Origin of the sequence: Pedobacter sp. Bi126, assembly GCF_918698245.1 — a bacterium.
Taxonomy (GTDB): Bacteria; Bacteroidota; Bacteroidia; order Sphingobacteriales; family Sphingobacteriaceae; genus Pedobacter.
Genome location: NZ_CAKKMS010000001.1, coordinates 865,071 through 980,413, shown reverse-complemented (window position 1 = coordinate 980,413; position 115,343 = coordinate 865,071). Strand labels below are relative to the sequence as shown.

Here is a 115,343-nt window from a genome sequence, read left to right as displayed (position 1 = left end):
TTCATTAAAATAATTTTCTTCAAATTTCACTAAAGATTTATACGCTAAGTCTTTCGAAATTAAAGTTTTTAGATGTTCAAAAGAACTTGCTGCAAATGAAGGATACGATGTGTTAAGTATAAAGCCAAAATGTGAGCCTATGTGCTGCCACCAGTGAATTGTTTCATGTAAAAAAGTAGAAAATGCTTGAAGTTTTTCTGGGGTTATTTCATCCTGATCCAGATGATGTCTAACATCTTTATGTAACCTTATAACAAATTGTAATGTGCTGTAACTACCCCTAATAGAAGAATTAAAGTTCAAGTTTTCATATTCGCTTGTTGTAATTAATTCGTTATTAAATTCCATAGGATTAATTTTATATCTGATTATTTTTAAATATAAGATGATATCTTACAAATTTTTTTAGCATATGTAATAACCGTTCTTAAAAGCCCTGCAATAAAAAAGGGATAGAACTTTATTTTAGTTACAGCATCCTTTTCTTTCTGAGTTTGCAATGTCTTAAATTGTCGTTAACTAGTCAGGATAGAAATTTTCTTGTAAGCAATGTTCATTGTTATTTTTGGGCGGTATTGGGGAATTTTACTTATCGTAAATTATTTAACCAGATTTTCCTGTAATTTTTTCTCGATGTCTTTTGCGTTTAATATCAGCGCAGAGAATTGCGGGTCTGATTTTACCAGTAAAAATTTTCCGTTGGGAAGGATAATTGCCGAGGTGCCACAAGAAGTAGCCTCTTTAAATAATAATTTTCTAAGAAAACCCGAATCGGTTTCTATTTCTAGTCCTTTCGATTTAATCGGACTGAAACTTTTTCCATCCTCACGATATTGGTAAATGGCAACTTTTGGCCTGGCCTCGGCTTTTTCAAGAATGTTTTTTTGAAAGGCCCATCTTACATTGTTCAGGAATTCTGCGTTCTGATAGCTAAGGTCTTTCCAACAATCGTCTTTATTGAAATCATATTTGATGATAATGGTGTCTTTTATGGCAAGCCTTTGGTTTTCTTTTAAGAAAAGATGCAGGGAATCTACTTGCGACTCGGTTAATGTTCCTGCTTGATAGCGTTTGGTTTCATCCAGATATAGTTTTGGCGAACAGGCATATGTAAAGATGGAAAGAAAGAGAAATAATTGAAGTTTAACTTTAGGATTACTTTTCATTTGTGTGAGCGTTAATGTCGAATATTCCGATCAAATTTAGATTTTCTGACCAGGAAAGTTCTTAAAAATAAATTTATAACTAAAATTTTATTAGACAATGTTTTTGAATAGAAATTTCGTCATTGCGAGGAGGTTTTCAGCCGACGAAGCAATGACGAACATGGCAGCTAACTTAACCTTTTAAAATCTTAGCTTTTTCCGCATTAAATTCTTCCTGCGATAAAATTCCCGCATCGAGTAACTCTTTTAAATCTAATAATGCCTGTTTTTTCGCTGCCATATCGTTTTTTGGAACTTCAGCAGTATTTTCTGATGATATTGTACTTGTTCCTTGCACATTTGGATTAGCTGGAAGGCCATATTTCAAAAAGAGTTCCGTAATTTCATTAAAACCCTTAATATTCGAATAATCTATTGCTTTCTGTTCTTTTACATTTACAATGGTAGGGTCGGCTGATTTTTCCAGTAAAAATTTTACGGCATCTTTTTTACCATTCGCAGCCGCGTAATGTAAAGCCGTGTTCCCGCTTTCATCCTGAATATTAATGTTTGCACCTTTTTCTATTAATAGCTTTAACATACTTACATGGCCGCTTTTGGCTGCTACATGTAGCATGCTCTCGCCTCCGTAGTTGTAATTGTTGTCGAAAGAGAAGCTGGCCGATATCGAAATGTTATTGGCAGTTTCTACCCATTCTAAGTACGAATACATCGAATCGTCATTACCCGAAAGCGGTTTTGCATAGTTTACATCTATACCGTTGGTTAAAAATAAATCAACGATTTCTTTCTGATTATTGGCGCAGGCATACCAGATGGGAGAGAGGCCATCTTTTGGTGAAACGAATACATCTGCACCCTTTTCTACCAATGTTTTGGTCAACATCCTGTTGCCATCATAACAGGCAAGTAGCAATGCTGATTCCCCTGCATGGTTAACATGGTTAATGTTGGCGCCTTTATCAATCAGCAGCTCAACCATTGGTGTGTTTTTAGATTTAACCGCAAAAATTAAAGGTGAATCGCCATGTTTATTGGTGGTGTTGATATTGGCTCCAAATCCCAATAATTTTTGAACAATTTCTTTGTTCCGCCAACTTGCAGCAATAAGCAAAGGCGTTTCTGCCTCATTATTTTCGCCATCAACTTCAAGACCTTGATTGAGGAGTTTTTCTAACACTTCAATCTGCCCGCTTTGTGCAGTTAGGTGTAATAAGCTGTTGCCTTTAAAATCCTTAATGTCAACTCTTGCACCTTTATCTAAAAGAAATAGTGCAGTTTGTTTCTGTTTTTGTAAACAGGCAAAGTAAAACGGTGTTTCTCCAGCATGATCTTCGTAATCTAAAGCTGCCCCACGATCTATTAAAATCTGTATAAGGTCTAAATATCCACGGTGAGCGGCATAATGAAGGGCTGTTCTGCCTTTTTCATCTGTATAATCTACCTCTACCTCTTGTTTGGCCAATAAAAGTTCGGCTATTTTGCGCTTGCCGCTTTCGCAGGCAATAATAAATGACATCGACATATGTTAAGATTGTTTCATGAGCAGTTCTACAGTTTTTATTTTCAGGTTATCATCAGATGCAAGCATCAGCGCGGTCTGGTCCTGATCGTTGGTGATAGCAATATCTGCACCGTTTTCGAGCAGGAGCTTTACTTTTCTATAGGTTTCTTTCGCTTTTTCTGCTTCGTAATTTACATTGTAGGCACAAACTTTATGCAGCAGGGTATTCCCTTTATTATCGGCCCTGCTTACATCTACCTGTCCGGTTTCTAAAACAGCCTGTAAAATATCAGCCTGTTTTTCGGCTATAATATCCAATGGAGTAGTATCTGCACCGTACCAGGTACTGGCCTGATATAAATCAGCGCCATCTTCAATCAGTTTTTTAAGGAATTTGATGCCACTTTCACTGTTCGACATCATTCGCACATATTCAAATAATAGTGTTTCGCCGTTTTTATTAACCTGATCGAAAGCTGGCGTGGCAAAATTACGCATTGTATCGTATATGTTTTCGCTCTGTGAATGTGCCACGGCATAAAAGAAAGCTGAATTTCCATCGCGGTCGGTATGATTAGGATCTGCGCCATTTTCGAGCAGATGGGCAATTAAATTTTTCTTGTTAAACTTTATTGCAGTAATTAATGGGGTTTCCTGCACCACATTGCCTTCATTAATATCAACACCTTCGCTAAGCAGAATATCGATATATCCTTTAAGCAGATCGGTAGTCTGTTCATCATTTAGGTTATACCTTCGGAAACTGCTTTTCACCACCTGATGGATGTAGTTTTCTTCTGCATTGTTTTTAAAATTTGCACTGCAACCTGCGTCGATACAGGCATTGATCAGGGGTAAACTCATCCCATTTTCGAAGAAATAACTTAATAGTGTTTTAGTGCTAACCTCGTCATTTAAGTTATCGAAATGAGTAATAAATTCATTGAAAAATGCAATATCTTCATCGTCATTACCAAGGTTGCGGACAATAGCCTGAAAAATGCTTTTGTCAAAACTGTCGAATTCATAAATGTCGGTTTCGATGGTTTTGTCCTTTAGCATCATATTCAGGATTTCGTACTGTTTCTCTCTCACCAGATGATCAAAAATAGATGATTTATGATGTTCCTGAATGTTTTTAGAAAGTTTTTCGCCGTTATGCATCATGCTTTTAGCCTCGTCGAATTTGCGGGCATTTAACTGTTGATCTAAGGTAGGTTCGGTCATTTTCAATTAAAATTTTAAAATAGATAGGTATTTGGTTTTGACGCTACAAAAGTTTAGCCAAAGAAATGCTTCACAAAAAAATACTGGGGTGTTGCACTAAAGACAGATAAAACTATATCTTATTATGATATGGTCGTTTTATTTTTTTGGAAAGCAATTACAGTATTCCATCGGTTAATTTCTTCCTGCTCTACCTTCCCGATGAAAAATCGGGACCGTTCGATCAGGTTTAGTTTGGTCGTTTTTCTGCTACTATGCCGGTTTTCCGTACTACAGGCCTAAGTTTCTAGCCCTGATCGGAACACACATCCCGTTTTATCGGGATAAAGCGGTGAGCAGGACTAAATTAAAAATTGCAAATCGCCCTGCGCTCCAATAACAAATCCCGTCATTAATATTTTACTCGCTATCTGCAATTAATGGTACTATAAATAACATTGCGATGTTCCTTAATTCATTCGATTATTTTATCTTTAGGCGATTTTAAAAAGATCGGTTTACAAACCTGGAAACCGATTGAATAGTTAACCTTAATAAGCAAAATCAATATAAACATGTCAAATACATCAAAAATTATCTACACCAAAACCGACGAGGCGCCAATGTTGGCAACCTACTCACTTTTACCTATCGTACAAGCTTTTACTGCGTCAGCGGGTATTGATGTAGAAACCAGAGATATTTCTTTAGCAGGAAGAATTTTGGCAAACTTTCCTGAGTATTTAAAAGACGATCAAAAAATTGGTGATGCTTTAGCAGAGCTTGGTGCCTTGGCTACCACTCCGGAAGCTAACATTATCAAATTACCGAATATTTCTGCTTCTATCCCTCAATTGGTAGGTGCAATTACCGAGCTACAGGCGCAGGGTTTTGCAATTCCAAATTATCCTGATAATGCACAGAGCGACGAAGAAAAAGCAATTAAAGCTAAATATGCAAAAGTTTTAGGTTCTGCAGTAAATCCGGTTTTACGTGAGGGTAACTCCGATCGTAGAGCGCCTAAAGCGGTTAAAAATTACGCCAAACAAAACCCGCACTCAATGGGTAAATGGTCTGCAGATTCGAAAACCAAAGTAGCCAGCATGACTGAAGGCGATTTTTACGGCTCAGAAAAATCTACAACCGTTGCTGAAGCAGGTCAATTTAAAATAGAATTTGTTGCTGCTGATGGTGCTGTAACCGAATTAAAAGCTTTGTCACCATTAAAAGCAGGAGAGGTGATTGATAGTTCTGCATTGAGCTTATCGGCATTGAAAACTTTTGTGGCTAAAGAAATTGCTGAAGCTAAGGCTCAAGGCGTTTTATTATCTGCACACTTAAAAGCAACAATGATGAAGGTTTCTGATCCGATTATTTTTGGTGCCATTGTTGAAGTTTACTTTGCAGATGTGTTTACTAAATATGCTGACCTTTTCAAAGAACTGAACATTGATACCAGAAATGGTTTAGGCGATGTTTACGCTAAAATTGCAGGCAACGCAAAACAAGCTGAAGTTGAAGCTGCTTTGGCACAGGCCATAGAAAACGGTCCGGCCCTGGCCATGGTTAATTCTGATAAAGGAATTACCAACCTTCATGTTCCATCGGATGTGATTGTTGATGCTTCGATGCCGGCCATGATCCGTACTTCGGGACAGATGTGGAACAAAGAAGGTAAAGCACAAGATACCATCGCTTTAATTCCAGACCGTTGTTATGCTGGTGTTTACACTGCAACCATTGATGACTGTAAAGCAAACGGTGCTTTCGATGTGACTACCATCGGTTCGGTACCCAATGTTGGTTTAATGGCACAAAAAGCTGAAGAATATGGTTCGCATGATAAAACGTTCCAGGCTACTGGTGCAGGAACAATCCGCGTAACTGATGCTGATGGTAAAGTATTTTTCGATCAGAAAGTAGAAAAAGGCGATATCTTCCGCATGTGCCAAACTAAAGATGCCCCGATTCAGGATTGGGTAAAATTAGCGGTTAACAGGGCACGTTTATCAGAAACCCCTGCCGTTTTCTGGTTAGACGAAAATAGAGCACACGATAGAGAAATCATTGCTAAAGTAAATACTTATTTAAAAGACCACGACACTACAGGTTTAGATATCCGCATTTTGGCGCCAATCGAGGCCACTAAATTTACCCTAGAGCGCATCCGCAAAGGTTTAGATACCATTTCGGTTACCGGTAACGTATTGCGTGATTATTTAACAGATTTATTCCCGATTTTAGAATTAGGAACCTCTGCTAAAATGTTATCGATCGTGCCTTTAATGAACGGTGGTGGTTTGTTCGAAACTGGTGCTGGTGGTTCTGCTCCAAAACATATTGAGCAGTTTATTGAAGAAGGTTATTTACGTTGGGATTCGCTTGGGGAGTTTTTAGCACTTCAGGCCTCTTTAGAGCATTTATCTCAAACACAAAATAATGCAAAAGCGCAGGTATTGGCCGATGCTTTGGATGAGGCAAACGCGAAATTTTTGGCAACGGATAAATCTCCAGGCAGAAAACTGGGTACTATCGATAACCGTGGTTCTCACTTCTATTTGGCTTTATATTGGGCTGAAGCTTTAGCGGCTCAAACTAAGGATGCTGATTTGCAGGCCAGATTTGCACCGTTGGCTAAAACTTTGTTAGCAAACGAAGCGAAAATCAACGAAGAGTTGATCGGTTCGCAAGGTAAACCTCAAAACATTGGCGGTTACTATAACCCTGATGACGAACTGGCAAGCAAAGCAATGCGTCCGAGTGAAACATTAAATACTTCTTTGGCTTCTTTGTAAACTAAGGAAAATAATAATAGGAGCGTCCTGGTGTAAATATCGGGACGCTTTTTTTGTAATGTTTTTTCTCAGCTTTAATGATCGTTTTGTTAGAAAATGACAAGGCTTTTGTATTTGAAAAGCAAATGCAGAAGCTTTTAGGTTATAGCAGTCCCGCTCCCGCTTCTGCTCCCGATGAAGGATCGGAAGCATCCCGCTTTGATCGGGTTTAGGTGGCTTAGTGAGTGATGCTACTCATTGTATACTATTGTTGTTTGTAACGATAAACTTTAACCCGTTTTTTGCTAGATAGCATGCTCTGAACGGGTAAAAAATAAAGAGTAAAAAATAAAATCGAAGCTCCTACGGTAAGGAAAAAGATAAGAAATGAAGCATCATTTGCATCTTCAATTCGATCGTAAATTACTGTTCCATCAGCATTGATCTGGTAAACACTAACTTCTTTTGATAAAACATGCTTTCTCAATAAAAGACTTAGGTTTTTGGAAGTTTTTAAAAGCTCATTGACATCGTCCATTGCGTTTTTGCTATCGTGAACTATATCTAGCCGTTGGGTAATTTTGAATAACTGCTTATTGTTTTTTAGGTTAAACCTCAATACCGCTATTTTACCGGTCTCATCCATTAAAGAAAGGCCTCTTTCAGGTTCTATTATTTCAACATCAACTTTTGAATAACCTAGGGTTCCCCTTATTTCTTTAAGTAGACTTTTTGAAAACAAAATATCGACAAGGGAATAAATAGAGAAAATTAAAGTAACTAAACCTAATATTAAGGGCCTGAGGTTTTTCAATGTCGTTGTGTATTGATTTTTAGATTTATAGCTTCAAATTTAGTTGAATAATTTACCTTTCAAAATGGGATTATACTACGCTCTGCCCGCGTGAGGGATAGCAACGGAACGCCCACAGCCCGGTTCTTCACCGGCGAGGACTTGAAGTGTATAGCCCGACCCTTGCGCAGCTTGGGGCACGCCCAAAATTTGAAGATTCTCTTGCCAGAAACAAACCTTATTGGGATCATTTTGTTATATTCATATAAATTAGAACACCCATATCATGGCAAATAACGAGAATAAAGGATCGCAGGATAAAATACACAGTACCACAGAAAATAGCGAAATCAATAAAGAGAATCTCGCTTATGATGAAAATAAGCAGAGTTACGAGCTAGATGTAAGAGGTACAGATAAAGATTACGACCACCCGATGGGATACGAAACGGTTGCTGCTGGTGCCAAAGATGATGATTCTACTTACGATGAAGCTAACCCTTATATTGGTGATGAATATGCCCGCAATGAAGAAATTGCCGAGGATAACCTGGAAGAATTAGGCATGCACGTAGATAATGGGGAGAGTGTAAAGCTTAACCCTGAGGATGAAATACTTGCCCGTACACCTGAAGATAACCGCGATGATTTAGATGAAGAAGGTTATCCGATTAACGATACGCCCCAAAAATAGTCAATAAATTACTGTCGTAAGATAGTTAGTTGACGAAACAATCATAATTGGAAAAGCAGGGTTATACATTTACGATGATGTGTAATCCTGCTTTTTGCTTAGTAATTTTTAATCGAATAAGTATTGTTCAGTTATCGGATCTGAAATTTAAGGATTAACATCTAAATTAAATCTCCTGCGCAATTCGTCGAGCTTTGGGTTTTTGTTTACCAGGTAATCATACTTTTCGCGGTTGCCATAAAGCCTGTTTTCTATTTTACGTTCAACAAGTTTGTAGGTAACCTCTACACCGAAATTGCTAAGCTCATTTCTCAAAAAGTTCAACAGCTCAACAGATTCTTGTTGTACAAGGTGTTCCTGCGTTTTACTTTCTACCGAAATTTCGATCAGCTCGGGATTTAAAAGCGTAGGTGCGAAATTATTTAAGATGGTAAAAAGATTGATTTTATCGGCCGCCTTCATTTTTTGAGTAAAAGCATTCCATACTTCCAATAAGCGGTCGTAACTAAAAGGTTCTCTGGCTTCGCCTGTAACTTTCTTTGGACCCTTATCGTCATCTTCCTGTGCAACCCGGTTCAGATCGTTTAACGATGGAATGAGTGTGCTTATCGCATTGGGCTTTGGAATATTGATACTGATGGAAGTTGCAGATGGTGGCGGACCAACCCTGGGTGTTTCCTTAGGTTTTTCTTCTTCAGGAATGTTCGGTAAAACAGCTGTTTTAACAATAGGCGATACAGCTTGGGCCGTATTTTCGCTTTCTGTTTTTGGCTTTGGCGTTTCTGCCTGCCCGGCTACGACATTAGTTTTTTTTTTATCCTGATCTACGTCAGTTGCTGTGTTATTAGGGCTTAAAGGCTGTTGTGCTAAATTGACGACCGACCGGATATAGCACATTTTAATCAGTGCCAGCTCTACCTGTAAACGCTGGTTTTTAGAATTCTTGTAATTTAGATCGCAGGTATTGGCCAGGTTTAATGCCGTTAGCAAGAATGATAATTCTGTTTGCCTGCACTGATCGAGATATTTTTGCTTGATGTTTTCGCTAACTTCTAAAAGTTTAATGGTTGATGCATCTTTACCTACCAATAAATTACGGAAGTGCGAAGCCAGGCCATTTATAAAGTTATTGCCATCGAAACCATTATTTAAAATTTCGTCGAACAGGAGTAGGGTCTGGCTAACTTCTGCTGCGGTTAAATAAGAGGTAAGTTTGAAAAAATAATCGTAATCTAAAATATTTAGGTTATCGATTACAGCTTTATAAGTAATGTTCTTGTTTGCATAACTGGCAATCTGATCGAACATGGAAAGTGCATCACGCAGTCCACCGTCTGCCTTTTGGGCAATAATATGCAAACCATCGCTTTCAAAAGCAATATTTTCGCGTTGGGCAATGGTTGATAAATGGCTGGCAATATCTTCTACCTGGATCCGGTTGAAATCAAAAATCTGGCAACGTGATAAAATAGTCGGCAGAATTTTATGTTTCTCAGTGGTGGCCAGGATAAAAATAGCATAAGAAGGTGGTTCTTCCAGTGTTTTCAAAAAGGCATTAAATGCACTCTGCGATAACATATGAACCTCATCAATGATATAGATCTTATATTTTCCTGCTTGTGGTGGTATTCTAACCTGCTCAATTAAGCTACGGATATCATCAACAGAGTTGTTTGAAGCCGCATCTAATTCGTGAACATTAAAAGAATGCCCATTCTGGAAAGAAAGACAGTTGTCGCATTGGCCACAGGCTTCCATTTCTGCTGTAGGGTTGGTACAGTTAATGGTTTTTGCAAGGATACGTGCACAGGTTGTTTTACCCACACCACGAGGCCCGCAGAATAAAAATGCCTGGGCAAGTTGATTGTTTTTAATGGCGTTTTTTAACGTACCGGTAATATGCTGCTGACCAACAACGGTTTCGAAGGTGGCTGGGCGGTATTTACGGGCAGAAACGATAAAATTTTCCATCGGCACGAAAATAGGAATTTTTTATCAGTTGGAATGTGGTAAGGTTGGAATGTTGAAAAGTTGTAATATGATCAGGCTGGAGGCTTAAGCTTAAAAGAACAATTTATTTATGATAGTTGTAAAATAGCTTATATGTTTCTTCAAACCGGTCAAACCTGCCAAAAGTAAGTTCAATTGCTTTTTCGGTATCGTAACCCTGCGTATTTAGTTTAATTATTTTTTTAAGCAGGTCTGTTCTTTTGGATTTTATAAAAAAGTAGATCACACTGTAGGCCGTGTTGTAATTGTCGTCTACATCATGCCCGTAAAATGAACCACTGTATATTTTAAAGAAATTTTTTAGCCTTTCACTGTCTTTCGAATCTATTCCTGCTTTTATACGCTTAATTCTACCGCTTTGTGGATAGGAGTATAAATTCCCCTCACTGTCAAAATCCAATGTTTCGAAAAACTCTGCAAGGCCTTCGTTTAACCATTTGGGCGATTTTTTAAAATTAAACTGGAAAATACTATGGCTGGCCTCATGGAGTGCTACCGAAATGAAATCGCTGCTCTTATATACAAAGGCTTCGTTAATTGCGGCAATATAAAATCCAGCACTATTTATTGGTGCACTATATGTTTTTTGCGCTAACCGATAATCTTTACTTTTTCCATAAAGGTTTATTTTAACAGGTGCAGTAATGTTCTCTCTGGTTTCAAAAATTTCGTTACAGAACATGCGTTCGTAAGCAATCAGTTTCTCTATCTTTTTTTGCTCGGTTTCGCTTATTTTGCAGTTAACTAAATTAATGTCAACATATTGAGCATGCAGGGATAAGCTGATGACGTTTAAGAGTATCAATAGTAGGGATTTGTTCATGCTCATTTATTTAATCAGCGACTTAAGCTCATGCCTGTATTCTGATGCACTTTTGCCTGTAAACTCCTTGAACAACTTATTAAAATGGCTAAAGTTGTTAAAACCGCTTTCGTAAGAAATATTGGCAATACTGATGGGCTTTTCGGCCAGAAGCTTTGAAGCATGTACCACCCTGTATTCATTTACAAAATGGGTAAAGGTTTTTTTTGTGATCTTTTTAAAATATCGACAAAAGGATGGAACTGTCATACTCGACATTTCAGCGATGTGCTGCAAACTGATCTGATCCTGAAAATGATCTTTTACATAGTTAAAGATCATATTAATGCGGTCGTTATCCTGCACCTGCATTTCCATCGAAAACCCGTCGGCATTTAGAATTTTGTAATCTTTGGCGTGTTCAAGTTCTTTTAAAACGCTGAGCAGGGTTAAAAGCCTGTCGAATGGGGGCTGATCGTCCATCATTTCGATCCGGTCGCCTACCATACGCTTGGTTTCGCTGCCGAATGCAATTCCGGCCTTTGCTTTATCAAAAAGCTCATGGATTCCTTTTATCTCCTGCAGACCCAAAAAAGTGGCGCCTAAAAAATCAGGCTTCATCTGGATTACCGTTTCGTTTTTATTCCCCGTATTGGTGTCCGTAAATCCGCAATGGGGCAGGTTGCTGCCAATCAGGATCAGATCACCATCGGTATAATAAGAAACGTGGCTGCCGATCTGCCTTTTTCCTGCACCACCATTTACAAATACCATTTCAACTTCGGGATGGTAATGCCAGAGGTGCGCCATGTTGTTGGCGTTCTCCACGTATTTTGAATAATAAAATGAACTTCCGAAAGAAGGCTCAACAACCTCGAAACTTGGCTTCATTATTTTTTAATTTATTGTACTAAAATACATAAAAAATATGCTTTATTATAACTTATGACAAAATACCCCAGTAATCGGGGTAATATAGCATAGATATTGGAAAATATGCAATCGTCTATATCTCAGTTGCCTCCATACCTTAGTGGTGTCATATAATTATTAACTCTTTAAAAATATTGGTTATGAAAAAGTTCTTAAAAATCGGTTTAATAGCAGCGTTGTTTTTTACTGCTACGGGTGTTCACGCTAACGATGATAATTTTACATTAAAAGTAAAAGGCGAAAAAGAAAAGTTTATCCGTTTTTCTGTAGATAAGGCAGAAGACGTTAATCTGTCGCTGATCGGTGCAGATGAGGAAGTTTTATTTGAAGAAAATATTCATGCTTCAGCTTTATCAAGCAAGGTTTATGATTTAAACGCACTTCCTGATGGAAACTATGTGCTTAAAGTAGAGTCTGAATTAAAACTGGCTAAATATACCGTAACCATCAAAGATGGTGAGGCGCTTGTGTCTGAGCCAAAAGTATCTAACATATTTAAACCGGTTTATACTAAAAATGATCAGGTAATTACCCTTGATCTGGATAACCTGGACAAAAATCCAGTTGAAGTTAAAGTATACAACGAATACAATGACGAGGTTTACAACGAAGTATTTAAAGATAAAGCGCAGTTAACAAAAAAATTCAATATCAGCAAAACAGATTCTAAAGAATTAACCTTTGTGGTGACGTATAAAGAAGAGAGTTTTGTTAAAACGATACAAACTTATTAAACATTACAGCTAATTGATATGGGGAGATTGTCGGATAGATAGTCTCCCTTTTTTTGTTTGTTAGATTAGGTGTGAGATATAGGAGATGAGATTTGAGGCGCCAGAATTGTGAGGAGGTAATGTTTCGCGGTCATTTTTCGGTGTTTCATTTTATCATATAACTTTTTCTTTCTTAATTGCTTGTGATTCTTCTTTTTTCTAATTAATCATTTGATTTTAAGAAATATATTGTTACTTTTGCATCCCCGTAATATACCTCGGGATTAAAAATTAAAAACATAATTTATAACAATGAATCAGTACGAAACTGTTATCGTTCTAACCCCTTTGTTATCAGAAGAAGTTGCTAAAGAGGCATTAGCCAAATATAAAGCAATCCTTGTTGATAACGGAGCCGAAATTGTCCAAGAGGATAATTGGGGTTTGAGAAAATTAGCGTATCCAATTGAGAAAAAATCAAACGGATTCTTCAACTTAACTGAATACAAATCTTCAGGTGATTTGATCGCAAAATTAGAGCTTGAATTAAAACGCGATGAGCGTGTGTTACGTTTCTTAACAATCCGTTTAGACAAACACGCTGTTGCTTACAATGAGAAAAAGCGTAGTGGTGCTTTTAACAAAAAAACTAAGGAGGTTGCAGCGTAATGGCAAGAGAACAAATACAATACGTAACTGCCCCTAAAGTAGAGGATAACCGTAAAAAATATTGCCGTTTCAAGAAAAACGGAATTAAATACATCGATTACAAGGATGCAAATTTCTTGTTGAAATTTATTAACGATCAAGGTAAATTATTACCACGCCGTTTAACTGGTACTTCGTTAAAATTCCAACGTAAAGTGGCTCAGGCAGTTAAGCGTGCCCGTCACATCGGTTTGTTACCTTTCGTTGCTGATCAATTAAAATAGGAGGCTAGAGATATGGAAATTATTTTAAAACAAGATATTAAAGGCCTTGGTGAGAAAGATGATGTAGTTACAGTAAAGCCAGGTTATGGCCGTAACTATTTAATCCCTCAAGGATTTGGAGCATTGGCTACTTCTTCTGCTAAAAAAGTTTTAGCAGAAAACTTGAAGCAAGCTGCTTTTAAACAAGATAAAATTAAGAAAGATGCTGAAGGTGTTGCTGAGCGTTTAACTGATGTTAAACTTTCAATCGGTGCTAAAGCAGGCGAAAGCGGAAAAATCTTCGGAGCGGTTAATACCATCCAGATTGCTGAAGCATTAAAAGCACAAGGCTTTGATGTAGACCGTCGTCGTATTACTTTCGAAACTGAACCTAAATTTGTTGGCGAATATGTTGCTAACTTAAACTTACACAAAGAAGTTAAAGTTCAGGTTCCTTTTGAAGTAGTTGCTGAATAAGCATTCTTTAAAGAATCAAAAAAAAGGTCTCGATGAAAATCGGGACCTTTTTTTATGGAAAATGGATAATTTAAGAAAGGATATGGTAAACGGTATCCCTTTTTAAATTATCCATTATTTTTATCCCTTCGGCGTAGTTGGCCTAATTTCTACCTTACTCGGCAAAGTTCTTGCCGGCATGGCCAATAAATCAACAATCAGTTTACCCATATCCTCTGGTTGGATTTTCCAGGCATCATTTTCAGCATTGGGCTGGTGATCGTTAAAATGGCTCGCTACCGATCCTGGCATAATGGTACTCACCTTTACGCCATATTTTCTTAAATCGAGCATAACCGATTGCGTAAAACCTGTTAAACCAAATTTACTGGCATTGTAAGCTGAGCCGCCCGCAAAAAAGTTTGTACCTGCTAAGCTGGATATGGTAAAGATATGCCCCTTGTTCTTTTTGATCTCTTCAACAGTAGCTTTAATGCTATAAAAAACGCCCGTTAAATTGGTATCAATAGTTTCTTTCCATAAATCCACATCCAGTTCGTCAATAGGTGCAAAATGACCTACACCGGCGTTGGCGATAAGTATATCCAATTGTCCCCATTTTTCGAGTATCAGGTTTACCGCACCTTGCTGAGATTTAAAATCTGCAACATCTGCTTCAATGGCCAATACATCACCATGAGCCACCAGATGTGATGCGGCCTGGTTTGCGCTGGCAATTGTTCTGCTGGTAATGGCTACTTTATAACCTTCTTTTAGAAGGGCTTCGGCAATACCGAAACCAATTCCTTTACTTCCTCCTGTAATTAATGCAACTTTCATGTTCTTGTAACGTATAGTATCGAAAAATGTTTAATTAGATTTTTTGTTGTTATGGCGTGGAAGCTCCATGATCTGGATATCTTTAAAATCTACTGGCTGTCCCTCACTTTGTAAGGCAATAAAACCTTGTGTAAGTGCTTTTCCATCAGTTTTAATTTTTGGATCGAAACGATTAGCTACGCCTCCGCCAATTTGTGGCTTGTTATATTGCAATACGGTATCACCATTGATAATATGTTTAACGATCGAATCGCCCATAACAATAAGCTCGGCAGATACCCACTGGTCGCCATCGTAAGTTTTTGATTTCGAATCCAGACAATGCCCCGGGAACTTACTGCCATTGTAAAAAATCTCCGTACCTGGTGAACACATATTTCCTGTAGGGCGGGGACGGCCATCGCTCAAACCGCCTAAAAACTGCATCTCGATCGAAATTGGCCAATCTTGTTCTTTAGGCATGGTTTTCGGATCTTGAGAATGGAACATCACCCCGCTATTACGCAAAGTATAACTTGGTGCCCCTTTTTGCAGCTCGCCAACAAAGCGGTATTTTAATTTTAGATGATAGTAAGAGAAGGGTGTTTTGTAATAAAGATGGCCAAACTGATCATTAAAATCGCCGTATTGATCATATCGGACTTGTATTGTCCCGTCTTCAACCCTAAAGGTATTTCCGTAGTTTACATTGTAATCATGATGGTGGATTTTAACGTTCCAATCTTTAATGTCTTTCCCGTTAAAAAGTGTTATCCACTTTGCAGACTTGTTATTGATATTCTTGGTTGTACTGCAGCTCCATAGTGTAACAGCAAGAAAGAGATAGCCTAGTTTTTTCATTTGGTTAATTTTGTTTGCACTCTGTTTGAAAATGTGAAATCACAAAATACATAAACAAACTGATTTTAATGTACAATAAGGGTTTACCACGAGAATTTTGCATTTTGGCGTTGTTTTTCGATGATAAAAAAACGCATTATACCGGCCCTCTACATTTCCCATCTTCCGTCCCTTTAATTACCTTTGCGCCATGGCGAAAACGCGGACAAACAGAACCAAAAGCAAATCAAAACACCCCCTTCTAAAGAAGATCACCAATATTGCTACGAAAGTATTTTTATATTTTCTGCTGGTTTCTGTGTTTTGGGTAATCGCGCTGCGTTTTATCAATCCGCCTATTACACTTTTAATGGTGCTACGGAACATTGAACGCAAAGCCGATGGTAAGTCTTTTAAAACAGAGAAAAAGTGGGTGAAATTCGAGGACATGTCTGATAATATGAAAAGGGCTGCGGTATCTGCCGAAGATCAGCTCTTTTTAAAACATATCGGTTTTGATATGAAAGCCATCGAAAAAGCTTTTGCGAGCAATGCCAAAGGGAAAAAGGTAAAGGGTGGAAGTACCATTTCGCAACAAACAGCTAAAAATGTTTTTTTATGGCCCGGTCGATCGTGGATAAGAAAAGGTTTTGAAGCTTATTTTACTTTACTCATCGAACTGTTTTGGAGCAAAGAAAGAATATTGGAAGTTTACCTGAACGTAATCGAAATGGGTGATGGGATTTATGGCGCCGAGGCCGCCGCCCAGGAGTATTATGGTAAATCCTGTACAAAACTGACCAGGAAACAAGCCGCTTTAATTGCTTCCTGTTTTCCAAACCCCAGAAGGTGGACACCTAAAAATGCAACCCCGTACATCAGGCACCGTCAATATCTGATTTTAAGAAATATGAATAGATTAGGGCCGCTTGATTTTTAGTCGACAGTCCAAAGTCCTGAGTCTTCAGTCAATTTATCGACTAGGGACTTTGGACTCCAGACTTGGGACTAAAACTAGTCGTGATCCTTATTCCACCTGATTTTTATTCCACCTTTTTCGTCGTCAACAGCTTTTAGGTGTAATACAATACCGCGCATACGGGCTTCTCTTTTTTCCGATCTGGTTAGGTTTTCATCACCCTTTGGATTTCTCAGCGGAATGTCCATCTCTACATTTGTACCACTCCCTAAAGCGTAAATGCCTTTTACATTAAAGTTTAAAGCGCTGGAATTTATCTGCATCGGACTGATTTCTACTTTATCACCACGCACGTTAAGTGTTCCATCAAGATTTTTGATTTCTACGTTTGATAAGTTCCTGTTGGCAAAGGCAAATTTCCCTACCTTAACCATCGGATCGAAATTAATCAATGCGGCATTGTTCAGGTTGAATACCACTTTTCCATTTATCGATCTTGGAAGAATTTTTCCCGTGTGCGATATCCTTCCGGAAATGTTGGCCAACGCTGATAAATAACCCTTTAAATTCTTGTTGGTAATGGTATTCTGTCCGAAGTTATCAAATGAATAAAAGAAATCTTTAACACTTACATGGCTGATCTTTGAGTTGATTTTAAAGCTATTTGAGGCGGCTTCCTGCATAATATTTCCATTCAGTGACAACTGACCACCCGCATGGGCCACGCTTATTTTGTTGAAGAATATCCCTCCGCCACGCAAAGAAATGTCGGCATCGAGATTTTTGGCCAGAAAATTATCATAAATAGCTTTATCAACGGTTAAACGGATATTCATTTTCGAAAGCTCCAGCACATTACTCAACTCTTTGGAAACCACTTGTTTGTTTCCGCTCGATTTTTTCTTCGCTGTTCTTGGTCCTAAGAAAGGTAAAAACTCTTTTAGGTAGAGTTGAGGGCTCGACATTTTTAAGTTCACCAATATTTTTTCGGGAGCAGTATAATACAGGTTGGCAAAGTTGGCAATGCTACAACTTACATTAAGCTCGCTTTTGCCCAACTGGAAATGCCCGTTCTGTATCGATAAGTCGTTCTGGTTGAAGTTGATGTTCAAGGCACTTTTTACCAGGTGAAGCCTACGGGGGATGTAAAGGATATCGGCATCGGCAATCTGTATTTTACCTGAAACAACAGGTTTTGTAAATCTGAAATTATCAATATCTGCCTTACAGTATAACCTCAGGTTGGCTGTTCCATCTTTAAATTCAAAATCGTTCGTGCCTAGTGAATTGTTTAAATTGGATAGTGGAAATTGCGAGGTTACCAATCCGGTGGCAATTGGACGCGATAAATTATTCACTGTGAAAGTGTCGATCTTAAGCGGTGCATTAAAATATTTTGCTGTAAGCCTGTGGAATTTGATGGATGAATTTTCATCACCAATAATACCACCAACGGTATCCCGATTGGTAAAGGAGCCATCAAAATTACAGGCCGTTAATTTGCCTGCCGGAATAGAAACCACATTATCCCGAACGGTTATGCCTACTTTGATCAAGGGATCTCCGTATTTCCCTGTTCCGTCATCAACAATATTTCCCCGGATATCGATCGGTTTTTCTATGCCGAATTTTAAGAGTTTTGAGGAGATATTAGGCGATAAGAGTAAGGCAACATCTCTGAATAAAATATCATCAACAGCTATGCTAATAGCAAAAGCAGATTTATCCAATTCTATTTTAGCACCGATTTTAAAAGGGTGCCCGCCAATGTTCAAGATTTCGGGACTCAGTATTACCGCATCCAATTCGCGGCTGTAATGTGCATTTAATGTTCCATCAAGCGTCTTGTCTTTCAAAAAGCTACCTTTGCGGGTATTAAAGGCGAAACTGTTCACTTTCGTCATTAACTTGATTTTACCTGTCCACCCGCTATCAGGATATTGCATTCTGCCCTGGATCTGATCGATATCGAAATTGAATAACTTGAACCTTTTTTTGTTATCTAATATCAGGCTAACCTTATTAAAATCTATTTTTTTTACTTCTAATGCGGAAGATTTTGGCGACGATTTTTTATCTGTTTTAGATTTGCTTTTGAAAATACTGGTGTTGCTATAACCAGTAGAATCGGTGTATATATAAATAGCCGCATTGTTGATGGCAATCTGTTTAATGTTGATATTACCTACTATGAGCGAAAGTACGTTTAGTGATACATCTATATCCTGCGCTTTTAAAAGATCGTGTTTATGTTGGTTCCATAAACTATCTCTCAGTAGAACGCCGTTTAAGGATACCGAAACCCCAGGAAAGCTTTTCAGGAGTGTTGGCTCCATGCTTGTAGCGGTAATTTTTCCGTTTAAATTTTTATTGAGCTGTGATAGGATAGAAGCGAGTACTTCTTTTTTATTTCTACTGATGTAAAATGCGCCCGCCAACCAGGTGAGAATAATCAGAACAACAACAACCGATATGATTTTTAAAGAGATTTTGAGCCAGCGCTTCATAGACATTATTTGATTTAACCAATATAATGTTTTTTGCTAGCTAATTGTTTGAGCAGTAGTGAAAATAATGTAGGATATCACTACGGGTTTTAAGAATTATTTTCCTAAAAGCGATTCGAGATCAGGATGGTATTGTGAAGTTAAGAATTGGGTAATGGTGAAATCGGCTAGCCTGTGTTTGTAGAAAGGATCCTCCATTAGGATCTTTTTTAATTCATCTTCATCTTTTGCCAGGGCTAAAATAATTCCACCGGTTCGGGGTACTTTTCTGCCCGAAGCAACAAAAATGTTTTTTTTATAGTATTTCTTTAAATATTGGACATGGGCGTCCATATGTTCATCCAACTTGGTTAGTGGAACAATATATTTAAGATCTACAATGAACATATAGCTTACAATAAATGGGCAAAAACAGTAGAATGCCAGCTGTTTTGGAATGGCACTTCCCATTTGCTTTCCAACTCTGCCAGATTTTGTACCATGTTGTTAAAAACAATCGTTTCTGGCGTTACCTGTTTGATATTTACCAAAGTTTCAAAATCTTCTTTGCTGTTTACTATAACTTCTCCATTTACTTTATAGGCAATGTTGAAGCGGTTAAAAAGGTCTACATGATATTCCTGTTCAATTTCTTTTATTAAGCGAACAGAGCTATCAATGGAGCAACCGGTAACGCCCGCCTGGCTTTCGTCGACTGTTAGGATAATAAAAAAGCCATAGCGGATTTCTGCTTTTGCAAGCAATTCATTTCCATGTGCTTTCCACTGGTTAGTAAAAGCTGCTAATTTGTTTAAGATCTCACTTTCTTCAACAGAAGTAAATTTGCGATCGCTTTGGTATACCCAAACTCTTGATTGTGGAGAAAAACTCATATACAAATTTATGATTTTAATTAAATTGGTGTGTTTAAAACGCTAACCTGATGAAAAAGTTTACACTCTGCTTGAAAATATCCCTTCTTTCGGCTTTTTGTATGTTTTTATGTGCTTTTTCCGACCCCGAAACCGTAGCACAATCGATCAATTTTCTTCAAAAAACATTTATCGATCATTACGATGGCAGTCAGGAAAGCGACCAGGTAAAGCGTTATGAGCTAAATGTTACCAACAATGGCTTTTGCCGTTATAAGCGTTACTTTAATAACGGTAAAACAGAGTATTTCGCATTTAAGCTGTCGAAATTTAAAGATATGGACTATTATGGTACAACTACTTCGGGCAAATTGTATATCCATACCAAAGGTGACGATGTAATTGTACAGACTTATAAAGATAGGGGAGGCGATGTAGACTCGATGGCTACGCAAGTAGTTATTCCGTTAAAAAATATGGAAGCTGAAGATTTAAACCTGATCCGTGATCATTTGAATAAAATAAATGCAGAGGTTTCAATTTCTCAGAAGCCATAACTTGTCTCTGACGATGAGCATTTCAAGCGAGTTGATTATCTTTTTATAGTCTTATTAATTCTGTTTGTTAACACCATTAGGGTACTAATTTAAATGTCAAGCTTATTGTTTGTTTTGGAGCGCAATGCCATTCGCTTTTTTTTATGTTAGTCCTGCTCTTCGCTTTATCCCGATGAAATATCGGGGATGCCGCTTCGATCAAGGCTATGAACTTAGGTTTGTGGCACGGAAAACCGACATAGTAGCAGAAAATGGCTAAACTAAACCTGATCGAACGAATGCCATTTTTCATGGCAGAAGGTAGAGCAGGAAGAAATTGACCTATGGAATACTGCTATTGCTTTCCTAAAATAAGAAGCCATCAAGTCAGTAATGTTAAACATGATGCAGCTTGCGCCAGTAGTATATAATATGAAATAAAATATGGGCGATTTTTTTGGAGCGCAATGCCATTCGCTTTTTTTTATGTTAGTCCTGCTCTTCGCTTTATCCCGATGAAATATCGGGGATGCCGCTTCGATCAGGGCTATGGACTTAGGGCTGTGGCACGGAAACCGACGTAGGAGCAGAAAAATAACAACCTCACCAGCACAAGGATCAAGAAATTTTTTAATATAAGTTAAAACACTTATATTCAGTCAACTTAAAACAATCTCATCTTGAAACGTAGAAACTTTATTTATTTAACTGGCGTAGGGGCTGCCGCGGCAATGCTTCCTGCTATCCCGGTTTTTGGGAAAGAGATTTCCCCCGAGCAAGCCTTAACGTATATTGATCCGGCGGCTAAAAAAATCCTGTCTGATGTAGCCCTAAATGCGGCACGCTCAAAAGGCGCAACTTATACTGATGTACGTGTAGGCAGGTACCTTAACCAATACGTAGTTACACGCGAGGATAAAGTAGAGAATATTGTAAATACCGAATCGTATGGGATTGGTATCAGGGTAATTTCGAATGGCAGTTGGGGATTTGCGGCAACCGACAAAATGGACAAAGATAGTATTGCCAAGGCAGCCGAACTGGCGGTAACTATTGCCAAAGAAAATGCCCGTTTGTTAAGAGAGCCCGTAAAGCTGGCGCCACAAAAAGGATATGGTGAGGTAAGCTGGAAAGCACCGATTGAGAAAAATACCTTTGAGGTACCCGTAAAAGAAAAGGTAGATTTATTGCTGGCGGTGAACGATGCGGCTATGAAAGGTGGTGCAGATTACATTAATTCCATCTTATTTGCAGTAAATGAACAAAAATATTTTGCATCTACCGATGGTTCTTATATCGACCAGGATATCCACCGTATCTGGCCTACTTTTTTTATCACTAAAATAGATAAGGCAACAGGTAAGTTCGAAACGAGAAATGCATTGAGTGCACCTACTGGCAAGGGATACGAATACCTGGATGCAAGGCCACAGGATAAAATACAAACAGCTTCGGGCACGCTTTATAAAGGCAGGTACGATATGCTTGAAGATGCTACACAGGGAGCCAGGCAGTTGGGTGAAAAAATGAAGGCAAAATCAGTAGAGCCAGGTAAGTATGATCTGGTATTGGATCCTTCACATTTATGGTTAACCATACACGAATCGTGCGGTCACCCAACCGAGCTTGATCGGGTATTGGGCTACGAAGCCAATTATGCAGGAACCAGCTTCCTGACACTTGACAAATGGGAATCTAAAAAATTTAATTATGGCAGCAAGGAAGTTAATATTACTGCCGATAAAACCGAAGTCGGATCTTTAGGCGCTGTCGGTTATGATGATGAAGGTGTAAAATGCGGAAAATGGGATGTGATTAAAGACGGTATATTGGTAAATTACCAAGCCATCAGAGATCAGGCGCATATATTAGGCTTAAATGCTTCGCAAGGCTGTTGTTATGCCGATAACTGGAGCAGTGTGCAGTTTCAGCGTATGGCCAACATTTCACTGCAGCCGGGCAAAGCCAAACTGAGTATAGCCGATCAGATCAAAAATGTGGAAAAAGGCATTTACATTGTGGGCGATGGGTCTTTCTCTATCGATCAGCAACGTTATAACTTTCAGTTCGGCGGTCAGCTTTATTACGAAATTAAAGATGGCAAAATCGCAGGTATGCTTAAAGATGTAGCCTATCAGGCCAATACCCAGGAATTCTGGAATTCGTGCGTGGCTATCTGCGATGAAAGTGATTACCGTTTGGGAGGCTCTTTTTTCGATGGTAAAGGTCAGCCTGGTCAGGTGAGTGCTGTGTCCCACGGATCGGCAACCACACGTTTTAATAAAGTTAATGTTATCAACACCGCTAGAAAAATCTGATAGAAATTATGCCAATCTTAACAAAAGCAGAAGCAAAGGCACTTTTAACTAAAGTACTTTCTTACTCTAAAGCAGAACAATGTGAAGTAAACCTAAATTGCTCAGATAGCGGTAATATAAGGTACGCCCGAAATTCAGTATCAACCAGTGGGGGAATAAGTGCGAACAGCCTGGTAGTCAGTTCGGCCTTCGGAAAAAAACTGGGTACGGCTACTATAAATGAATTTGATGATGCCTCATTGGAAAAAGTAGTGCGCAGGGCAGAAGAACTTGCACAGCTGGCACCCGAAAATCCTGAATTTATGCCTTTTCTCGGTCCGCAGGAATATGGTGCCGATTCGCCTACCTTTTCTCCGGCTACAGCAGCCGTTACCCCGAAAGACAGAGCCGATGCAGTACAGGCCAGTTTAAAACAGGCTATAGACAGTAAGTTGAATGCTGCAGGGTTTTTATCCAACAGTATAGGCTGTTCGGCAATGATGAACAGTAAAGGTTTGTTTGCCTACAATACTTCAACCGATGTAGCTTTTAACATTACCGTAAGAACTGATGATGGTAAAGGATCTGGTTATGCCACAAGGGGATATAATGATTTTAGCAAGCTCAACGCAAAAGCCGATACGGCTATAGCAGCCAAAAAGGCCATGTCGTCGGTAACGGCAAAAGCCATTGAGCCAGGTAAGTATACCGTTATTTTAGAACCAACTGCGGTAGCGGTGATGCTGGAAAACTTATTCTTCTCGATGGATGCCAGACAGGCCGATGAAGGACGGAGCTTTATGAGCAAAACCGGAGGTAAGACGAAATTGGGAGAGCAGCTGGTGGATGAAAGGGTGAATATTTATTCAGACCCATGGAATCCCGAACTGCCAACGGCAACATGGTCTGGGGATGGAAGGCCTCAGCAGAAAGTAAACTGGATAGAAAAAGGAGTAGTTAAAAATTTATACAGCTCAAGGTACTGGGCGCAAAAAACCGGGATTAAAGCGATCCCCTTCCCCGGTGGCGCCATTATGAAGGGCGGAACGAAAACCCTGGAAGAGCTGATCAAAGGAACAGAAAAAGGTATATTGGTTACACGCCTATGGTACATCCGCACGGTGGATCCGCAAACCCTTTTGCTGACAGGGCTGACCAGGGATGGTACTTTTTACATCGAAAATGGAGAGATCAAGTTCCCAGTTAAAAATTTCCGTTTCAATGAAAGTCCGATTATTATGTTGAACAACCTGGATGAAATCGGAATAGCCGAAAGAACAGTTAGTGCCGAATCGGAAGCCAACTATCTTTTACCTCCATTAAGAATAAGAGATTTTACTTTTACCTCTTTATCTGATGCGGTATAGCAAATCAAGAATTAACAATATGATAAAGCCTGAGCATCATCGATGTTCAGGCTTTATTTGTTTATTTAAAAGCTGAGGTTATAGTCCGTTTGCCCTTGCTGTAATCTCAGCAATATCCAATACCTTAACTTCCTGTTCTTTATCTTTTAGTTTAATACCGTCGCTTAGCATGGTCATACAGAATGGGCAACCTGCTGCAATAACCTGTGGATTGGTTTGTAAAGCCTCATCAATGCGTTCTACATTGATATCTTTATTTCCCTTTTCTGGTTCTTTAAACATCTGTGCACCTCCGGCACCACAGCATAAGCCGTTGCTTTTGCAGCGTTTCATTTCTACCAACTGCGCATCAAGTACCTCCAGGGCTTTTCTAGGCGCTTCGTAAATTCCATTTCCACGGCCCAGATAACATGGATCGTGATAGGTGATTTTTTTACCTTTGAAACTTTCGCCACCTTCCGCTTTTAGTTTGCCTTCGTTAATCAGATCCTGTATCAATTGCGTATGGTGGATCACCTCGTAAGTGCCGCCTAAACCCGGATATTCATTTTTAATGGTATTGAAGCAATGTGGGCAGCCTGTTACAATTTTTTTGATGTTGTAAGCATTCAATACCTCAATATTGGTCATGGCCTGCATCTGGAAAAGAAACTCGTTACCAGCCCTTTTAGCAGGATCTCCGGTGCAACTTTCTTCAGTTCCTAAAACGGCGTATTTTATGCCTACATGATGTAAGATCTTGCAAATGTCGCGGGTAATTTTCTGCGCTCTTTCATCGTAACTTCCAGCACAGCCAACCCAAAATAATATTTCCGGTTCTTCACCTGCGGCCATCAACTCGGCCATTGTAGGGACTTTAAATTCCATTTGTCTAGTATCTAATATCAAGTATCAGGACCTGATGTAATTATTATTTTAATTCAATGCCGACAGAAAACTGTCAATTGCTAGCTTTCTTGTGCCCAGTTAAAACGATCGGCAGGAGAGTATTTCCAGGGCGCCTGGTTGTTTTCAATATTTCCCATCATGGCGTTAATGCTGCCTGGTGCCTGCGACTCTTCCATTACTGCAAAACGGCGAAGCTCCATAATAATCTGTAATGGATCAATGTTTACCGGACAGGCCTCTACGCAGGCGTTACAACTGGTGCAGGCCCAAATTTCTTCTCTGCTAATGTAGTCATCCAATAAAGATTTTCCATCCTGATGTTCAGCACCATGTTTGTCAATATTTTGGCCCACTTCGGTAATGCGATCGCGGGTATCCATCATAATTTTCCGCGGCGATAAAAGTTTACCTGTAATATTTGCCGGGCATACCGAAGTACACCTTCCGCACTCGGTACAGGTATAAGCATTCATGAGGTTTACCCAACTTAAATCAGTTACGTCTTTGGCGCCAAATTTGCCGGGTTCGGTTTCTGCCGGGACAAAAGAAGGATCGAGCATGGCTTTCACCTCATTGGTAACCGAGGCCATATTGGTAAACTCACCTTTGGGCTCCAAATTAGAAAAGTAGGTATTTGGAAAGGCGAAAAGAATATGAAAGTGTTTCGAATAAGGCAGGTAATTTAGGAAAGCCAGAATGCCTATAATGTGGAACCACCAGCAGCTTCGCTCTACGATAACCAAGGCACTTTCTGATGAAGGCAGGATATTAATTAAATACTGACTCACTGGAAATGCACCGGCATTAACATAATGACTGGCGCCCAAAAGCTGTAATTTTGCATCGGCTGCATTCATTAACAAGAAAGCACTCATTAACAAAATCTCGGTGATGAGGATGTAATTGGCATCAGATTTTGGCCAGCTTTTCATCTCCACGCCGCTAAAGCGTTTAAGTTTTAAGATATTTCTGCGGATCAGAAAAATAGCGCACGAAACCCAAACGGTAAAGGCCAGGATCTCGAAAGATCCGATCAGAAAGTTATATAAACCACCTAGGCCATTAAAAATCCGGTGTGTGCCGAATAAACCATCGATCATGATCTCCAATACTTCAATGTTAATGATCACAAAACCGATGTAAACAAAAAAGTGAAGAAAGGCAGGGATAGGGCGGACAACCATTTTAGACTGACCAAAAGCCACACGAAGCATGGTCATTAATCTTTTTTGTGGCTGATCTTGTCGATCTGCCGGTTTTCCTAAACGGATATTGCGAATTATTTTACGCAGGTTAACTGTAAACAGCGCAATTGCTGCAAGTGTAAGTACTAGAAAAAGGATCTGTGCTACCATGCAATATTAGATTGTTACGCTAAATTAGGATATTAATCTAAATAAATTGCTATGCATGCATAAAAAAAATAATAAAATTGTTTGTTTGTACTCATTCTAAGCAAGGATTAAGGTCTGTTTTAAGAATCGTTAAAAATTAATTAATTGATAATCAGCGCAGGAATGAAATAAACGAAAAAAAATTTTGCTTTTGAAAAAAGAACACTACATTTGCAATCCCAAACGGATGGTGCCATAGCTCAGTCGGTAGAGCAAAGGACTGAAAATCCTTGTGTCCCTGGTTCGAATCCAGGTGGCACCACTTCCAAAAGCCTTTCAGAAATGAGAGGCTTTTTTGGTTTTATGTCCTTTCAAAAAGGAATACCTAAGCCAAAATAAAAATATTTTTCCGCCCATCTTACTGCTTATCAAAAAGATGGCCTTAATAAGGTTACATTTGAAGAAAAAAAATGAATAAAATCTAAAATCCTTTTTTGGATTTGAAAAAAAGAATGCTACATTTGCAATCCCAAAGGGGGTGCCATAGCTCAGTCGGTAGAGCAAAGGACTGAAAATCCTTGTGTCCCTGGTTCGAATCCAGGTGGCACCACTTAAAAATAAAAGCCTTACAGAAATGTAAGGCTTTTTTGGTTTTTGAGTATGCTTATTCATGTCTCCACATGATATTCACTCCGTTTTTCAGCTATTTCTTTAACCTTATCCAGCGCTTTTGGCCAGGTTTTTTCGAAATAATCTTTCCATTCATTGCTAATGTTCATATCGATGAGCAATTCTGTCTTGCCATCTCTTTCGTTGAGGGTATAATTCTCGAGTGTCTCGCCCCAATCCCCGCTGAGATCTTCCTTGCCGTCTTTTATTTCGCCCAGGTGTTTGATAGACATGTACCGGTTAGGGATATTATCTTCAATCACAGCCACCATTCCATCTCCGTTATCACCCAGAAACAGGGCCTTGCTTCCTTTTTTCCAATCGGTTTCTACACGCGATCCTTCTGCAAAAACAGCTGTCCACTTGGGGTAGGTTTCTACGCCAAACAGCGCATCCCAAACTTTTTCTGCTGTGGCGTTAATTGTGGTTTTAAATTCGATCTTTTCCATGGTTCTTGGTTTTTAAATCAGATAATTTAGTATAACAAATTTGCGCAAGATTTGATTGACTTAAGCGGTGCAAAGGCGACAATTTATGGGGGCATAAGGACTACCAATGCGACGCCGGTTTAGTATATCTTGTTAAAATTTGCTAAATATCTCAGTGAAAAGTAATTTAATCGGTAGATTTACGTAATTCATTGATACATATGCACAGGAGCACAATATTTTGAATTAAATTTAGTTTGTTGGTTGACAAAAGTTTCTTCCCGAACAAATAACCTTTGCCCGGTACGTATATACGTTTATAAAAGATAATGTTACAATAATTTCCATGAGAAATAAGAGATTCCTTTACCTGATTGCACTAGCTTTTTTAAGCGTTGGGGCCATTACCGGCTGCAAAAAGAGCAGTCCTGCGCCTGATGAGCCAGTAACCCCGCCAGTTGTTACTACACCTACCGGAACGCGGGATGAATTGACTAAAGATTCTATCTTTTTATACGGTAAAGAACTTTATTATTGGAATACTTCGCTACCAACTTATGAAGTGTTTAATCCGCGTGGATTTAGTTCGAATGAAGCAGAGTTATATGCTATGACACAATATTCCTTAGATCCTGCAACAGGAAAGCCATACGAATATGTGAGTAATTCTGGCGAGCCCAAATATTCGTTTTTCGATTACACAGCAGCTACGACGGGTAAAACCGGGGCACTTAAAGCTGATGTAAATGGCTCGGCCAATGATTACGGTTTTTCTGTTCAATATAATAACACTACAGATTTAAGGGTAAAATATGTTTATCCCAACTCACCGGCAGCATTACAGGGTTTAACTCGTGGCTGTAGGATAACCAGTGTAAACGGAAGAACAGATCTGACCTATCCCGGTGCAATTAATTTTTTAAATAGTGCCATTTTTGGCACAAATGCAACGGTGACCCTGGCTTTCAATGATATTAGTGGCAACCAAAAAACAGCTGTTGTATCTAGCAGTTTATATACAGTTAATCCAATATTGTTTACCAATGTTTATACGGTTGGTACAAAAAAAGTTGGTTACATTGTATTTAATAGTTTTACCAATAATGCTTCTGCAGCCATAAATACGGTTTTTTCTAATTTTGCTACCCAGGGTGTAACTGAACTCGTGGTTGATTTACGCTATAACGGTGGTGGTTATGTTTCAACAGCTACCGAGATTATTAATTTAGTGGCACCAGCGGGAGAAACAGGCAATACGATGTTTACTTCTTATTACAATAACTATCTACAGTCGATCACATCAGCTCAGCGCAAAGCCTCTGTTTTGGCACACCAACCACTGTTAGATGATGACGGTAAATTACAAACCTTTACCACGGGTGTAAATGGAAAGTACGCTACTTATGCCGATTTAAATTATTCGCCTACAGCTGCCGATAATATAGAGAAATTTGCAAAATCAGGTAGTTTAACATTAAACAGGGTTTATTTTATCGTAACTGGATCAACAGCCTCGGCAAGTGAGTTAACCATTAACAGTTTAAAACCGGTAATGGATGTAAAACTGATTGGTAGAACAACTTATGGTAAGCCTGTAGGTTTCTTTCCGATCAGAATAGATAAGGTGGATATGTATATTCCAGAATTTGAAACCAAAAATAAACTTGGCGTCGGAGGCTATTATTCTGGCCTTACAGTTGATAAGGAATCAGCCGAAGATTTAACCAAAGCATGGGGTGATGAAACAGAGACTTTGTTGGCCTATGCATTGCTGTATGCTAAAAATGGTAATTTTGTAACTACAGCGGCAAAAACAGCTAGCTTAAGTACAACAACAACAGTAATGCCATCAAAACTATCGGTAGCGGAACTAAGAGCATTAGATGAAAAGTTAGATCCAAAAGGATTTAAGGGAATGGTTATGACGCCTGATAAGAAATTTTAATAAAAGCTTTTTAATAAAAAAGCCCGCTTAACCTATTTAGCTAAGCGGGCATTTTATTTGTGGTGGTATTTACAATAATATTTTACTGCTGATGTCTTTATTAATGGTAATGTAACCAGGATATTTAACAGGTGTATTGCCCAGCATAAAGGTTGGTTTTATTTTAATGGTTAATAAACCTAATTTTTCATCTTTTGAAGCTGATCCTTTCTGAGCAGCTTTGATAATATCGTTAAAGACATTGCCATTAGACACTAACCCATAAATGTTGCTTACCAGTTGTACCGGAACGGTAACTGTTTGCCCTTGCGCAATGCTCACATTTTGATTAACAATGCCTTCTGCCAAATCGGTGTTATTAACCAATATCTTATATTCGAACTGGTTTATGGCCGCTAAATTGCTTGATGGGTTGGTTATTTCTAAATTCAGATTGGCTTTTAAAGGAATGTCTTTTCTTAACAACCCCAATGCAACCCCAGGCAAACTGGTTAAGCTAAAACTTTGCTGGTCCATTAACTTTTTAACATCTGTACCTGCAATGGATACCTGTTGTACACCTGTAATTTTATAGGTGCAGTCTTCCAGGGCTTTTATCTGCTGTGCCTGCCTGTTTATTCCACAGCCAAAAATGCTTATGGTAAACAGGAAAAGCAATAGTTTTTCTTTCATGTTATTCATAACGCCAAAATACTAAAACTATTTCAGCTGCAATATGGGTTTAACCAAAATTAACTTAAGCGCTTGGCGTAACGGTTTCAATATCATCCCGTTTATCATCATTATCAGTTTTGTTTTCTTTAGCAGGTTTCTCTGTTGCGGCTGTTTCTTCCTTATGATCACCAGATTTTGCTTTTTCCTCATCCTTAACTTCTTCGGGCTTTTGTGCGGGCTCACCTGATTTATCCGTTTCTTTTTCTGTTGAAGGGATTACGGTTTCTATTTCGAGCTGTACATCATCTGTCGGTTTTGGGTGATCGTTGCCCTTTGCTGCTTCTTTTTTATTTTCTTCGTTTTCCATTGGTATAATCTGTTTAATACTTAATAAATCGAATTCGATTGCATTTTGTTTTGGTATTTTAATAAAGCATTTGGCCCATTTTTTAACTTTGTTGAAAAAAACACAGGATATGGCCATTACCATCAGAAAAATTACGGCACAAGATAATGCAGCTACTGCTTCAATGATCAGGACGATTTTAAGAGAATTTAAAATCGACAAGCCGGGCACGGTTTACACCGATCCTACAACCGATGAACTCTCTACAGTTTTCGAACACCCTCAATCGGCTTACTGGCTAGCCGAAGAGGATGGGGTTATTGTTGGCGGTTGTGGTATTTATCCAACCGAAGGTTTACCTGATGGCTGTGTTGAGCTGGTTAAATTGTACACCTCGGCATTTTCGCGAGGAAAAGGGATTGGCAAAATGCTTATGGAGAAAAGTATAGAATCGGCGCAGCACTTTGGTTATAATGAGATTTACCTGGAATCGTTTCCTGATCTTAAAAGGGCAATCCAGATGTACGAAAAGGCAGGATTTAAAAAACTCGCTGCTCCATTAGGTAATTCTGGCCATTTTGCCTGTAATGTTTGGATGCTACTGGTTTTATAACTTCGTTAATCGTTGAAACTGATTAATCGGTTAACTGTTGAAATTGAGAAATCCCCAGCTAACCGATTTAAATAATTTACCTTGATCAAGCCTTAATTTTTGCCGACTCTGTTTTCCTCATCGCTTGTTCCGGTTTGTCTGCTGCGGGCAGTTTTGATTTTCATGTTTCCGAATTTATAGGTAAAACTTAAGTTTATCCTACGGCTTTCCCATTCGTTCTGCCAATAGGTCTTAATATTATTGTACTCCAGATTGGCTCTGAACTTACTGGTATTGAAGATATCGTTTACTTTTAAGGCCAGTGTTGCATTTTTGTTCCAGAATGACTTTTTAGCGCCAACATTGAGCTGATAATTCCCTAAACTGCGGAATAAACCAGAAATAGAAGGAGAATCGTAATAACCATACAAGCTTAAGCTGTAGTTTTTAGGCAAAGTGATGGTGTTATCCGACATAACAGACCAGTTCCACGAGAAAGCATTATAGCCATTTCCCTGTACTGCCGATGTGGTACGGTTATAACCAACAGAAACTTCTGTACTGTTGTTCCACCATTTGGTTACATCAAAAGGACTTCCGGTAGCCATATAAAAATTTGTTGTACGGTTCAGGTTTTCTGGCCTGGAGATGCTTTCTTTTGTATTATTGTCCTGATAAATCACTTCCCACATCGCGCCATTACTTACCGAATAACTCAAGGTCAGTACCCTGAAATTTTTAATCGAGTAATTAAATTCAAAACTATTGGCGTAAGATGGCTGTAATAATGGGTTTCCCTGTATGGCAGTATAGGGATCGGTATAAAAGGTAAAGGGATTTAAACTGCTGTATGATGGCCTATTAATACTTTTGCGGTAGGCAGCCGTTACGAGGTTGTTCGAATCCAGTTTTAAGGAGATAAATAGCGTTGGAAAAAGTTTCCAATATTTCCTGTCAATCAGTGTATTGGTACCTGATGAACTGCCATTGCCCAAAGTCTGTTCTGCACGTAAACCTGCTTTGATCTGTAAGTTTTTGAAGCTCTGATCCAAAGAAAGATAACCTGCATTGATGTTTTCATTGTATAAAAAGGCGTTGGTTCGGCGCGGATCGTTAATCCAGCCAGCGGTTTTTAGCGAATCGAAACGTACATCGCTCTGCGATTTTACCCAGCTGCTTTTCCAGCCAGTTTCCATTTTTAATGTTTTTGAAAAATTTAAGCTATAATCGGCCTTAATGGAATAGATAGAAACATTGCCCATTCCTTTGTTTCGTAAATCGATCGGGTTGCCGATCAGCTGATCACTGGCATCGAGGTAATTATTGGTAAAGGTTTCGTTCTTGCTGTTGTCGTATTTAACATAATCGGCATCAAAACCCAGTTCACCACCCAATGTATCTGTTTTGAAACGGTAGTTTAAGTTAATTGCATGGTTTTTTTCGGTGTTACTTTGCGGATTAAACATCGATGTTCCGCCCATTTTTATACCCGCTGCATTATAATTTACCGAATTGCTGTTTACCTTGGTTTCTGCAGGTGAAGTAAAGCCTTTTACCATTAAGCCTAAAGTATGGTTATCGTTAATGAAATAATCGGCACCGGTAGAGTAATTTAGGCTGTTGGTTATTGGGTGCCAGAAATTAAGCTGGTTATATTGTTCGTCGCCAATGGCTCTGTTTAAAGTTAACCTGTTGTATGAGTTATAGTGTCCGGCGTTTAAGCGGACATAAGTGCTCACTTTACCGATATTGTAATTCAGGTTGGTGCCAGCATAAACTTTTCCATAACGGCCGTAACCACCGCCAAGATTCAGGTTCCCATTAAAGCCCTGCATTTTATTTCTTTTGAGTTTAATGTTGATGATCCCTGCTGTGCCAGCAGCATCGAAAGAGGATGGAGGGTTAGAAATCAGTTCGATTTTACTTAATACCGATCCGGGTAGCGATTTTAGGTAAGTGGTTAATTCCACGCCCGTCATATAGCTCATCTTACCATCGATCATCACGTTGATGCCTTTTTTACCTTTAAGCACAATGTTATCGTCCTTATCCAGTTTTACTCCCGGCGATCTGCTGATTACTTCCAGTGCATTATCGCCTGCGGTATTCATCTGTTCTACATTTACAATCACCCTGTCTGCTTTTTGATCAATTACAGGCATTTTCGATACGATGTTTACATCTTTCAGGTTTTGAGTGTGGTCTTCCAGCGTAATTGACGGAACTTTAACAGCCATATCTTTTACTTCAAATGGTACAGATTGGTTTTTACTGTAACCCATCATTAGGGCTTTAATAAAATACCTGCCAGATTTAACATTGCTGAATTCGTATAAACCTTGTTGGTTGGTGATTTGTAAGGCAACCGAAGCCGAATCGGGTAATTGGATTAATGCTACTGAAGTATAATCGAGTGCTTTATTGCTTTTGTCGGTAACGGTTCCCGATACCTTAATGTTTTGAGCAAAAGTGGTTTGGAGACTAAAAATAAGCAGCGCAAAAAGAGCAGATTTAAATAAGAGGTTCATATCGTGTTTGTTTTATATTGACGATTCAAAGATGAAGAGGTTGCATCAGCCTAAAAATTAAATAATCCCAACCCTTTAAAATATTATCCCAATGCTTTTTTTGGCAACAAAAGGTGTTGATCCTTGAAATGCACAGGTTGGGATAATTATGTACAGGTTTGGAATAAGAAAATAGGCAGTTAAAAAAGCTTTGCATAGTTTTAGGCCATGAAAACAATAAAAACCGTTTCTATTCATATTCTTTGCTGGATACTCGTATTAGGCTATTTTTATGGTGGTTATTTAATTGATGGCACAACTTTTAGCAAGGCCGCTTTGAATATCTCTATGAATTTTATACAAGTGATAGAGTTCTACATCTGTTACTTATGGGTATATCCAAGATTTTTGAAAAAGAATAAAGTACTTCAGTTAATTGGTGGTATTTTGTTTACCATAGGGGTATTTATTGCACTTAGGTATTTAATAGAAGAGGTGCTTTATTTAAAATGGCTTGGTTTTCATAACTATGATGATGGCACAACAGCCTGGGCCTACATTACAGATAATATTTATTGGAGCATTGGTTTTATTGTGACACCTGCTGCCGTTTATGGTATCGAACAGAGTTTTAAGTCGGAACAGGTTAACAGGAAACTTAAGGAAGAAGTGGTGAAGGCTGAACTTTCATTTTTGAAATCGCAGATCAATCCACACTTTCTGTACAATACCTTAAATTATGTTTATTCTTTGGCCATTCCTGTTTCCGATCAACTGGCCAATGCTATTTTGCGGTTATCAGATTTAATGCGCTATACTTTAAATGATAGTCCTGATGGAAAAGTAAGTTTAGATAAGGAAGTAGAATACCTGGAGAGTTATGTGGCGTTATTTAAGATGCGTTTTGAGCCCAAATTTTATGTCGACTTTACAACCGAGGGCATTGCGAATCAAAAAATAGCTTCGCTGATCCTGATTCCTTTTGTTGAAAATGCCCTTAAACACGGCGTGGTAAATGATGAAGCACAGCCTGTGCGCATTAAACTTAAGGTGCAGAACAAACGCTTAAGTTTCGAGGTAAGCAATAAGATCAGCCATGCACAGAAAGATCATTCAAGTGGTGTGGGCATGGTAAATATCCACCGCAGGTTGGATCTGATTTATCCTGAAAAACATGAATTGTTGATTTCGAACAATGGCAATACCTATAAAAGTACTTTGATCTTAAATCTGTAAAGGATAATTTGTATCATTGAAAACTATTCGATGTTAATTCACGCTAATCGCCAACCCCTAACCGCTAAACCTTAACCATGATCCGTTGCCTTGCCGTTGATGATGAATCTTACGCCTCAGATATTATTGCTGCCTTTATTAATAAAACCCCTTTTTTAGCATTGGTGGGGACAACTACAAATGCTTTTGAAGCACTTAACCTGGTTCAGGAAGGTAAAGTTGATCTTGTTTTTTTAGACATACAGATGCCAGAATTAACCGGGATCCAGTTTTTGAAAATCTGTGGAGGTAAATGCAAGGTAATTCTAACCACAGCCTATCCAGAATATGCTTTAGAAGGCTTTGATCTTGATGTGGTAGATTATTTGCTTAAACCGATCTCATACGAGCGTTTTTATAAAGCAGCTACTAAAGCGCAACAGATTTTAATGCCTGTGGCACCCGTTCAGCAAGAAATGGTTGTGCAGCAGGTAACGCAGGGGAACGATTTTATTTTCATTAAAGGTGATACCAAGAACAAGTTTATCAAGGTAAATTATGAAGATATCCTATACATTGAAGGATTGAAAAACTATGTTTCAGTTTATACCGCCACCCAAAGGATTGTGACCTACCAGGCACTGCGTGAGCTGGAAACTGAGCTGCCCCGACCGCCTTTTTACCGCATCCATAAATCGTACATTATCTCTATCGAAAAAATTAAGATAATAGATGGGAATACCGTTTATATTAGCGACCAAGCGATTCCCATCGGCGAAACCTATAAAGAAGAGTTTTTTAAAGTGGTTAGGGAAGGGAAGAAGAATGGGTAGTTTGGTTAATTGTATAAATCGGTTAACTGGTTAATTGTTGAAGGTTTAATTTCTAAATTGTTTACTTGTTGGGATTGATCTCCAGTTAACTTCTATCTTAATGTTCTTAATCCCTTAATGGTAAAAAGCTTTTGGGTTTTATTTTTCTTTGATCATTAAGAAGTTGAGGGCATTAAGGCGGGTTTGTTGAATGTTTGATTGTTAAATTGTTGGGATTCATCTTTGGTTAACCAATTAGCTAGTTTTAAGAATTCTGTAATAAAGAAATTAAACAATCAGTTAACCGATTAACCAGTTTCAACAATTAGTCAGCTGTGTTCATAAATTCTCCCCATTATTTCTTCTGATTTTTTTAAGTTTGCTGTATAAAGATTAAATCAAACATCACCATGCAAGAAACGAATTCGCTAAACCAGGTTGCAGAATTTCATACTACCTTTAAACATCCAATTTTAGAAAGTCCTGTTATTCCTTCAAAACAGAGAGCCAATCTGCGTATTTCGCTTTTAGCCGAAGAGTTGAAAGAACTGCAGGAAGCAGTAGAAAATGATGATCTGGTAGAAGTTGCTGATGCCCTTTGCGATCTGCAGTATGTTTTGGCAGGTGCGATCCATGAGTTTGGTTTGGGTGGAAAATTTAAGACTTTATTTGATGAAGTTCACCGCTCTAATATGAGCAAAGCCTGTAAAACCGTAGAAGAAGCAGAACAAACCATTCAGTTTTACTTAAATAAAGACCAGACCGAATCTTATTATAAAGAAATAGACGGACTGTTCTTGGTATTCAGGAAATCTGACGACAAGACTTTAAAATCGATCAACTACTCGCCAGCTGATTTAAAATCACATTTGGTTTAACCCATAAATAAGCTCGAATTGAAAAGGCTAAAACAAATTGTAAACGAGCTAAAATTAACACAGGCGGCGCCTGATGCAGCTTTAATGCGTGAGTTTATTTTCTACTCACCCAAAATGCCATTACGCCTGCATCAGGAACAGCTTATTGCTACCTCGAAACAGTTTAGCCTCAAGGTTTTTGATGCCTATTTTACCAATGCCGATATAAGCATTAACTGCTTTAGCTGGGGGAATGGAAAACGTAAAGTGTTACTTACGCATGGCTGGGCTTCGAAGGCTTTAGATTTTTATGAGCTGATTATTGAACTCCTGAAAATAGATGACCTGGAAATCATTGCTTTTGATGCACCTGGCAACGGAAGCTCAATCTCTGAATTTTCCAACCTGATGTTATATGCCGGTTCAGTAAAATCTATTGCCTTAAACTATGCACAACCAGATGTCCTCATTGGGCATTCGCTTGGCGGCATGGCTAATGTAATTGCTTTGCAAGAGCTGGGTGTTACGCCCGATCTGCTCATTAGCATCGCACCATTAATCAGGCTGAAAGAAAACTTCGAACAAAGTCTCGATTCGGCGAACATCGGCATCAAGGATCAGGATATCTTTTTCAGTAACTTTGCCAAAGAATTCCCCGTTCCTGTAAGCCACTTTAACCTGACCGAACTGTATCAACTAAGTCCGGATTTAAATCATTTTCTGGCATTCGATCCAGCCGATCATATTTCGCCATACCCATTCCTTAAAGAATTTCTGGATAAATATCCGGCGATAAGTTCAAAATCTTTTGAAGATGTAGGACACTATAAAATCCTCAAGTCGGTTGAGGTAATTGAAGATATTTTTCAGGGGATTTCTGCGCTTCCAGCGACATAAATCGTCATTGCGAGCTGAAGCGTAGGGATATTGGGAAAGGGTGAAGCAATCTTTCCAAACGAAAAGAAATACCAATAAAGAATTAAATAGTTATCCGATCTGATGGCGGGGAGAATCTGCGATCATTTCTTCAATCTGCGAGAAAACTATAACATCATTATTGCCCGCAGATTTCGCTGATCAGCGCAGAACTATATCCTTGCCCCAACTTCCCCACCCCGTCTTCTGTCTTCCGACTAAATAATCCCATATTATCCCTATCCATAACAGTGCATAACAGTTAAAATTACTGTATATTCTATTTTAGAGCAACCAAATATATTAATAGAGCATGCAAGCAATTTTAGGTGTAATTTTTCATTTCTTCGGTGGTTTCGCCTCCGGAAGTTTTTATATTCCGTACAAAAAAGTTAAAGGCTGGGCCTGGGAAAGTTACTGGATCGTTGGAGGAATCTTCTCTTGGTTAATCGTTCCGCCACTTGCTGCTTTTTTAACCATCCCGAATTTTACGGCAATTATAACCAGTACCAACGGTAGCATTTTATGGTTAACCTATTTTTTTGGTGTGCTTTGGGGTATTGGAGGTTTAACCTATGGCTTAGGCGTTCGTTATCTGGGCGTATCGTTAGGGAGTAGTATCATTTTAGGACTTTGTATGGTTTTGGGTTCAATCCTGCCATCCATTTACTTCGATTTTTTCCCACAGGCAGGTAAAGATACTTTTACCATGTTTTTACACACTGATTGGGGGCGTATGGTATTGCTGGGGCTTTTAGTCTGTGTTATTGGTATTGTAATCTGCGGTAAAGCAGGTATGATGAAAGAAAAGGAAATGAAATCTGGTATTACCGATCCGCATGGGATGGAGGTAAAAACAGAATATAAATTCGGACTTGGCTTGTTTGTGGGGATTGTTTCTGGTGTTTTAAGTGCCTGTTTCAATTTTGGTATTGAAGCCGGAAAGCCAATGGCTGATGCAGCGAATGCCATCTGGAAAGCGGCAAATCCTGCTGAAACAGGTAATTTCTTATTCCAGAACAACGTTACTTATGTAATTGTGCTTTGGGGAGGCCTAACCACTAATTTTATCTGGTGTATGGTATTAAATGCAAGGAATAAAACATTTGGCGATTATACTAATGCAAAAACGCCACTGTTAAAAAACTATATTTTTTCTGCCCTGGCAGGTACTACATGGTTCTTACAATTCTTTTTCTACGGAATGGGCGAAAGCAAAATGGGCAACGGCGCCAGTTCGTGGATTCTGCACATGGCCTTTATCATTCTCATCGCCAACGTATGGGGGCTGGTATTAAAAGAGTGGAAAGGTGTGTCGAGAAAAACGTTGATTACTGTTTTGGCGGGTATTTTAACCATCATCATTTCGGTACTCATTGTTGGTTATGGTAATTCAATAAAAGGTTAATAAATAAAAATTTAAATAGAATATAAGAATGTCAATCGATACGAAAAGTTATAAGCACGTAAGCTATTTGTGGGATGAAGAGGAAGCCGCAAAACTTGCTGGTGATGAAGTTGCCCTCTTAATTTATCGCTCAAATTTATTGGGTGCAGATTTACGCTTAACCAATTATGGAGGTGGAAATACCTCGTGTAAAGTATTGGAAAAAGATCCGCTTACCGGCCTAGAAACCGAAGTAATGTGGGTAAAAGGTTCAGGTGGCGATTTAGGTACCTTAAAGAAAAGTGGTCTTGCAGCATTATATGTTGATCGTTTGCGTAGTCTGAAAAATATTTACCGTGGTGTAGAACACGAAGATGAAATGGTTGAACTTTTTAACCACTGTATTTTCGATTTAAGCTCTAAAGCGCCATCAATCGATACCCCTTTGCATGGTTTTCTGCCGTTTGCGCATATCGATCACTTGCATCCAGATGCGGCCATCGCCATCGCAGCGGCTAAAGACGGTAAAAAAATTACCGAAGAATTATTTGGCGGAACGATAGGCTGGGTTGAATGGAAAAAACCTGGTTTCGAACTGGGCCTGCAATTAAAACAATGTTTAGATGAAAATCCAGGCATCCGTGGCATTATGTTGGGCTCACACGGTTTGTTTACCTGGGGTGATACGGCTTATGAAAGTTACCTGAATACCTTAGAAGTTATCGAAATCTGTTCTGATTACCTTAACCAGAACTATGGTAAAAAAGGGCCTGTTTTTGGAGGACAAAAGATTGAAAGTGCCGCAGCAGATCAGCGGAAACAACAAGCGGCTGCTTTAGCACCTGTTTTGCGTGGCTTATGTTCTTCTAAACAGCATATGATCGGTCATTTTACCGACGACAGCCGTGTTTTAGAATTCATCAATTCTAACGATCTTGATCGCCTTGCACCAATGGGCACAAGCTGTCCTGATCACTTTTTACGCACCAAAATCAGTCCGCTGGTTTTAACTTTAGCAAGCGATGCCGATTTGTCGGATGTTAAAGCACTAAAAGAAACATTGGAGCCAGCTTTCGAGGCATATAGGGCAATGTACACGGCTTATTACGAAGCCTGTAAACATCCAAACAGTCCTGCCATTCGCGATACTAATCCGGTTGTTATTTTATATCCTGGAATCGGAATGTTTACCTTCTCTAAAGATAAACAAACAGCAAGGGTTGCTGCAGAATTCTATATCAATGCCATTAACGTAATGAAAGGTGCTGAGGCCGTTTCAGAATATACTTCATTACCGCACCAGGAAGCATTTAATATCGAATATTGGTTGTTGGAAGAAGCGAAGTTACAGCGTATGCCTAAGCCAAAACCTTTAACAGGTAAAATTGCTTTGATTACTGGTAGTGCAGGTGGTATAGGTAAAGCGATTGCTAAAAAGTTTGTTGCAGAAGGTGGCGTGGTGATTTTAAATGATATGAATGCCGAGCGTTTGGAAGAAGCAGGTAAGGAATTTGCAAGCCTGTATGGTAAAGATTCTTACAGTACCGCAATTTTAAATGTTACCAGCGAAGCAGATATTAAACAAGCTTTCGATTCGGCTGCTTTGGCTTTTGGTGGAGTCGATATTATTGTAAACAATGCAGGATTATCGATTTCTAAAACCATTGCTGATCATACCGAGAAGGATTGGGACTTATTATATGATGTTTTGGTAAAAGGTCAGTTTTTTATCACTCAGGCTGCAACAAATACGATGCAAAAGCAGAATATTGGTGGTGATATCATTAATATTGTAAGTAAGAACGCTTTGGTAAGCGGACCGAATAATGCCGGTTATGGTAGTGCAAAAGCTGCCCAGTTACATTTGAGCAGGTTAAATGCTGCAGAATTGGGAGCCGATAATATCCGTGTAAATGTGGTTAACCCTGATGCTGTAATCAGCGATAGTAATATCTGGGCAGGGGGTTGGGCAGAAGGCCGTGCAAAAGCTTACGGAATTACCGTTGCAGAACTACCGGCTTATTACGCGAAACGTACTTTGTTAAATCAGATTATATTACCAGATGATATTGCCAATGCTTGTTTCGCCTTTGTGGGTGGCTTGCTGCACAAATCAACCGGTAATGTTTTAAATGTTGATGGCGGAGTAGCCATGGCATTTGTGAGATAGCTAAATCCACGGTTTGTGTCTCCACAGATCAAAAGAAGATAAGATAAGTGGTCCGTGGAGACACGGACCACGGCAAAAAAAATCAGTTTTAGTAAGTTGTTTAATCGGTCTGTGCCTGGCACAGACCGAAATGACTTTAATTTTTTTATAATCGCCCCCGTTTGGAACGAGGATGAACGAGAACGGCGATTATATCGCCCCAACATTAACCTAATAAACCAAATATTCTCATGAATATCGAGCAGAACCAAATAGAAAAACATAACGACTCCCTTTTAACCTCGCATCAGCGCAAACTTTCATTTCTAAAAGAAGATTGGGCGCATGTTGATGTAGAAAGCGTAATCCAGAAACTGGTTGATTTTCAGATTGCCATTCCAAGCTGGGCTTTAGGTACAGGTGGAACACGTTTTGGCCGTTTTGCCATTACTGGCGGTGAACCACGTACCATTGAAGAAAAAATTGAAGACGTTGGTCTGCTTCATGCCCTTAATGGCGCAAGCGGAGCAATTTCGCTTCACATTCCATGGGATATCCCTCAAAATGCTGAAGCGTTAAAAACTTTGGCAGCTAGCTATGGTTTAAAATTCGATGCCATGAACTCGAATACCTTTCAAGATCAGAAAGGTTCTGCACATAGCTATAAATTTGGTTCGTTGCAGAATGTAAATAAAGACATCCGCAAACAGGCGATTGAGCATAATATAGAAGTAATTAAACATGGTATTGCGCTAGGATCTGATGCATTAACCGTTTGGTTAGCCGATGGTTCTTGTTTCCCCGGTCAGCTTAATTTCCGTAAAGCTTTCGAAAATACATTAGAAAGTCTGCAAGAAATCTATTCAGCACTGCCTGAAGATTGGAAAATGTTTGTGGAGTACAAAGCCTTCGAACCTAATTTTTATTCAACTACGGTTGGCGATTGGGGACAATCACTGTTATATGCGAGCAAACTGGGTAAAAAAGCTTATACTTTAGTTGATTTAGGTCACCATTTGCCTAATGCAAACATAGAGCAGATTGTTGCTTTATTGTTAATGGAAGGAAAACTGGGTGGTTTCCACTTTAATGATTCTAAATACGGCGATGATGATTTAACTGCCGGAAGCATTAAACCTTACCAGTTGTTCTTAATTTTTAACGAGCTGGTAGAAGGCATGGATGCAAAGGGCATGAACCATGCAAAAGATTTAGGTTGGATGATCGATGCTTCACACAATGTGAAAGACCCGCTAGAAGATTTATTACAATCAGTGGAAGCGATTATGATTGCTTATGCACAAGCCTTATTGGTTGATAGAAAAGCATTAAACGAAGCGCAGAACAACAACGATGTAGCAAAAGCACAGGAAATTTTACAGCATACTTTTCGGAGCGATTTAAGGGCTTTGGTAGCCGAAGCCAGGTTAAGGGCTGGAGCAGCTTTATCACCAATCGCTTTATATCGCGGTTTAGAAGTTAGAACTAAGTTAGTTAATCACCGCGGAAATACTGTTGCCACAGGTTTGTAAATAGAGAAATAGAAAATGCCTAAACCTGTTATTGCCATATTTGATGTTGGAAAAACGAACAAAAAACTGTTTCTGATTGATGAAAACTACAGTATTGTTTACGAACGGTCTGCACGTTTTGTAGAAACAGTTGATGAAGATGGCGAACCATGCGAAAATCTCGAAAGCCTGCGTTCATCAGTTTACGATTCCCTGCATCAGGTTTTGCAGTTAAAAGAGTTCGATGTTAGGGCTATAAACTTTTCTACTTATGGTGCCAGTTTTGTCTATCTTGATGAAAATGGCGATCCCCTAACACCACTTTATAACTATTTAAAAGAATACCCAGAGGAGCTTAAAACAGCTTTTTATACAAAATACGGAGGTGAGGAGAAGATTTCGTTAGAAACGGCCTCACCAATTTTGGGCAGCTTAAATTCAGGGATGCAATTGTATCGCCTGAAAAATGAAAAGCCTGAAATATTTAAAAAAGTAAAGTGGGCTTTACACCTGCCCCAATATTTAAGTTATTTAATTACGGGTAAAGCCGTGGCCGATATTACCAGTATAGGCTGTCATACCCAGCTTTGGGATTTCAATAAAAGTGAATACCATACTTGGGTTACTGCCGAGAAAATCGATGAGAAATTTGGTTCATTTACCCCTGCAGATTCCAGCCTGAAAACTAGTTTTGAAGGGAATGACATAAAAGTTGGAGTTGGCCTGCATGATAGTTCTGCAGCACTGATTCCTTACCTGGCCAATTTTAACACACCATTTGTACTCATCTCAACCGGAACATGGTGTATCAGTTTAAACCCTTTTAACCAGGAACCTTTAACTGCGGAAGAACTTAAACAGGATTGTCTGTGTTACATGCACTTTAAAGGCAAAGCGGTAAAGGCTTCGCGTATTTTTGCTGGTTATGAGCATGAAGTACAGCTTAAGCGTATAGCAGAACATTTCGATCGTGCCGCCTATCTGTTTAAACATTTGAAGTTTAATCCTTCAATGATTTTGAAACTGGCCAATAAAATTCCTGAAAACCAACAGGAGCAACAGGGCTTTTCAGCAAATTCTGCTTTCCCGGAGCGTGATCTGAACCTCTTTCAAACGGCAGAAGAAGCCTATCACCAATTAATTTTTGATCTGATCAAACAGCAGATTTACTCGTTAAAGCTGATTTTAAATGCAGGTGTGAAAAGGATTTTTGTAGATGGTGGTTTCGGTAAAAATGCAATTTATATGCATCTTTTGGCTACTTCTATTCCAGATATTGAGGTTTATGCATCTTCAGTTTCGCAGGCTACGGCGATAGGAACGGCCTTAGCAATAAATGATGCCTGGAACGAAAACCCTGCACCAACGGATATGATCCAGTTAAAATACTATTCTGCCATACAACGTACACTAGATTTTTAGGAATTTCCTTATATTAGAATTTCCTATATCAATATAACCATTTTGAAACCAGAAGATTTAATCCCCTACATTAACGTCGATGAGTACTCGTCGACGCCAAAATACAAGCAGTTAACCAATGCTATTTTGGCCGCAATTGAAAGTGGTAAACTTCTGAAAAATAGTTTATTGCCGTCTATTAATGAACTGAGCTTCAGTTTGGAAATGTCGAGAGATACTGCCGAAAAAGGTTACCGCAACCTCCGGAAACTTGGGGTTGTAGATTCTGTGCCGGGAAAGGGCTATTTTATTATCAATACCGATTTCTCGCGTAAACTAAAGGTCTGTCTGCTTTTTAATAAACTCAGTACGCACAAAAAGATCATTTACGATTCGTTTACAAAAACATTGGGTGAGCGTGCTGCGATAGATTTTTATATCTACAACAACGATTTCGCACTGTTTAAAAAAATGATCGTTACCAAACGCGATGATTATTCGCACTTTGTAATCATTCCTCATTTTTTAGAAGGAGGCGAAAATGCACACGAAATTATCAATACCATTCCAAAAGAAAAACTAGTTATCCTTGATAAATTGTTGCCAGGAGTAACTGGCGATTATGCTGCGGCTTATGAAAACTTTGCACAGGATATTTATGCGGCTTTAGAACAGGCGTTAGACCGGCTTTCCCATTACCGAACCTTAAAAATTATCTTCCCAAAGAACAGCTATTTTCCGCACGAGATTCTAACCGGTTTTTATAGGTTCTGCCAGCAATATGCTTTCGATCATAAAGTAATTCATAACATTAAAGACGAAGAAATTAATCCTGGGGAGGTGTACATTAACCTGATGGAAGACGATCTGGTGATGCTCATTGAGCGTTTAATTGCCCAAAAACTTAAAATCGGGAAAGATGTTGGTGTAATTTCTTATAACGAAACACCTTTAAAAAAGATTATTTTGGATGGGATTACCACCATTTCAACTGATTTTAGCGAACTGGGCGCTCAAGCTGCCGAATTTATTCTCAACGGAAAAACTGAAAAGATAGCAGTGCCTTTTTACTTGAACCTGCGTAAGTCGCTTTAAAATAGGAGACCCGTCATTTCGATCGCAGCCGAAAAATCTATTATTACAGCTCATAGATCTCTCCATTTCGCTGTGCTCCAGTCGAGATGACGACACTACAATGGAACTCATCGATATTAACGTTTTCTTAATTAATTGTGCATAAAAACCTAAAAAGAGGTTTTAGCTAAAACTTATTAATGATTACTTTTATCACTTAGCTATTTTAGTTTAAATGAGTGAACAGGTAACCGCGCATCTAGTATCAGAACAAAATCCTTACGATTATATTTTGACAGATTTTAACCTGAAAAATCTGAGCCAGATTGTTATCCTCAAACATTTAAGCGGATTGATCCATACTGATGTTAAAGGCTTTTACCAGCTTTTCCCTGAACAGATTGAAATCGATTTTGCAGCCTTTAGCGATGAGGCCTCTGGATTACCCTTCCCAATTGTTCAGGTGCAGCAGCACTCAAACTCCGTAAAACTTTCTTGTCGTTGTGCTACACCAAAACATAAATTGTGTGAGCATCAGGCAAGGGTTTTATACAATATTCTTCAGCGTCAGGATCTGCTTATTTTCTTCGATGCTAACCTTCGGAAGCAAAAACTTTTAAAAATTGCAATTGACTATGGTTTAGAAAAAGAAGAAAACCTCGATCTTCTTTTTAACGTGAAATATGAAAATGGTCAGCTAGATATCCGTCCAAAAATGGATGCCCTTCAGCCATTCAATAAAGAAGCACAACAAAATTTGCAGGAACTTTTACTTCCGGCAAATAAATCCAAAATAAAAGTACAAGCTAAAAAAGATCAGGGTAAAATGATCCTGGTTTTTGGGCAACACCGCTATTACAATAATTTAACTGTAGAATTATTTGAAGCCGAAACCACTAAAAGTGGCAAGGTTAAAAATCCTATAAAAGGAATCAATCCAGCTGATTTGCTTTTTAAAACAGATGATAACGATCAGGTAAAGTTTTATAGTGGCATTACCACTTTTCAACAGAATTACAATAGCGATCAAAGTGAGGCGGAGATCGAAGCCTTAAAAGCAATCGTTAAAAACCCTGAACAGATCCCTTTTTACCTGCAGGATAGTAAGCAGTCTGTCGCTATTCAAGCGTCGACCATTACAGCAGTTGATGTTCATTTATTAGAAGTAGACCTGCGTCTTTCTGTAAACCAACGCGATGATTATTATGAAATTACAGGCCGGTTGATCATCGAAGGCAAATCTTACGAGTTGGATAACCTGGTATTGGTACACCAATATTTTGTTAAACTTAACAATCAACTTTATTTAATTGGCAGACTCGATTTTCTACGCGTAATTGGGTTTTTTAAAAAGCAGAGCAACAGATTAATCCTGCATAAAACAAAATATCCTGAGTTCCAAAAGGTTATTTTGGTGCCTTTAGAGGGCAGTATCCATGTAGATTATTCTTATTTAAAACCTGCTACCAAAAGCCAGATCGAAGAAAAAGGTTTTGATCTTGAAAACGAGCAATTGATCTACCTCTCAGAATCTGAAGATTATATTCTCCTCACGCCGGTAATGCGCTATGGGAATTTAGAAATACCTGTATTGTCTAAAAAACAGATCCAGGCGCAGGATAAATTGGGCAACCTGTTCACCTTGCACCGTGATGAAAAGGCAGAACTGCAGTTTATTGGAAACGTGCTGAAACAGCATCCTTATTTCTACGATCAGGAAACCAACGATTCTTTTTACCTGCACCGCAAACGGTTCCTGGAAGAGGCCTGGTTTCTAGAAGCTTTTGAAGTATGGCGGAACAAAGGCATTCATATTTTAGGCTTCAACCAACTTAAAAACAATAAACTGAGCGCATTTCAGGCTAAAATTAATATTGAGGTTTTAAGTGGAACAGATTGGTTCGAAACCAAGGTAAAAGTAAAGTTTGGCAAACAACAGGTTGCGCTGAAGCATCTGCATAAATCGATCAGGAACAAAAGTAAGTTTGTAACGCTTGATGATGGAACACAAGGCATCCTGCCACATGAATGGATCGAAAAATTTGCTGCTTATTTTAATGCAGGTGAAGTAACCGAAGATGCCATCCTTACGCCAAAAATTAAGTTTGCTTCTATAAACGAACTTTATGAAGATGCTTTGTTAGATGGTGATGTAAAGAACGAATTGAAACTTTACAAACAGAAATTTGAAGGGACTGATTCGATTCAGGAAGTGGAAGTACCAAAAGGTTTAACAGCAACGTTACGCCATTACCAGAAAGACGGCCTAAACTGGCTCAATTTTTTGGATGATTTTAACTTTGGTTCTTGTTTGGCCGATGATATGGGATTGGGTAAAACCATCCAGGTTTTGGCTTTCATTTTATCACAGCGAGAAAAAGTAAAACACAATACAAATCTGGTGGTGGTTCCGGCGTCGTTAATATTTAACTGGAAGGCCGAGGTAGAGAAATTTGCACCATCTATAAAAGTAAAAACCATTTATGCTGGCGAACGCACCAAAACGACTGATACTTTCGATGACTATGAAATCATCTTAACCTCTTATGGAACGCTGCTTTCTGATATCCGTTTCTTAAAGGATTATCGCTTTAACTATATCTTTTTAGATGAATCGCAGCTGATCAAAAACCCAGATTCGCAACGTTATAAAGCGGTTCGGATGCTGCAATCGAGGAATAAAGTAACGATGACGGGAACGCCGATAGAGAACAATACCTTTGATTTGTATGGGCAGCTGTCATTCGCTTGCCCCGGTTTGTTTGGCAGTAAACAGCAGTTTGCCGATTTATATTCTACCCCTATCGATCAGTTTAAGGATAGCAGAAGGGCAGATGAACTTCAGCAAAAAATAAGACCGTTTATTCTGCGCAGAACAAAAGAACAGGTGGCAAAAGAACTTCCCGATAAAACGGAAATTGTACTGTACTGCGAAATGGGAGCTGAGCAGCGCGAAGTATACGAAGCGAACAAAAAGGAAATTCAGGATTTTATTCTGGGTAAACAGGAAGATGAACTGCCTAAAAGTTCGATGCATGTGCTGAAGAGTATAACCACCCTAAGGCAGATCTGCAATTCGGCCGCATTATTGGCTGATGGAAAATCTTATTTACAGGCATCATCAAAAATTGATATATTGATGGAGCAGATTGAAAGCAAGGCCGGAAAGCATAAAATCCTGGTTTTTTCTCAATTTGTAACCATGCTCGATCTGATTAAAAAGCAATTGGAAAACCGGGGCATTAAATACGAATACCTTACCGGGCAAACCCGTAAAAGAGCCGAAGTAGTTAGCTCATTTCAACAAAACGCCGATATTCCGGTTTTCCTGATCAGTTTAAAGGCTGGGGGTACCGGATTGAACCTTACCGAAGCCGATTATGTTTACCTGGTAGACCCTTGGTGGAACCCTGCTGTAGAAAACCAGGCCATAGACCGGGCATACCGGATTGGTCAGCATAAAAATGTAATGGCTGTGCGCTTAATCTGCCCTGATACCATTGAAGAGAAAATTATGAAACTTCAGGCCACGAAAAAAGATCTGGTTAAGGATCTGATCCAAACGGATGGAAGTTTATTCAAGAATTTAACCAAGAAAGAATTATTGGGATTGTTGAGTTAAATTAATCCATGTTGTAAACAAAGAGATCAACGCGGATTTCAAAAATCGGTCGTCATTCCCACGCAGGTGGGAATCTTAAAGCTTATTGCATTACGATTATTCATAAGCTTTTCTCTCTTCAAGGGCATTCATGAGCACTACGTGGTTCCCAATCAAGTTGGGAATGACGCTGCGACTTATAAATGCACCTCCGTTAAGGTGAACATTAAATCCCAACCTCAAAGGTATAACTCAAAAACCGAGGTACATTAATACTCTCAATAATTTTCCAATCTTTCTTTTCTGCAATAAAATCAGGTATGGCAAGCCCTGTGGTTTTGGCTGCATTGGCATAGAAATCCATTTTTGCAGGATGGTTTGGCGAGCAGGCATTGTACGTTCTGCCGAATGCCTGTTTTTCTAAAAGTTTAACTGCAATCCCTACAGCATCTGTTTGGTGAATTAAGTTTACGGGAGCTAAACCATTCGGCACATTACTTTTTCCGGCAAAAAATCTCCCAGGGTTACGGTCGGGGCCAATTAAGCCTGCAAAGCGGATCACTGTGCAGTTTTCGGGAAATAGTTCTTTAAATCGGATTTCTGCAGCTAAAACGACTCTTCCTGAATCCGTATCAGGATGTGTCTCGCTGGTTTCATTTACTGTTTTGTTTTCATCAGCATAAACACTCGTCGAACTGATCAATACCACATGCTTCGATTGATCTTTCGCTGCAGCCAAAATTGAATCTATTTTTTGGGGATAATCAAGAAGTTCAGTCGAATTACGCTTTGGAGGTATACAGATAAACAAGGTATCAGCCTCAAAAAAAGCTGGGTCGGCTACAACCGCTTCTGCCGTAAAGTTGACTAAAAACGGCTGTATATTTTCGGCCTGAAGTATTGCTAGTTTCTCCTGACTTGTAGTAGAACCCTTAACGATATAATTTAACCCGGTCAGTTTTTTGGCTAAAGCCAGCCCGAACCAACCGCAACCTAAAATAGATATGGTTTTAATGTTGTTTTTACCTGTTGTATTATCTTGAATCATTTGCGCTAAAGATAAATAGTTGGCTTTATAATTTGCCCTGATTCTTGTCAATTCTGCTTTTTATACATTGTTTTTGATAATTTTAAAATGCCATCATAATAAGCAGTAGGCTTAAAGTTAAATGCCTTTTCAAATTTGGTAGAATCGAAATGATAATCATGATCATACTGGTAGTACATTTCTACAGTACCCGCAACTACCTTTTTAAATAGACCTACTAAACGTAGCATCAGTTTATTAATGGTCGAATATTGAGGTTTGGTTTCATAAATTTTTGCAGCCATTTCTATAAAATCTTTCCCTTTTAAAGGAGCTGCGGTGGGCAGGTGCCATATCTGGTTGCCAGAATCGGGTGTTTGTCCTAACAAAAATAAAGCTTTTCCAGCATCTTCAATGTAAGTAAAACTGTGTAGTGTATTTGGGTCTCCTATCCATTGAGCGCTATTTTTTTTGGCAAACTTATCGAGTACCATCATATCAAAAAAGCTGTTCATCGAATCTGCTCCATAAAAATCTGCAGCACGGGCAATGGTTACATTTATTTTACCCGCTTTCGATTCGCTCATTAATTGTTCGGCTACCTTTGTCCTTACTTCTCCTTTTAAGCTACAGGGATGGTAAGGCGTATCTTCTGTCATTGGGCCATTTACCAGGCCATACATATAAACATTATCAAAAAATATTAGCCTTGCACCAGTACGTTTGGTTAAGTTAATTACATTCTGAATAATTACCGGCCATTGTTCTTGCCATACTTTGGCATCGTAAACCAAACCGGCGCATAGGTATATTATTTTCGAACCTTCTGCTGCTGTGAAAAGTTCAGTTTCGTTTAATAAATCAGCCTTAACCCAGCTTACATTTGGGTTGTTTGTAGAAATTGGTTTTCGGCTAACCAATCTAATGGTTTCGTTAGTATCGGTTAATTCTCTGGTTAATGCGTTTGCTGTTGGTCCGCCGGCGCCTATTATAGTGTGCATATCTTCGTTTTTGATTAGTTCAAAGTTATGCGGCATTGAACCCTAAAAACGTTAACAAAAGATAAGGTTTAAATTTAATCCTTTAAAATGAGTGTGCGTTTACGGATACGCGAGAGTGAAACAGGGGTAATACCTAAAAAATTGGCGATATAGTGTTGGGGAACACGCTGAAAAATATCTTTTGCAGTTTTTTCAAGTGCAGTATAACGCTCTTCGGGGCTTTGCGAACAAAAGCATTAAGACGGTCTTCAAAACAGCAGATGTAATATTCAGCAACCAAACGGCCAAACCGTTCCATTTTCAGCCCCAGCACAGGGTGGTTTAACATTTTCTGAAGATCGGCGTAAGCAATAAGAACAAGTCGGGTTTCCTCCAAGGCCTGAATAAAGTTTGTACTCGGTACTCTTTTTACAAAACTTTTATAGGCACTTACCAGCTCATTTTCAAAACAAAAATAACCGGTAATTTCTTGTCCGTCTTTAACATGATAATGCCTTACGGCACCCTGAATAATAAAGGCAATATAATCACATACTTTTCCTTCAACTACAAAATGTTCCTTTTTCTTTAGGGTAGAAAAACTCAGGTACTGAATTAAGATTTCCCATTCTTTTTCTTCGAAAGTTACGAATTTTGCTAAACCGGTTCTAAAAGCATTGATTTTAAATTGTTTATCCATATCAATATTTAAGTGCAACTTAAAGGTACACATTAATCAAGAATGGTGTTATCCCTTGCCGAGATTATAGCAAGCCCTGCATCGTGGCTCATAACTTTCCTTTTCACCTAATAAAACGGTAGCTTCATCAGCAACTGTACGGTAACTGTATAGGGCAGGGTTTCCACAACAAACACAAACGGCATTTACTTTGGTAACATGTTCGGCAATGGCCATTAAAGCAGGCATCGGACCAAAGGGTTTGCCTGTAAAATCCATATCCAGGCCCGCAACAATAACCCGTATACCTTTAAGGGCAAGTTTATTGCAAACATCAGGAAGTTCATCATCAAAAAACTGAGCTTCATCTATCCCAACCACCTGTGTATTGGTGCCGAGCAGTAAAATGGCAGAAGCGCTATCAACCGGGGTAGAGTTTATCGAGTTTAAATCGTGCGAAACCACAGCAGTTTCATGGTAGCGGGTATCGGTACGGGGTTTAAAAATTTCGACGTTCAACTTAGCAATCTGGGCTCTTTTTAACCTGCGGATCAGTTCTTCCGTTTTACCAGAAAACATAGAGCCACATACCACCTCTATACTTCCGGAAAATTCGCCCCTTCTTCTAAAATTTTGTTCGCTAAATAACATGCCTCTTTTTTTATTCCCCTATGTCCGTTCTATAATTTTTAAACCGAACAAATATGAGAATTATGTGTTATTTTTGAACACATAGTTACCAACATAAATCGACTAAAAATTCGTTTTAATTTTATGATGAACCAACAGGATATTTTCAGAAAGATCGGCAGCATTTTAACAGAATTAAATGAGCAATATCAGTTTTTAGCTCAAAACCCTCAGCAATTAAACGATTTGGAGCTGGAGCTTTTTCTGGCCAATGCCCATTTCCTTTCTGATCATGTGAATATCGTCAAAAAATTAAATACCATAGTGGAAGATAAGCCTGCCGAGCCTGGAAATCATGCTTTATTGGCCGAACAAAATACCATTATCCTGCCCGAAGTTGAAAAAAGTTATGTAGAAGACGATGAGTGTTTCGATCCTCAGGAACTGGAAGAAGTGGCTACTGCCCAGGAAGAAGAAGAACGTGTGGATGTGAAGCCCAAACAGGAAATGCTGGATGATGAAATTATTGAACAAGAAAAAGCCTCATCACTTTTGAATAAAGATTTCTTTAAGCCAGACCAGGATGACCATACTTTTGAATTTGTATTGGATACACACGATGAAAACGACCAGTTCGATTATGAAGCGAAATCTGTTGAAGAAATTTTCGATCGTCCTTTGAGCAAAGAAGAAGCAGAAATTTTAGCACGTAAAAAAATAATTCACGAAAAGGAAGAAACTTTATCTGTTCAGGAAGAGCCTGTACCAACTGAAGATGATGAAATTGGCCCTGAACCTTTTTTAATTCCACAGGAAGAAGAGGAAGAGCCTTTAGTAATTGCCGAAGAAGAACCTCTTGCGGCTGTTAAAGAAGTGGAACCGGTTGCTGTGCAGAGTGAGCCTATTGAGGCACTGAAAGATGTGAAACTAGATGATTCCATTATTTCGCCGCCTGTTGAACAGGAGCGCCCCTTGTTTAGGCCTGAAGCAGTTCCGGTAAAACCATCTCCACAGCCTGAAGCGGCTAAACCTGCACCAAGTTTAAATGATCTGCTTGCCAAAACAAATGGTAAAAGTGATGAGCCTGTTAAAGCACCTATCGCCGATTTAAAGCAGGCGATTAGTTTAAACGAAAAGTTACTTTTTATCAAAGATCTTTTTAATGGGTATAATCTGGCCTATTCGGAAGTAATTGATATCATAAATAAGATGAGCAGTTTCGAAGCGGCAGATAGCTACCTGCAAAATAATTATGCGGCGAAAAATAACTGGGCCAATAAACAGGCTACTGTTGATCAGTTTTACGAGTTGTTGAACCGAAGATTTAGCAAGTAGAAGCGATAAGCTTAAGGCGTTTGGGGATGGCGAATGGTGTTACCTCGCGCGTCGTCATACAGATCCGATAGCTATTGGATTTGTATCAGTATATCATGTGTCATCATCGTTTGTCACAAAATGATTCCTTTGGAATAACAAGGATTTATGAAATTTGCATTTGCAATGCCATATATAGATTTCTTAGAGCTTGAAATAATTATCATTGATGTTGTTTTGCAAATCATTATTAATCAGTATTTTAGTTATTTTAGAATTTCCATCCAGCTGGGCCATAGTACGGAATCCCCGTTCTACTTAAATCCGGCCTAACAAATTTTTCGGGCTGCACTATCCTGCCCACACAACTGTCCTCAAAAGAAAAATTTTCTGCCGGCATTTTTTGTTTTTTCATGGGCTTTTATGTTTTCAACGGCAATCAAGCTAGCTACGCTGGTCTTTTTGATGCCAAAAAGAAAGAGCCCTTCGGCGGCGGCGAGCCGAGGCAAGCCCCTGGTGTATGGAAAAAGAAAACAATTATACGTCACTCATATCGATTTATAAAATAGATTAACCCTCAGGATGACGCATCTCTCTTGATATATCAACTCTAGCTTAAGAACCGTGATCATAGAAAACCCATTCTAATTTGTAAATCATTAGGAAATGATTGTTCAGCATTTCATTGGTGCTGTAGTCCCACCCCCACTTCAATCTTTTTGTAAATTTACTTTTAATGGAAAACATGATTTTTCCAAAAAGGATTTCCGTTAAGTTGGGTTTATTAACACAAAACTTAGCACAGAACTGCCCACCTAAACCCGATAAAAGCGAGCACGAAGCCCGATTTAAGCATTGCTGGTTATTGTTTTTTGGTATGCTTGCTTGTTTCACAGGTTTTATCGGGAGAAGTAAAGCGGTTAGCGGGAATACACATTGATTTTAGCAGAACTTTTGCTTTCCAATAAATAGATTTTCGGCCTTAACGTATCCTGGAGATTTCTTTTGCTTTGGAATGACGAATTCATTTTAGTATATCGACTCCAGACTAAGGACTTCCGACTTAGGACTAAATAAATCCCATCCGGTTAGAGTCCAGCTTTAAAAAGATGAACAGTAAGATCGTAAAACTCCATAAAGATGAACCACCATAACTAATTAAGGGTAGGGGAATCCCAATTACGGGAATAATACCAATCGTCATCCCGATATTAATAAAAACGTGAAAAAAGAGGATACAGGCTACGCTATAGCCATACACCCTGGAGAATGTGGATCGTTGCCTTTCTGCTAAATTAACCAATCGGAGTAGCAGGAACATATACAGACCTATCACAACAGAACAGCCTATAAATCCCCATTCCTCACCAATGGTAGAGAAGATGAAATCGGTACTCTGCTCTGGTACATAACCATATTTGGTTTGTGTGCCCTGTAAAAATCCACGGCCGGTTGCCTGCCCTGAGCCGATGGCAATCTGCGATTGAATTACATTATAACCCGCACCTTTATTATCGGTTTTAAGCCCTAACATTAATTCGATACGGCTACGTTGGTGGGGCGCTAAAACTTTTTCGTAGGCAATTTTTATTAAAAAGAGATAGCCAATAGCGAAAACGGTTACCAAAACAGTAGAGAAGATTATTTTTTGTTTTCTTCTGTTGTTATAAATGAAAAGGCCAGCAATTGTGGTAATAATGATGATTAAGATATAGGTAGGTACCAGGAAATCGGCAATAAAGAGCACAATCATTCCCAAAAATATCAATAGAAAATAACCTGATAAACCTTCACGGTACAATGGAAACATAAATGCAAGAAACACCAATGCCGAACCCGTATCGGGCTGAAGCATAATTAACAATAGCGGTGCGCCCACAATTAATCCAGCAATCATGATTGATTTAACATCGCGGAATTTAGGGTTAAATGCACCTACATATCTCGCTAGGAGCAAGGCTGTGCCAAACTTGGCAAATTCGGCAGGTTGAAGTTTGAAAGAGCCTATTGCAATCCATGCCTGGTTCCCGGCCACTTTGTTGCCGATTACCAATACGGCCATTAACAACAACAGTGTGCCGCCATAAATAAAAGGCGAGAAGACATTGAAAAGCCTTCCATCAAACAATAAGATAGATAAGCCTAAAATTAAACCAGTGATGATATAAATTAGCTGTTTGCCGTAAAGTGTACTAAAACCAAACACAGCTGTTTGTTCTGGTGGAACAGAAGCATAAATATTAATGAAACCAATAGCGCATAAGGCAATATAGATTAAAACAGTAATCCAATCTACATTAAAGAAAAAACGGTTTCCCTGTTGCTGTTGCATTTTATTTCTGGATTACAGGTTTATCGGTTAAGGCTGTTTTTAATTCTTTAGGCTTTGTAGTAACCGTTTGTTTTATCGTTGCCGATTTAATTCTCAAACTATCTTTTATTCTTTTGGCTGAATCTGCTTTTTTAAGCAATAGACTGTCTGCTTTCGTTAATTTGATCTTTTTTGTTTTGTCGACTAGTAAAGGAAGTAGGTTTTGATTCTTCATCCACTCTACCTGAGCAGCTCTTCCACTGCTAACACTACCTTTCAAATATTTTTCGATCATGTAGCTGGCAATCGGCGCTGCATAAGTACTGCCATAACCCGCATTTTCTACAATTACAGCGATGGCAATTTTTGGATTATCGCGTGGCGCAAAGCCTATAAATACCGAGTGGTTTTTGCCATGTGGGTTTTGTACCGTTCCTGTTTTTCCGCAGAGTACTACATCTGGGATTCGAGATAGTATGGCGGTTCCCCAGCTGGTGTTTACGGCGTCCTGCATACCATCAATTACAGGTTCGAAATGTTTGGCGTCTACGCCTACATAATTTTTAACTACATATTCTTTTTTAACCAGATTTTTATCGCCTATACCTTTAATTAAGTGCGGTTTAATGTAATAACCACGGTTAGCAATAATAGCCATGGCATTTGCCATTTGTAATGGGGTAGCGGTAATCTCACCCTGACCAATAGCCTGCGAAATTACGTTGGTGTAACCCCATCTTTTGCCATAAATTTTATCATAGTGGTCAGCGGTATAAAAATAGCCTTTTCTTTCATAGGGCATATCAATGTCGAGCTTTGATCCGAAACCAAATTTGGCTACTTTATCGCGCCATTCCTGATAGGTTTGTCTTTGGTTTTTCATTCCGTTTTTGGTAATCAACTTTTGAAAAACATAACAAAAATAAGTATTGCAGGAACGGGCAATACCTCTTCTCAGCGAAATTGAACCATCAAAGTGTTCGCATTTAATTTTTCTATTTCCAGCCTGATAATAGTGCGGACAAAAGAATGTGGTATTGGGATCTATTACGCCTTCTTGTAATCCGATTAGCGCATCAACTGGTTTAAACGACGATCCTGGAGGATAGTAACCCATTATTGGTCTTACTAAAGATGGTCGATATGGATTACCCACAATAAATTCCATGTAATTGTTCCCCTGGTTTCTGCCAACCAATAGATTTGGATCATAGCCCGGACTGCTTACCAATGAAAGAATTTCTCCGGTAGCAGGCTCAATCGCTACAATTGCCCCAACCTTGTTCGTCATCAATTCTTCACCGAGTTTTTGAATCCTCATATCGATGCCTGAGATCAATCTTTCGCCCGAAACCGCGTTTACATCGTATTTGCCATCGGCATAACTTCCCTGTGGAGTATTGTGTGCATCGTATACCGTATTAATTACACCCTTTTCACCCCTTAAAGTTTCTTCATAAGAAAACTCTAAACCACTTTTACCCTTATAATCGCCAGGTTTGTAAAAGCCTTCAGATTTTTCGATATCGGTGGGGCTTACTTCTTTTACGTAGCCAAATAACTGTCCGCCAACACTATCTGGATAATGTCTGATGGTTCTGTCTTGTGTTCTAAAACCCGGAAAACGATAGAGGGTTTCCTGTAGTCGAGCATAACTTTGAACAGAAATCTGTTTGAGGAAAGGGGTAGCCTGATAACTCGATTTTCCCCTTGCTTTTTTAAGGTTTTTCCGAACATCCTCAAAAGTAATGTCTAAAGCCTGTGCAAGTGCCAAGGTATCAAAAGGTTTTACTTCATTTGGCGTAACCATTAAGTCGTACACAGGTTCATTTTGTACAATTACCTTCATGTTCCGGTCTAGAATGGCACCACGGGCAGGATATTTATAAATTTTGCGTAAAACATTACTTTCTGCTGAAACGAAAGCCGCATCGCTAATAATCTGGATATAAAATAACTTCCCCAATAAAATCAGGGCAATTGCAATAAACAATCCTTGAACGATATATTTTCGGTTAAATAATTGATCCATTAGCGTGGTGTTCTTCTATAGAATATAAACTCTACCAATAAAATAATAAGCAGTGTAAAGATACAACTTAAGCCGCATCTCATTAAGGTATAACCAATTTCGGTTAGCCTAAATGTTTCTAAAAAGAACAGCACCAGGTGGTGTGCAACAACGCAAAGAAAAGCATAAAGTGAAAACCATTGGAAACCCATATAACTTAACGATGGTTCTGGGTCGTCAATTGCGTCGCGGTTTAAACTTATCGATATAAAGGAAATCCTTACAAAAGCCAATACCACGCAGGCCGTAGCATGTACGCCCATGGTATCGTAAAAAGCATCGAGTGTTAAGCCTGTTCCAAAAGCCAATAAGTACAACAAAATATTGGGGATTCCGAATGGAAGCAGGAGCAAAAACAGCACATAGATAAACGGTGTGGAAAGATCATAAAAGCCCATGTTTTTGAGCAGGAAGATCTGCACAAAAAGGAGTAAAAACCACCTGATCACATTTACAATTATGATTCTACTATTCATTCGGTTTAACTAAGCTTTCCAAAGCCTTTTGCTCTTCGGCTTTTTTATCTTTAACCACATATACATACTGCAATGTGCTAAAATCTGTAAATAAATTTAATTCTCCTGATAAGAAATTATCATTGGTGGCTACATTAGGCTTGATAATTTTTCCAACCAAAATTCCGGCAGGAAATGACCCGTAACCTGAAGTAACAACACTATCGCCAACGTACATTTTAATATGGTTGGGCACCTCTTTAACAAATGCCTTTTTAATATCGAAATTTCCATCGCCCCAAACCAATGACCCAAGCGCATTGTTCTTTTTCAAGGTTACACTAATTTTAGTGTCTTTATGCAATAGCGATTGTATGGTTGCCAAATGTGCAGAAACATCGCGGATAAAGCCGACCACTCCGCGTTGAGGCGCAATAACAGCCATACCGCTTTTAATGCCGTCAACAGTACCCTTATTAATGGTCATTACGTTGTTGCGTAAAGTGATGGAATTTTTAACCACTTTGGCAGCCAAATAAGTGTATTGCTGATTGGTAACCGTATCTACCACTTTAACATATTTGGCCGTATCTACCGTAGTTAATGCCAATAATTGGCTTTTAAGCTTGGCATTCTCGGCTGCAAGGCTATCGTTAACCATACCCAGATTTAAATACCGTTTAAAAACATTTAACCTTTCGTATGCCGTACCTACTACTTCATTGCTTGAGTTTAAAGTTACGCTACGCTGATAGGAGTTGTTTTTCACCGTTAGATAGATCCCTACGATAAAAAAAATGATAAATAAGAAAAATGCGTTGTATCTGCTGATGAAAATCCAAAGGTTACGCATTTGAGTTTGGAGTTAAAAGATTGGAGTTGGGAGTTAAAAGTTTGGCGTATGAGTGGAAAACTCCAAGCTCACAACCCCAAACCCCAAGCTAAATGTTATTGCATTAAGAATTTATATCCGCCAATGTTTTTAAGGGCGATGCCAGTTCCACGAACTACTGCACGAAGCGGATCTTCTGCAACGTGAACGGGTAATTTGGTTTTAGCAGCTACACGCTTATCTAAACCTCTTAACAATGCACCACCACCGGTTAAATAGATACCAGTTTGGTAAATATCTGCTGAAAGCTCCGGAGGCGTAATCTCTAAAGCTTTTAAAATTGCTTCTTCAATTTTAGAGATCGATTTATCTAAACAGTGCGCAATTTCGGTATAAGAAACTGTAATCTGTTTAGGTACACCGGTCATTAAATCGCGACCTTGAACTGCGAAATCAGCAGGAGCATCCTGTAATTCAGGCAAAGCTGCGCCAACTTCAATTTTAATTTTTTCAGCAGTACGATCACCAATCATAATGTTGTGCTGACGGCGGATGTAGTTTACAATATCAGAGTCGAAGTTATCTCCCGCAACGCGGATAGATTGATCGCACACGATACCTGATAAAGCGATAACCGCAATTTCTGTCGTACCGCCACCTATATCGATAATCATGTTACCCATTGGCTCTTCTACATCAATTCCGATACCTACAGCTGCTGCCATTGGCTCATGAATTAAGTATACTTCTTTTGCACCGGCAATTTCAGCTGAATCGCGCACTGCACGTTTTTCTACTTCAGTAATACCAGATGGAATACAGATTACCATACGTAAAGATGGGAACATCCATCCTTTACCGCCATTAAGCATACGGATCATGCCTTTAATCATCGCTTCAGCAGCGTTGAAATCGGCAATCACACCGTCTTTTAATGGACGAACGGTTTTAATATTATCGTGGGTTTTACCCTCCATTTGCATTGCCTGACGACCTATAGCAATGACTTTGTTTGTAGTACGATCGAAAGCAACGATAGATGGCTCATCTACAACTACTTTGTCGTTATGTATAATCAGGGTATTCGCAGTGCCTAAATCGATGGCAACTTCTTGCGTAAACCAATTAAATAATCCCATGTATAAGGTATGTTTTCTTTATTTTATCAAATCTATACTATTCCTAATGTAAAAATAGCTTTTTTATTGTTTTAAGTTTTATTTTCTTTAGTTATTAAATTGTTTTTAAGGCAATTAAAATGTTCAGAAAATAAAGAGCTAAAAGACCAAAGCTAAAAGACTAAAGTTTTATGCCATTAGGCTTTATAAGAATCTTCACTTTAAGCTTTAGTCTTTCGGCTTTAAGCTTGATTAGTGTTTAAAGTGTCTTACCCCAGTGGTTACCATTGCAATGCCTTTTTCATTTGCTTTAGCAACAGAATCAGCATCTTTAATCGATCCACCTGGTTGCAGAACAGCTGTAATTCCGGCTTCGGCAGCAATTTCAACACAATCAGGGAAAGGGAAGAAAGCATCAGAAGCCATAGCAGCACCTTTAACACTGAATCCGAAAGCCGCTGCTTTTTCAATCGCTTGTCTTAAAGCGTCAACACGTGAAGTTTGGCCAACGCCGCTTGCAATTAAAACATCATCCTTAACCAAAACAATGGTGTTCGATTTAGTATGTTTTACAATTTTGTTAGCGAAGAATAAATCTTTTAACTCTTGTGCCGTTGGTGCTTTATCGGTTACGGTTGTCATTTGTTCAGGACCTTCGATAATTAAATCTTTATCCTGCTCAATTACACCGTTTAATAAGGTTTTAAATTGTTTTTTGCTCAACTCAACCTCGTTACGTTGTAAAATAACGCGGTTTTTCTTTTTGCTGAATAACTCAATTGCTTCTGCTTGGTAAGAAGGTGCAATTAATACTTCGAAAAACAGGTTGTTGATTTCTTGAGCCGTTTCTAAATCTACCGCAACATTGGTAATCAATACACCACCAAAGGCAGAAACCGGATCACAGGCCAATGCATCAATCCAGGCTTGTTTAACAGTAGGGCGGGAAGCAATACCACAAGCGTTTGTATGTTTTAAGATTGCAAAAGTTGGATCTTCAAATTCGTCGATCAACGCAACAGCTGCATCTACATCTACCAAATTGTTATAAGAAAGTTCTTTACCGTTCAATTTGGTAAACATCGCATCTAAATCGCCATAGAATACACCACCTTGATGAGGGTTTTCGCCATAACGCAAAGTTTTAGCTTCTGTTACGCTTTGTTTGAAAACATCAAGAGGCTCTTCTGTATTGAAGTAATTGAAAATTGCAGTATCGTAGTGCGAAGAAGTGTGGAACGCTGTTTTAGCGAATGATTTACGTTGTGCTAAAGTAGTTTCACCATTTTGGGCTTCTAATTGGGCTTGTAAAGTAGGGTAGTCGTTTTTCGATGCGATAATCACCACATCGTTGAAGTTTTTCGCAGCTGCACGGATTAAGGAAATACCACCAATATCAATTTTCTCGATAATTTCTTCTGGTGTTCCGCCTGCTTTTACGGTTTCTTCAAAAGGGTATAAGTCAACAATAACCAAATCAATTTCAGGGATTTCATATTCAGCAATCTGCTCCTGATCTCCCGCTAACGCTCTACGGTTTAAAATTCCACCAAATACTTTCGGATGTAAAGTTTTAACACGTCCGCCTAAAATAGATGGATAACCTGTTAAATCTTCAACCGCCGTAACCGGAAGATTTAAATCTTTGATGAATTGTTCTGTTCCACCGGTAGAAAATAACTGTACCCCTTGCGCGGCCAACAATTTTACCAATGGCTCCAAACCATCTTTATAATATACTGAGATTAAAGCGTTTTTGATTTTAATGGATTGACTCATTCTACTGAAAATTTTGAGCCGCAAAGGTAGTAAAACAGAGGCATTTATTTAGGTGCAGAATCCAATAAAAATGAAATTAATTATATATTTTTCTTTGTGGGGTATTTTTTCTTTTCCAGCTGCATTTTTGAGCTTTATTTATAGGGATAATACAGGTGCTAAATGGGAGTGCCGGGTTACTTTATATGTGTTGCTATTTGTTTGCCTGGAAGGTGTTCCACCAATCTTCTAAAACGTCTATTACAGGAAGGAGGGTTTTGCCTACACTGGTTAGTTTATACTCTACGCGTGGCGGAGATTCTGCAAAAGCTTCGCGGAGGATAAGGCCATCCCGTTCCATTTCTTTAAGCTGTGTAGTTAGCGTGCCCTGGCTTAAGAAATTCATCTCTCGCTTAAGCTCGCCGAACCGCTTAGGGCATTGTGCTGCAATGGCTTTAATGAGCATAATTTTCCATTTGCCCCCAATTACCTTAAATACACCTGTCAATGGGGAGTCATTTAAAAATAAATCCTGATTCTCTCCATTTGTAACTGCTTTATACTCATTATTGGTACTGTTTTGCATACTTGGTACGGTTTATAAGACTACTTGATTGCCCGTAAAGCGTTTTCTTACTTTAAATTTTAAATATAAGAAAAGCAAGGGTATGAAAAAAAATCAAAGGTGGTTCCTGTTGTTAATTGTGTGTTCGGCTATATTTTTATCTGTACTGGATCTGTTCATTGTAAATGTAGCGCTTCCCGTCATCAAAACCGGGATTAAAGGCACCGATGCTGATATACAGTTTGTAATCGTGATGTATATTGTAGGGTATGCTTCCTTCCTTATTACTGGTGGGCGGGCAGGTGAATATTTCGGAAAGAAAAAGGTCTTTTTAACCGGGATGTTGGTTTTTACGATTGCTTCTTTTGTTTGTGGGTTTTCACAATCGGCAACCCAGCTAAACATTGCCAGGTTTATTCAGGGAATAAGTGCTGCTTTTATGGTTCCGCAAGGAATGGCTTTTATCCCTGATTTATTTCCCGATCCTAAGGAAAGAATAAAGGTTCTGGGGGTGTATGGTAGTATTGCCGGCATTGCTTCTGTTGCTGGCCAGTTTTTAGGGGGCTTAATTCCTGACCTGGAAATTATTTCACAAAGCTGGCGTTTAATTTTTTTAATAAACGTGCCCATAGGGATAACTGCTGTTGTCTTGGGCTTTAAATACCTTAAAGAGTTGCAGGTGAAAATCGTTGAGAAATTTGACTTTGCAGGAGGCTTGTTGCTGATGTTAACTTTAACAGCATTTATTTATCCGCTTATCCGCGGGAGGGAATTAAACTGGCCAATGTGGAGCATTTTAATGCTGGCACTATCAGTAGTTTTGCTGCTTGCCTTTATTTATCACCAATGGTTAAGCAAAAGCTTGGGGAAAAATCCTTTGCTCAATATAAAGGTGTTTAAGAATTTTGACTTCAGGATGGGGCTTTTAATTTCCCTGTTTTATTATCTTGTTCAGGATTCCTACTTTTTGATCAATACCGTTTATTTGCAAAACGGGATGGGCATTAGTTCCGTTCATACCGGAATCTACTTTGTTTGCCAGGGAATGGGTTATGTGCTCGCATCTATGTTTTTTGCAAGCCGGGTAACCCGTTATGGTAAATATGTATCACTGTGTGGATCGGTTATTATGATTGTGGCACTCGTTTTTCATGTAATTATTTTTAATTCACCTGATGCCCCTAAATGGCAAATTGCCATTATATTATTTGTTTATGGGATTGGCTGTGGTACAATCCTGCCCTCCTTAATGACTATATCTTTAAAAAGTATTCCCGAAAATATGTTAGGTGCCTCATCGGGCATTTATTTAACATTGCAGCAGATCTCGGTGGCTATAGGAGTTGCGGTTGTTGGAGGTGTTTTCTTTCAGCGGCTGGATAATCCACCGGTATTAACATTGTTTCCGGTTGCTTACCGATGGGCAACATTATTAAATATAGGCTTCCTCATTATTGTAAGTGTTTTATTGGTTTTGACACCAAAAGCAAGCAAACAATCTGTTTAATTAATGTAAGATAAGAATCTCTTATTATAAAGGCTATTTTTTTATCTTTTTAACAATGGTTTCTACAATACGTGGGTAATGCTGGTGTTCGAGCTGCTGACCTTTAAATTTTACCATTTCCAGATTGTCGTTTTTGTCTATTCTGTACCTGGCCTGATAAATATACTCTCCTTCGTCATAGTTTTCATTAACATAATGAATGGTTATTCCGCCTTCAGTTTCGCCGGCGGCCATAACGGCATTGTGTACATGGTCACCGTACATGCCTTTACCGCCAAATTTTGGAAGGATTGCCGGATGGATATTTACAATTCTGCCAGGGTAAGCATGGATCAGGTTTTTAGGGATCAGCCAGAGAAAACCCGCAAGCACAACAAAATCGATTTCAAGATTTTTGAGCAGGTCTATTATTTCGTCGGTTTTATAGAACTCGTTTTTGTCGAAAATATGAGTGGGAATTTCGAAATTATCAGCCCGCTGTAATACATAGGCATCGGCATTGTTGGTTAACACCAAAGATATTTCTATTTCATTACTCCGTTTAAAATGCTCCATCAGTTTTTGGGCATTGGAGCCAGAACCTGATGCAAAGATGGCTATTCGTTTTTTCACTCAAAAATCGTTTTGCCCAAAAATAGTATTTTTAAGCCTGTTTTCTTAATCGAAAGGAAATTTTATTGAATTAAGTTAAAGTATTTATAATGAATAATTTTAACGTATTTTTGCAGTTCGGAAATGGGGTTCAATTTTAATGAAAAAAAAGTTGAAAGTGTTTTGTAATTTAAAAACATTAATCCTATATTTGCAACCCGAATTATAGGAAACGAATAAGAAAAATAAAAGGCTAAATAGAAATGGCAAATCATAAATCTTCATTAAAAAGAATTAGAGCAAACGCAACAAAACGTTTACGTAACAGATATCAGGCAAAAACTACACGTACCTTTATTAAAAGATTACGTGCTGCAGAAGATAAAAAATCTGCATCTGATTTATTGCCTAAAGTAATCTCTATGTTAGATCGTTTAGCTAAAAAGAATATTATCCACAAAAACAAAGCGGCTAATAACAAATCAAAATTAACGAAATTCGTTAACGGTTTAAAATAAGCCAATTTTTTTACGATATTAGTGAGGCATCCTAACCAAAAGTTAGGATGCCTTTTTTTGTCTAAAAAAAAATGGAAAACTACGAACAGAAACTAGGTATAAAGTTATGGGCCGAAGAAGATCGCCCGCGTGAAAAACTTTTATTACATGGCCGAAGACATTTAACAGATGCCGAACTGATTGCTATTTTAATTGGCTCAGGAAGTAAAAATGAAACCGCTGTAGATTTAAGTAAAAGGATTTTATCGTTTTACGATAACAATTTAACAAAACTGGGGAAAGCTTCTATTCTGGAACTTTCCAGGTTTAGAGGTATTGGAGAAGCCAAAGCATTAACTATAATTGCCGCTCTGGAGCTTGGTTTGCGGCGGAAGGAAACTGCTGAGGAGGCCATTACCCATGTTACTACTTCTAACGATGTTTATAAATATTTACATCAAACTTTCGCTAATCTCAATCACGAAGAGTTCTGGATATTACTCCTAAACAGGTCTAACCGGGTAATAGGTAAATTTTTGATCAGTAAAGGGGGACAGGCAGGTACGGTAGCCGATCCGAAAATTATTTTTAAAACAGCTTTAGAAAACAATGCCGCAAATATTGTATTGGCACATAACCATCCTTCAGGAAGTTTAAAGCCAAGTGAGAGCGATGATAAATTAACCAGGAATATGGTTGCTTCAGGAAATTTGCTTAGTCTGTATGTGGTCGATCACCTGATTTTTGCCAATAACCGTTACTATAGTTATCGGGATGAAGATTTAATTTAAAAGATATTTGGTTGTTAAAATACAATTAACGCTAAATTAGTATAATAGCGGCTTAAAATTAAATATTACTGGTTAGCCAGCATTAATTAAATTGTGTAATTATATTTATGAATACTTTAAAAATCATCCCTGTTTTTCTTTTGTTAACCGTTATGGCATTTGCGCAAAAAACGGCAGTCCCAATTAATATTATTACTTACAATATCCGTTTAAATGTAGCATCTGATGGTATTAATGCCTGGCCTAACCGGAAAGATGATGTTAAAGCCCTGGTGAAATTTCATGATGCTGATATTCTTTGTGTACAGGAAGCCTTACCTGAACAGTTTGATGCGCTTTTGGAGAATTCCAATTTCGATGTAGTGGGTGTTGGCCGTGAAGATGGTAAAAGAAAGGGTGAGTTTTCTGCCGTTTATTTTGATAAAAACAGGTTCACTAAAAAGGATGGCGGAACTTTCTGGTTGTCAGAAACACCAGATGTTCCATCAAAAGGTTGGGATGCTGCACTTAACCGGATATGCAGCTGGGTTAAATTGTACGATAAGCAGAATAAAAAAGAGTTTATCGTTTTTAACACACATTACGATCATATCGGTGTTCGGGCGAGGATCGAATCTGCTAAATTGCTTAAACGTAAAATACAGCAGATTGCACCAACGCTACCGGTTGTTTTTACCGGCGACTTAAACGTAACACCAGAAACAGAAGCCATTGCCACTATAAAAACATTTCTTATCGATGCAAAAGATGTTTCTGTAGAGCCTCCATATGGCCCCACAGGGACTTTTAATGCTTTTGATTTTAACAGTGACCTGAAAAACAGGATCGACTACATTTTTGTAAACAAAGGATTTAAGGTGCAGAAATTCGCTGTATTAACTGATAGTAAGGATAAAAGGTATTATTCTGACCATTTACCTGTTTTTTGCAGACTTTGGTTTTAATAAATGCTGTTAAAATCGCTGTTTCCCTTTCAATTCGAATTTTTTGGTAACCTATACCATTATCACTATATTTTCGAAACACTGGCATTTATAATTGGTGTGAGGTTGTATTATTTCTATAAAAAAGGAATTAAAGACCCGATATCTGACGAAAACAGACTGTGGATTATGCTGGGCGCTATGCTTGGAGCATTAATTGGCTCGCGTGTAATTGCTGTGCTCGAAACGCCCGAAGTACTTCGCCACCTTAGTTTTTCAGTTCTTTATCAAAGTAAAACCATTGTTGGCGGTTTGCTTGGCGGTTTGTTCGGTGTTGAATTGATGAAAAAGATAATAGGTGTGAATATCGCCTCTGGAGATGTCTACGTTATCCCGATTTTGGTTGCCCTTATTATTGGCCGTATCGGTTGCTTTTCCATGGGCATCGACGAGCCAACCTACGGCATCCCTACCCATTTTTTTACAGGTATGGATTTGGGCGATGGCATATTGCGGCATCCCATCATGCTCTACGAAATGGTTTACCTCGTACTTTTGATTTTTTTGTTCAATGGCTTGAAAAATAAGACATTGATTAATGGAGACCGTTTTAAATTGTTTATGATGTTATATTTCCTGTTCCGTTTTTGGGTAGAATTTATAAAACCTTACCATTCATTATTTTTAAATTTAAGCAGCATTCATTGGTCTGCATTGTTTATTTTTATTTATTATTATAGATTCATCATCAGAATTTCGAAACAGATTTTACATAAACAGTAAACATTATGGCCAATACCAGAGATTATATATACTACGATTATACCAAAAGTCTTTGTCCCGAATGTTTACAGCTTTGTGATGCGAAAATTGTTTTTCAGGATGCTAAGGTATTTATGCTGAAAAATTGCAGAACGCATGGCGATAGCAAAGTAATGATTGCCGATGATGTAGAATATTACAAACAGATCAGGAATTACAATAAACAATCGGAAATGCCGCTTAAGTTTAATACTAAAGTGCACTACGGTTGCCCTTACGATTGCGGTTTGTGTACCGATCATGAACAACATTCGTGTTTAACCGTAATAGAGGTTACCGATCGTTGCAACCTGGCCTGTCCAACATGTTATGCCATGTCGTCGCCAAATTATGGCAGGCACCGTACGCTGGAAGAAATAGAACGGATGATGGATGTTGTTGTGGCAAACGAAGGTGAACCCGATGTGGTTCAGCTTTCAGGTGGAGAACCAACCGTACATCCCGATTTTTTTAAGATTTTAGACCTTGCCAAAACAAAACCCATTAAACATTTAATGGTGAATACGAATGGTATCAGGATTGCAAAAGATATTGGCTTTGTAGAAAAATTAGCCAGCTATATGCCCGACTTTGAAATTTACCTGCAGTTTGATAGTTTCAGCGCCGAAGTATTAACCAAGCTAAGGGGAGAAGACCTTACTGAAGTAAGAAGAAAAGCCATCGATCACCTCAACCAGTTTAATGTATCTACTACTTTGGTGGTTACTTTGCAAAATGGCCTTAACGATCATGAAATTGGCGATATTTTAGATTATGCGCTTAAACAGAAATGTGTTCGCGGTGTTACTTTCCAGCCTACTCAGGTTGCCGGAAGAAATGATGATTATAACGATCAACAGGGAAGAATCACCCTAACTGAGGTGCGCAGAAAAATTTATGAGCAATACCCTGTTTTTACCCCTCAGGATTTAATCCCTGTGCCATGCAACCCCGATGCCCTGTGTATGGCCTATGCATTAAAAATCGGCGATGAGGTGATCCCGATGACACATCTGATCAATCCGGAAGATTTACTCAACAATTCAAAAAACACCATCGTTTTCGAACACGATGAAAAATTGAAAGAACACATGCTGAATTTGTTTAGTACGGGTGTTTCGGTAGATTGTGCCGAAGATACCTTTGGCGAATTGATGTGTTGCCTGCCAAGGGTAAAATCGGATAGTTTAAGTTATGATAATTTATTTCGGATTATCATTATGAATTTTATGGACCCGCTGGATTTTGATGTACGCGCTGTTAAAAAATCCTGTGTACATATTGTGAGTGATAAATATAAAATGGTACCCTTCGAAACCATGAATATTTTTTACCGCGACAACAAAATAGATCTGATCAGGGAAAAATTAAATATGAACTAACATGGAAGGTTTATTCGGATTATTTATTGTTTATTGTCTTACTGCAGTTGTACTCTTTGTTGTGGGGATTATTCAGATTATTATCAAATCATCAAGGAACGAGCCTGTAAAATCTGGGTTAAAATTGCTTATCATTTCGGTAATTATGATGGTGATAGGTTTTGGTGCCTGTGCGGTGTTGCTCTTTAACAGTTAAATATCGGCTATGGGACTTTTTATTGTATATTGGGTAGTTGTCGCATTGTTGTTTGTAATTGGTATCATTCAGATCATCGTAAAAGCTGCAAATAACCAACCCGTTAAACCCGGCCTTAAACTGGTTATTGCATCTGTTATAATGTTGGTAATAGGAGCAGGAGCATGTGCAGTAATTCTATCCAATTTAAATATTAGCCATTAGTCATTTTTATTGTGTCAAGATTGCGGGTTTAACTTTCTCCTTTGACCTTTAAATAATATCTTTGCGTTTTATAGAAATAGAGTATCAGTCGAGATTTGTCTTGATACCTGATACTCACTACCTGATACTCCAAAATGAAAATATCATATAACTGGTTAAAACAATTCGTACAGATCGATAAAACACCTCAAGAGCTTTCGTTAATTCTTACCAATGTTGGCTTAGAAGTAGAAGGTGTAGAAAAAGTGCAGCCTGTTGTGGGCGGTTTAGAGGGCTTGGTTATCGGCGAAGTATTAACCTGTGTTCAGCATCCCAATGCCGATCGTTTACGCATTACTACGGTAAACGTGGGTGGTAAAGAAAACCTTCAGATTGTTTGCGGTGCCCCAAATGTAGGTGCTGGCCAAAAAGTGGTGGTAGCTACCGTAGGTACAACCGTATATCCTTTAGAGGGCGAGCCATTTAAAATAAAAGAATCAAAAATAAGGGGAGAACTTTCTCAGGGAATGATCTGTGCTGAAGATGAAATCGGTTTAGGTAAATCGCATGATGGGATTATGATCCTTGCCGATGATACCGAAATTGGAATCCGTGCAAAAGACCATTTCAAAATGGATGATGATTTTGTTTTCGAAATCGGATTAACACCAAACCGTGCTGATGCGGCTTCGCATTTAGGTGTGGCGAGAGATTTGGCTGCTTACTTCAGAAGCGAATATGAAATGCCTGATCTTTTAGCTTTTAAAACAGATAATGAAAATCTGGTAATTCCGGTAGAAGTAGAAGATTTAGCCGCTTGTCCGCGTTATAGCAGCCTAACCCTTTCTGGCGTTACCGTAAAAGAATCGCCAGAGTGGTTAAAAGATAAATTAAAGGTAATTGGATTACGTCCCATCAATAATGTGGTTGATATTACCAATTATGTGCTTCATGGTTTAGGACAGCCTTTACATGCTTTCGATGCCGACAAAATTACCGGCGGAAAAGTAATCGTGAAAAAAGTAGCTGAAGGAACGCCTTTTGTAACCCTTGATGATGTTGAACGTAAACTCAGTGCAGATGATTTAATGATCTGCAATACCGAAACACCAATGTGTATTGCCGGTGTTTTCGGTGGAAAATCTTCGGGAGTTGATGCCAACACCAAAAATATTTTCTTGGAAAGTGCTTATTTTAATTCGGTTTCTGTACGTAAAACTTCAAAAAGACATGGCTTAAAAACCGATGCCTCTTTCCGTTACGAGCGTGGTACCGATCCGGAGATTACGGTTACAGCTTTAAAATATGCAGCATTATTAATTAAAGAACTTGCTGGCGGGGAAATCTCCTCATCAGTTTCTGATATTTATCCAAGTCATATCAAGCCGTTCGAGTTTGAAGTAAGTTATACCAATATCAATAAATTAATTGGTTCAAACATTCCATCAGCCGAAATTAAACACATTATTACCGCTTTGGGTATTGCGGCAACCAATACCTCTGAAGATACTTTGGCTTTAAGAGTGCCATCGTTTAAAGTTGATGTAACCCGCGAATGTGATATTACAGAAGAGGTATTGCGTATTTACGGTTATAACAATATCGAAATCCCTTCAAAGGTAAATGCATCGCTTTCTTACAGCATTAAGCCTGAAAAAGAAAATACACACAACGTAATTGCAGATATGCTTACCTCAAACGGTTATGCAGAAATTATGTGCAACTCGTTAACTAAGTCGGCTTATTCGAAAAATCTAGACGAAGCTGTATTTATTTTAAATCCATTAAGCAGCGATTTAAATGTAATGCGCCAACATTTATTGATGCCTGCATTAGAAAGTGTAGCTTACAACCAGAACCGTAAAAATGCTGATGTTAAGTTTTATGAATTCGGTAAAACCTATCATTTAATTAATGAGCAGTATGTAGAGCGCTCAAGGTTATTATTGTTGATCTCGGGTGCCAAACAGAGCGAGCAATGGAACCACAATGCTAAATCGGCTACCTTTTATAACTTAAAATCGGCAGTTGATGCCATTATAAGCCGTTTGGGCATTGCAAGCTATCAAACCGATACCCTAAACGACGAAAATTTTGCTTACGGGATTAAATACTTCCGTGGAGATAAGACCCTGGTGAGTTTTGGCGCCGTTTCAAAAGCCGACCGTAAAGTAGCCGATGTAAGTGCGGAGGTTTTTTATGCTGATTTTGATTGGGCGGCCTTGTTGGATATTGTAAGGAAAAATAAAATCGTTAACAAAGAGGTTTCTAAGTACCCGCAAGTGCGTAGAGATTTATCTTTATTGATCGATCAGGCGGTAACTTTCAATACTTTAAAAGGCATTGCTTTCAAAACTGATAAAAAGCTGATCAAAGAGGTTGGTGTGTTCGATGTGTATGTAGGTGATAAATTACCTGAAGGCAAAAAATCATATGCCTTGAACTTCATTTTGCAGGATGAGGAACAAACCTTAACCGATAAGCAGATTGAAAACACCATGCAGAAATTAATCGCGAATTTAACGGCACAAGCTGGTGCAGAAATTAGGAAATAAAATATAAATTCGTATTTTTAGAAATAAATTCATGACTTCTGTTGCAGATCAATTAGATAAGGTATTACAAAAAACGGCTCAGGTATTAGAGCTATGTAATGCGCTACAGGAAGAAAATGATTTATTAAAGCTTGAAAATCAATCGTTAAAAGTAGCACTCGATACTGCGAAAAGCAAAAATGTAGAACTTGATGAAAAATTAAGGGTTACAAAATTGGCTAAAAGTATAGAGGGAACAAGCGAAAAATCGCTTGACATTAAACAAAAAATTAACGATTTTGTGCGGGAGATTGATAAAAGTATTGCGTTATTAAAAAAATAATGATGCAGAGAAATCAGAAACTAAGCTAAACAAATGGGAGAAATCTCGATTAAAATAACCATTTCCGACCGTATTTATCCACTAAAGGTGAATATGGAAGAGGAAGAAATTGTGAGACGGGCAGCAAAAATGATCAATGAGCGCATAAAAGATTATCAGGATAATTATGCGGTTAGAGATAAGCAGGATCTTCTTTCTATGGCAGTGTTACACTATGCAACAGCCGTATTAAGAACAGAAAATAAAGTACAAAATCAGGATACTGCTGTTGCCGATAAAGTTGAAGAATTGGATGTTTTACTCAGTAATTTCTTTTCAAAATAAGGTTCGTTCTTTCAAAGTATACGTCACGCTGAACTTGCTTCAGAGCTTGTTTTAAGAAGATCCTGAAATAAATTCAGGATGACGCATGCTTTAAATATATTAGCATAAAAACATAGCCGCGGCTAGTTTTTGAGTTTCAAATTTTATAAAACTTAACACTTCAATATCTATAGGGTTAAGAGGGCGTATTTCATCTGCTATGGCACCTGAAAATGGCTTAAACCCTAATTATGCTTAGTTGAGGTTTAAAATGTATGAGACTTTAAAAATTAGTTGCGGTTTTTTTTTACTTAAAAAACAAAATGGAAATAGTTGAAATATTAGGATACGTATTTGCCGTAATAGCGGGTATTGCTATCGGAGTGGTGGTAGGAAGATTCCTCCTGCGTAACTTGCTTAAACAGCAGGAAGTTGCCGCACAGAACAAAGTGAAAAAGATTTTAAAAGATGCAGAAAACAATGCAGAGATCTTAAAAAAGAATAAACTTTTAGAAGCAAAAGAAAAGTTTTTGCAAATGAAAGCGGAGCATGAGCAAGAAGTAAATGCCAAAAACAATAACATTAACCAACGCGAAAATACCATGAAGCAGAAAGAGCAATCGGTAAACCAGCGCATGGAAAATTTCAATAAAAAAGAACAAGAACTCGATAAGCAAAAAAGTGTTTTAGAAAAGCAAACCGAAATTGCGATTAAAAAGCAAGAAGAAGTTGAAGTGCTTAAAAACCAACACCTAAAACAATTAGAAACCATTGCTGGTCTGTCTGCCGAAGAAGCTAAAGAGCAATTGGTAGAAAATCTGAAACAAGAAGCCCGTACACAGGCAATGATGCAGGTGAAGGATATTGTTGATGAGGCAAAGTTAACGGCGAGCAAAGAAGCTAAAAAGGTAGTCATCCAAACCATTCAGCGTACTGCTACCGAAGCTGCAATTGAAAATTCGGTTTCTATTTTTCATATCGAAAGCGATGAGATTAAAGGCCGTGTTATTGGTAGAGAGGGTAGAAACATCCGTGCTTTAGAAGCTGCTACTGGTATTGAGATTATTGTTGATGATACACCAGAAGCAATTATTTTATCAGGTTTCGATCCGGTAAGAAGAGAAATTGCCCGTTTGGCTTTACACCGTTTGGTAACAGATGGTCGTATCCACCCGGCTCGTATTGAGGAAATTGTAGCGAAAACCAAAAAACAGATCGAAGACGAAATTGTAGAGATTGGTGAGCGTACTGTGATCGACTTAGGTATCCATGGTTTACACCCTGAGTTAATCCGTATGGTTGGCCGTATGCGTTACCGTTCATCTTACGGACAAAACTTGTTACATCACTCTCGTGAGGTAGCTAATTTCTGTGCGACGATGGCTGCCGAATTAGGCTTAAATGCTAAAATGGCTAAACGTGCAGGTTTATTACACGATATAGGTAAAGTGCCTGATGATAACCCTGAATTGCCACACGCAATTTTAGGTATGCAATTGGCCGAGAAATATAAAGAGCACCCTGAAATCTGTAATGCTATTGGTGCTCACCATGATGAAATTGAGATGACTTCAATGATCTCTCCAATCGTACAGGCTTGTGATGCAATCTCTGGTGCGCGTCCAGGTGCACGTCGTGAGGTGGTAGAAAGTTATATCAAACGCCTTAAAGATTTAGAAGAACTGGCTTTATCTTATCCTGGCGTAGAAAAAACGTTTGCAATTCAGGCTGGTAGAGAATTACGTGTGATTGTAGAAAGTGAACGTATTACTGATGCACAGGCAGAACTTTTAGCTGCAGATATTTCAACCCGTATTCAAACTGAAATGACCTATCCAGGACAGATTAAGGTTACTGTAATCAGAGAAACCCGTTCTGTAGCATTTGCGAAATAGATTAAATCGTCATCCTGAACTTGTTTCAGGATCTTAATAACAGAAAAGGTGCTGAACTGAATTCAGCATGACGAGTGGTCTAATAAACAAAATATTAAGCGATGGATATTCCATCGCTTTTTTTTATTTTTACATAATGAGCAAGCAAACCATAACAATCGAACCAAAGCGGCCAGTAGATGTACTTTTTGATAAGTATGCCGAAAGCCACCAAAATCCAACAAACAAGCTGGTGCACTGGATCTGTGTTCCGTTAATTGTATTCAGCTTACTGGGTTTGATCTGGCAGATCCCTTTTCCGCATATCGGTTTTTTAGGTAGCTACAACGGTTTCTTTAACTGGGCATCTTTTCTATTGGCATTTAGCTTGTATTATTACTTTACACTTTCGCCAGTTTTGTTTTTTTTGATGATCTGGGTAGTGGGTTTAATGAGTTACATCATCGTTAAAATTGAGCAGGCGGTAGGCTTAGGTAGTGGAACGGCTTATACCATTTATGCAGCAATATTTGTTGCGGCCTGGATTGGTCAGTTTATTGGTCATAAAATTGAAGGAAAGAAACCCTCATTTCTGGATGATGTTAAGTTCTTGTTAATAGGTCCGATCTGGTTATTGCACTTCATTTGCAAAAAAGTGGGTATTCGTTACTGATTCTAAAAGTGCTTAACGTTTAGTTAACCTTAAGGTAAAGTAATATTAATTAATATCTAACCTGCAGTTAACACTGTGGTAATACTTTTGCCCTTATCAAATAAAGGCAAATTGGACTTACTAAACTCTTTTAAAAGAGCGGCACTCACAGTGTTCGCTTTAACGATCAGCATACTTGCGTATGCACAAACAGGAAAAATTTCTGGAACAGTTACTGATAAAAAAACCGGTGAAACCTTAATTGGAGTAACGGTTAAAATAGCTGGGACCACCAAAGGTGTTTCTACCGATATAGAAGGAAGGTACGCTATTGGTGGATTAACTGCAGGAAAATATACCTTGAATTTATCTTATGTAGGTTACATATCTAAGAATGTAAGTGACATTCAGGTTTCAGGTAATCAGTCAACTATTGTAAACTTAATTTTAGAAGAAGCTGGTGGGGCTAATTTAGGTGATGTAACAATCACAGCCTCAGTTAAACAAGAATCTGTGAATTCTTTGTATGCTTCACAAAAAAATAGCACTCGTATCTCAAGTGGTATAACTGCTGATCAAATTAGAAAATCTCCCGATAAAAATACTTCTGAAGTTTTAAAAAGGGTAAGTGGCGCTAGTATTCAAGACGGAAAGTTTCTAGTTATTAGAGGTTTATCTGATCGTTATAATGTTGCGTTAATCAATAATTCTTTGTTACCCAGTACGGAGCCTGATAAACGAGCATTCTCTTTTGATATCATACCTTCTAATATGATTGATAAGATCGTGATTAACAAAACCGCAACCCCCGATTTACCAGGAGATTTTGCTGGCGGTGTTACGCAAGTGGTCACGAAAGACATACCTGACAGTAAATTCATCAACTTTGCTGTTTCAACAGGATATAATACCCAATCGACTTTTAAAGATTTTTATTCGAACGAAAGGAACAGTACTGACTTTTTAGGGTTTGATGATGGAACCAGGAGTTTGCCGACAAATTTTCCTAGTACCAGAGGTGTGTATAATGGAGGGTCGACAAACCTTAGGATAGCCAATTCGAAATTGTTTCCTAATCTTTATGCTGAAAGAAAATATACCGCTTTACCTATGCAGAACTACCAGTTTACATGGGGGAATGTTGCCAAATTTAAAAACGAAGGCACCTTTGGAAGTATAATTTCACTAAACTATAGGAGAGAGCAAAACCAAAGAATTGCAGAACGTGAAGCTTTTGATGGTATCAACTTTATAAATAAATATCAAGATTTAAATTATAGATACAATGTAGCTTTGGGTGGACTTGCTAACTTTTCATATAAAATTAGAAGGAATAAAATTTCATTAAAAAACTTATTTAATCAATCATTCGAAGATAGTTACATAAACAGAAAAGGGTTTATAAATCAAAATACTGATATCAGATATACCTCTTCAGAGGTAAATCAAAAATCACTATTAAGTTCTCAATTAGAGGGCGAGCATCAGTTGGGTGAGAAAAACATTAAGCTAGAATGGAATTTAAACTATGCTTTAATTAAAAGAGAACAGCCAGATTTACGGACAATTATGTATGGTAGTATTCAAAATTCGAACTCACCATTTAGTTTAATTGATGATAATACCAAAAGATTTTTCTCTGACTTAAACGAAAATAATTATGGTGGTAGTGCATCATTAAGCATGCCTGTTAATCTTTTCAGCAAAAAAGGCACATTCAAATTTGGCGGGTTAAAACAAGTAAGGGATAGAGATTTTAATGCTAGAATTTTCCTGTATACTCCAGCTAGCTCTAGTGAATTCGATGCAAATAAATTAATTCTTCCAAAAGAAAGCATATTCAGTACAAATAATATCTCCAGAGATGGATTTGTGCTGGATGAGATCACTAACAATCAAGATAGTTATACAGGGAAAACAGATTTAAATGCAGGTTACTTGATGTTAGATCAAGCACTTGCTGAAAAAGTGCGTTTAATTTTAGGAGCAAGAGTTGAAGGTTATAAACAAACCATTGATGCCCTGAATAGTACAGGACAAAAAAGATCTTATGAGAAAGACTTTTTTGATGTACTTCCCTCATTAAATTTGACATATAGTTTAAATGAAAAGTCTAATTTCAGGCTTTCTGGTTCAAGAACTATAACCAGACCAGAATTAAGAGAATTGGCGCCTTTCGTATTCGTCAATCAGGAAGAAGGTGTTCAAATTGGTGGAAACCCTGATCTAGTAAGAAGTCAAAATACCAATGCAGATATTCGGTATGAATATTATCCTTCTCCAGGTGAGGCATTTACTTTCTCCGTTTTTTATAAAAATTTCCAGAATCCGATTGAACAAGTCACAGATGGTTCCTCCACAGCTGATAATTTAAAATTTAGTTATCAAAATGCAGATAAAGCTTATACATATGGGTTTGAGTTAGATGTTCGCAAGAAGCTGAATTTCTTGTCAGGCGCCAGTTGGTTAGAAAACTTTATCGCTTTTGCAAACTTTACCTATTTAAAATCAGAAGTACAATCGAGCATCCCGGGTTTCCAAACCAGACAACTACAAGGTCTGTCTCCATTTTTGATCAATGCAGGTTTACAGTACAACTCACTGGAAACCGGTTTATCAATAAGCACACTATATAATAGAATAGGAGATAGAATAGGAAAAGTAGGTAATGAATCCGTTCCTAATATTTATGAAAAAGGTCGTGATGTATTTGATTTTCAGATCTCTAAAAAAGTGTTAAAAAATAAAGGTGAAATTAAATTGAATGTTTCTGATATTCTCAATCAATCAAATATATCATATTTAAACTTCGGGCCAAATAACAAAACATACAATAGAGCTGATGATGCTGTCTACTACAGTTATAAGAGTGGTACAAATTTCACACTAGGCTTTAGTTATAACATAGATTTTAAAAATAAATAATTAATTAACAATAACTTAATCTGTGCTTTGCTTTGTGTTAAAAGTATCCAGGTTAATTTGCTTAAACAAAATTTGAACATGAAAAATTTTAAAGTATTATTGGCATCGTTATCAATTTTAGCTGTAACAATGTCCGCTTGTAAGAAAAACGATGGCGACCCGATAGTAGAGGAGCCGGCTGCGCCAGAAACAATACCTAGTAACGTAACTGCAAATAAAACACTTACTTCAGATAGAGTGTGGATACTGAAAGGTGAGACCCATGTGCAAAGCGGTGCGGTTCTTACTGTTGAAGCTGGAACCGTTATTAAAAGTGATGTGACTTCAAAAGGAGCTTTAGTGATAGATAAAGGAGCCAGAATTGAAGCGGTAGGTACAGTAGATAAACCTATTGTATTTACTTCTGGTAGAGCAGCAGGTGATAGAAATCCAGGTGACTGGGCAGGTATTACAATTATCGGTAATGCGCCTACTAACAGAACTTCAGTATCTAATGTTGAGGGTGGTGTATCGGGTACTTTTGGTTTAGGTACAGTAGTAAACGATAACTCGGGTACAATAAAATATGTACGTATTGAATATGCTGGTATTGCCTTTAGCGCTAACAGTGAGGTAAATGCACTTAGTTTATATGCGGTAGGAAACGGAACAACCCTAGATCATATTCAGGTATCATACGCAAAAGATGATGCTTTTGAATTCTTTGGTGGAACTGTTAACGGAAAGTATTTAATAGCTTATGGTACATCTGATGATGATTTCGACTTTGATTTCGGTTACTCTGGAAAAATCCAGTTTGCTGTAAGTTATAAATTGGCTAATTATTTTGATGCTGCCGATCAAAGTAATGGCATCGAATGTGATAATGAGGCAACTATTCCAACAACTGGTCCATCAACCCCAAGAACCAAACCGGTATTATCTAACTTCACGTTTGTTGGTACCAATGGTAGCGATAACGCCGCCTCTACAAATAACTTTGCTGCACGTTTCAGAAGAGCTGCTCAGTTTGCATTAAACAACTCAATTTTATTAGGATATAAAGCTGCTGGTTTCTCGATTGAGTCTTCACAAACTGCTACTGATTATGTTTCTGGAGCTGCTACATTTAAAAATAATTTAGTGCATGCGGTAGCTAATCCATATCAATCTTTTGATGCAAGTGCACAAGGCGTAATTACATCCGCTGCAATCAAAACAAAGGCAGAAACAGAGGGTAACGTAACTCTAGCAGCTGTTACAGATGCAGGTTTAAAAGCCCCATTAACCGCTACTGCTCCAGACTTAATTCCTAATGCTGGTTCTGCTGCTTTAGCTGGAACATGGGTAAGCCCAGATGGATCTTCATTCTTCACGGCTGTGACTTACAGAGGTGCTTTCAGTGCAACTGATAACTGGACAACTGGCTGGACAAACTTTAACCCAGGTGCTAAAGTTTACTAGGATATAGTTAAAATATAAAAAAAGGCCTGTGTCACATGACACAGGCCTTTTTTTATATTGCAATTTATATGTATTACATTGATGTATTTAAAATTATCAAAAAAAGAATTATTTAACATACAACTTAATGATTAGTTAATATATGTTTAATATTTATCATATATTTTTAATTAATGAAAAAAATTAAAATTAAGGCGCTCAAGATTGCAATAGTTGCAATAATCTTGCCAGCAGTATTAGTATGCTGTAAGAAAGAAAATAACTCTCCATTAGAGCCTACTACTTTAAAAATACCAAATAAAATGGCAGCTATTCCAACTCATGTTTTTGATTGGGAAACTGCTGATTACATGCCTACACCGGCGGGTTCTCCTCCTATCTTGGTGCCTTGGGCATCTGGAAGTAATCAATTATTCCCTAACGAAATTGCTTTTGATTATAAAAAGGCTGATGGTTGGAATCTAATCTATAATACGTTTAGCCCTACGCAATTAACATCTCCCAATTTTTTTGCACTTTACAATAAATATAGAGGAATAATACGTTTTTATCTGTATTTACCTCCTGGAAGCCCATACGCATCTTCATACTTTAGTGATGGATTAGGTATATCTGGCGGATATCCGTCTTCAATAATGAATTTTTCTAAAGAGATTATTGATCCTGAAAATGTAATAAAATCTGTAACAAAAATTCAAAATTATCAAATACTCTCGACAGGTGCATGGTATGCTTGTCAGTATGAGTTAGCTTATGATCGCTATATTGCAAATGCCAATCATGAGAATCTCAACTTTGTTTGGAATGTATCTTCAACTAATTTGTCGCAAGTTATGTTAAATGGAACATCAAATGGAACTTTAACAGGTACTGTCGGTACTGCAGGATCTGGTGGCTTTAATCTTGGGAGTTTATTGGGAAATTTAGGCAATACAGCAATTCATGTGGCTGGTTTCCAAGGGGTAAAAGCACTAAATCTGCCTAAATCAAAAGTCTTTGGGACAGATGTAACGAAGTCTATAGAAGATGGCATTAAAGGAGGCTTAAGTGGTGCGGTTAAAGGTTTTTTTAGTGCCATATTGGGAGGCACAGCAACCAGCCCTCAGGTTGTTGATTTAAAATTACAAGTAGAAACTAATTTAACGGGGTCTATAACTAACAATACCGGTATTCTAAGCACTACTTTGGCCATGCCAGGATCAGCTAATGCTAATTCCGTAGGATATATTCCTAGTTATAACAAAATTTTAGGTGCTTTTGATTTTTCAGTAGCTCCAATTTTGTTTGTAGCGAATCAAAAGGTGCCAATTAACGAGTTTCCTGGTACGGAAATAAAGTACATAGATGATTATAGCGTAGCTTATCATCATGGCCTCCTTAATGAGTTTAGGCCAATAACCAATCCAGAGGTTACCAATGATGGAACAACAGTTAAAGTTACCAGAATTGACGTACTTGTTCCTTACAAACAAAAATATGCAAATTATGGTCGTCCTTCTGAAAAAACAACAATAGGGTCATTTGTGGATAGGACTGGTCCAGATTACCCAATGCCAGAAAGTTACGGGAAAGAAATCATTGGAGAAGAGCTTTATGCTTATGGTAGTAGCTCGAATGTTGGGACAGCAAAAAATATTTTATTTAAGGTTCAGCATCGTCAGGATTATAGTATCGGAACAGCTTACTATAATGTTACCAATCTTGATGGTATACGCATTCGTTATACAATATTGATTACTCCTGCTAATGGTTCTCAGCCTATCACGATTATAAAGACGGTTAAGCCAACAATAGAATTAGTTTAAAATTGATTACCCACTCATTATACCAAGTCATCCCCAAGGTAACTTTTGCCATAGCTAATATTCGCGAATCCTTTACCTTTTAGGTAATAAATTAGGTAACGCCAGGGTAAAGAAAAGGTAACCGTGGGGTAACCCTAGGGTTAACTTGGTGTACAGAAAGGGTAAACAAGTGGTAAACAAAGGGTAAAGAATAGGTAGAGAAAGGTAAACAAGGGGGTGGAGGAAGGTAAACAACATTTTTCCTATCCTATATAAACAAGTTTACAATCAGAAAGAACATTCCTGTTAATTGTTTATATAATTTTGATTTTACGGAATATTGTTACAGGATGGTAAGCAGTTTTGGTAACTCTCCACAATAAGAATGGTCATGTGGCACCTCTGGTCCTTTAGAATGCAGGTTGGTTGGTTGGTTGGTTTAGAATGAGTGGGAGAGTGGGCACGGCAAATGGTTACTTTTAATTAAGTACCAGCTGATCAAAAATGTAGATCTATAAAAAAAAGCAGGGTAATTTCCATTAGAAAATTGCCCTGCTTTTTTTTAAACTGGTATCCGCTATAGAAAAGCTTTTTATGACCGTATTCGATTAACTAAACTTCAATTTACTCGATAACTGGCTCTTTTTTTACTGCTTTCTTTTCTACAGCAGGTTTAGCAGCTTTTGCCTTTGGAGTTGCAGGAGTAACTTGCTCTTCTTTGATATATGGCGTTATAGAATCATCTTGAATATTGAAAGTGACTTTTTTAGTTAATTGCTTTGCAAATTTTTCGATTACTTTATCGGCTTTTTTGGCTTTGCCATACTGGATAACAAGTTCGTTAAATGCAAGGGCTAATTTCGACTCTAATTCTTTGCGTAGTTTTTTGCTTGTCGAATGACTTTTCGACTTGGATTTGTTCTTTTTCATCTAAAACTTATGGGTTTTCCCAAAGATAGAGAATCAGAAAGTTAAATTAATATTATGATTATGTTAACACGTAGCTAGCTGCTTAACATATAAAATATTTCTTATAACTTAGGTTAAATCACATAGGTTGAAATTTAATCGAACGAATATGAATTATCCAGTATTAATCGGTGTTGCGGTTCTGGTCATCATTTTAATTGCCTACCTGGTCAAAAGGAACCAAAAAGACAAAAAGGAATTTGAAGAAGAGGTAATCCAGTCTGAACTTCCGCCTGAGAAAGATGATAAAGAAAACATTTAGAAAGTATGTCCTGGTGCAATTTCTCCGCCCAGATCTAGGGTACTCTGGAAACCTTCCAGGTATTGAAGTAAATGCCGTTCAGCATTTGCGTAAGAAGTAAATGTTGATGCCGGTTCATAAGCATCAGAATCAGTTTTGCTTTTGTAAAATGAACTGATTTTGAAAACGAAAACTTTGCCATCGTTAATCGGCGACATAATTCTAGCCTTTATAGCGTGACCGTTCACCTCAACAAAAAATTCCTTTAAAACGGTATAGATAATAGCAGACATGGACAAGGTTTTAAATTTAACTCAATATGAGAAATCTAAATTACCTTAAATAGCTAATGAATCAACCTGTTATTGATAAAATAACGATTTTTTAACATTAATTTAATACGAAGGGCTTATTTCTTAGGCTCATATGCATACACCACTTCGTATTTACTGTTCTTGAAATTTGAAGAAAGTTGTCCGATTTTTAGATTCTGAGCCTGGGGTGTAGGCTCGCAGTACGAATACTTTTTGCCTTTATAAGTAATCGCTTCGCCAACTGGTTTGTCAAACTGAACAGCAATAGTTAAATGTTTAGGATATAGTAAGGCGATCATCGGCAGGTTATATATTTCCTTTACCAAATAGAAAAATAGGGCGGCCCGGTCATCGCAATCGCTGTAGGTACTTAATAAGGTTTGTTCAGGCGAGAAACGTTTTTCCTTGCCAAAATTTTCACCGTCATCTTCATATAAAAAACCATAACGGGTAAATCTCATCAGGTAATCGACACCTTTTTTCTGATCCATGCCTTTTAGGTTTTCTTTCAGAGTCGGGATAAGAGAGCTATACGTTTCCCGGCTTAAAGGAATATTAAAATAACTCTCAAAATCGACTACCGGATAGTTTTTGAAAATGGTTTGTATATCTTCATTAACTTTTAGCTTAAAATGATGGATTTTTTGACGGTAGCTAAATTCGATATCTTTTTCCTGATAACTTTCTGGTTTAAAATCGGGCATTCGGGTAACCTTATAAGAGAAAGGATTTTTAGCCTCTGGAATTAAAATTTTAACAGGCTTATAAGCATCGGCCTGTTTAAACAGTTTGCCATAATCGTGGTAATTAAGGCACATAAACTTTTTGTCGTCAATCATGAAAAACGGAATATCGCTGATATCCTCTTCATTTCTTACATAAAAGATAACCTGATCATTGCCAACAGCTAGCCGTGCATCGTAACCACATTTACTCAGTAAAAACCATTTGTATAAAGTGTAGGCGAAATAATTATCTGCCTTCGGACTAATCTGTTCGGCTGTTTTTCGGATCAGCTGGTAATAAATCCAGTCGTTTAAATTATATTTTTTCTGGTATTTTTCTAAAGACGAAATAAGAGCTGCGTACTGGCCAGAAGAGATGCGGCTGTAAAAGTTTGAAACAGCTGATGTAGTTGCTGTTTTTGGTATTGGAAAAACGACTGAAGAATCTACACTAAAGTTGAAAGTTCCATCATAAAAATCAAAAGAATAATTCTGTCCCTTCGAGATGACGGTATTCATCACGAGGCAAACGAACAAAATGGTCTTCAAAATATATGTATAACTCCCTCTTTTCAAACCGCTCCATATTTGGTTACATTAAATTTACTTATTATTAACACAAAAGCAACAATTTCTTTATGTCAACAATAAGGTTGGTGCTTAACGGGAAATTAACATTGTATTTTCATGAATCCGGGTCGGGTTATTTTTTTAGGGCATAGAGTCCCTTTCTTAAATATTTTAAGAGTGAGGTATTACAATTTTTACAGGCTATTTCTTCCAAATGGATGGGTTTGCCTATACTGATTTTTAACTGGTGACCATTTTTATTAAATAACTCTGAAATCAGCTTTGCTGTTTGTAACGAAGGGTGTATAAATTTCAGCAAGCTAAAAAAGATGCCATTATTGCCATGAAAATACACTGGTAGGATGGGTACATTGGCTTTAGAGATGATTTTTCCAACCACGGGATGCCATTCACGGTCGGTAATCTGATTTTTTCTGAATTTATAAGAAGAAACTTCGCCTGCTGGAAAAATGGCAACAGGACTGCCATCTTTTAAAACTTTTAAAGTGGTTTTTAATCCGCTAATACTTGATGAATCCTGAACTTTTTCGAACGGATTTACCGCGATAATACATTTCTCAAGATTTGGGATTTTCTTTAACAGAAAATTTCCCATAAACATCGTATCGGGTCGGCGATCGGCAAGTGTACTTAATAATGCCAATGATTCTATAGCACCATAGGGGTGGTTTGCAATCGCAATAAATGCGCCTTCTTTTGGAATGTTGGCTAAATCTTCATCATTGATCTGAATCGTAACGCCCAGGACATCCAGAATATGATTGGCAAATTTTTCTCCTTCTAAGGTATTCGCATCTCTAATAATTCCATTGAAGTCGTTAATCTTCAAGAACCTCATTAAAAAGGAAGCAAGGCCGGGGATTGGAATGTTACAAATGCCGGTTGCCTTTGAAAAATTCTCTTTAGAAATGACTGTCATAATTATAGTTCAAAATTGATTCCATTAGGGAACCAACTTGATAAATGATTTTTTATTTGAGCTAAATATAAGGGCGGGAAACATTCGGTTCTTGCGAAGAAGAATGTTTATCATAGCTCATACAGAGTACCTAAAGATAATGCAATAATATGAACAACAGTGTATTAATCGATTAAGAAATTGTAAGGAAGAAAATTCTATAAATAATATTTCATTAACACCAATTTAACAGGGCAAACCTACTTTTGTGGCATAAATATTTGGTTAGTATTTATAAAGTTTAGGTTAGTTGATAATAAAAAACCCAGATGGATGTCTGGGTTTTTTTATGGAATTCATTTATAGATTCTTGCCTAGCTTTTCGAGCATTTCTGGCGGAATATTATGTGTATCAACCACTAAGAAGCCGTCTAAACAATCAGAAAATTTAGGGTCGATATTGAATGAGATAATCTTCGCATTCAGGTTCATATACTGCCTCAACAATACCGGAATCTTAATATGCGAGTTTTCGATATCGCCGATAATGCTATCCAGATCTTTAAAAGACTCGCTGCTATCAACCAAGGTATCTGTAGAAATCGGTAAAAGATCCGCTTTAAACTTGTTTCTTGGCTTCACATACTTTGCCATCTCATAATCGAAATGGTTTTTGGTAATGTAATCTACAATTAAGGCCTTACTAAATTTAGAGAAATTGTTGCTGATACTTACGGGCCCAAACATGTAGCGGTACTGTGGGTTATCAATCAGGTATTTTAAAATTCCTTTCCAAAGCAAAAATAATGGAAGTGGTTTGCCCTGGTATTCTTTTCTGATCCACGATCTGCCCAGTTCGATTCCCTGTCTCAACATTGGGTAGAACTGATCTTTCATTTTAAACAGTTCTGATAGGTAGAAACCACGGCGGCCCATGCTTTCTAAAATCTCATCACCTTTACCAATCCGGTAAGCACCTACAATATTTTCTAAATCCTTATCCCAAATAAATAAGTGGTTATAGTAGATGTCGTAATTGTCAAGATCGATTTTTTTGTTGGTTCCTTCACCAACCTCTCGGAAAGTAATTTCGCGCAAACGTCCAATTTCTCTTAAAATATTGGGAATTTTTAAAGTCGGAACAATGTATACTTCGTAATTTTTCTCCGTCCAAACTTTAAAATCTTCTAAAAGTACCACCTCATTTTTGATTAAAAGCCTCGAAGTTTCTTCAATTACCTCAACAGGTTTCTTTTTAATTTTGAATAAGTTTAGTGGATTAAAGAGTTTTTTCTCTGTATCTAAGCCAATACCAAGTGCATATGTACGGGCCCTTAAAAAGTCCATCAGTTTATTGCTGCTGTTCATGTGCGAAATTTCAGATACGGCTATTGGTTTGCCAATCCGTACCTTAATGGTGCGCCCATGTTTATTTAAAAACTCCGAAGGTAGCTTTGCAGTACGCAGGGTAGGGTGGATGAAGCTTAAAATATTAAAGAAAACACCGTTATTACCGTGAAAATAAATAGGTACAACGGGTACTTTTGCTTTAGCAATCAGTTTTCCAACAACAGGATGCCACATCCTGTCCGTTACCTGTTGGGCATCCAACTTAAAGGTAGAAACCTCTCCTGCAGGGAAAATCCCGATCGGAACCCCGTTTCTAAGCAGATCAAAAGTAGTTTTCAAACCACTGATGCTCGATGTATGTTGAACGTTTTCGAAAGGGTTAACAGCAACAAAAAATTCATCAAGGTTTGGTATTTTTTTCAAAATGAAGTTCACCATCACCTTCGCATCAGGCCTAACCGTACATAAAAGTTTAACCAAAGCTAAACCTTCTACACCACCATAAGGGTGATTTGCAATAGCAATAAAAGGGCCTGTTTTCGGAATGCAATTTAAATCATCATCATCAAATTCTATAGATACGCCAATGGTTTCTAATATCTTGTCTACAAATTCTAAGCCTTTAAAGTGTTGATTTTGAGCGAATACGTCGTTGATGTCGTTCAGTTTCATGATCTCCATCATCAAACCTGCTAAACCTGGTACACCTAGCTTATCTATCTTTGTTGCTTTTGCAAACTCAGACGTAGTTATGATCTTCATATAAAATTCTTAGATTGTTGATAGGCAAAACCTGTTCTGTTTTGCAATTCCAAAAATAAGATTTATATTTATAATACACATGTCATATCGCATCAATGAGAATTTGGCTCAACAAAAATTTTGGTGTTAGCAAAAGTGAATTTAATGGATTGCTATTCCTGGTCTTTATCATTATTGTAATTAAGGCTACACCTATTATATATGGTTATTATCGGCCAGTTTCAAATGATGGCCCAGATCTTTTAGCACAAATTCAGAAGATAACCATAACAGATCAGGCATATGCCAATACCATTCGTGATCGGATTGAAAATTCGAATCCCGAAAAAACGGTTAAACTTTTCAAATTCAATCCCAACACTTTAGATGCACAGGGTTGGCAAACTTTAGGTTTATCAGCAAAACAGGCACAATCGGTTATGAATTATACCGCTAAGGGCGGTAAGTTTTACAAAGCCGAAGATCTTCAGAAAATGTATACCATTTCGCCAGAAATGTATAAAAAGATATCGCCCTATGTTAACATACCCGATCAGCCCATTAATACCTCAAGAAAATATGCACCTTTCGATAAAAAGGAATACGCTAAAAAAACTTTAGTAATTGTCGATATTAATAAGGCCGATTCTGCACAATTGGATGAGATAAAAGGTATTGGCGGCACTTTTGCGCTTAGAATTATTAAATACCGTGAACGTTTAGGTGGTTTTTACAAGAAAGAGCAGCTTCTCGAAGTTTATGGCTTAGATTCTAATAAGTATGCCGAAATTAAAGACCAGATTGAAATCAGTAATGCCCCATTAAAAACAATAAATATAAATACAGCAACATTTAACGATTTAAAGCGCAATCCATACCTTTCTTATAAGCAGATTAATGCCATTATTCAATACCGTAAGCAGCATGGCAATTATGCCAGCCCATCCGATTTAAAAAAGATCATCATTTTAAACCAAGAGGTTATCGATAAGATTACCCCTTATATTTCTTTTTAGCACCTTGAATTTAAAGGTTAAGTTTTAAATATTATTTGAAAAGCAGTCCCCAAATCATAGTGCCAGCCGCGCCACCTAAACCTGATCGGAACGAACACGTAGTGCAACGGAGTAAAGTGAAGAGCAGGACTGAATAACGCGAAATGCTTCTGTACCTGATTTCCAAAAAAATAACCAAGTTAAAAATTATGTAGTTCCTATTCCAGCTTAGTTATAGGAATTAATTGCCTGCAAAGTTTAAAAGAATCCATTTTCAACAAATGTTTTGCGAAACACTGAGTGTATACATCTATTACCATTCTTTCAATTTTATCTATATTCTTCAAAAACGCCACATAATTAGTTTATTCGGCTACAGTTGTAAGAAAAATAGAAAAAAACTTTCTCCGTTAATTTCAAGGTTTAAAATTAACCTATAAACTAATTGAACCGAATACCATTTCATTCTGTAATTGAACAAATATTTAATGGTAACTAACTATCAAATAATTGTTTATAATTGCCTCAACTAACTATAAAATATAAATTTAATGAGCGTAAGCTTCGATTTTTCAGAAACAGAAACTCAGCAGAGTGTAAAGGCCATGGTCCGCGATTTTGCAGAGAAAAACATTCGTCCACATATAATGGAATGGGATGAGGCACAGCATTTTCCTGTCGAATTGTTTAAACAGCTCGGCGAATTAGGTTTAATGGGCGTTTTGGTTCCCGAAGAATATGGAGGCTCTGGATTGGGCTATCAGGAATATGTTGATGTAATTGTAGAAGTGGCCCGGGTTTGTGGTTCAATCGGCTTATCATTGGCTGCACACAACTCTTTATGTACCGGGCATATTTTGGCCTTTGCCAATGCAGAACAGAAGCAGAGGTGGCTACCAAAATTGGCTACAGCCGAATGGATCGGCGCCTGGGGTTTAACAGAAGCAAATACAGGTTCGGATGCACTGAGAATGATGACCACCGCTGTTGAAGATGGCGACGACTATATCATAAACGGTGCAAAAAACTGGATTACCCATGGCAAAAGCGGCGATATTGCGGTTGTTATGGTAAGAACCGGGGAGCAGGGGAGTTCGAAAGGGATTTCGGCTATTGTAGTAGAGCGAGGTACACCAGGTTTTACAGCAGGCAAAAAAGAAAATAAATTAGGCATGCGTGCATCAGAAACCACAGAAATGATTTTTGACAACTGCCGTGTGCCAAAGGCTAATTTATTGGGTAATGTTGGCGAAGGTTTTAAACAGGCGATGAAAGTTTTAGATGGTGGAAGGATTTCTATTGCGGCATTGGCTTTAGGTATTGCAAAAGGTGCTTTTGATGCTGCGGTAGCATATTCAAAACAACGCCAGCAGTTTGGTCAGCCAATCTCCAGCTTTCAAGCCATTAGTTTTAAACTGGCCGATATGGCTACCGAAATTGAAGCAGCCGAATTATTGATCCGCCAGGCAGCAGATTTAAAAAACAGGCATTTGCCTATGACAAAAGAATCGGCCATGGCAAAATACTTTGCCTCAGAGGTTTCGGTAAGGGTAGCAACAGAAGCTGTTCAGATATTTGGCGGTTATGGTTATACCAAAGATTTTCCGGTAGAAAAATTTTATCGCGATAGTAAATTATGTACAATAGGCGAAGGAACGTCTGAAATACAGAAAATTGTAATTGCCAGAGAGGTGTTAGCTTAAAGCTAAAAGACTAAAGCTGGAAACTTAGTTAACGAAAAACAACAAACCAAATATATTATGAGCATCCGGACGGTTTAACCACCTCCGGATTTTTTTGTTTTAAAATTTTAAAACCAACTTTCAATTGCTGTTGTTTTTAGTAAAGACTAATAATCAATGGGCAATTACCAATGGACTATTGACCATTGAACTAATGGACTAAAATATGGCAAAGTATTCAGAAAAAGCTGGTGAGAAAGTTGAAAAAACCATGCACGAAATGAAAGAGGGTAAGCTTAAAAGCGGATCAGGTAAAAAAGTAACTTCCAAAAAGCAGGCAGTTGCTATCGGATTATCGGAAGCCAGGAAAGCAGGAGCGAAGGTACCGAAGAAAAAGGATTAAAGACTAAAGCCGAAAGACCAAAGCGAATAGATATATTCTGAACTACCTGCAAAGCGCTTTAAGCTTTAGTCTTTGGACTTTAAGCTTATTGCGGTATATCTTTAGTAGTTAAAATGCTATCTACTACATAAACGCTAAATCCGCGCCAGGGCAGGGTATTTTTATATTCTTTATAGTGGAGTTCGTAAAACTTGCCACTATTGGCCATCATTTTATCGGCAATTTCTTTATTTGCAATAGAAAATTCGAATTCATTGTTTTGTAGAGTGCCGGCTTGTTTGGATCGAATCCCACTTTGAATCAATTTACCCTCGTAAGTTTTAAAGATATAGCCTTTCTTTACTACATAATTTAATTCGCCGGCTTTAACGCCTTCGCCAAAAACAAAGAAATACCGATAATAGCAGATTGCTACGAGTAAAATAATGACTATAACTGCGATAATTGAGCCTACTTTTTTGCCTGTTGTCATATCATATAATGTATATATAAATGTAGGTAAACAACAGTTTAGTTTAACTAACGATTTAAATAAATTTTCTTTTTATAAAAGCTTTCTCATTTTCAATATTTTGCTTACATTTGCATCCCCGATAACACGGGGAATTTTAAAAACCACGAGAGGAGGTATTTCAGCGTTATGATCATTATCAACATTAAAGACGGCGAATCATTAGATAAAGCCCTTAAACGTTTCAAGAAAAAGTTTGAAAAAACTGGTGTATTGAGAGAACTGCGTAGTCGCCAAGCATACGAGAAAAAATCCGTTGCTCGCCGTACTGAAATTAAACATGCTGTTTACATTCAGAATATGAATCAAGATACAACTGCATAGTTGTTTAAGATATAAATACGTTAAAGTCCTTCTGATGTAAAATCGGGAGGACTTTTTGTTTTAAAAAGAAATCAAAAACTTTACAATAAACAATTAATTAATGATTTCTTTATATCAAAACTATTTGTAACTTCATATCAATGCCCCTCAAAAAGATATTGAATGTTGCTAAAAAGTTTTATAACCTATTTAACTCACGAGAAGCGCTATTCTCAGCACACCATTACCTCTTATCAAACAGATTTAGATCAGTTTGAAGCGTATGTCAATATTACATTCGAGCTGAATTTTTTAGAAGTTAAGCATATTCACCTACGGAGCTATATGGTAGATCTGATGGAGAAGAAAGTATCAGAACAGACCATCAATAGAAAAATTTCGACACTAAGGAGTTTTTATAAATTTTTACAGCGAAGCGGAAAGATTGATCAAAATCCTACTGTTTTAATTAAAGCACCCAAAATACCCAAAAGACTACCGGTATTTGTTGATTCGCAAAAGATGGATCAGCTATTGGATTCGGAGCATTATTTTAATGAAAGCTTCTCTTCTGTTCGCGATCGTCTGGTAATCGAATTACTTTTTGGTACCGGTATGCGTTTAACAGAACTACTCCAGTTAAAAGATACAGATATTGATATTTATTCGGGAACAATAAAGGTTTTGGGTAAAAGAAATAAAGAACGGATCATTCCTGTAAATAAACAGCTTATCAATCAGGTCAATACCTATGTTGAGCTAAAAAAGTTGCAAAACTTTAATAACAATTTGCCTATCTTAATCGTTACCAATACAGGTGCAGCGGCATATCCAAAATTAATATACCGTATTGTTACCTCATACCTAAACCACGTATCAACCAATGAGAAGAAAAGTCCCCACGTGCTTCGGCACAGTTATGCAACAAGCCTGCTAAATGCAGGAGCAGATCTAAATGCAATTAAAGAACTTTTGGGTCACGCCAGCTTAGCAGCAACCCAGGTTTACACCCACAATTCGATCGAAAGATTAAAAACAATTTATAAACAAGCCCATCCAAAGGCATAAAAAAAGGAGGAAAAATGAAAATCGGAGTTCAATCAATCCACTTCAGTGCAGACAGTAAGTTGTTAGATTTTATACAAAAAAAAGCAAATAAGCTAGATCAGTTTTTCGACCAGATCATTAGCGGAGAAGTGTATTTAAAGTTAGAAAACGTAGAGGATGAGGCCAATAAAATTAGTGAGATAAAACTCATTGTGCCGGGAGGTACCCTCTTCGCTAAAGAACAATGTAAATCATTCGAAGAAGCCACAGATCTGGCAATTGAGTCATTAAGAAAGCAGATCACTAAACATAAAGATAAAACACGCGCAAAATTAAGTGAGCATAAAGCAATTTTAAGCGAAAGCGAAGCCGCTGATTACTAAAAATTAGCATTATTTTAAGAAAAGGCAACATGATTAATCATTATGTTGCCTTTTTTATGGACTATCGTGAGGAATTTGCTGTTGTTTTTAACTAATTAATAAATGGTATCGATTGATTTTTTTTAAAATTAATAAGGATGTAAACGATTTGGTGATGTTAAAGGATGTAAGAAGTGGTAGCTGGAAAGCACCGGGAGGTGAGAGCGGGCGCAATTAAACTTAAAAACCGATTCATATTCGTTAGAACACCGAAAAAGTTAAAAAAATAATACGATTTTAAGCGAAAGCAAAGCGGCTGATTATGAAGTACCTATTATTTTAAATCGTCTTAATTGAGTGTGAGGGCTAAAAATTTCACTATTTTTTTTCAAATTTATTTTGAAGTGAAATATAAGTGTGTATATTTGCATTCCCTTTCGGAAACGGTGTTAGGCCAAGAAGAAAAGGCTTGTTCTTTAAAAAGATAAAAGTTTTAAAAAAACACGTTAATAGTATGAAAAATGAAGATTTTTCGTATCATTGCACAAAATTTAAAGCCTCCTTAGCTCAGCTGGTAGAGCAACTGACTTGTAATCAGTAGGTCATTGGTTCGATTCCGATAGGAGGCTCTTTTTATTTTAAAGTGTTAGCATTTTAAAGTAGAAAATGGGGAGATTCCAGAGCGGCCAAATGGGACAGACTGTAACTCTGTTATCGCAAGATTTCGAAGGTTCGAATCCTTCTCTCCCCACACTTTAAATGAACGACCAAATGTTTTAATGAGAGATTATTTCTATCATTCTTTCATTCAATCAATCACTAGTTTTTAAAAGCGGAAGTAGCTCAGTTGGTAGAGCGATAGCCTTCCAAGCTATAGGTCGCGAGTTCGAACCTCGTCTTCCGCTCCAATAAAAATTAGAAAGTGGGCAGTTATTGGTAACAGTTTTTATTTGGTTAAAACTAAAGGCTGGAACTGGAAACTAAAAAGCCGACTTAGCTCAGCGGTAGAGCACTTCCTTGGTAAGGAAGAGGTCATGGGTTCAATTCCCATAGTTGGCTCAGGATAATAAAGCTTTGTTAAATCTGTTTAATATGCAGGGTAGACAAGGTTTTTTGTGTTGCATTGCATCAAAACAATAAATAAAATTAATAAAAAGTTAACCTACTAATTAGTTATAAATAAAATGGCAAAAGAAAAATTTGACCGTAGTAAACCGCACTTAAACATCGGTACAATCGGTCACGTCGATCACGGTAAAACAACTTTAACAGCAGCTATTACAAAAGTTTTAGCTGATGCAGGTTTATCTGAGGCACGTTCATTCGATTCAATTGACTCAGCTCCTGAGGAAAAAGAAAGAGGTATTACAATTAATACTGCGCACGTTGAGTATTCAACTGCAAACCGTCACTACGCACACGTAGATTGTCCAGGTCACGCGGATTATGTTAAAAACATGGTTACAGGTGCGGCTCAAATGGATGGTGCTATTATCGTTGTTGCTGCTACTGATGGTCCAATGCCACAAACTCGTGAGCACATCTTATTGGCTCGTCAGGTTGGTGTACCTTCATTGGTTGTATTCATGAACAAAGTGGATATGGTTGATGATCCTGAATTATTAGAATTAGTAGAAATGGAAGTTCGTGAATTATTATCGTTCTACGATTTCCCTGGTGATGATATTCCTGTTATTCAAGGTTCTGCTTTAGGTGGTTTGAACGGAGATGCTAAATGGGTAGCAAAAATTATGGAATTAATGGATGCTGTTGATAGCTACATTCCAATTCCTCCACGTTTAACTGATCTTCCATTCTTAATGCCTGTTGAAGATGTATTCTCGATCACTGGTCGTGGTACTGTAGCAACTGGTCGTATCGAGCGTGGTGTAATCAACTCTGGAGATCCAGTTGAAATCTTAGGTATGGGCGCTGAGAACTTAAAATCTACAGTAACTGGTGTTGAGATGTTCCGTAAGATCTTAGATTATGGTGAAGCTGGTGATAACGTAGGTTTATTGTTACGTGGTATTGAGAAAACTGATATCCGTCGTGGTATGGTAATCTGTAAACCAGGTTCAGTAACTCCTCACACTGATTTCAAAGCTGAGATCTATGTATTATCAAAAGCAGAAGGTGGTCGTCACACTCCATTCTTCAACAAATACCGTCCTCAATTCTATTTCCGTACCACAGACGTTACTGGTGAGATTTCACTAGCTGAAGGTACTGAGATGGTAATGCCAGGTGATAACGTTACAATCACTGTAAAGTTGATCAACGCTATCGCAATGGAAAAAGGTCTACGTTTCGCTATCCGTGAAGGTGGTAGAACAGTAGGTGCTGGTCAGGTAACTGAAATTTTAAAATAAATCTTAAATCCCGATTTATCGGGACTAAAGAAAAATAAGAAAAGCAAAGTGTTTGAGCACGCTTAAGCACTTTGCTTTCTAATTACGGGAATAGTTCAACGGTAGAATAGAGGTCTCCAAAACCTTTGATCAGGGTTCGAATCCTTGTTCCCGTGCTCAAAACAATGGTTGAGTAATTGAATGAGTGAATGATTGAATTTGAAAGTCAGCTTTCGAATATTATCATTCACTCATTTAGTCATTCTGTCATTCAATAAATTAAATATGGCTAAAGTAGTTGAGTTTATAAAAGAATCGTACGATGAAATGACCCAGAAGGTTACATGGCCTACTTGGGGTGAACTGCAAAGTTCTGCAATTCTTGTATTAGTGGCTTCTTTAATTATTGCATTGGTTATTTTTGCAATGGATAAAGGATCGACATTTGTGTTAGATACTTTTTATAAATCACTTTCTAATTAATATTTACTAATGAGCGATCTAAAGTGGTACGTTGTAAGGGCTGTTAGCGGTAAGGAAAAGAAAGTAAAACAGTACATTGATGCTGAGATCAGCCGTTTAGGTTTCTCTCATTTGGTTCCTCAGGTTTTAATACCAATGGAAAAATATTACCAAATGAAAGATGGTAAAAAAATTGCCAAAGAGCGTAACTTTTATCCTGGTTATGTTTTAATCGAAGCTACATTAGATGGAGAATTAGAGCATATCATTAAAGGAATTAATAGTGTTATTGGTTTCCTGGGTGATAAAGCTGGTAATCCAATCCCAATGCGCCAGGCAGAAGTTAACCGTATTTTAGGTGTGGTTGATGAAATGAGTGAGCAAGGAGAAACGATGAATGTACCTTACTATGTTGGCGAAGGCATTAAAGTAATGGACGGACCTTTCAATGGTTTCTCAGGTATTATCGAAGAGGTAAACGAAGAGAAGAAAAAACTGAAAGTTATGGTTAAGATTTTTGGACGTAAAACGCCACTTGAGCTTAACTACATGCAAGTAGAAAAAGAGTAAGAAATTATTTTTAGAATATAAAAAGACCGCAGAATTTATTTCATGCGGTTTTTTCTTTTTAAATGATTTTTTAAATCGCTTAATAATTAATGTAAGTTTTGTGGTTTATTCCGTCAATGCGAACAAAAAGGGCCCCTGTAGTGGAGTGAAGCAATCTGTTGATGGCTTATAATCGAAGAAACTGTTTTTCTTAATCGCTGATTTATTGAACATATTTTATACACCTTATTTATTATTAAATATATTTCTCTCCATCTATTGTGCATCTGCAAGATTATCCATATCTTTGCAGTCCTTTTAGTTTTATAGGAACATAAAGGAATTTAAATGTTACATGCTTCCAATATTTAACATTGAGTTTTAAATAAACAAAAAACACAAAATGGCAAAAGAAGTCAGTGCAATGATCAAATTACAGATCAAAGGCGGAGCGGCAAATCCATCGCCACCGGTAGGACCTGCATTAGGTGCTAAAGGGGTGAATATTATGGAGTTTTGCAAACAGTACAACGCTCGTACCCAAGATAAAGCAGGTAAAGTATTGCCAGTTGTAATTACTGTTTATGCTGATAAGTCATTCGATTTCATCATCAAAACCCCTCCTGTAGCTATCCAGTTAAAAGATGCTACTAAATTACAGAGTGGTTCTGCTGAGCCTAACCGTAAAAAAGTTGGATCGGTGACCTGGGACCAGATTAAAGTTATTGCTGAAGATAAAATGCCTGATTTAAATGCATTTACAATCGAATCTGCAATGAGTATGGTTGCTGGTACAGCACGCAGTATGGGAATCACCGTTTCTGGTGACGCACCCTGGAACAATTAATTAAAAAACAGTTTACAACAGTGGCGAAATTAACTAAAAATCAAAAAAAGGCACACGCTAAAATAGAAGCTGGTAAAGCTTATACTTTACAGGCTGCTGCTGCTTTGGTAAAAGAAATCACTACCACTAAATTTGACGCATCAGTTGATATTGATGTATCTTTAGGTGTAGATCCGCGTAAAGCGAATCAAATGGTACGTGGTATTGCTACTTTACCACACGGTACAGGTAAAACTGTACGTGTTTTAGCTCTAGTAACTCCTGATAAGGAAGAAGAAGCGAAAGCAGCTGGCGCAGACTTCGTAGGTTTAGACGAATATGTGGCTAAAATTGAAGGTGGTTGGACCGATGTAGACATTATTATCACAACACCAGCTTGTATGGCAAAAGTAGGTAAATTAGGCCGCGTTTTAGGTCCAAGGAACTTAATGCCAAATCCAAAATCTGGTACAGTAACTAACGAAGTTGGTAAAGCTGTAACAGAGGTTAAAGCAGGTAAGATTGATTTTAAAGTAGACAAAAGCGGTATTATACACGCTTCAATAGGGAAAGTATCATTCCCAGCAGATAAAATTTATGAGAATGCACTTGAAATCATTCAGGTAATTTCAAAATTAAAACCATCTGCTGCTAAAGGAACTTATTTTAAAAGCATTCACGTGTCTTCTACAATGAGTCCTGGAATTGCAATTGAAACAAAATCAGTAGCGGGGATTTAATCATGAACAGAGAAGAAAAAAACGAAGTAGTTTTAGAACTACAAGGACAAATGCAAGAGTATGGCAATTTCTATATTGCTGATACATCTAGCCTTTCTGTTGAGCAGATTAACAACATCCGCCGCAAATGTTTCGAAGGTGATATCATCATGAAAGTTGCTAAAAACTCTTTAATCCGCAAAGCGATTGAAGGTTTAGATGGCGATGCTTCTGAGATATACGAAGCCCTTAAAGGTTCATCATCATTATTATTCTCAAAAACAGCAAACGCTCCGGCGAAGTTGATTAAAACTTTGAGAAGAACATCTGATAAACCAGTGCTTAAAGCAGCATATATAGATTCATCAGTATACGTTGGCGATGACCAATTGAATAACTTGGTAAGCTTAAAATCGAGAGAAGAGCTTATTGGCGATATCATTGGATTATTACAATCACCAGCTAAGAATGTTATATCTGCGCTTAAATCAAGCGGAGGCAAAATTGCAGGAATTGTTAAAACTCTACAAGAAAGAGAAGGTTAACGAACACCTTAAGTTCGCAATTAAACAAAATTATTTTTACGTAAATTTTTAAAATCTTAATAAAATGGCAGATTTAAAATCGTTTGCTGAGCAATTAGTAAACTTAACAGTTAAAGAAGTTAACGAATTAGCTCAAATCTTAAAAGACGAGTATGGTATCGAGCCTGCAGCTGCTGCTGTAGTTGCTGGTCCTGCTGCTGGTGGTGATGCACCTGCTGCTGCTGCAGAAAAAACATCATTTGATGTTATCTTAAAAGAAGCTGGTGGCGCTAAATTAGCAGTTGTAAAACTTGTTAAAGACTTAACTGGCCTTGGTTTGAAAGAAGCAAAAGACTTAGTTGACGGAGCACCAAAAGAATTAAAAGCTGGTGTTACTAAAGACGAAGCAGAAGCTCTTAAAAAACAATTAGAAGAAGCTGGAGCAGTAGTTGAGATTAAGTAATCACTTAACTTAGCTAAGCTAAAAATGTATTAGACACCGACTGAAAATGTCGGTGTCTTTACCTGTTTATAAACATCTCATTTTGTTTGGTTAATGAGAATGGTTGAAACTGAAACCAAACAAATAGTTTATTCTTAAACTAAAATCTTTTAGTCCATTGGCAAAGACAGTCGAACAAAGAGTAAATTTTGCAACTAGTAAGCACATTATAGACTATCCGGATTTTCTGGATGTGCAATTGCAATCATTCAGAGAATTTTTCCAGATAGATACCACATCAGACGATCGCTCTAGCGAAGGTTTGTTTAAAGTGTTTGCTGAAAACTTTCCAATAACAGATTCAAGAAATATCTTCGTATTGGAGTTTCTTGATTATTTTGTTGATCCGCCACGTTACGATATACATGAGTGTATTGAGCGTGGATTAACCTACAATGTTCCATTAAAAGCAAAGCTGAAGCTTTCTTGTAATGATGTAGAACATGAAGATTTTGAAACCATTATCCAGGATGTGTACTTAGGTACAATCCCGTATATGACACCAAAAGGTACGTTTGTTATCAACGGTGCAGAACGTGTTATCGTTTCGCAATTACACCGTTCTCCAGGAGTGTTCTTCGGTCAAAGCCGTCACACAAATGGAACCAAATTGTATTCTGCACGTGTAATTCCTTTCAAAGGTTCATGGATCGAGTTCGCTACAGACGTTAATAACGTAATGTATGCTTATATCGATCGTAAGAAAAAATTCCCGGTTACCACTTTATTACGTGCTATCGGTTACGATTCTGATAAAGACATCTTGGAACTTTTTGATCTTGCTGACGAAGTAAAAGTTAGTAAATCTGGTTTGAAGAAATATATCGGTCGTAAACTGGCAGCAAGGGTATTGAAAAAATGGGTTGAAGATTTTGTAGATGAAGATACAGGTGAGGTAGTTTCTATCGACCGTAATGAAGTGATTCTTGAAAGAGAAACCGTTTTAGAAGACGAACACATTGATATGGTTATCGAAGCAGGCGTAAAAAGCATCATCTTGTCTAAAGAAGATGGCGCAAGTCAGGCTGATTATACCATTATATATAATACATTACAGAAAGATACATCAAACTCAGAAAAAGAAGCTGTAGAAAACATCTATCGTGCTTTGCGTAACGCAGAACCACCTGATGAGGAAACAGCCCGTGGTATCATTGATCGTTTATTCTTTTCAGATAAACGTTACGATTTAGGAGATGTTGGTCGTTACCGCATCAACCGTAAATTAAAAATGAATACCCCTGATGAGGTTAAAGTATTAACAAAAGCAGATATTATTGCAATTGTGAAATACCTGATCAAATTGATCAACTCAAAAGAAGAGGTAGATGATATCGATCACTTGTCTAACCGTCGTGTACGTACGGTAGGTGAGCAATTGTACGCACAATTTGGTGTTGGTTTAGCCCGTATGGCCAGAACAATCCGTGAGCGTATGAATATTCGCGATAACGAGGTGTTTACACCAACTGATTTGATTAACGCCCGTACGTTATCATCGGTTATCAACTCGTTCTTTGGTACTAACCAGTTATCTCAGTTCATGGATCAAACGAATCCATTGGCAGAGATCACACACAAACGCCGTTTATCGGCTTTAGGCCCAGGTGGTTTATCACGTGAGCGTGCCGGTTTCGAGGTACGTGACGTTCACTATACGCACTATGGTCGTTTATGTACTATTGAAACACCAGAGGGACCAAACATTGGTTTGATTTCATCACTTTGTGTGCATGCAAAAATCAATAATTTAGGTTTCATTGAAACACCATACAAACGTGTTGAAGATGGTAAAGTAGTTGTAGATTCAGACGTTATTTATTTATCTGCAGAAGATGAAGATGGTAAAACCATCGCTCAGGCCAATGCAGAGTATGATGATAAAGGTAATTTTACCACACCACGTGTTAAAGCGCGTTATGAGGGTGACTTCCCGATTATTGAGCCTGAGAAATTAGACTTAATGGACGTTGCGCCTAACCAGATTACTTCAATCGCTGCTTCGTTGATCCCGTTCTTAGAACATGATGATGCGAACAGGGCGTTGATGGGATCGAACATGCAACGCCAGGCCGTACCATTGTTACGTCCTGAAGCACCAATTGTAGGTACAGGTTTAGAAGGTCGCGTTGCACGTGACTCAAGAACTTTGATCAATGCAGAAGGTGACGGTGTTGTAGAGTATGTTGATGCTAACGAAATCACCATTAAATATGAGCGTAACGAAGATGATCGTTTAGTTTCATTTGAAGGTGATAGCAAAACTTACCGTTTAATTAAATTCAAAAAAACCAACCAGAATACTTGTATCAACTTAAAACCAATCGTTAAGAAAGGTCAGAAAGTTACTAAAGGACAAGTACTTTGCGAAGGTTATGCAACTGAGAATGGTGAATTGGCATTGGGTAGAAACTTGAAAGTGGCATTCATGCCTTGGCAAGGTTTCAACTTTGAGGATGCGATTGTAATCAACGAGCGTATTGTTCGTGATGACGTTTTCACTTCATTGCATATTGAAGAGTTTGAATTAGAAGTACGTGATACTAAACGTGGAGAAGAGGAATTAACACCAGATATCCCGAACGTTTCCGAAGAGGCTACTAAAGACCTTGATGAAAACGGTATTATCCGTATTGGTGCTGATGTAAAAGAAGGTGATATTTTAATTGGTAAGATTACGCCAAAAGGAGAATCAGATCCTTCACCGGAAGAGAAATTACTACGTGCAATTTTTGGTGATAAAGCAGGTGATGTTAAAGATGCGTCTTTAAAAACTCCTCCTTCGATCCAAGGTGTGGTAATTGATACCAAATTATTCAGCCGTGCTAAGAAAACTACAAAAGCTGAGGAAAAATCGGCAATTGAGAAATTAGACAAAGGATATAACAATATCACTGAGAAATTAAAAGCAGAATTAGTTGACAAATTATTCACCATCGTAAATGGAAAAACATCTCAAGGTGTATTTAACATTTACAAAGAATTATTAGTTGCTAAAGGCGCTAAATTTACTCAGAAAATTTTAGCTGAGCTTGATTATAATCACATTAGCCCTAACAAATGGACTACTGATGATGATAAAAACGAGATGATTAAAATGTTGCTTCACAATTACGGTATCCGTGTTAACGAAGAACTTGGTGCTTACAAACGCGATAAATTCGCGATCAGTGTAGGTGATGAGCTTCCTTCAGGAATCGTACAGATGGCAAAAGTTTATGTAGCTAAAAAACGTAAATTAAAAGTAGGTGATAAAATGGCGGGTCGCCACGGTAACAAAGGTATTGTTGCGCGTATTGTACGTGATGAAGATATGCCTTTCTTAGCTGATGGTACTCCGGTTGATATCGTGTTGAACCCACTGGGTGTACCTTCACGTATGAACCTTGGTCAGATCTACGAAACCGTATTGGCATGGGCCGGTAAAGAATTGGGTGTTAAATTTGCAACTCCGATTTTTGATGGTGCTACGCACGATGAGGTGGAAGAATGGATCGCTAAAGCAGGAGTTCCTGCTTCAGGAAAAACCTACTTATACAATGGTTTAACAGGTGAGCGTTTCGATCAGACTACAACTGTAGGTATTATCTACATGTTGAAATTAGGTCACATGGTTGATGATAAGATGCACGCCCGTTCAATCGGACCATACTCATTAATTACACAACAACCATTGGGTGGTAAAGCCCAATTCGGTGGTCAGCGTTTTGGTGAGATGGAGGTTTGGGCATTAGAGGCATTCGGTGCAGCTAATATTCTTCAGGAGATCTTAACCGTTAAATCGGATGATGTAATCGGAAGAGCGAAAACTTACGAAGCCATTGTTAAAGGTGAGAACCTACCAACACCAGGTGTACCAGAATCGTTCAACGTATTGGTACATGAGTTACGCGGATTAGGTTTAGATATTACGTTAGACTAAGTATTAAGTATAAAGTATCGAGTATCAAGAAGGTTAATTCAATCTCGATACTTGATATTAAGTACTTGCTACTAAAAACAAAAAGATATGTCTTACAAAAAGGATAATAAATTAAAAAGCAATTTCACATCAATCACGATTAGCTTATCGTCTCCAGAAATTATTTTGGAACGTTCAAGCGGTGAGGTGTTGAAACCAGAAACCATTAACTACCGTACTTACAAACCTGAGCGTGATGGTTTGTTCTGTGAGCGTATTTTTGGTCCGGTAAAAGATTACGAATGTCATTGCGGTAAATACAAACGTATCCGTTATAAAGGTATTGTTTGCGATCGTTGTGGTGTTGAAGTAACGGAGAAAAAAGTACGCCGTGAACGTATGGGACACATTGCTTTAGTGGTTCCTGTTGCGCACATCTGGTACTTCCGCTCTTTACCAAACAAAATCGGTTATTTATTAGGTTTACCTACTAAAAAATTAGATTTAATTATCTATTACGAGCGTTACGTAGTTATTCAATCAGGCTTAATGGCTGAAGAAGGTATCAACTATATGGACTTCTTAACGGAAGAAGAATATTTAGATATCTTAGATAAATTACCTAAAGAAAACCAATACTTAGACGATAAAGATCCTAATAAATTCATCGCCAAAATGGGTGCTGAAGCATTAGAAGATTTATTAAAACGTATTGATTTAGATACTTTATCTTATGATTTACGTCACCAGGCAGCTAACGAAACTTCTCAGCAACGTAAAAATGAGGCTTTAAAACGTCTTCAGGTTGTTGAAGCTTTCCGTGGAGCTAATACACGTATCGAGAATCGCCCTGAGTGGATGATTGTTAAAATCGTTCCGGTTATTCCACCAGAATTACGTCCGTTAGTGCCATTAGAAGGTGGCCGTTTCGCTACTTCCGATTTAAATGATTTATACCGTCGTGTAATTATCCGTAACAACCGTTTAAAACGTTTGATCGAGATTAAAGCACCAGAGGTAATTTTACGTAACGAGAAACGTATGTTGCAGGAAGCTGTAGATTCGTTATTCGATAACTCACGTAAAGTTAACGCGGTAAAAACTGAAGGTAACCGTGCTTTGAAATCACTTTCAGATATCTTGAAAGGTAAACAAGGTCGTTTCCGTCAGAATTTATTAGGTAAACGTGTGGATTATTCAGCTCGTTCGGTAATTGTTGTAGGGCCTAGCCTTAAATTACACGAGTGCGGTATTCCGAAAGATATGGCTGCTGAGCTTTACAAACCATTCATTATTCGTAAGATGATTGAGCGTGGTGTAGTAAAAACAGTTAAATCTGCTAAGAAAATCGTTGATAGAAAAGATCCATTAGTTTGGGATATTTTAGAAAATGTATTAAAAGGTCACCCGGTGTTATTAAACCGTGCACCTACGCTACACAGACTAGGTATTCAGGCTTTCCAGCCAAAATTAATTGAAGGAAAAGCAATCCAGTTACACCCGCTAGTTTGTACTGCGTTCAACGCCGATTTTGATGGTGACCAGATGGCTGTCCACCTACCTTTAGGTAATGCAGCAATTTTGGAAGCCCAAGTATTAATGTTGGCCGCACACAACATCTTAAACCCTGCAAACGGTACGCCAATTACAGTACCATCACAGGATATGGTTTTGGGTCTTTATTATATTACTAAAGGCCGTAGAACAGATGAAACCAGAGTTGTAAAAGGACAGGATTCGAATTTCTATTCTCCGGAAGAAGTTATCATTGCTTATAACGAGAAAGAATTAGACTTGCATGCATTTATCAAAGTAAGGGTAAATGTTAAACAAGCCGACGGTTCTATCGTTAATAAATTAACTGAAACCACTATAGGTAGGGTATTGTTCAACCAAATGGTTCCTGAAGAAGTTGGTTATATCAATGAATTATTAACCAAAAAATCTTTAAGAGATATTATTGGTGAAGTAGTGAAAATGACTGGTATGGCCCGTGCTTCACAATTCTTAGATGATATCAAAGAGTTGGGATTCCGTATGGCATTCCAGGGAGGTTTATCGTTCAACTTACAAGACGTAAACATTCCGGTAGAAAAACATACTTTATTAGAACAGGCAGCAGCTGAAGTTGAAGAGGTAAGAAACAACTATAACATGGGTTTCATTACCAACAACGAACGTTACAACCAGATTATCGATATCTGGACCCGTATCAACAACAGGTTAACTACATTCGTTATGACTCAGTTATCGTCAGATAACCAAGGTTTTAACTCGGTTTACATGATGCTTGATTCAGGTGCACGTGGATCTAAAGAGCAGATTCGTCAGCTTTGCGGAATGCGTGGTTTGATGGCAAAACCTCAAAAATCAGGTTCAGGTGGCGATATCATCGAAAACCCGATCTTATCAAACTTTAAAGAAGGTTTATCGGTATTAGAGTACTTTATCTCTACTCACGGTGCACGTAAAGGTTTGGCAGATACGGCGTTAAAAACGGCGGATGCGGGTTACTTAACCCGTCGTTTACATGATGTGGCGCAGGATATGATTGTTAACGATAACGATTGTGGTACTTTAAGAGGTATGTATACTACCGCTTTAAAAGATCAGGAAGATATCGTTGAGCCTTTGTACGACAGGATTTTAGGCCGTACTTCACTACATGATGTGTACAATCCATTGGATAACACTTTATTAGTGGGTGCTGGAGAAGATATTAACGAAGATGTAGCTAAATTGATCGAAGAATCTCCACTAGAAGGTATCGAGATCCGTTCAGTATTAACTTGCGAATCTAAACGTGGTGTTTGTGCATTATGTTATGGCCGTAACTTAGCATCTGGTAAACGCGTTCAAAGAGGTGAGGCAGTTGGTGTAATTGCAGCACAGTCTATCGGTGAGCCGGGTACACAGTTAACACTTCGTACTTTCCACGTGGGTGGTACTGCATCAAACATTGCTGCAGAATCTAACATCGTAGCTAAGTTTGATGGTGTAATCGAATTCGAAAATATCCGTACTGTAGATACACAAACAGAAGAAGGAACAGTTCAGGTGGTATTAGGTCGTTCAGGTGAGTTCAAAATTGTTGAGCCAGGAACCGGACGTATCATTGTAACCAACAACATTCCTTACGGTGCATTCTTATTCGTAAAAGAAGGTGATAAACTTTCTAAAGGTGATAAAATCTGTTCGTGGGATCCGTACAACGCGGTTATTCTATCAGAATTTGCCGGTAAAGCACAATTTGATGCCATTATTGAAGGTGTAACCTTCCGTGAAGAATCAGATGAGCAAACTGGTCACCGTGAAAAAGTAATTATCGATACACGTGATAAAACTAAAAACCCTTCAGTTCAGATCGTTGATAAGAAAGGTGAATTCATTAAAGGTTATAACATTCCGGTAGGTGCCCACGTTTCAGTTGATGAAGGTGAAACTATCCAAACTGGTCAGATTATCGCTAAGATTCCTCGTGCAACTGGTAAAACCCGAGATATTACAGGTGGTTTACCTCGTGTAACGGAATTATTTGAAGCGCGTAACCCATCTAACCCAGCTGTAGTAACTGAGATTGATGGTGTGGTAACTTTAGGTGGCGTTAAACGTGGTAACCGTGAAATCACAATCGAATCGAAAGATGGTGAAGTTAAAAAATACCTGGTTCCATTGTCGAAACACATCCTTGTTCAGGATAACGACTTTGTAAAAGCAGGTATGCCTTTGTCAGATGGTTCAATTTCTCCTGCCGATATCTTATCAATTAAAGGCCCTGCAGCGGTTCAAGAATACCTGGTAAATGGTATTCAAGAGGTTTACCGTTTACAAGGTGTGAAAATTAACGATAAGCACTTCGAGGTAATTGTTCACCAGATGATGCAGAAAGTTCACATTGAGGATCCAGGTGATACTATTTTCTTAGAAAACAATGCTGTTGACCGTTGGGATTTTGCTGACGAGAATGATGCGATGTACGACAAGAAAGTGGTTGAAGATGCAGGTGATTCTACAGATTTCAAACCAGGTCAGATTGTTTCATTACGTAGATTAAGAGACGAAAATTCTCAATTGAAACGTAAAGATTTAAAACAGATCACGGTTAGGGATGCAAGACCAGCAACTGCAAGTTCTATCTTACAAGGTATTACACGTGCATCATTAGGTACTAAATCGTTCATTTCTGCGGCTTCGTTCCAGGAAACTACGAAAGTATTAAATGAGGCAGCTATTGCAGGTAAACGCGATAATATGTTAGGCTTGAAAGAAAACGTGATCGTTGGTCACTTAATCCCTTCAGGTACTGGTGTACGTGGTTACGAAAGAATCATCGTTGGTTCGCAAGAAGAATACGATAAATTATTAGCTTCGAAACAAGAAGAAGTAGAAGCTTAGATTTTAATAGTAATTTTAAGCCCTCTGAATTTTTATTCAGAGGGCTTTTTTGTTTATGAAAGAATCTATCCATTTTGTTACAGTCCGTCAAACGTTTGCGTAGCGGCACCTTCTTAATCACTTAATCTTATTTTGTTAGGTTTGATTAACTTAGGTTTATGAAGTTTTTATCTGTGATATTAATCATGGGCTTGGGTTTAACAAGCGCAGCTCAGGATGTTAGTCTGGCCTTACAAAAAGCAAAATTGCCAGATAGCGAAGCTATAAATAAGGAGTGGAATAATGCCTCTGAAGGTTTAAATGTTAGTTTTGCTAATAGTAACCTCAGGTTTGCAAAAGAGGTACCTCCAGCCATTTCAATTCAAAATACATGGAATACTGCTGCCTGGAAAGGAGAAAAAGTACATACCCAGCTGTTGCTTTGGACAAAAGCTAAGCATACCAACATCAGTATTCAGGTTTCTGATCTCAAAGATCAACAAGGCAATAGCATAAAAAAAGAAAACGTTACTTCAGGTATAATTAGATATGTAATTACCGACGAGTTTAGAGATGGCTGTGGCTACCGTAAAGCTACAGATTTTGATTCATCGTATGTAGCAGACCTGATCGATACCAAACTTAATACAATCGGCATTAATGCTAGAAATACACAACCAGTTTGGTTAAGTATAAAAGTTCCTGTTAATGTAAAAGCTGGAAGTTACGCTGGAACAGTCAAAATTAAAGGGGAAAAGGAATACAATTTGCGCATTAAAATCAAGGTACTCGATAAAACTTTGCCACCTCCAAGTGAGTGGAAATATGATTTAGATTTATGGCAGCATCCTGCTGCTATTGCCCGGGCGCATAACGTAAAATTATGGAGCGACGAACATTTTGTATTAATGAAACCATATTATACAATGTTGGCCAATGCCGGACAGAAAACCATTACAGCAAGTATTGTAAACGAACCCTGGGGGCATCAAACCTACGATGATTATCCAAGTTTAATCAAATGGATAAAGAAAAAAGATGGCAGTTGGCTTTACGATTATAGCCTATTTGATAGATACATTGCTTTTGTAATGACCACTGGCATAAATCAACGCATAAATTGCTATAGTATGGTGCCGTGGAAAATTGCTTTTACCTATTGGGATGAAAGTGCACAGAAAGAAGCTGTTTTTACAGAAGCCATCGGTACTCCTGGTTACGATGCATTTTGGAAGAACATGCTGACCGATTTTACCAAACATTTAAAAGCTAAGAACTGGTTCGAGAAGACATATATCGCTATGGATGAGCGCCCGATGAAAGCTATGCAGGCTGTAATTAAACTATTAAAAAGTGTTGATCCGAAATGGAAACTCGCTTTAGCTGGTGAATACCATCAGGAAATCGAAAAAGATATCGATAATTATTGTATTGCTTCAAAATGGGAATTTCCGGCTGATGTGTTGCAAAAACGTAACGAGCAAGGTAAAACCAGTACCTGGTATACTTGCTGTACCGAACCTTACCCAAATGCATTCAGTTTCTCTTCGCCTGCAGAACAGGTATGGATGGGTTGGTATACCGCCAATAAAAACATGGATGGTTATTTGCGTTGGGCTTATAACAGCTGGACCAAAAATCCTTTAACCGATACGCGCTTTACAGCATGGCCCGCTGGCGATACTTATCAGGTTTATCCTGGACCATTAACATCGGTCAGGTTTGAAAAATTGATTGAAGGTGGACAGGATTTCGAGAAAATTAAACAGCTGCAGGCACTTTATGCCAAAAACAAGAATACAGCAGCACTAGAGGAATTGAATAAAGCTTTAGAAAATTTCAACTTAAAATCTTTATCAACGGTTACTGCTGATGAAATTTTAAAACGCGTAAAACCGCTGCTAAACAAATAATAGATGAAGCCAAATGCTTTTTTGTAGGGTTGATGATCTGCTTGGTGTATTGTGAATTCCGGCAAAATATATACCAGTAAAAGCAATGGTTATTGCAGGTAATAAAAAAGCATTGGCTATTTCGGAGTTAGATTTTTTAGAAAAATAAATTTAAAGCGCCATAAAATTTAATTTTATTTCAAACATTATGTTTTAAATTCCGCTTAAGCAGTGGAATTTTTTATTTTTGAGCCATTATGGAAGAACAACAAAACGAGAATCAATTAAATATAGAGTTATCAGAAGAAATTGCTGAGGGAATTTTTTCTAACCTAGCCATCATTACCCACTCTAATACCGAATTTGTATTAGATTTTATCCGTGTAATGCCGGGAATTCCGAAGGCAAAAGTTAAATCAAGAATTATCTTAACTCCAGAACACGCAAAACGTTTATTATCAGCGTTGGAAGATAATATTCAGAAATTCGAAGCTGTAAACGGGCGTATTAAAACTCAAGAAGAACCACCTTTTCCTATGGGCTTCGGCGGGCCAACCGCTCAAGCGTAAGACTATTCAAAATCTTACAAACAAATATTTGTTTGCTATGTTAGCATAGTATATATTTGTGTATAACCATTTATAGATGAAAAAATTTTTATTGAGCGCATTACTTTCTGCCCCACTTTGGGTTTTGGGGCAGGGTTTCCAGGTTAATTTACAAGGACAGAAACAAATTGGTATGGCAGGTGCAGGTTCTGCATTGGCTTTAGACGAGGCTTCCGTATTTTATAATCCCGGTGCAGTAACTTTCTTAGAGAAAAACTCAGTTTCAGCAGGTGTAAACCCATTATTATTTAAATCCGCTTTTAAACAAACGGGTTCGAATGTTACAGAGGATGTGAAGAACAAAATTGCCCCTCCTTTCGAGTTTTATGCGGTGTGGGGGCCGAAATCAAATAAGTGGAAGTTAGGTTTAGGTGTGTATACGCCTTTTGGCGGTTTAGTAGATTGGGGCGATAATTGGTCTGGTAAGTATGCTTTAACCTCATTAAATTTAAAAGCAATCTATTTTCAACCAACATTAAGTATAAAAATTACCGATCGTATTGGTATAGGTGCAGGTTTTGTTTATAACCACGGAGATGTAAATCTTCAAAGAGCTATTCCTGTAAATTTCCCCGACGGTCGTTCGGCAAAAGCAACCTTAGATGGTACCGGAACAGGTTATGGATGGAATGCGGGTTTATATATCAAAACATTAAGCAATATCTCTTTTGCACTCGTACATAAATCGAAGGTAATTACGAAACTTGACGGTGGTTCAGCAGAATTTGAGGTCCCAAAGTCATTAGAAGGATCTTTTCCAGCAGGAAATACCTTTAACGCCGAATTACCCTTACCAGCTACCACAAGTTTAGGTATAGGTATTCCATTGTCAAAAAGTACAGTTTTAGCTTTTGATGCAAGTTGGGTACAATGGCATATTTATCAGGATTTGTCTTTTGATTATGCTACCAATACACCTGCGCTCGTTGATACAAAATCAGCGCGCAATTATCGTGATGGTTCTTCGTTTAAATTAGGTATTAACCACCAGGCCTCAGAGAAATTAGCACTAAGAGCAGGTGTTGGTTATGCCTTTTCTCCAGTACAGGATGGATACGTAACACCTGAAGCTCCTGATGCTGACCGATACATTTTAAGTGCAGGTATAGGTTATACGCCAACCCGCCATTTTGAAGTTAATGCATCGTTCTTTTTTGAAGATGTTAAATCGCGTAAACAAAAGAATATTGAAACGGGCCTGGATGGTACCTTTAAAACTTTGGTTTATGCACCAGGTATTTCATTAACTTATAAATGGTAGGAGAAATTTAAATGAAAAGATATATATTAAATAGTTTCGTTGCTGCTATCATCCTTTTTGCAGCAGCATGTAAACCCGAAATAGAAACGCCTGCAGGTACAACTGCCGGACAAGCTAATTTTAGTAAATACATTGCTGTGGGTAACTCCTTAACTTCAGGATATGCTGATGGAGGTTTATATCTGGAAGGACAAAAAGTTGCTTATCCAAACTTAATTGCTGCAAAAATGGCCACAGTAGGTGGTGGGGCATTTACCTCCGCGTTTTTTAGCGAAGAACATTCAAATGGCTCAGGCTATATTTCTTTAACAGCACTGGTTAATGGTACCCCAACTTTAACTCCTGTTGTTGATAAGCTGGCTATAAGAGATGCAGCGAAGCATTTAGACAAATACAATGGCGAAATCCAAAATTTGGGTATACCTGGAATGCGTGTTGATCTAGCCTTCGATCCAACGCTTACTTTCAGTGCTGCAAATCCTTATTTCGAGCGTTTGTTGCCAGATGCTCAGGTAGGTAAAACCAATTATTTTCAGTTTATTCAGGGAAGAAATCATACTTTTTTCTCGCTTTGGCTTGGAAATAATGATGTATTGGGTTACGCTTTAAATGGTGCAGTTACCGTATCTACCGATCCTACAACGGCTTTAACAGATAAGGTTACTTTTTCTTCTTTATATGCTAATTTTTTAAATGTTTTAACTGCAGCTGGCCAAAAGGGTATAGTTGGTACTATTCCTGATGTAACTGCAATCCCTTATTTTAATACAGTTACCGTAGCAGCTTTATTAAATGCTGCCAAAGCAATTAATCCTGCAGCGGCAGCTATTTATATTCAAACAGGAACAGGTGCGGTAAGGCCTGCAACTGCTGAAGATTTAATCCGTTTACCGTTTCAATCAGAAGGCATATTTGGAAAACCAAATGGTTCTGGCATTCCTTATGGTTTGCACCCATTGAATCCGATTGAAAATAAATGGGTATTAGATAAGGATGAAGTAATTAAATTAAAAGATTATGTAAATAGCTACAATAGCAGCATTAAATCTTTAGCCACAAGCAAAGGTTTAGCCATTGCAGACACTTATGCTTATTTTAATCAGGTTAAAACAGGTATTAATGTTCAGGGAGTTGGTATCAATGCTTCATTTATTACCGGTGGCGCATTCTCTTTAGATGGTGTTCACTTAACGCCGCGTGGAAATGCAGTAATTGCCAATGTATTTATAGATGCCATTAATGCTAAATACGGTTCTACTGTACCAAACATTGATATTACGCAATACAGAGGCGTGAAATTCCCAAATTAATTCAAAAAGATTTTTACATTTTAAAAGGTTCTAACGCTGTTAGGACCTTTTTTCATTTTAGCCTATCATGGATAAAATTGATTACCCTTTCTTTTTCAATAGGTTCAAACCAATTGATCTCTTCATCTCTTCTAAACCAGGTGAGTTGGCGTTTGGCAAAGCGACGCGTATTTTGTTTGATTGCCGAAACGGCATCTTCAAGAGATAATTTTCCATCTAGGTAGTCGAAAAGCTCACTGTAGCCTACCGTGTTTAAAGCATTATATTTTTTAAAGGGTATTAGCGATTTCACCTCTTCTACTAAACCATCAGCAATCATTTTATCAACTCTTCGGTTAATTCGGTCGTAAAGGATAGCACGGTCGGTATTGAGACCTATTTTGATAATGTTAAATGGTCTTTCCTTTTTTGTAGCGGAAAGCATTGACGAAAGTTTTTGTCCGGTTGATAAAAATACTTCCAAACCCCTGATCATTCTTTGTGGATTTTGTTGATCTACCTTTGCAAAATATTCAGGATCTAATGTTGCCAGCTGTTTTTGGATACTTGATAATCCTTCTTCTTCAAACTGTTTATTGAGCCTTTCACGTATGGCTAAATCAATATCTGGCATTTCATCCAAGCCATTAATTAAGGCATTAACATATAAACCCGAACCTCCAACCATAATGGCCAGATTGTGTTTTTTAAAAATTTGATCGAGGATATTTAGCCCTTCTATCTCAAAATCGCCGGTACTGAACAGTTGTGAAACCGAATGTGAATCAATAAAGTGATGTTTTGCCGCTGCTAACTCGTCTGCATCAGGTTTTGCGGTTCCTATGGCCATTTCCTTAAAAAACTGGCGGGAATCGGCAGAAATGATTTCTGTATTAAAATGTTGTGCCAATTGTATCGCCAAAGCCGTCTTTCCTATTGCGGTGGGTCCAACAATAGAAATTAAGGTTTTTGATTTTTTAATAGTTTGATCTGCGGTAAGCATAACATTTTAAAAGAAAAAGTCAGATGTATGCATCTGACTTTGTATGGATAATAATTCGTTCAATTAGTGCTGATCCCGAAGGTTCTGGGCAACATGATGATATGGTGAATTAATAGTCGTCTTTGTGGCTATCATCTTCGAAGTTATCACTATCAGAAAATTCGTCACCGAATTCGTCTTCTTCGCTTTCTTCATCTTCCTCCCGCTCTTCGGTATTGATCCCCATTTCGCCCATGGCTTCCAATTCGTCGGTGTCTTCTGGTACAAAGTTCATTTCATTTAAGAAATCAAATTCGCTTGCCGCCGCTGCTGCACCTCTTGGATCAACGGCCTGTGGGCTGTTTTGCTCCATTATTTTTGGTGCCTCACCACTGCTTTTAGCTAAAAATGGGTATTCGATATTTGGATCGGCATCTAAAATTATTTTTACCAGCTCTACATGAAAATCATAAGGGCGATCGAAATTGTAGATATAGTAAAACTTTTGATGCGGATCTTCAATAAAACCACTTAATTTAGAATTCTCCATTAAAACTACACGGTCTTTTTTACGCTCACTTGGTAAATAAGCAATTTCATCACCTTTTAACCAATTATCGGTGCTTACGTAAAAAGAGGAAGATTTTTCGGCATTATAACCCGTAGATCTGTGAATAGCCTTGTGCAGGTCTTCAAATGTTTGGTTTGATTTAATGTCGATCTCTCTTACAACATCATCAAAATCTTCGAAAGTAATTCTAAATTTATAAATAGCCATTATAGTGTTTTGGAACCGTAAAAATAAAGTTAATTTATAATTACCACAAATATCAGGTGGCATAAAAGACAGCCTAATTGTAGTGTTTTAGCAATTAAATTATTTATTAACAGGATTTAATCCCATTTGTTTTGCCTGATTTAGCATAAAATTAAATGCTTCGTGATAGTCGTTTGTAATCTCGCCCTCTAATATGGCTTCACGGATGGCATTTTTGATTAAGCCAACCTCTTTTCCTGCATCAAGACCGAAAGTTTCCATGATATCGTTTCCTGAAATAGGAGGCTGCCAGTTTCTAATTTTATCGCGTTCTTCTACATCCTTTAGCTTTTGTTTAACCAGCTCAAAGTTGTTTCGGTATTTTGTTTTTTTGTATTCGTTTTTAGTCGTTACATCGGCATTGCAAAGCAGCATTAAACTTTCAATTTCTTCGCCGGCATCAAAAAGTAACCGCCTTACCGCAGAATCCGTAACGGTTTCCTGCGCCAGAACAATCGGACGTAAATGAAGCTGTACCAATTTTTGCACATACTTCATCTTTTCGTTTAAAGGCAGTTTTAACTGTGCAAATATTTTCGGAACCATTCTGGCGCCTCTATCTTCATGTCCGTGGAATGTCCAGCCGTGGCCTTCTTCAAAACGTTTAGTGGCAGGTTTGGCAATATCGTGTAAAATCGCCGCCCAACGCAACCATAAATCGTCAGTGTCTGCGCAAATGTTATCTAATACTTCAAGTGTATGGTAAAAATTGTCTTTATGACCTTTTCCTTTAATAATCTCTACCCCATAAAGCTGTGCCATTTGAGGGAAAATGAGCTGCAATAAGCCTGTATCAAAAAGATGTTTGAAGCCTATAGAAGGTTTTTTTGAGAGGATGATTTTATTCATCTCATCTGTTATCCGCTCTTTTGATACAATGGTAATACGCTGTTTTTGCGTTTTAATGGCATTTAGGGCAACCGGATCGATGTTGAAATTAAGCTGCGAAGCAAAGCGGATCGCCCTCATCATGCGCAAAGGATCGTCAGAAAAAGTAATTTCCGGGTCGAGTGGGGTACGGATGAGCTTGTTTTCTAAATCTTTAATCCCGTCAAACGGATCTAATAATTCACCAAAATGATCGGCATTTAAATTGATTGCTAAAGCATTGATGGTAAAATCTCTGCGCAGCTGGTCATCTTCTAAGGTACCATCTTCAACAATGGGTTTACGTGAATTAGAACGGTAAGATTCTTTTCTGGCGCCTACAAATTCGACTTCTAAATCCTGATATTTAATATTTGCTGTGCCAAAATTTTTAAAAACAGCAACTTTGGTGTTCAGTTTTCTACCAACGGCTTCAGCATATTCTATTCCACTGCCCACAACAACAACATCAATATCTTTTGAAGTGCGTTCTAAAAATAAATCGCGAACAAAGCCTCCGATTACATATGCTTCGGTATTGTTCTTATCGGCAATGGTGGATAAGGTTTTAAATATTGGGTTTTGTAGGTGTTGCTGCATCAAGTTAGTTATTTTGTCACGCCGAGATAGAAAGCATCTGCGAGCTATGAAACAGATCCTTCGTGCCTCAGGATGACAATAAGAATTACAAAAGTAATAAAATTACTTGCGAATAAACTCAAACTGTCCACCCGGAGAAAGTTTCATAATGGTTGATGGTTTTCTGTTGGTCCGGTTTTCCTGCTCAAAGTCTACCACATAATCAACAGCATCAATAATTTCGGGGGCTATATCGTCAAAGAATTTTGGTGAAGGCTGTCCGCTTAAATTTGCCGAGGTAGAAACTATAGGTTTCCTAAAGCGTTGGATTAAAGGTGTGCAAAAATCGTGTTTAACGATTCTGATCCCCACACTTCCGTCAGCATTGATTACATTTTGGGCTAAATTTTTTGCTCCAGAGAAAATAATGGTTAAAGGATTTTCAGCATATTCAATTAAATCGTAAGCCACATCAGGTATTTCGGCAACATAACTTTGCAGTTTGCTGTCTACATCCAATAACACAATGAGGCTCTTTTCGGCAGGACGGTTTTTTATTTTCAATAATTTATCTACCGCATCGGCATTGCTTGCATCGCAGCCCAAGCCCCAAATGGTGTCTGTTGGATATAAAATAACACCACCTGATTTTAATACTTCAAAAGCTTTGTCAATCTCGTCTCTTAGCATTTTACAAAGTTAATTTATTAAGAGGAAGTTAAATAATCTTTATATGTATTTCCTGTGGTGTCAAATATTTCTATCTGACAACTGGCTGTAAAACAGATCTTATAGAATACCCGCCCATATACTGATTCAACGATTTAATCCAATTGTAAAATATTTAGTCTGAGTG

The 115,343-nt window shown here is 38.0% G+C and carries 101 protein-coding genes and 7 tRNA genes (1 of these 108 only partly in view); 66 read left to right on the top strand and 42 right to left on the bottom strand.

Annotated elements, in window-relative coordinates; translation table 11 throughout:
- From LQ201_RS03860 to LQ201_RS03845, 4 genes are all read right to left on the bottom strand, one after another.
- Positions 1-348, bottom strand: partial view of a hypothetical protein gene (locus tag LQ201_RS03860; protein WP_230145426.1) — the start only. The gene continues 1,248 nt to the left of window position 1, outside the view; the window shows 348 of its 1,596 coding nt (coding positions 1-348); the start codon lies at positions 346-348; its stop codon lies off the left edge, out of view.
- Positions 349-599: 251 nt separating this feature from the next.
- A complete protein-coding gene (locus tag LQ201_RS03855) occupies positions 600-1,166 on the bottom strand; it encodes a hypothetical protein (protein ID WP_230145425.1) in 567 nt (188 codons plus the stop codon).
- A gap of 172 nt (positions 1,167-1,338) precedes the next feature.
- A complete protein-coding gene (locus LQ201_RS03850) occupies positions 1,339-2,685 on the bottom strand; it encodes an ankyrin repeat domain-containing protein (RefSeq protein ID WP_230145424.1) in 1,347 nt (448 codons plus the stop codon).
- 9 nt (positions 2,686-2,694) lie between these two features.
- On the bottom strand, positions 2,695-3,897 hold the full coding sequence (locus tag LQ201_RS03845; protein WP_230145423.1) for an ankyrin repeat domain-containing protein: 1,203 nt from the start codon (positions 3,895-3,897) through the stop codon (positions 2,695-2,697).
- Positions 3,898-4,451: 554 nt separating this feature from the next.
- Here LQ201_RS03845 and LQ201_RS03840 point away from each other — a divergent pair.
- The gene (locus LQ201_RS03840; protein ID WP_230145422.1) at positions 4,452-6,671 is read left to right on the top strand and encodes an NADP-dependent isocitrate dehydrogenase; all 2,220 of its coding nucleotides are present in this window, start codon (positions 4,452-4,454) and stop codon (positions 6,669-6,671) included.
- 244 nt (positions 6,672-6,915) lie between these two features.
- On the opposite strand, the gene LQ201_RS03835 is transcribed toward LQ201_RS03840, so the two are convergent.
- Positions 6,916-7,464 carry a hypothetical protein gene (locus LQ201_RS03835; protein ID WP_230145421.1) on the bottom strand — a complete coding sequence of 183 codons (549 nt, stop codon included), beginning with the start codon at positions 7,462-7,464 and terminating at the stop codon, positions 6,916-6,918.
- A gap of 265 nt (positions 7,465-7,729) precedes the next feature.
- Between LQ201_RS03835 and LQ201_RS03830 the strand changes: the two genes are divergently transcribed.
- Positions 7,730-8,137: a hypothetical protein gene (locus LQ201_RS03830; protein WP_230145420.1), complete on the top strand. Its 408-nt coding sequence runs from the start codon at positions 7,730-7,732 to the stop codon at positions 8,135-8,137.
- A gap of 147 nt (positions 8,138-8,284) precedes the next feature.
- On the opposite strand, the gene LQ201_RS03825 is transcribed toward LQ201_RS03830, so the two are convergent.
- The 3 genes from LQ201_RS03825 to LQ201_RS03815 form a co-directional block, all read right to left on the bottom strand.
- The gene (locus LQ201_RS03825; RefSeq protein ID WP_230145419.1) at positions 8,285-10,108 is read right to left on the bottom strand and encodes a DNA polymerase III subunit gamma/tau; all 1,824 of its coding nucleotides are present in this window, start codon (positions 10,106-10,108) and stop codon (positions 8,285-8,287) included.
- Between the two features lie 103 nt (positions 10,109-10,211).
- Positions 10,212-10,970 carry a DUF1570 domain-containing protein gene (locus tag LQ201_RS03820; RefSeq protein ID WP_230145418.1) on the bottom strand — a complete coding sequence of 253 codons (759 nt, stop codon included), beginning with the start codon at positions 10,968-10,970 and terminating at the stop codon, positions 10,212-10,214.
- Between the two features lie 6 nt (positions 10,971-10,976).
- Complete coding sequence (locus tag LQ201_RS03815; RefSeq protein ID WP_230145417.1) at positions 10,977-11,840, bottom strand: AraC family transcriptional regulator; 864 nt, start codon at positions 11,838-11,840, stop codon at positions 10,977-10,979.
- Between the two features lie 182 nt (positions 11,841-12,022).
- Here LQ201_RS03815 and LQ201_RS03810 point away from each other — a divergent pair, with 182 nt between their 5' ends.
- The 4 genes from LQ201_RS03810 (at position 12,023) to rplI (ending at position 13,983) form a co-directional block, all read left to right on the top strand.
- Positions 12,023-12,616: a hypothetical protein gene (locus LQ201_RS03810; RefSeq protein ID WP_230145416.1), complete on the top strand. Its 594-nt coding sequence runs from the start codon at positions 12,023-12,025 to the stop codon at positions 12,614-12,616.
- Positions 12,617-12,907: 291 nt separating this feature from the next.
- The gene (rpsF, locus tag LQ201_RS03805) at positions 12,908-13,264 is read left to right on the top strand and encodes a 30S ribosomal protein S6 (RefSeq protein WP_029277408.1); all 357 of its coding nucleotides are present in this window, start codon (positions 12,908-12,910) and stop codon (positions 13,262-13,264) included.
- Positions 13,264-13,527 (top strand): 30S ribosomal protein S18, encoded by a 264-nt coding sequence (gene rpsR / locus LQ201_RS03800; RefSeq protein WP_010599582.1) that lies wholly within the window; start codon positions 13,264-13,266, stop codon positions 13,525-13,527. The genes rpsF and rpsR overlap by 1 nt, the downstream gene beginning before the upstream one ends.
- Before the next feature lie 12 nt (positions 13,528-13,539).
- Positions 13,540-13,983, top strand: coding sequence for a 50S ribosomal protein L9 (gene rplI / locus LQ201_RS03795; protein ID WP_029277406.1), 444 nt, complete (start codon positions 13,540-13,542; stop codon positions 13,981-13,983).
- 120 nt (positions 13,984-14,103) lie between these two features.
- On the opposite strand, the gene LQ201_RS03790 is transcribed toward rplI, so the two are convergent.
- Positions 14,104-14,802 carry an SDR family oxidoreductase gene (locus LQ201_RS03790; RefSeq protein WP_230145415.1) on the bottom strand — a complete coding sequence of 233 codons (699 nt, stop codon included), beginning with the start codon at positions 14,800-14,802 and terminating at the stop codon, positions 14,104-14,106.
- Between the two features lie 30 nt (positions 14,803-14,832).
- Positions 14,833-15,642, bottom strand: a complete 810-nt coding sequence (locus tag LQ201_RS03785; RefSeq protein WP_230145414.1) for a DUF1080 domain-containing protein — start codon at positions 15,640-15,642, stop codon at positions 14,833-14,835.
- Between the two features lie 190 nt (positions 15,643-15,832).
- Here LQ201_RS03785 and mtgA point away from each other — a divergent pair, with 190 nt between their 5' ends.
- Entirely contained in the window at positions 15,833-16,561 is a 729-nt protein-coding gene (gene mtgA, locus LQ201_RS03780; protein ID WP_230145413.1) for a monofunctional biosynthetic peptidoglycan transglycosylase, read from the top strand.
- 74 nt (positions 16,562-16,635) lie between these two features.
- Here the strand turns inward: mtgA and LQ201_RS03775 are convergent, their stop codons facing one another.
- The 3 genes from LQ201_RS03775 to LQ201_RS03765 all read right to left on the bottom strand — a co-directional run bounded on the left by LQ201_RS03775 (position 16,636) and on the right by LQ201_RS03765 (position 19,919).
- Positions 16,636-19,047: an AsmA family protein gene (locus LQ201_RS03775; protein WP_230145412.1), complete on the bottom strand. Its 2,412-nt coding sequence runs from the start codon at positions 19,045-19,047 to the stop codon at positions 16,636-16,638.
- A gap of 96 nt (positions 19,048-19,143) precedes the next feature.
- Positions 19,144-19,434: a YciI family protein gene (locus LQ201_RS03770; protein WP_230145411.1), complete on the bottom strand. Its 291-nt coding sequence runs from the start codon at positions 19,432-19,434 to the stop codon at positions 19,144-19,146.
- Positions 19,435-19,439: 5 nt separating this feature from the next.
- On the bottom strand, positions 19,440-19,919 hold the full coding sequence (locus LQ201_RS03765; RefSeq protein WP_230145410.1) for an ABC transporter ATPase: 480 nt from the start codon (positions 19,917-19,919) through the stop codon (positions 19,440-19,442).
- 50 nt (positions 19,920-19,969) lie between these two features.
- On the opposite strand from LQ201_RS03765, the gene LQ201_RS03760 reads away from it, so the two are divergent.
- The 3 genes from LQ201_RS03760 (at position 19,970) to LQ201_RS03750 (ending at position 24,098) form a co-directional block, all read left to right on the top strand.
- Positions 19,970-20,455, top strand: coding sequence for a hypothetical protein (locus LQ201_RS03760; RefSeq protein ID WP_230145409.1), 486 nt, complete (start codon positions 19,970-19,972; stop codon positions 20,453-20,455).
- A 659-nt stretch (positions 20,456-21,114) separates the two neighbouring features.
- Positions 21,115-22,752, top strand: a complete 1,638-nt coding sequence (locus tag LQ201_RS03755) for a TldD/PmbA family protein (RefSeq protein WP_230145408.1) — start codon at positions 21,115-21,117, stop codon at positions 22,750-22,752.
- Between the two features lie 8 nt (positions 22,753-22,760).
- Positions 22,761-24,098: a TldD/PmbA family protein gene (locus LQ201_RS03750; RefSeq protein ID WP_230145407.1), complete on the top strand. Its 1,338-nt coding sequence runs from the start codon at positions 22,761-22,763 to the stop codon at positions 24,096-24,098.
- A gap of 78 nt (positions 24,099-24,176) precedes the next feature.
- Here LQ201_RS03750 and LQ201_RS03745 read toward each other — a convergent pair whose 3' ends face one another.
- The gene (locus LQ201_RS03745; protein WP_029277013.1) at positions 24,177-24,965 is read right to left on the bottom strand and encodes a (Fe-S)-binding protein; all 789 of its coding nucleotides are present in this window, start codon (positions 24,963-24,965) and stop codon (positions 24,177-24,179) included.
- Positions 24,966-25,045: 80 nt separating this feature from the next.
- Positions 25,046-26,341 (bottom strand): (Fe-S)-binding protein, encoded by a 1,296-nt coding sequence (locus LQ201_RS03740; protein ID WP_230145406.1) that lies wholly within the window; start codon positions 26,339-26,341, stop codon positions 25,046-25,048.
- 228 nt (positions 26,342-26,569) lie between these two features.
- On the opposite strand from LQ201_RS03740, the gene LQ201_RS03735 reads away from it, so the two are divergent.
- Positions 26,570-26,642, top strand: a tRNA-Phe gene (locus LQ201_RS03735).
- Positions 26,643-26,857: 215 nt separating this feature from the next.
- Positions 26,858-26,930, top strand: a tRNA-Phe gene (locus LQ201_RS03730).
- Positions 26,931-26,988: 58 nt separating this feature from the next.
- Here the strand turns inward: LQ201_RS03730 and LQ201_RS03725 are convergent.
- Positions 26,989-27,438: an SRPBCC domain-containing protein gene (locus tag LQ201_RS03725; RefSeq protein WP_230145405.1), complete on the bottom strand. Its 450-nt coding sequence runs from the start codon at positions 27,436-27,438 to the stop codon at positions 26,989-26,991.
- Positions 27,439-27,763: 325 nt separating this feature from the next.
- Here LQ201_RS03725 and LQ201_RS03720 point away from each other — a divergent pair, with 325 nt between their 5' ends.
- On the top strand, positions 27,764-29,362 hold the full coding sequence (locus LQ201_RS03720; RefSeq protein WP_230145404.1) for a S41 family peptidase: 1,599 nt from the start codon (positions 27,764-27,766) through the stop codon (positions 29,360-29,362).
- A 69-nt stretch (positions 29,363-29,431) separates the two neighbouring features.
- Here LQ201_RS03720 and LQ201_RS03715 read toward each other — a convergent pair whose 3' ends face one another.
- Together LQ201_RS03715 and LQ201_RS03710 are read right to left on the bottom strand one after the other, a co-directional pair.
- On the bottom strand, positions 29,432-30,034 hold the full coding sequence (locus tag LQ201_RS03715) for a hypothetical protein (protein ID WP_230145403.1): 603 nt from the start codon (positions 30,032-30,034) through the stop codon (positions 29,432-29,434).
- A gap of 64 nt (positions 30,035-30,098) precedes the next feature.
- Positions 30,099-30,383, bottom strand: coding sequence for a hypothetical protein (locus LQ201_RS03710; protein WP_230145402.1), 285 nt, complete (start codon positions 30,381-30,383; stop codon positions 30,099-30,101).
- Between the two features lie 91 nt (positions 30,384-30,474).
- On the opposite strand from LQ201_RS03710, the gene LQ201_RS03705 reads away from it, so the two are divergent.
- A complete protein-coding gene (locus LQ201_RS03705; RefSeq protein WP_230145401.1) occupies positions 30,475-30,975 on the top strand; it encodes a GNAT family N-acetyltransferase in 501 nt (166 codons plus the stop codon).
- Positions 30,976-31,067: 92 nt separating this feature from the next.
- On the opposite strand, the gene LQ201_RS03700 is transcribed toward LQ201_RS03705, so the two are convergent.
- Positions 31,068-33,482, bottom strand: coding sequence for an outer membrane beta-barrel family protein (locus LQ201_RS03700; protein ID WP_230145400.1), 2,415 nt, complete (start codon positions 33,480-33,482; stop codon positions 31,068-31,070).
- Between the two features lie 207 nt (positions 33,483-33,689).
- Here LQ201_RS03700 and LQ201_RS03695 point away from each other — a divergent pair, with 207 nt between their 5' ends.
- The 10 genes from LQ201_RS03695 to LQ201_RS03650 all read left to right on the top strand — a co-directional run bounded on the left by LQ201_RS03695 (position 33,690) and on the right by LQ201_RS03650 (position 48,404).
- Positions 33,690-34,697 carry a sensor histidine kinase gene (locus tag LQ201_RS03695; RefSeq protein ID WP_230145399.1) on the top strand — a complete coding sequence of 336 codons (1,008 nt, stop codon included), beginning with the start codon at positions 33,690-33,692 and terminating at the stop codon, positions 34,695-34,697.
- A 77-nt stretch (positions 34,698-34,774) separates the two neighbouring features.
- The gene (locus LQ201_RS03690; RefSeq protein ID WP_230145398.1) at positions 34,775-35,509 is read left to right on the top strand and encodes a LytTR family DNA-binding domain-containing protein; all 735 of its coding nucleotides are present in this window, start codon (positions 34,775-34,777) and stop codon (positions 35,507-35,509) included.
- A 389-nt stretch (positions 35,510-35,898) separates the two neighbouring features.
- Entirely contained in the window at positions 35,899-36,366 is a 468-nt protein-coding gene (locus LQ201_RS03685) for a nucleoside triphosphate pyrophosphohydrolase family protein (protein ID WP_029277032.1), read from the top strand.
- A gap of 18 nt (positions 36,367-36,384) precedes the next feature.
- Positions 36,385-37,242 carry an alpha/beta fold hydrolase gene (locus LQ201_RS03680; RefSeq protein ID WP_230145397.1) on the top strand — a complete coding sequence of 286 codons (858 nt, stop codon included), beginning with the start codon at positions 36,385-36,387 and terminating at the stop codon, positions 37,240-37,242.
- A 331-nt stretch (positions 37,243-37,573) separates the two neighbouring features.
- On the top strand, positions 37,574-38,668 hold the full coding sequence (gene rhaT / locus LQ201_RS03675) for an L-rhamnose/proton symporter RhaT (RefSeq protein ID WP_131030897.1): 1,095 nt from the start codon (positions 37,574-37,576) through the stop codon (positions 38,666-38,668).
- A 28-nt stretch (positions 38,669-38,696) separates the two neighbouring features.
- A complete protein-coding gene (locus LQ201_RS03670) occupies positions 38,697-40,817 on the top strand; it encodes a bifunctional aldolase/short-chain dehydrogenase (protein WP_230145396.1) in 2,121 nt (706 codons plus the stop codon).
- A 230-nt stretch (positions 40,818-41,047) separates the two neighbouring features.
- On the top strand, positions 41,048-42,328 hold the full coding sequence (locus tag LQ201_RS03665; protein WP_230145395.1) for a sugar isomerase: 1,281 nt from the start codon (positions 41,048-41,050) through the stop codon (positions 42,326-42,328).
- A 15-nt stretch (positions 42,329-42,343) separates the two neighbouring features.
- Positions 42,344-43,729 (top strand): FGGY-family carbohydrate kinase, encoded by a 1,386-nt coding sequence (locus LQ201_RS03660; RefSeq protein ID WP_230145394.1) that lies wholly within the window; start codon positions 42,344-42,346, stop codon positions 43,727-43,729.
- 42 nt (positions 43,730-43,771) lie between these two features.
- A complete protein-coding gene (locus LQ201_RS03655) occupies positions 43,772-44,803 on the top strand; it encodes a GntR family transcriptional regulator (protein WP_029277046.1) in 1,032 nt (343 codons plus the stop codon).
- A gap of 214 nt (positions 44,804-45,017) precedes the next feature.
- Positions 45,018-48,404, top strand: coding sequence for a DEAD/DEAH box helicase (locus LQ201_RS03650; protein ID WP_230145393.1), 3,387 nt, complete (start codon positions 45,018-45,020; stop codon positions 48,402-48,404).
- Positions 48,405-48,609: 205 nt separating this feature from the next.
- On the opposite strand, the gene LQ201_RS03645 is transcribed toward LQ201_RS03650, so the two are convergent.
- The 4 genes from LQ201_RS03645 to LQ201_RS03630 form a co-directional block, all read right to left on the bottom strand.
- On the bottom strand, positions 48,610-49,482 hold the full coding sequence (locus LQ201_RS03645) for an SDR family oxidoreductase (RefSeq protein WP_230146601.1): 873 nt from the start codon (positions 49,480-49,482) through the stop codon (positions 48,610-48,612).
- A complete protein-coding gene (locus LQ201_RS03640; protein ID WP_230145391.1) occupies positions 49,479-50,411 on the bottom strand; it encodes an NAD-dependent epimerase/dehydratase family protein in 933 nt (310 codons plus the stop codon). The genes LQ201_RS03645 and LQ201_RS03640 overlap by 4 nt, the downstream gene beginning before the upstream one ends.
- A gap of 133 nt (positions 50,412-50,544) precedes the next feature.
- Complete coding sequence (locus LQ201_RS03635; protein WP_230145390.1) at positions 50,545-51,090, bottom strand: Crp/Fnr family transcriptional regulator; 546 nt, start codon at positions 51,088-51,090, stop codon at positions 50,545-50,547.
- Between the two features lie 48 nt (positions 51,091-51,138).
- Positions 51,139-51,720: a thymidine kinase gene (locus LQ201_RS03630; RefSeq protein ID WP_051691820.1), complete on the bottom strand. Its 582-nt coding sequence runs from the start codon at positions 51,718-51,720 to the stop codon at positions 51,139-51,141.
- Positions 51,721-51,843: 123 nt separating this feature from the next.
- On the opposite strand from LQ201_RS03630, the gene LQ201_RS03625 reads away from it, so the two are divergent.
- On the top strand, positions 51,844-53,034 hold the full coding sequence (locus LQ201_RS03625) for a hypothetical protein (protein ID WP_230145389.1): 1,191 nt from the start codon (positions 51,844-51,846) through the stop codon (positions 53,032-53,034).
- Positions 53,035-53,284: 250 nt separating this feature from the next.
- Here LQ201_RS03625 and LQ201_RS03620 read toward each other — a convergent pair whose 3' ends face one another.
- The 8 genes from LQ201_RS03620 to LQ201_RS03585 form a co-directional block, all read right to left on the bottom strand.
- The gene (locus LQ201_RS03620) at positions 53,285-53,428 is read right to left on the bottom strand and encodes a hypothetical protein (protein ID WP_230145388.1); all 144 of its coding nucleotides are present in this window, start codon (positions 53,426-53,428) and stop codon (positions 53,285-53,287) included.
- Positions 53,429-54,082: 654 nt separating this feature from the next.
- Entirely contained in the window at positions 54,083-55,345 is a 1,263-nt protein-coding gene (rodA, locus tag LQ201_RS03615; protein ID WP_230145387.1) for a rod shape-determining protein RodA, read from the bottom strand.
- Between the two features lies 1 nt (position 55,346).
- On the bottom strand, positions 55,347-57,356 hold the full coding sequence (gene mrdA / locus LQ201_RS03610; protein ID WP_230145386.1) for a penicillin-binding protein 2: 2,010 nt from the start codon (positions 57,354-57,356) through the stop codon (positions 55,347-55,349).
- Positions 57,356-57,871: a hypothetical protein gene (locus LQ201_RS03605; protein WP_029277298.1), complete on the bottom strand. Its 516-nt coding sequence runs from the start codon at positions 57,869-57,871 to the stop codon at positions 57,356-57,358. The genes mrdA and LQ201_RS03605 overlap by 1 nt, the downstream gene beginning before the upstream one ends.
- On the bottom strand, positions 57,864-58,703 hold the full coding sequence (gene mreC / locus LQ201_RS03600) for a rod shape-determining protein MreC (protein ID WP_230145385.1): 840 nt from the start codon (positions 58,701-58,703) through the stop codon (positions 57,864-57,866). Before mreC ends, LQ201_RS03605 begins: the two co-directional genes overlap by 8 nt.
- A 95-nt stretch (positions 58,704-58,798) precedes the next feature.
- Complete coding sequence (locus tag LQ201_RS03595; RefSeq protein WP_010601761.1) at positions 58,799-59,821, bottom strand: rod shape-determining protein; 1,023 nt, start codon at positions 59,819-59,821, stop codon at positions 58,799-58,801.
- Between the two features lie 231 nt (positions 59,822-60,052).
- The gene (gene purH, locus LQ201_RS03590; protein ID WP_230145384.1) at positions 60,053-61,579 is read right to left on the bottom strand and encodes a bifunctional phosphoribosylaminoimidazolecarboxamide formyltransferase/IMP cyclohydrolase; all 1,527 of its coding nucleotides are present in this window, start codon (positions 61,577-61,579) and stop codon (positions 60,053-60,055) included.
- Positions 61,580-61,772: 193 nt separating this feature from the next.
- A complete protein-coding gene (locus LQ201_RS03585; protein ID WP_230145383.1) occupies positions 61,773-62,144 on the bottom strand; it encodes a helix-turn-helix domain-containing protein in 372 nt (123 codons plus the stop codon).
- Positions 62,145-62,172: 28 nt separating this feature from the next.
- Between LQ201_RS03585 and LQ201_RS03580 the strand changes: the two genes are divergently transcribed.
- On the top strand, positions 62,173-63,630 hold the full coding sequence (locus LQ201_RS03580) for an MFS transporter (protein WP_371823031.1): 1,458 nt from the start codon (positions 62,173-62,175) through the stop codon (positions 63,628-63,630).
- Between the two features lie 33 nt (positions 63,631-63,663).
- On the opposite strand, the gene purN is transcribed toward LQ201_RS03580, so the two are convergent.
- Positions 63,664-64,242, bottom strand: coding sequence for a phosphoribosylglycinamide formyltransferase (purN, locus tag LQ201_RS03575; protein ID WP_057932500.1), 579 nt, complete (start codon positions 64,240-64,242; stop codon positions 63,664-63,666).
- A gap of 242 nt (positions 64,243-64,484) precedes the next feature.
- Here purN and rpsT point away from each other — a divergent pair, with 242 nt between their 5' ends.
- The 15 genes from rpsT to LQ201_RS03500 all read left to right on the top strand — a co-directional run bounded on the left by rpsT (position 64,485) and on the right by LQ201_RS03500 (position 80,873).
- Positions 64,485-64,739, top strand: a complete 255-nt coding sequence (gene rpsT / locus LQ201_RS03570; protein ID WP_029277289.1) for a 30S ribosomal protein S20 — start codon at positions 64,485-64,487, stop codon at positions 64,737-64,739.
- Positions 64,740-64,810: 71 nt separating this feature from the next.
- On the top strand, positions 64,811-65,509 hold the full coding sequence (gene radC, locus LQ201_RS03565; RefSeq protein ID WP_029277287.1) for a DNA repair protein RadC: 699 nt from the start codon (positions 64,811-64,813) through the stop codon (positions 65,507-65,509).
- A 107-nt stretch (positions 65,510-65,616) separates the two neighbouring features.
- Positions 65,617-66,453: an endonuclease/exonuclease/phosphatase family protein gene (locus tag LQ201_RS03560; protein ID WP_230145381.1), complete on the top strand. Its 837-nt coding sequence runs from the start codon at positions 65,617-65,619 to the stop codon at positions 66,451-66,453.
- 3 nt (positions 66,454-66,456) lie between these two features.
- Entirely contained in the window at positions 66,457-67,215 is a 759-nt protein-coding gene (locus LQ201_RS03555) for a prolipoprotein diacylglyceryl transferase (protein WP_230145380.1), read from the top strand.
- 5 nt (positions 67,216-67,220) lie between these two features.
- Complete coding sequence (locus tag LQ201_RS03550) at positions 67,221-68,615, top strand: radical SAM protein (protein ID WP_230145379.1); 1,395 nt, start codon at positions 67,221-67,223, stop codon at positions 68,613-68,615.
- A gap of 1 nt (position 68,616) precedes the next feature.
- Positions 68,617-68,811 carry a hypothetical protein gene (locus LQ201_RS03545; RefSeq protein WP_215129284.1) on the top strand — a complete coding sequence of 65 codons (195 nt, stop codon included), beginning with the start codon at positions 68,617-68,619 and terminating at the stop codon, positions 68,809-68,811.
- Positions 68,812-68,820: 9 nt separating this feature from the next.
- Positions 68,821-69,015 carry a hypothetical protein gene (locus tag LQ201_RS03540; protein WP_230145378.1) on the top strand — a complete coding sequence of 65 codons (195 nt, stop codon included), beginning with the start codon at positions 68,821-68,823 and terminating at the stop codon, positions 69,013-69,015.
- A gap of 134 nt (positions 69,016-69,149) precedes the next feature.
- Positions 69,150-71,549 carry a phenylalanine--tRNA ligase subunit beta gene (gene pheT / locus LQ201_RS03535; protein WP_230145377.1) on the top strand — a complete coding sequence of 800 codons (2,400 nt, stop codon included), beginning with the start codon at positions 69,150-69,152 and terminating at the stop codon, positions 71,547-71,549.
- Between the two features lie 31 nt (positions 71,550-71,580).
- A complete protein-coding gene (locus tag LQ201_RS03530; RefSeq protein WP_230145376.1) occupies positions 71,581-71,871 on the top strand; it encodes a hypothetical protein in 291 nt (96 codons plus the stop codon).
- A 33-nt stretch (positions 71,872-71,904) separates the two neighbouring features.
- Positions 71,905-72,195 carry a cell division protein ZapA gene (locus LQ201_RS03525; protein WP_029277272.1) on the top strand — a complete coding sequence of 97 codons (291 nt, stop codon included), beginning with the start codon at positions 71,905-71,907 and terminating at the stop codon, positions 72,193-72,195.
- A gap of 302 nt (positions 72,196-72,497) precedes the next feature.
- Positions 72,498-74,069, top strand: a complete 1,572-nt coding sequence (rny, locus tag LQ201_RS03520; protein ID WP_029277270.1) for a ribonuclease Y — start codon at positions 72,498-72,500, stop codon at positions 74,067-74,069.
- Between the two features lie 136 nt (positions 74,070-74,205).
- The gene (locus LQ201_RS03515) at positions 74,206-74,721 is read left to right on the top strand and encodes a DUF962 domain-containing protein (protein WP_230145375.1); all 516 of its coding nucleotides are present in this window, start codon (positions 74,206-74,208) and stop codon (positions 74,719-74,721) included.
- Between the two features lie 111 nt (positions 74,722-74,832).
- Complete coding sequence (locus LQ201_RS03510; RefSeq protein WP_230145374.1) at positions 74,833-77,625, top strand: TonB-dependent receptor; 2,793 nt, start codon at positions 74,833-74,835, stop codon at positions 77,623-77,625.
- 78 nt (positions 77,626-77,703) lie between these two features.
- Positions 77,704-79,068, top strand: a complete 1,365-nt coding sequence (locus LQ201_RS03505; RefSeq protein ID WP_230145373.1) for a hypothetical protein — start codon at positions 77,704-77,706, stop codon at positions 79,066-79,068.
- 173 nt (positions 79,069-79,241) lie between these two features.
- Positions 79,242-80,873, top strand: a complete 1,632-nt coding sequence (locus tag LQ201_RS03500; RefSeq protein ID WP_230143473.1) for a hypothetical protein — start codon at positions 79,242-79,244, stop codon at positions 80,871-80,873.
- A gap of 603 nt (positions 80,874-81,476) precedes the next feature.
- Here LQ201_RS03500 and LQ201_RS03495 read toward each other — a convergent pair.
- A complete protein-coding gene (locus tag LQ201_RS03495) occupies positions 81,477-81,782 on the bottom strand; it encodes a hypothetical protein (RefSeq protein ID WP_230143475.1) in 306 nt (101 codons plus the stop codon).
- Positions 81,783-81,930: 148 nt separating this feature from the next.
- On the opposite strand from LQ201_RS03495, the gene LQ201_RS03490 reads away from it, so the two are divergent.
- The gene (locus tag LQ201_RS03490; protein WP_230143477.1) at positions 81,931-82,083 is read left to right on the top strand and encodes a hypothetical protein; all 153 of its coding nucleotides are present in this window, start codon (positions 81,931-81,933) and stop codon (positions 82,081-82,083) included.
- Here LQ201_RS03490 and LQ201_RS03485 read toward each other — a convergent pair.
- The 4 genes from LQ201_RS03485 to LQ201_RS03470 form a co-directional block, all read right to left on the bottom strand.
- Positions 82,080-82,355 (bottom strand): hypothetical protein, encoded by a 276-nt coding sequence (locus tag LQ201_RS03485; RefSeq protein ID WP_230143479.1) that lies wholly within the window; start codon positions 82,353-82,355, stop codon positions 82,080-82,082. The two genes, LQ201_RS03490 and LQ201_RS03485, sit on opposite strands and share 4 nt — an antisense overlap.
- A gap of 116 nt (positions 82,356-82,471) precedes the next feature.
- Positions 82,472-83,650 carry a hypothetical protein gene (locus LQ201_RS03480; RefSeq protein ID WP_371823030.1) on the bottom strand — a complete coding sequence of 393 codons (1,179 nt, stop codon included), beginning with the start codon at positions 83,648-83,650 and terminating at the stop codon, positions 82,472-82,474.
- Positions 83,651-83,804: 154 nt separating this feature from the next.
- Positions 83,805-84,611, bottom strand: coding sequence for a lysophospholipid acyltransferase family protein (locus tag LQ201_RS03475; protein WP_230143483.1), 807 nt, complete (start codon positions 84,609-84,611; stop codon positions 83,805-83,807).
- Between the two features lie 339 nt (positions 84,612-84,950).
- Positions 84,951-86,702, bottom strand: coding sequence for a lysophospholipid acyltransferase family protein (locus LQ201_RS03470; RefSeq protein ID WP_230143484.1), 1,752 nt, complete (start codon positions 86,700-86,702; stop codon positions 84,951-84,953).
- Positions 86,703-86,797: 95 nt separating this feature from the next.
- Here LQ201_RS03470 and LQ201_RS03465 point away from each other — a divergent pair, with 95 nt between their 5' ends.
- The 3 genes from LQ201_RS03465 (at position 86,798) to LQ201_RS03455 (ending at position 89,761) form a co-directional block, all read left to right on the top strand.
- Complete coding sequence (locus LQ201_RS03465) at positions 86,798-87,697, top strand: ComEA family DNA-binding protein (RefSeq protein ID WP_230143487.1); 900 nt, start codon at positions 86,798-86,800, stop codon at positions 87,695-87,697.
- A 530-nt stretch (positions 87,698-88,227) separates the two neighbouring features.
- Positions 88,228-89,379 carry an acyl-CoA dehydrogenase family protein gene (locus tag LQ201_RS03460; protein WP_230143489.1) on the top strand — a complete coding sequence of 384 codons (1,152 nt, stop codon included), beginning with the start codon at positions 88,228-88,230 and terminating at the stop codon, positions 89,377-89,379.
- A gap of 205 nt (positions 89,380-89,584) precedes the next feature.
- Positions 89,585-89,761 (top strand): DUF6496 domain-containing protein, encoded by a 177-nt coding sequence (locus tag LQ201_RS03455; protein ID WP_175270383.1) that lies wholly within the window; start codon positions 89,585-89,587, stop codon positions 89,759-89,761.
- An 85-nt stretch (positions 89,762-89,846) separates the two neighbouring features.
- Here the strand turns inward: LQ201_RS03455 and LQ201_RS03450 are convergent, their stop codons facing one another.
- Positions 89,847-90,233 (bottom strand): hypothetical protein, encoded by a 387-nt coding sequence (locus tag LQ201_RS03450; protein WP_230143491.1) that lies wholly within the window; start codon positions 90,231-90,233, stop codon positions 89,847-89,849.
- A 168-nt stretch (positions 90,234-90,401) separates the two neighbouring features.
- Here LQ201_RS03450 and rpsU point away from each other — a divergent pair, with 168 nt between their 5' ends.
- The 21 genes from rpsU to LQ201_RS03345 all read left to right on the top strand — a co-directional run bounded on the left by rpsU (position 90,402) and on the right by LQ201_RS03345 (position 111,263).
- On the top strand, positions 90,402-90,596 hold the full coding sequence (gene rpsU, locus LQ201_RS03445) for a 30S ribosomal protein S21 (protein ID WP_086549247.1): 195 nt from the start codon (positions 90,402-90,404) through the stop codon (positions 90,594-90,596).
- 162 nt (positions 90,597-90,758) lie between these two features.
- The gene (locus LQ201_RS03440) at positions 90,759-91,643 is read left to right on the top strand and encodes a tyrosine-type recombinase/integrase (RefSeq protein WP_230143493.1); all 885 of its coding nucleotides are present in this window, start codon (positions 90,759-90,761) and stop codon (positions 91,641-91,643) included.
- Between the two features lie 14 nt (positions 91,644-91,657).
- A complete protein-coding gene (gene hpf, locus LQ201_RS03435; RefSeq protein WP_025143266.1) occupies positions 91,658-92,005 on the top strand; it encodes a ribosome hibernation-promoting factor, HPF/YfiA family in 348 nt (115 codons plus the stop codon).
- A gap of 535 nt (positions 92,006-92,540) precedes the next feature.
- A tRNA-Thr gene (locus LQ201_RS03430) sits at positions 92,541-92,613 on the top strand.
- 39 nt (positions 92,614-92,652) lie between these two features.
- Positions 92,653-92,735 (top strand) — tRNA-Tyr (locus tag LQ201_RS03425).
- Between the two features lie 81 nt (positions 92,736-92,816).
- Positions 92,817-92,892, top strand: a tRNA-Gly gene (locus LQ201_RS03420).
- Positions 92,893-92,971: 79 nt separating this feature from the next.
- Positions 92,972-93,043: transfer RNA gene (locus LQ201_RS03415), tRNA-Thr, on the top strand.
- Positions 93,044-93,168: 125 nt separating this feature from the next.
- Positions 93,169-94,356 carry an elongation factor Tu gene (gene tuf / locus LQ201_RS03410; RefSeq protein WP_057932476.1) on the top strand — a complete coding sequence of 396 codons (1,188 nt, stop codon included), beginning with the start codon at positions 93,169-93,171 and terminating at the stop codon, positions 94,354-94,356.
- A gap of 84 nt (positions 94,357-94,440) precedes the next feature.
- A tRNA-Trp gene (locus tag LQ201_RS03405) sits at positions 94,441-94,511 on the top strand.
- A 109-nt stretch (positions 94,512-94,620) separates the two neighbouring features.
- Entirely contained in the window at positions 94,621-94,818 is a 198-nt protein-coding gene (secE, locus tag LQ201_RS03400; protein WP_029279332.1) for a preprotein translocase subunit SecE, read from the top strand.
- Positions 94,819-94,827: 9 nt separating this feature from the next.
- Positions 94,828-95,367 (top strand): transcription termination/antitermination protein NusG, encoded by a 540-nt coding sequence (nusG, locus tag LQ201_RS03395; protein WP_025143263.1) that lies wholly within the window; start codon positions 94,828-94,830, stop codon positions 95,365-95,367.
- Between the two features lie 382 nt (positions 95,368-95,749).
- Positions 95,750-96,193: a 50S ribosomal protein L11 gene (rplK, locus tag LQ201_RS03390; RefSeq protein WP_010601094.1), complete on the top strand. Its 444-nt coding sequence runs from the start codon at positions 95,750-95,752 to the stop codon at positions 96,191-96,193.
- Positions 96,194-96,213: 20 nt separating this feature from the next.
- Positions 96,214-96,912, top strand: a complete 699-nt coding sequence (rplA, locus tag LQ201_RS03385) for a 50S ribosomal protein L1 (protein WP_029279316.1) — start codon at positions 96,214-96,216, stop codon at positions 96,910-96,912.
- Between the two features lie 2 nt (positions 96,913-96,914).
- Positions 96,915-97,436, top strand: a complete 522-nt coding sequence (gene rplJ, locus LQ201_RS03380) for a 50S ribosomal protein L10 (protein WP_057932472.1) — start codon at positions 96,915-96,917, stop codon at positions 97,434-97,436.
- A 64-nt stretch (positions 97,437-97,500) separates the two neighbouring features.
- Positions 97,501-97,878: a 50S ribosomal protein L7/L12 gene (gene rplL, locus LQ201_RS03375; RefSeq protein ID WP_029279312.1), complete on the top strand. Its 378-nt coding sequence runs from the start codon at positions 97,501-97,503 to the stop codon at positions 97,876-97,878.
- A gap of 157 nt (positions 97,879-98,035) precedes the next feature.
- Positions 98,036-101,839 (top strand): DNA-directed RNA polymerase subunit beta, encoded by a 3,804-nt coding sequence (gene rpoB, locus LQ201_RS03370; protein WP_029279311.1) that lies wholly within the window; start codon positions 98,036-98,038, stop codon positions 101,837-101,839.
- 87 nt (positions 101,840-101,926) lie between these two features.
- Positions 101,927-106,213 (top strand): DNA-directed RNA polymerase subunit beta', encoded by a 4,287-nt coding sequence (rpoC, locus tag LQ201_RS03365; protein WP_230143496.1) that lies wholly within the window; start codon positions 101,927-101,929, stop codon positions 106,211-106,213.
- Between the two features lie 158 nt (positions 106,214-106,371).
- Positions 106,372-108,105: a DUF4091 domain-containing protein gene (locus LQ201_RS03360; protein WP_230143498.1), complete on the top strand. Its 1,734-nt coding sequence runs from the start codon at positions 106,372-106,374 to the stop codon at positions 108,103-108,105.
- Positions 108,106-108,341: 236 nt separating this feature from the next.
- Positions 108,342-108,653 (top strand): DUF3467 domain-containing protein, encoded by a 312-nt coding sequence (locus LQ201_RS03355; protein WP_029279713.1) that lies wholly within the window; start codon positions 108,342-108,344, stop codon positions 108,651-108,653.
- A 76-nt stretch (positions 108,654-108,729) separates the two neighbouring features.
- Positions 108,730-109,953 carry an OmpP1/FadL family transporter gene (locus tag LQ201_RS03350; RefSeq protein WP_230143500.1) on the top strand — a complete coding sequence of 408 codons (1,224 nt, stop codon included), beginning with the start codon at positions 108,730-108,732 and terminating at the stop codon, positions 109,951-109,953.
- Between the two features lie 11 nt (positions 109,954-109,964).
- Positions 109,965-111,263 (top strand): G-D-S-L family lipolytic protein, encoded by a 1,299-nt coding sequence (locus LQ201_RS03345; protein ID WP_230143502.1) that lies wholly within the window; start codon positions 109,965-109,967, stop codon positions 111,261-111,263.
- Between the two features lie 52 nt (positions 111,264-111,315).
- Here the strand turns inward: LQ201_RS03345 and miaA are convergent, their stop codons facing one another.
- The 4 genes from miaA to LQ201_RS03325 all read right to left on the bottom strand — a co-directional run bounded on the left by miaA (position 111,316) and on the right by LQ201_RS03325 (position 115,177).
- Positions 111,316-112,245 (bottom strand): tRNA (adenosine(37)-N6)-dimethylallyltransferase MiaA, encoded by a 930-nt coding sequence (gene miaA, locus LQ201_RS03340; protein WP_230143504.1) that lies wholly within the window; start codon positions 112,243-112,245, stop codon positions 111,316-111,318.
- Positions 112,246-112,354: 109 nt separating this feature from the next.
- Positions 112,355-113,002 carry a hypothetical protein gene (locus LQ201_RS03335; protein ID WP_029279704.1) on the bottom strand — a complete coding sequence of 216 codons (648 nt, stop codon included), beginning with the start codon at positions 113,000-113,002 and terminating at the stop codon, positions 112,355-112,357.
- A 99-nt stretch (positions 113,003-113,101) separates the two neighbouring features.
- Complete coding sequence (locus LQ201_RS03330; protein WP_230143506.1) at positions 113,102-114,508, bottom strand: CCA tRNA nucleotidyltransferase; 1,407 nt, start codon at positions 114,506-114,508, stop codon at positions 113,102-113,104.
- Positions 114,509-114,610: 102 nt separating this feature from the next.
- Positions 114,611-115,177, bottom strand: coding sequence for an L-threonylcarbamoyladenylate synthase (locus LQ201_RS03325; protein WP_230143508.1), 567 nt, complete (start codon positions 115,175-115,177; stop codon positions 114,611-114,613).
- Positions 115,178-115,343: the final 166 nt, after the last annotated feature.

Excerpts from the sequence above, each read along its gene's own strand:
- LQ201_RS03855 (WP_230145425.1), bottom strand. The coding sequence starts at position 1,166 with ATGAAAAGTAATCCTAAAGTTAAACTTCAATTATTTCTCTTTCTTTCC.
- LQ201_RS03850 (WP_230145424.1), bottom strand. The coding sequence starts at position 2,685 with ATGTCATTTATTATTGCCTGCGAAAGCGGCAAGCGCAAAATAGCCGAA.
- LQ201_RS03845 (WP_230145423.1), bottom strand. The coding sequence starts at position 3,897 with ATGACCGAACCTACCTTAGATCAACAGTTAAATGCCCGCAAATTCGAC.
- LQ201_RS03840 (WP_230145422.1), top strand. The coding sequence starts at position 4,452 with ATGTCAAATACATCAAAAATTATCTACACCAAAACCGACGAGGCGCCA.
- LQ201_RS03830 (WP_230145420.1), top strand. The coding sequence starts at position 7,730 with ATGGCAAATAACGAGAATAAAGGATCGCAGGATAAAATACACAGTACC.
- LQ201_RS03825 (WP_230145419.1), bottom strand. The coding sequence starts at position 10,108 with ATGGAAAATTTTATCGTTTCTGCCCGTAAATACCGCCCAGCCACCTTC.
- LQ201_RS03820 (WP_230145418.1), bottom strand. The coding sequence starts at position 10,970 with ATGAACAAATCCCTACTATTGATACTCTTAAACGTCATCAGCTTATCC.
- LQ201_RS03815 (WP_230145417.1), bottom strand. The coding sequence starts at position 11,840 with ATGAAGCCAAGTTTCGAGGTTGTTGAGCCTTCTTTCGGAAGTTCATTT.
- LQ201_RS03810 (WP_230145416.1), top strand. The coding sequence starts at position 12,023 with ATGAAAAAGTTCTTAAAAATCGGTTTAATAGCAGCGTTGTTTTTTACT.
- rpsF (WP_029277408.1), top strand. The coding sequence starts at position 12,908 with ATGAATCAGTACGAAACTGTTATCGTTCTAACCCCTTTGTTATCAGAA.
- rpsR (WP_010599582.1), top strand. The coding sequence starts at position 13,264 with ATGGCAAGAGAACAAATACAATACGTAACTGCCCCTAAAGTAGAGGAT.
- rplI (WP_029277406.1), top strand. The coding sequence starts at position 13,540 with ATGGAAATTATTTTAAAACAAGATATTAAAGGCCTTGGTGAGAAAGAT.
- LQ201_RS03790 (WP_230145415.1), bottom strand. The coding sequence starts at position 14,802 with ATGAAAGTTGCATTAATTACAGGAGGAAGTAAAGGAATTGGTTTCGGT.
- LQ201_RS03785 (WP_230145414.1), bottom strand. The coding sequence starts at position 15,642 with ATGAAAAAACTAGGCTATCTCTTTCTTGCTGTTACACTATGGAGCTGC.
- mtgA (WP_230145413.1), top strand. The coding sequence starts at position 15,833 with ATGGCGAAAACGCGGACAAACAGAACCAAAAGCAAATCAAAACACCCC.
- LQ201_RS03775 (WP_230145412.1), bottom strand. The coding sequence starts at position 19,047 with ATGAAGCGCTGGCTCAAAATCTCTTTAAAAATCATATCGGTTGTTGTT.
- LQ201_RS03770 (WP_230145411.1), bottom strand. The coding sequence starts at position 19,434 with ATGTTCATTGTAGATCTTAAATATATTGTTCCACTAACCAAGTTGGAT.
- LQ201_RS03765 (WP_230145410.1), bottom strand. The coding sequence starts at position 19,919 with ATGAGTTTTTCTCCACAATCAAGAGTTTGGGTATACCAAAGCGATCGC.
- LQ201_RS03760 (WP_230145409.1), top strand. The coding sequence starts at position 19,970 with ATGAAAAAGTTTACACTCTGCTTGAAAATATCCCTTCTTTCGGCTTTT.
- LQ201_RS03750 (WP_230145407.1), top strand. The coding sequence starts at position 22,761 with ATGCCAATCTTAACAAAAGCAGAAGCAAAGGCACTTTTAACTAAAGTA.
- LQ201_RS03745 (WP_029277013.1), bottom strand. The coding sequence starts at position 24,965 with ATGGAATTTAAAGTCCCTACAATGGCCGAGTTGATGGCCGCAGGTGAA.
- LQ201_RS03740 (WP_230145406.1), bottom strand. The coding sequence starts at position 26,341 with ATGGTAGCACAGATCCTTTTTCTAGTACTTACACTTGCAGCAATTGCG.
- LQ201_RS03725 (WP_230145405.1), bottom strand. The coding sequence starts at position 27,438 with ATGGAAAAGATCGAATTTAAAACCACAATTAACGCCACAGCAGAAAAA.
- LQ201_RS03720 (WP_230145404.1), top strand. The coding sequence starts at position 27,764 with ATGAGAAATAAGAGATTCCTTTACCTGATTGCACTAGCTTTTTTAAGC.
- LQ201_RS03715 (WP_230145403.1), bottom strand. The coding sequence starts at position 30,034 with ATGAAAGAAAAACTATTGCTTTTCCTGTTTACCATAAGCATTTTTGGC.
- LQ201_RS03710 (WP_230145402.1), bottom strand. The coding sequence starts at position 30,383 with ATGGAAAACGAAGAAAATAAAAAAGAAGCAGCAAAGGGCAACGATCAC.
- LQ201_RS03700 (WP_230145400.1), bottom strand. The coding sequence starts at position 33,482 with ATGAACCTCTTATTTAAATCTGCTCTTTTTGCGCTGCTTATTTTTAGT.
- LQ201_RS03695 (WP_230145399.1), top strand. The coding sequence starts at position 33,690 with ATGAAAACAATAAAAACCGTTTCTATTCATATTCTTTGCTGGATACTC.
- LQ201_RS03690 (WP_230145398.1), top strand. The coding sequence starts at position 34,775 with ATGATCCGTTGCCTTGCCGTTGATGATGAATCTTACGCCTCAGATATT.
- LQ201_RS03685 (WP_029277032.1), top strand. The coding sequence starts at position 35,899 with ATGCAAGAAACGAATTCGCTAAACCAGGTTGCAGAATTTCATACTACC.
- rhaT (WP_131030897.1), top strand. The coding sequence starts at position 37,574 with ATGCAAGCAATTTTAGGTGTAATTTTTCATTTCTTCGGTGGTTTCGCC.
- LQ201_RS03670 (WP_230145396.1), top strand. The coding sequence starts at position 38,697 with ATGTCAATCGATACGAAAAGTTATAAGCACGTAAGCTATTTGTGGGAT.
- LQ201_RS03665 (WP_230145395.1), top strand. The coding sequence starts at position 41,048 with ATGAATATCGAGCAGAACCAAATAGAAAAACATAACGACTCCCTTTTA.
- LQ201_RS03660 (WP_230145394.1), top strand. The coding sequence starts at position 42,344 with ATGCCTAAACCTGTTATTGCCATATTTGATGTTGGAAAAACGAACAAA.
- LQ201_RS03650 (WP_230145393.1), top strand. The coding sequence starts at position 45,018 with ATGAGTGAACAGGTAACCGCGCATCTAGTATCAGAACAAAATCCTTAC.
- LQ201_RS03640 (WP_230145391.1), bottom strand. The coding sequence starts at position 50,411 with ATGCACACTATAATAGGCGCCGGCGGACCAACAGCAAACGCATTAACC.
- LQ201_RS03635 (WP_230145390.1), bottom strand. The coding sequence starts at position 51,090 with ATGGATAAACAATTTAAAATCAATGCTTTTAGAACCGGTTTAGCAAAA.
- LQ201_RS03630 (WP_051691820.1), bottom strand. The coding sequence starts at position 51,720 with ATGTTATTTAGCGAACAAAATTTTAGAAGAAGGGGCGAATTTTCCGGA.
- LQ201_RS03625 (WP_230145389.1), top strand. The coding sequence starts at position 51,844 with ATGATGAACCAACAGGATATTTTCAGAAAGATCGGCAGCATTTTAACA.
- LQ201_RS03620 (WP_230145388.1), bottom strand. The coding sequence starts at position 53,428 with ATGAAAAAACAAAAAATGCCGGCAGAAAATTTTTCTTTTGAGGACAGT.
- rodA (WP_230145387.1), bottom strand. The coding sequence starts at position 55,345 with ATGCAACAGCAACAGGGAAACCGTTTTTTCTTTAATGTAGATTGGATT.
- mrdA (WP_230145386.1), bottom strand. The coding sequence starts at position 57,356 with ATGGATCAATTATTTAACCGAAAATATATCGTTCAAGGATTGTTTATT.
- LQ201_RS03605 (WP_029277298.1), bottom strand. The coding sequence starts at position 57,871 with ATGAATAGTAGAATCATAATTGTAAATGTGATCAGGTGGTTTTTACTC.
- mreC (WP_230145385.1), bottom strand. The coding sequence starts at position 58,703 with ATGCGTAACCTTTGGATTTTCATCAGCAGATACAACGCATTTTTCTTA.
- LQ201_RS03595 (WP_010601761.1), bottom strand. The coding sequence starts at position 59,821 with ATGGGATTATTTAATTGGTTTACGCAAGAAGTTGCCATCGATTTAGGC.
- purH (WP_230145384.1), bottom strand. The coding sequence starts at position 61,579 with ATGAGTCAATCCATTAAAATCAAAAACGCTTTAATCTCAGTATATTAT.
- LQ201_RS03585 (WP_230145383.1), bottom strand. The coding sequence starts at position 62,144 with ATGCAAAACAGTACCAATAATGAGTATAAAGCAGTTACAAATGGAGAG.
- rpsT (WP_029277289.1), top strand. The coding sequence starts at position 64,485 with ATGGCAAATCATAAATCTTCATTAAAAAGAATTAGAGCAAACGCAACA.
- radC (WP_029277287.1), top strand. The coding sequence starts at position 64,811 with ATGGAAAACTACGAACAGAAACTAGGTATAAAGTTATGGGCCGAAGAA.
- LQ201_RS03560 (WP_230145381.1), top strand. The coding sequence starts at position 65,617 with ATGAATACTTTAAAAATCATCCCTGTTTTTCTTTTGTTAACCGTTATG.
- LQ201_RS03555 (WP_230145380.1), top strand. The coding sequence starts at position 66,457 with ATGCTGTTAAAATCGCTGTTTCCCTTTCAATTCGAATTTTTTGGTAAC.
- LQ201_RS03550 (WP_230145379.1), top strand. The coding sequence starts at position 67,221 with ATGGCCAATACCAGAGATTATATATACTACGATTATACCAAAAGTCTT.
- LQ201_RS03545 (WP_215129284.1), top strand. The coding sequence starts at position 68,617 with ATGGAAGGTTTATTCGGATTATTTATTGTTTATTGTCTTACTGCAGTT.
- LQ201_RS03540 (WP_230145378.1), top strand. The coding sequence starts at position 68,821 with ATGGGACTTTTTATTGTATATTGGGTAGTTGTCGCATTGTTGTTTGTA.
- pheT (WP_230145377.1), top strand. The coding sequence starts at position 69,150 with ATGAAAATATCATATAACTGGTTAAAACAATTCGTACAGATCGATAAA.
- LQ201_RS03530 (WP_230145376.1), top strand. The coding sequence starts at position 71,581 with ATGACTTCTGTTGCAGATCAATTAGATAAGGTATTACAAAAAACGGCT.
- LQ201_RS03525 (WP_029277272.1), top strand. The coding sequence starts at position 71,905 with ATGGGAGAAATCTCGATTAAAATAACCATTTCCGACCGTATTTATCCA.
- rny (WP_029277270.1), top strand. The coding sequence starts at position 72,498 with ATGGAAATAGTTGAAATATTAGGATACGTATTTGCCGTAATAGCGGGT.
- LQ201_RS03515 (WP_230145375.1), top strand. The coding sequence starts at position 74,206 with ATGAGCAAGCAAACCATAACAATCGAACCAAAGCGGCCAGTAGATGTA.
- LQ201_RS03505 (WP_230145373.1), top strand. The coding sequence starts at position 77,704 with ATGAAAAATTTTAAAGTATTATTGGCATCGTTATCAATTTTAGCTGTA.
- LQ201_RS03500 (WP_230143473.1), top strand. The coding sequence starts at position 79,242 with ATGAAAAAAATTAAAATTAAGGCGCTCAAGATTGCAATAGTTGCAATA.
- LQ201_RS03495 (WP_230143475.1), bottom strand. The coding sequence starts at position 81,782 with ATGAAAAAGAACAAATCCAAGTCGAAAAGTCATTCGACAAGCAAAAAA.
- LQ201_RS03490 (WP_230143477.1), top strand. The coding sequence starts at position 81,931 with ATGAATTATCCAGTATTAATCGGTGTTGCGGTTCTGGTCATCATTTTA.
- LQ201_RS03485 (WP_230143479.1), bottom strand. The coding sequence starts at position 82,355 with ATGTCTGCTATTATCTATACCGTTTTAAAGGAATTTTTTGTTGAGGTG.
- LQ201_RS03475 (WP_230143483.1), bottom strand. The coding sequence starts at position 84,611 with ATGACAGTCATTTCTAAAGAGAATTTTTCAAAGGCAACCGGCATTTGT.
- LQ201_RS03470 (WP_230143484.1), bottom strand. The coding sequence starts at position 86,702 with ATGAAGATCATAACTACGTCTGAGTTTGCAAAAGCAACAAAGATAGAT.
- LQ201_RS03465 (WP_230143487.1), top strand. The coding sequence starts at position 86,798 with ATGAGAATTTGGCTCAACAAAAATTTTGGTGTTAGCAAAAGTGAATTT.
- LQ201_RS03460 (WP_230143489.1), top strand. The coding sequence starts at position 88,228 with ATGAGCGTAAGCTTCGATTTTTCAGAAACAGAAACTCAGCAGAGTGTA.
- LQ201_RS03455 (WP_175270383.1), top strand. The coding sequence starts at position 89,585 with ATGGCAAAGTATTCAGAAAAAGCTGGTGAGAAAGTTGAAAAAACCATG.
- LQ201_RS03450 (WP_230143491.1), bottom strand. The coding sequence starts at position 90,233 with ATGACAACAGGCAAAAAAGTAGGCTCAATTATCGCAGTTATAGTCATT.
- rpsU (WP_086549247.1), top strand. The coding sequence starts at position 90,402 with ATGATCATTATCAACATTAAAGACGGCGAATCATTAGATAAAGCCCTT.
- LQ201_RS03440 (WP_230143493.1), top strand. The coding sequence starts at position 90,759 with ATGTTGCTAAAAAGTTTTATAACCTATTTAACTCACGAGAAGCGCTAT.
- hpf (WP_025143266.1), top strand. The coding sequence starts at position 91,658 with ATGAAAATCGGAGTTCAATCAATCCACTTCAGTGCAGACAGTAAGTTG.
- tuf (WP_057932476.1), top strand. The coding sequence starts at position 93,169 with ATGGCAAAAGAAAAATTTGACCGTAGTAAACCGCACTTAAACATCGGT.
- secE (WP_029279332.1), top strand. The coding sequence starts at position 94,621 with ATGGCTAAAGTAGTTGAGTTTATAAAAGAATCGTACGATGAAATGACC.
- nusG (WP_025143263.1), top strand. The coding sequence starts at position 94,828 with ATGAGCGATCTAAAGTGGTACGTTGTAAGGGCTGTTAGCGGTAAGGAA.
- rplK (WP_010601094.1), top strand. The coding sequence starts at position 95,750 with ATGGCAAAAGAAGTCAGTGCAATGATCAAATTACAGATCAAAGGCGGA.
- rplJ (WP_057932472.1), top strand. The coding sequence starts at position 96,915 with ATGAACAGAGAAGAAAAAAACGAAGTAGTTTTAGAACTACAAGGACAA.
- rplL (WP_029279312.1), top strand. The coding sequence starts at position 97,501 with ATGGCAGATTTAAAATCGTTTGCTGAGCAATTAGTAAACTTAACAGTT.
- rpoC (WP_230143496.1), top strand. The coding sequence starts at position 101,927 with ATGTCTTACAAAAAGGATAATAAATTAAAAAGCAATTTCACATCAATC.
- LQ201_RS03360 (WP_230143498.1), top strand. The coding sequence starts at position 106,372 with ATGAAGTTTTTATCTGTGATATTAATCATGGGCTTGGGTTTAACAAGC.
- LQ201_RS03355 (WP_029279713.1), top strand. The coding sequence starts at position 108,342 with ATGGAAGAACAACAAAACGAGAATCAATTAAATATAGAGTTATCAGAA.
- LQ201_RS03350 (WP_230143500.1), top strand. The coding sequence starts at position 108,730 with ATGAAAAAATTTTTATTGAGCGCATTACTTTCTGCCCCACTTTGGGTT.
- LQ201_RS03345 (WP_230143502.1), top strand. The coding sequence starts at position 109,965 with ATGAAAAGATATATATTAAATAGTTTCGTTGCTGCTATCATCCTTTTT.
- miaA (WP_230143504.1), bottom strand. The coding sequence starts at position 112,245 with ATGCTTACCGCAGATCAAACTATTAAAAAATCAAAAACCTTAATTTCT.
- LQ201_RS03335 (WP_029279704.1), bottom strand. The coding sequence starts at position 113,002 with ATGGCTATTTATAAATTTAGAATTACTTTCGAAGATTTTGATGATGTT.
- LQ201_RS03330 (WP_230143506.1), bottom strand. The coding sequence starts at position 114,508 with ATGCAGCAACACCTACAAAACCCAATATTTAAAACCTTATCCACCATT.
- LQ201_RS03325 (WP_230143508.1), bottom strand. The coding sequence starts at position 115,177 with ATGCTAAGAGACGAGATTGACAAAGCTTTTGAAGTATTAAAATCAGGT.